The 112,623-nt window shown below is 48.6% G+C and carries 127 protein-coding genes, 1 riboswitch and 2 other annotated features (1 of these 130 only partly in view); of the genes, 29 read left to right on the top strand and 98 right to left on the bottom strand.

The genetic code is table 11. The features are described 5' to 3' along the window. On the bottom strand, positions 1–2 hold a 2-nt sliver of the coding sequence (locus EDD67_RS10145; protein WP_121439930.1) for a 3-ketoacyl-ACP reductase. The gene continues 709 nt to the left of window position 1, outside the view; a 2-nt sliver of its 711-nt coding sequence is all that appears in the window; its start codon straddles the left edge of the window (only 2 of its three bases are visible, at positions 1–2); the stop codon falls past the left edge of the window. 56 nt (positions 3–58) lie between these two features. Beyond that, complete coding sequence (locus EDD67_RS10140; protein WP_121439929.1) at positions 59–2,662, bottom strand: PEP/pyruvate-binding domain-containing protein; 2,604 nt, start codon at positions 2,660–2,662, stop codon at positions 59–61. A gap of 357 nt (positions 2,663–3,019) precedes the next feature. Here EDD67_RS10140 and EDD67_RS10135 point away from each other — a divergent pair, with 357 nt between their 5' ends. Both EDD67_RS10135 and EDD67_RS13965 read left to right on the top strand, forming a co-directional pair. Next, a complete protein-coding gene (locus tag EDD67_RS10135; protein WP_121439928.1) occupies positions 3,020–4,675 on the top strand; it encodes an SLC13 family permease in 1,656 nt (551 codons plus the stop codon). Between the two features lie 84 nt (positions 4,676–4,759). Continuing rightward, positions 4,760–4,930: a hypothetical protein gene (locus EDD67_RS13965; protein WP_154718758.1), complete on the top strand. Its 171-nt coding sequence runs from the start codon at positions 4,760–4,762 to the stop codon at positions 4,928–4,930. A gap of 140 nt (positions 4,931–5,070) precedes the next feature. Here EDD67_RS13965 and hpt read toward each other — a convergent pair whose 3' ends face one another. Next, complete coding sequence (gene hpt, locus EDD67_RS10130; RefSeq protein WP_121439927.1) at positions 5,071–5,607, bottom strand: hypoxanthine phosphoribosyltransferase; 537 nt, start codon at positions 5,605–5,607, stop codon at positions 5,071–5,073. Between the two features lie 173 nt (positions 5,608–5,780). On the opposite strand from hpt, the gene pepF reads away from it, so the two are divergent. Next, positions 5,781–7,577: an oligoendopeptidase F gene (pepF, locus tag EDD67_RS10125; protein WP_121439926.1), complete on the top strand. Its 1,797-nt coding sequence runs from the start codon at positions 5,781–5,783 to the stop codon at positions 7,575–7,577. 47 nt (positions 7,578–7,624) lie between these two features. Here the strand turns inward: pepF and mltG are convergent, their stop codons facing one another. After that, positions 7,625–8,467 carry an endolytic transglycosylase MltG gene (gene mltG, locus EDD67_RS10120; RefSeq protein ID WP_158638216.1) on the bottom strand — a complete coding sequence of 281 codons (843 nt, stop codon included), beginning with the start codon at positions 8,465–8,467 and terminating at the stop codon, positions 7,625–7,627. Between the two features lie 162 nt (positions 8,468–8,629). Between mltG and EDD67_RS10115 the strand changes: the two genes are divergently transcribed. Then, positions 8,630–9,142 carry a hypothetical protein gene (locus EDD67_RS10115; RefSeq protein WP_121439924.1) on the top strand — a complete coding sequence of 171 codons (513 nt, stop codon included), beginning with the start codon at positions 8,630–8,632 and terminating at the stop codon, positions 9,140–9,142. Between the two features lie 152 nt (positions 9,143–9,294). Beyond that, positions 9,295–11,085, top strand: a complete 1,791-nt coding sequence (locus tag EDD67_RS10110) for an SLC13 family permease (protein ID WP_121439923.1) — start codon at positions 9,295–9,297, stop codon at positions 11,083–11,085. 43 nt (positions 11,086–11,128) lie between these two features. Here the strand turns inward: EDD67_RS10110 and EDD67_RS10105 are convergent, their stop codons facing one another. Continuing rightward, positions 11,129–11,833 (bottom strand): hypothetical protein, encoded by a 705-nt coding sequence (locus EDD67_RS10105; RefSeq protein WP_121439922.1) that lies wholly within the window; start codon positions 11,831–11,833, stop codon positions 11,129–11,131. Between the two features lie 203 nt (positions 11,834–12,036). On the opposite strand from EDD67_RS10105, the gene EDD67_RS10100 reads away from it, so the two are divergent. Then, the gene (locus EDD67_RS10100; protein WP_121439921.1) at positions 12,037–12,726 is read left to right on the top strand and encodes a copper homeostasis protein CutC; all 690 of its coding nucleotides are present in this window, start codon (positions 12,037–12,039) and stop codon (positions 12,724–12,726) included. Here the strand turns inward: EDD67_RS10100 and EDD67_RS10095 are convergent. Next, positions 12,720–13,646 (bottom strand): Gfo/Idh/MocA family protein, encoded by a 927-nt coding sequence (locus EDD67_RS10095; protein ID WP_121439920.1) that lies wholly within the window; start codon positions 13,644–13,646, stop codon positions 12,720–12,722. The two genes, EDD67_RS10100 and EDD67_RS10095, sit on opposite strands and share 7 nt — an antisense overlap. A 141-nt stretch (positions 13,647–13,787) precedes the next feature. Between EDD67_RS10095 and EDD67_RS10090 the strand changes: the two genes are divergently transcribed. From EDD67_RS10090 to EDD67_RS10080, 3 genes are read left to right on the top strand one after another with little or no spacing between them, the layout of a single operon-like run. Further along, positions 13,788–14,300 carry a GNAT family N-acetyltransferase gene (locus EDD67_RS10090; protein WP_277872127.1) on the top strand — a complete coding sequence of 171 codons (513 nt, stop codon included), beginning with the start codon at positions 13,788–13,790 and terminating at the stop codon, positions 14,298–14,300. A 6-nt stretch (positions 14,301–14,306) separates the two neighbouring features. Then, complete coding sequence (locus tag EDD67_RS10085) at positions 14,307–14,954, top strand: hypothetical protein (RefSeq protein ID WP_121439919.1); 648 nt, start codon at positions 14,307–14,309, stop codon at positions 14,952–14,954. Then, on the top strand, positions 14,955–15,905 hold the full coding sequence (locus tag EDD67_RS10080; RefSeq protein WP_121439918.1) for an ABC transporter ATP-binding protein: 951 nt from the start codon (positions 14,955–14,957) through the stop codon (positions 15,903–15,905). A gap of 55 nt (positions 15,906–15,960) precedes the next feature. On the opposite strand, the gene EDD67_RS14195 is transcribed toward EDD67_RS10080, so the two are convergent. After that, positions 15,961–16,131 (bottom strand): pirin-like C-terminal cupin domain-containing protein, encoded by a 171-nt coding sequence (locus EDD67_RS14195; RefSeq protein ID WP_318272063.1) that lies wholly within the window; start codon positions 16,129–16,131, stop codon positions 15,961–15,963. 7 nt (positions 16,132–16,138) lie between these two features. After that, complete coding sequence (locus EDD67_RS10075; RefSeq protein ID WP_307723686.1) at positions 16,139–16,585, bottom strand: pirin family protein; 447 nt, start codon at positions 16,583–16,585, stop codon at positions 16,139–16,141. A gap of 160 nt (positions 16,586–16,745) precedes the next feature. On the opposite strand from EDD67_RS10075, the gene EDD67_RS10070 reads away from it, so the two are divergent. The 9 genes from EDD67_RS10070 (at position 16,746) to EDD67_RS10030 (ending at position 25,784) form a co-directional block, all read left to right on the top strand. Continuing rightward, positions 16,746–19,100 carry a glycoside hydrolase family 31 protein gene (locus EDD67_RS10070; protein WP_121439917.1) on the top strand — a complete coding sequence of 785 codons (2,355 nt, stop codon included), beginning with the start codon at positions 16,746–16,748 and terminating at the stop codon, positions 19,098–19,100. Positions 19,101–19,128: 28 nt separating this feature from the next. Continuing rightward, the gene (locus EDD67_RS10065) at positions 19,129–20,043 is read left to right on the top strand and encodes an ABC transporter ATP-binding protein (RefSeq protein ID WP_121439916.1); all 915 of its coding nucleotides are present in this window, start codon (positions 19,129–19,131) and stop codon (positions 20,041–20,043) included. Further along, the gene (locus EDD67_RS10060) at positions 20,036–21,634 is read left to right on the top strand and encodes an ABC transporter permease (protein WP_121439915.1); all 1,599 of its coding nucleotides are present in this window, start codon (positions 20,036–20,038) and stop codon (positions 21,632–21,634) included. The genes EDD67_RS10065 and EDD67_RS10060 overlap by 8 nt, the downstream gene beginning before the upstream one ends. A gap of 90 nt (positions 21,635–21,724) precedes the next feature. Continuing rightward, positions 21,725–22,720 carry an LLM class flavin-dependent oxidoreductase gene (locus EDD67_RS10055; protein WP_121439914.1) on the top strand — a complete coding sequence of 332 codons (996 nt, stop codon included), beginning with the start codon at positions 21,725–21,727 and terminating at the stop codon, positions 22,718–22,720. A gap of 49 nt (positions 22,721–22,769) precedes the next feature. After that, a complete protein-coding gene (locus EDD67_RS10050; RefSeq protein WP_123875835.1) occupies positions 22,770–23,042 on the top strand; it encodes a hypothetical protein in 273 nt (90 codons plus the stop codon). A 101-nt stretch (positions 23,043–23,143) separates the two neighbouring features. Beyond that, positions 23,144–23,467, top strand: coding sequence for an SHOCT domain-containing protein (locus EDD67_RS10045; RefSeq protein ID WP_199739599.1), 324 nt, complete (start codon positions 23,144–23,146; stop codon positions 23,465–23,467). Positions 23,468–23,514: 47 nt separating this feature from the next. After that, positions 23,515–23,754, top strand: a complete 240-nt coding sequence (locus EDD67_RS10040) for an SHOCT domain-containing protein (protein ID WP_121439913.1) — start codon at positions 23,515–23,517, stop codon at positions 23,752–23,754. Further along, entirely contained in the window at positions 23,744–25,141 is a 1,398-nt protein-coding gene (locus EDD67_RS10035) for a sensor histidine kinase (RefSeq protein ID WP_121439912.1), read from the top strand. The genes EDD67_RS10040 and EDD67_RS10035 overlap by 11 nt, the downstream gene beginning before the upstream one ends. Next, entirely contained in the window at positions 25,119–25,784 is a 666-nt protein-coding gene (locus tag EDD67_RS10030) for a response regulator transcription factor (RefSeq protein WP_121439911.1), read from the top strand. The genes EDD67_RS10035 and EDD67_RS10030 overlap by 23 nt, the downstream gene beginning before the upstream one ends. 45 nt (positions 25,785–25,829) lie before the next feature. On the opposite strand, the gene EDD67_RS10025 is transcribed toward EDD67_RS10030, so the two are convergent. Both EDD67_RS10025 and EDD67_RS10020 read right to left on the bottom strand, forming a co-directional pair. Continuing rightward, on the bottom strand, positions 25,830–26,657 hold the full coding sequence (locus EDD67_RS10025) for an ABC transporter permease (RefSeq protein WP_121439910.1): 828 nt from the start codon (positions 26,655–26,657) through the stop codon (positions 25,830–25,832). Positions 26,658–26,672: 15 nt separating this feature from the next. Continuing rightward, positions 26,673–27,599 carry an ATP-binding cassette domain-containing protein gene (locus EDD67_RS10020; protein ID WP_318272075.1) on the bottom strand — a complete coding sequence of 309 codons (927 nt, stop codon included), beginning with the start codon at positions 27,597–27,599 and terminating at the stop codon, positions 26,673–26,675. Between the two features lie 114 nt (positions 27,600–27,713). Between EDD67_RS10020 and EDD67_RS10015 the strand changes: the two genes are divergently transcribed. Continuing rightward, positions 27,714–28,166, top strand: coding sequence for a MarR family winged helix-turn-helix transcriptional regulator (locus tag EDD67_RS10015; protein ID WP_121439908.1), 453 nt, complete (start codon positions 27,714–27,716; stop codon positions 28,164–28,166). 6 nt (positions 28,167–28,172) lie between these two features. Here EDD67_RS10015 and EDD67_RS13960 read toward each other — a convergent pair whose 3' ends face one another. The 6 genes from EDD67_RS13960 to EDD67_RS09990 are packed head-to-tail and all read right to left on the bottom strand — an operon-like array spanning position 28,173 to position 31,534. Further along, on the bottom strand, positions 28,173–28,349 hold the full coding sequence (locus EDD67_RS13960; protein ID WP_154718757.1) for a hypothetical protein: 177 nt from the start codon (positions 28,347–28,349) through the stop codon (positions 28,173–28,175). A 14-nt stretch (positions 28,350–28,363) separates the two neighbouring features. Next, positions 28,364–28,831, bottom strand: coding sequence for a hypothetical protein (locus EDD67_RS10010; protein WP_121439907.1), 468 nt, complete (start codon positions 28,829–28,831; stop codon positions 28,364–28,366). Next, positions 28,818–29,558, bottom strand: coding sequence for a phosphonate ABC transporter ATP-binding protein (gene phnC, locus EDD67_RS10005; protein WP_121439906.1), 741 nt, complete (start codon positions 29,556–29,558; stop codon positions 28,818–28,820). The genes EDD67_RS10010 and phnC overlap by 14 nt, the downstream gene beginning before the upstream one ends. Next, positions 29,558–30,352: a PhnE/PtxC family ABC transporter permease gene (locus EDD67_RS10000; protein WP_242006016.1), complete on the bottom strand. Its 795-nt coding sequence runs from the start codon at positions 30,350–30,352 to the stop codon at positions 29,558–29,560. Before EDD67_RS10000 ends, phnC begins: the two co-directional genes overlap by 1 nt. Beyond that, positions 30,345–31,223 carry a phosphate/phosphite/phosphonate ABC transporter substrate-binding protein gene (gene phnD, locus EDD67_RS09995; RefSeq protein WP_121439905.1) on the bottom strand — a complete coding sequence of 293 codons (879 nt, stop codon included), beginning with the start codon at positions 31,221–31,223 and terminating at the stop codon, positions 30,345–30,347. The genes EDD67_RS10000 and phnD overlap by 8 nt, the downstream gene beginning before the upstream one ends. Next, a complete protein-coding gene (locus tag EDD67_RS09990) occupies positions 31,220–31,534 on the bottom strand; it encodes a hypothetical protein (RefSeq protein WP_121439904.1) in 315 nt (104 codons plus the stop codon). The genes phnD and EDD67_RS09990 overlap by 4 nt, the downstream gene beginning before the upstream one ends. Positions 31,535–31,686: 152 nt before the next feature. Here EDD67_RS09990 and EDD67_RS09985 point away from each other — a divergent pair, with 152 nt between their 5' ends. The 4 genes from EDD67_RS09985 to EDD67_RS13955 all read left to right on the top strand — a co-directional run bounded on the left by EDD67_RS09985 (position 31,687) and on the right by EDD67_RS13955 (position 35,449). Then, positions 31,687–33,438 (top strand): 2-oxoacid:acceptor oxidoreductase subunit alpha, encoded by a 1,752-nt coding sequence (locus EDD67_RS09985; protein ID WP_121439903.1) that lies wholly within the window; start codon positions 31,687–31,689, stop codon positions 33,436–33,438. Continuing rightward, positions 33,438–34,286, top strand: coding sequence for a thiamine pyrophosphate-dependent enzyme (locus EDD67_RS09980; RefSeq protein ID WP_121439902.1), 849 nt, complete (start codon positions 33,438–33,440; stop codon positions 34,284–34,286). Before EDD67_RS09985 ends, EDD67_RS09980 begins: the two co-directional genes overlap by 1 nt. 140 nt (positions 34,287–34,426) lie before the next feature. Continuing rightward, complete coding sequence (locus EDD67_RS09975; protein ID WP_093075387.1) at positions 34,427–35,194, top strand: SDR family NAD(P)-dependent oxidoreductase; 768 nt, start codon at positions 34,427–34,429, stop codon at positions 35,192–35,194. Between the two features lie 96 nt (positions 35,195–35,290). After that, positions 35,291–35,449, top strand: coding sequence for a hypothetical protein (locus EDD67_RS13955; RefSeq protein ID WP_154718756.1), 159 nt, complete (start codon positions 35,291–35,293; stop codon positions 35,447–35,449). 551 nt (positions 35,450–36,000) lie between these two features. Here the strand turns inward: EDD67_RS13955 and EDD67_RS13950 are convergent. Then, positions 36,001–36,165, bottom strand: a complete 165-nt coding sequence (locus EDD67_RS13950; protein ID WP_154718755.1) for a hypothetical protein — start codon at positions 36,163–36,165, stop codon at positions 36,001–36,003. A gap of 45 nt (positions 36,166–36,210) precedes the next feature. Beyond that, positions 36,211–37,590: an MATE family efflux transporter gene (locus EDD67_RS09970; protein WP_121439901.1), complete on the bottom strand. Its 1,380-nt coding sequence runs from the start codon at positions 37,588–37,590 to the stop codon at positions 36,211–36,213. 173 nt (positions 37,591–37,763) lie between these two features. Here EDD67_RS09970 and cypC point away from each other — a divergent pair, with 173 nt between their 5' ends. Together cypC and EDD67_RS09960 are read left to right on the top strand one after the other, a co-directional pair. Then, entirely contained in the window at positions 37,764–39,032 is a 1,269-nt protein-coding gene (gene cypC, locus EDD67_RS09965; protein ID WP_121439900.1) for a CYP152 family fatty-acid peroxygenase CypC, read from the top strand. 38 nt (positions 39,033–39,070) lie between these two features. Then, the gene (locus EDD67_RS09960; RefSeq protein WP_121439899.1) at positions 39,071–39,415 is read left to right on the top strand and encodes a YflT domain-containing protein; all 345 of its coding nucleotides are present in this window, start codon (positions 39,071–39,073) and stop codon (positions 39,413–39,415) included. A 64-nt stretch (positions 39,416–39,479) separates the two neighbouring features. On the opposite strand, the gene EDD67_RS09955 is transcribed toward EDD67_RS09960, so the two are convergent. Further along, entirely contained in the window at positions 39,480–39,938 is a 459-nt protein-coding gene (locus tag EDD67_RS09955) for a metal-dependent hydrolase (protein WP_121439898.1), read from the bottom strand. Positions 39,939–40,082: 144 nt separating this feature from the next. Here EDD67_RS09955 and EDD67_RS09950 point away from each other — a divergent pair, with 144 nt between their 5' ends. Beyond that, complete coding sequence (locus EDD67_RS09950; protein ID WP_121439897.1) at positions 40,083–40,640, top strand: YflT domain-containing protein; 558 nt, start codon at positions 40,083–40,085, stop codon at positions 40,638–40,640. 41 nt (positions 40,641–40,681) lie between these two features. On the opposite strand, the gene EDD67_RS09945 is transcribed toward EDD67_RS09950, so the two are convergent. The 5 genes from EDD67_RS09945 to EDD67_RS09925 all read right to left on the bottom strand — a co-directional run bounded on the left by EDD67_RS09945 (position 40,682) and on the right by EDD67_RS09925 (position 43,877). Beyond that, a complete protein-coding gene (locus tag EDD67_RS09945) occupies positions 40,682–40,864 on the bottom strand; it encodes a hypothetical protein (protein WP_121439896.1) in 183 nt (60 codons plus the stop codon). 127 nt (positions 40,865–40,991) lie between these two features. Continuing rightward, a complete protein-coding gene (locus EDD67_RS09940) occupies positions 40,992–42,110 on the bottom strand; it encodes a YeeE/YedE family protein (protein WP_158638215.1) in 1,119 nt (372 codons plus the stop codon). 72 nt (positions 42,111–42,182) lie between these two features. Beyond that, on the bottom strand, positions 42,183–42,443 hold the full coding sequence (locus tag EDD67_RS09935) for a sulfurtransferase TusA family protein (protein ID WP_121439894.1): 261 nt from the start codon (positions 42,441–42,443) through the stop codon (positions 42,183–42,185). 16 nt (positions 42,444–42,459) lie between these two features. Then, complete coding sequence (locus EDD67_RS09930; protein ID WP_121439893.1) at positions 42,460–42,825, bottom strand: rhodanese-like domain-containing protein; 366 nt, start codon at positions 42,823–42,825, stop codon at positions 42,460–42,462. A 17-nt stretch (positions 42,826–42,842) separates the two neighbouring features. Continuing rightward, positions 42,843–43,877, bottom strand: a complete 1,035-nt coding sequence (locus EDD67_RS09925) for a sulfurtransferase (protein ID WP_121439892.1) — start codon at positions 43,875–43,877, stop codon at positions 42,843–42,845. Positions 43,878–44,082: 205 nt separating this feature from the next. On the opposite strand from EDD67_RS09925, the gene EDD67_RS09920 reads away from it, so the two are divergent. Next, positions 44,083–45,126 (top strand): YVTN family beta-propeller repeat protein, encoded by a 1,044-nt coding sequence (locus EDD67_RS09920; RefSeq protein ID WP_121439891.1) that lies wholly within the window; start codon positions 44,083–44,085, stop codon positions 45,124–45,126. 53 nt (positions 45,127–45,179) lie between these two features. Here EDD67_RS09920 and EDD67_RS09915 read toward each other — a convergent pair whose 3' ends face one another. From EDD67_RS09915 to EDD67_RS09895, 5 genes are all read right to left on the bottom strand, one after another. Next, complete coding sequence (locus EDD67_RS09915) at positions 45,180–46,547, bottom strand: hypothetical protein (RefSeq protein WP_121439890.1); 1,368 nt, start codon at positions 46,545–46,547, stop codon at positions 45,180–45,182. Between the two features lie 136 nt (positions 46,548–46,683). Then, on the bottom strand, positions 46,684–48,162 hold the full coding sequence (locus EDD67_RS09910) for an adenosylcobinamide amidohydrolase (protein WP_121439889.1): 1,479 nt from the start codon (positions 48,160–48,162) through the stop codon (positions 46,684–46,686). Continuing rightward, positions 48,159–49,208 carry a FecCD family ABC transporter permease gene (locus EDD67_RS09905; protein ID WP_121439888.1) on the bottom strand — a complete coding sequence of 350 codons (1,050 nt, stop codon included), beginning with the start codon at positions 49,206–49,208 and terminating at the stop codon, positions 48,159–48,161. The genes EDD67_RS09910 and EDD67_RS09905 overlap by 4 nt, the downstream gene beginning before the upstream one ends. After that, on the bottom strand, positions 49,195–50,226 hold the full coding sequence (locus EDD67_RS09900) for an ABC transporter substrate-binding protein (protein ID WP_244922842.1): 1,032 nt from the start codon (positions 50,224–50,226) through the stop codon (positions 49,195–49,197). Before EDD67_RS09900 ends, EDD67_RS09905 begins: the two co-directional genes overlap by 14 nt. 171 nt (positions 50,227–50,397) lie before the next feature. Continuing rightward, a riboswitch (cobalamin riboswitch) is annotated at positions 50,398–50,591 on the bottom strand. A gap of 908 nt (positions 50,592–51,499) precedes the next feature. Continuing rightward, positions 51,500–52,621 carry a cysteine desulfurase family protein gene (locus EDD67_RS09895; protein WP_121439887.1) on the bottom strand — a complete coding sequence of 374 codons (1,122 nt, stop codon included), beginning with the start codon at positions 52,619–52,621 and terminating at the stop codon, positions 51,500–51,502. A 192-nt stretch (positions 52,622–52,813) separates the two neighbouring features. Between EDD67_RS09895 and EDD67_RS09890 the strand changes: the two genes are divergently transcribed. After that, the gene (locus EDD67_RS09890) at positions 52,814–54,325 is read left to right on the top strand and encodes a UDP-N-acetylmuramoyl-L-alanyl-D-glutamate--2,6-diaminopimelate ligase (protein WP_121439886.1); all 1,512 of its coding nucleotides are present in this window, start codon (positions 52,814–52,816) and stop codon (positions 54,323–54,325) included. Positions 54,326–54,341: 16 nt separating this feature from the next. After that, positions 54,342–55,151 carry a M15 family metallopeptidase gene (locus tag EDD67_RS09885; protein ID WP_242006014.1) on the top strand — a complete coding sequence of 270 codons (810 nt, stop codon included), beginning with the start codon at positions 54,342–54,344 and terminating at the stop codon, positions 55,149–55,151. 351 nt (positions 55,152–55,502) lie between these two features. Here the strand turns inward: EDD67_RS09885 and EDD67_RS09880 are convergent, their stop codons facing one another. The 69 genes from EDD67_RS09880 to EDD67_RS09540 form a co-directional block, all read right to left on the bottom strand. Next, entirely contained in the window at positions 55,503–56,681 is a 1,179-nt protein-coding gene (locus EDD67_RS09880) for a GTP-binding protein (protein WP_121439885.1), read from the bottom strand. A gap of 216 nt (positions 56,682–56,897) precedes the next feature. Beyond that, positions 56,898–57,290: a 30S ribosomal protein S9 gene (gene rpsI / locus EDD67_RS09875; protein WP_093073136.1), complete on the bottom strand. Its 393-nt coding sequence runs from the start codon at positions 57,288–57,290 to the stop codon at positions 56,898–56,900. 20 nt (positions 57,291–57,310) lie between these two features. Further along, complete coding sequence (gene rplM / locus EDD67_RS09870) at positions 57,311–57,748, bottom strand: 50S ribosomal protein L13 (RefSeq protein ID WP_093073137.1); 438 nt, start codon at positions 57,746–57,748, stop codon at positions 57,311–57,313. Between the two features lie 155 nt (positions 57,749–57,903). Continuing rightward, positions 57,904–58,686: a tRNA pseudouridine(38-40) synthase TruA gene (truA, locus tag EDD67_RS09865; RefSeq protein ID WP_121439884.1), complete on the bottom strand. Its 783-nt coding sequence runs from the start codon at positions 58,684–58,686 to the stop codon at positions 57,904–57,906. A 23-nt stretch (positions 58,687–58,709) separates the two neighbouring features. Next, the gene (locus tag EDD67_RS09860; RefSeq protein WP_121439883.1) at positions 58,710–59,513 is read right to left on the bottom strand and encodes an energy-coupling factor transporter transmembrane component T family protein; all 804 of its coding nucleotides are present in this window, start codon (positions 59,511–59,513) and stop codon (positions 58,710–58,712) included. Beyond that, positions 59,506–60,393, bottom strand: a complete 888-nt coding sequence (locus EDD67_RS09855; RefSeq protein WP_121439882.1) for an energy-coupling factor transporter ATPase — start codon at positions 60,391–60,393, stop codon at positions 59,506–59,508. The genes EDD67_RS09860 and EDD67_RS09855 overlap by 8 nt, the downstream gene beginning before the upstream one ends. After that, a complete protein-coding gene (locus EDD67_RS09850) occupies positions 60,369–61,208 on the bottom strand; it encodes an energy-coupling factor transporter ATPase (protein WP_121439881.1) in 840 nt (279 codons plus the stop codon). The genes EDD67_RS09855 and EDD67_RS09850 overlap by 25 nt, the downstream gene beginning before the upstream one ends. Before the next feature lie 96 nt (positions 61,209–61,304). Next, complete coding sequence (gene rplQ, locus EDD67_RS09845; protein ID WP_093073142.1) at positions 61,305–61,679, bottom strand: 50S ribosomal protein L17; 375 nt, start codon at positions 61,677–61,679, stop codon at positions 61,305–61,307. A 66-nt stretch (positions 61,680–61,745) separates the two neighbouring features. Beyond that, complete coding sequence (locus EDD67_RS09840; RefSeq protein ID WP_093073143.1) at positions 61,746–62,690, bottom strand: DNA-directed RNA polymerase subunit alpha; 945 nt, start codon at positions 62,688–62,690, stop codon at positions 61,746–61,748. Between the two features lie 174 nt (positions 62,691–62,864). Next, entirely contained in the window at positions 62,865–63,257 is a 393-nt protein-coding gene (rpsK, locus tag EDD67_RS09835; RefSeq protein ID WP_093073144.1) for a 30S ribosomal protein S11, read from the bottom strand. A gap of 18 nt (positions 63,258–63,275) precedes the next feature. Beyond that, positions 63,276–63,641 (bottom strand): 30S ribosomal protein S13, encoded by a 366-nt coding sequence (rpsM, locus tag EDD67_RS09830; protein WP_093073145.1) that lies wholly within the window; start codon positions 63,639–63,641, stop codon positions 63,276–63,278. Between the two features lie 21 nt (positions 63,642–63,662). After that, complete coding sequence (rpmJ, locus tag EDD67_RS09825) at positions 63,663–63,776, bottom strand: 50S ribosomal protein L36 (RefSeq protein ID WP_093073146.1); 114 nt, start codon at positions 63,774–63,776, stop codon at positions 63,663–63,665. A gap of 44 nt (positions 63,777–63,820) precedes the next feature. After that, on the bottom strand, positions 63,821–64,039 hold the full coding sequence (gene infA, locus EDD67_RS09820) for a translation initiation factor IF-1 (RefSeq protein ID WP_093073147.1): 219 nt from the start codon (positions 64,037–64,039) through the stop codon (positions 63,821–63,823). A gap of 4 nt (positions 64,040–64,043) precedes the next feature. After that, the gene (locus EDD67_RS09815; protein ID WP_093073148.1) at positions 64,044–64,346 is read right to left on the bottom strand and encodes a KOW domain-containing RNA-binding protein; all 303 of its coding nucleotides are present in this window, start codon (positions 64,344–64,346) and stop codon (positions 64,044–64,046) included. Positions 64,347–64,359: 13 nt separating this feature from the next. Then, positions 64,360–65,109 (bottom strand): type I methionyl aminopeptidase, encoded by a 750-nt coding sequence (map, locus tag EDD67_RS09810; RefSeq protein WP_093073149.1) that lies wholly within the window; start codon positions 65,107–65,109, stop codon positions 64,360–64,362. Further along, positions 65,106–65,759 (bottom strand): adenylate kinase, encoded by a 654-nt coding sequence (locus tag EDD67_RS09805; protein ID WP_121439880.1) that lies wholly within the window; start codon positions 65,757–65,759, stop codon positions 65,106–65,108. Before EDD67_RS09805 ends, map begins: the two co-directional genes overlap by 4 nt. A 154-nt stretch (positions 65,760–65,913) precedes the next feature. Continuing rightward, positions 65,914–66,354 carry a 50S ribosomal protein L15 gene (gene rplO, locus EDD67_RS09800; RefSeq protein WP_093073151.1) on the bottom strand — a complete coding sequence of 147 codons (441 nt, stop codon included), beginning with the start codon at positions 66,352–66,354 and terminating at the stop codon, positions 65,914–65,916. Between the two features lie 29 nt (positions 66,355–66,383). Beyond that, the gene (gene rpmD, locus EDD67_RS09795; protein WP_093073152.1) at positions 66,384–66,572 is read right to left on the bottom strand and encodes a 50S ribosomal protein L30; all 189 of its coding nucleotides are present in this window, start codon (positions 66,570–66,572) and stop codon (positions 66,384–66,386) included. A gap of 13 nt (positions 66,573–66,585) precedes the next feature. Then, positions 66,586–67,083, bottom strand: coding sequence for a 30S ribosomal protein S5 (gene rpsE, locus EDD67_RS09790; RefSeq protein ID WP_093073153.1), 498 nt, complete (start codon positions 67,081–67,083; stop codon positions 66,586–66,588). A 25-nt stretch (positions 67,084–67,108) separates the two neighbouring features. After that, on the bottom strand, positions 67,109–67,471 hold the full coding sequence (gene rplR, locus EDD67_RS09785; RefSeq protein ID WP_093073154.1) for a 50S ribosomal protein L18: 363 nt from the start codon (positions 67,469–67,471) through the stop codon (positions 67,109–67,111). Positions 67,472–67,504: 33 nt separating this feature from the next. Beyond that, a complete protein-coding gene (gene rplF, locus EDD67_RS09780; protein ID WP_121439879.1) occupies positions 67,505–68,041 on the bottom strand; it encodes a 50S ribosomal protein L6 in 537 nt (178 codons plus the stop codon). Between the two features lie 30 nt (positions 68,042–68,071). Continuing rightward, entirely contained in the window at positions 68,072–68,470 is a 399-nt protein-coding gene (gene rpsH, locus EDD67_RS09775) for a 30S ribosomal protein S8 (protein ID WP_093073156.1), read from the bottom strand. Between the two features lie 28 nt (positions 68,471–68,498). After that, a complete protein-coding gene (locus EDD67_RS09770; RefSeq protein WP_093073157.1) occupies positions 68,499–68,684 on the bottom strand; it encodes a type Z 30S ribosomal protein S14 in 186 nt (61 codons plus the stop codon). A 30-nt stretch (positions 68,685–68,714) separates the two neighbouring features. Next, positions 68,715–69,254 (bottom strand): 50S ribosomal protein L5, encoded by a 540-nt coding sequence (gene rplE, locus EDD67_RS09765; RefSeq protein WP_093073158.1) that lies wholly within the window; start codon positions 69,252–69,254, stop codon positions 68,715–68,717. A 29-nt stretch (positions 69,255–69,283) separates the two neighbouring features. Continuing rightward, positions 69,284–69,595 carry a 50S ribosomal protein L24 gene (rplX, locus tag EDD67_RS09760; RefSeq protein ID WP_093073205.1) on the bottom strand — a complete coding sequence of 104 codons (312 nt, stop codon included), beginning with the start codon at positions 69,593–69,595 and terminating at the stop codon, positions 69,284–69,286. Between the two features lie 58 nt (positions 69,596–69,653). Then, positions 69,654–70,022 carry a 50S ribosomal protein L14 gene (rplN, locus tag EDD67_RS09755; protein ID WP_093073159.1) on the bottom strand — a complete coding sequence of 123 codons (369 nt, stop codon included), beginning with the start codon at positions 70,020–70,022 and terminating at the stop codon, positions 69,654–69,656. 41 nt (positions 70,023–70,063) lie between these two features. Then, positions 70,064–70,327, bottom strand: coding sequence for a 30S ribosomal protein S17 (rpsQ, locus tag EDD67_RS09750; protein WP_093073160.1), 264 nt, complete (start codon positions 70,325–70,327; stop codon positions 70,064–70,066). 21 nt (positions 70,328–70,348) lie between these two features. Then, complete coding sequence (gene rpmC / locus EDD67_RS09745) at positions 70,349–70,552, bottom strand: 50S ribosomal protein L29 (protein ID WP_093073161.1); 204 nt, start codon at positions 70,550–70,552, stop codon at positions 70,349–70,351. Continuing rightward, entirely contained in the window at positions 70,542–70,976 is a 435-nt protein-coding gene (gene rplP, locus EDD67_RS09740) for a 50S ribosomal protein L16 (protein ID WP_093073162.1), read from the bottom strand. Before rplP ends, rpmC begins: the two co-directional genes overlap by 11 nt. Positions 70,977–70,978: 2 nt before the next feature. Continuing rightward, entirely contained in the window at positions 70,979–71,638 is a 660-nt protein-coding gene (rpsC, locus tag EDD67_RS09735) for a 30S ribosomal protein S3 (RefSeq protein ID WP_121439878.1), read from the bottom strand. 2 nt (positions 71,639–71,640) lie between these two features. Then, positions 71,641–71,982 carry a 50S ribosomal protein L22 gene (rplV, locus tag EDD67_RS09730; protein ID WP_093073164.1) on the bottom strand — a complete coding sequence of 114 codons (342 nt, stop codon included), beginning with the start codon at positions 71,980–71,982 and terminating at the stop codon, positions 71,641–71,643. Between the two features lie 22 nt (positions 71,983–72,004). Continuing rightward, positions 72,005–72,283 carry a 30S ribosomal protein S19 gene (gene rpsS, locus EDD67_RS09725; RefSeq protein WP_093073165.1) on the bottom strand — a complete coding sequence of 93 codons (279 nt, stop codon included), beginning with the start codon at positions 72,281–72,283 and terminating at the stop codon, positions 72,005–72,007. 60 nt (positions 72,284–72,343) lie between these two features. Further along, positions 72,344–73,186: a 50S ribosomal protein L2 gene (gene rplB, locus EDD67_RS09720; RefSeq protein WP_093073166.1), complete on the bottom strand. Its 843-nt coding sequence runs from the start codon at positions 73,184–73,186 to the stop codon at positions 72,344–72,346. A 31-nt stretch (positions 73,187–73,217) separates the two neighbouring features. Further along, positions 73,218–73,508, bottom strand: a complete 291-nt coding sequence (rplW, locus tag EDD67_RS09715; RefSeq protein WP_093073167.1) for a 50S ribosomal protein L23 — start codon at positions 73,506–73,508, stop codon at positions 73,218–73,220. Then, positions 73,508–74,131 carry a 50S ribosomal protein L4 gene (rplD, locus tag EDD67_RS09710; RefSeq protein ID WP_093073168.1) on the bottom strand — a complete coding sequence of 208 codons (624 nt, stop codon included), beginning with the start codon at positions 74,129–74,131 and terminating at the stop codon, positions 73,508–73,510. The genes rplW and rplD overlap by 1 nt, the downstream gene beginning before the upstream one ends. A 26-nt stretch (positions 74,132–74,157) precedes the next feature. Next, positions 74,158–74,787, bottom strand: a complete 630-nt coding sequence (gene rplC / locus EDD67_RS09705; protein WP_093073169.1) for a 50S ribosomal protein L3 — start codon at positions 74,785–74,787, stop codon at positions 74,158–74,160. A gap of 51 nt (positions 74,788–74,838) precedes the next feature. After that, the gene (rpsJ, locus tag EDD67_RS09700; RefSeq protein WP_093073170.1) at positions 74,839–75,147 is read right to left on the bottom strand and encodes a 30S ribosomal protein S10; all 309 of its coding nucleotides are present in this window, start codon (positions 75,145–75,147) and stop codon (positions 74,839–74,841) included. Between the two features lie 363 nt (positions 75,148–75,510). Beyond that, positions 75,511–76,701 (bottom strand): elongation factor Tu, encoded by a 1,191-nt coding sequence (gene tuf / locus EDD67_RS09695; protein ID WP_121439877.1) that lies wholly within the window; start codon positions 76,699–76,701, stop codon positions 75,511–75,513. A 117-nt stretch (positions 76,702–76,818) separates the two neighbouring features. Next, positions 76,819–78,906, bottom strand: a complete 2,088-nt coding sequence (gene fusA, locus EDD67_RS09690) for an elongation factor G (protein ID WP_121439876.1) — start codon at positions 78,904–78,906, stop codon at positions 76,819–76,821. Between the two features lie 102 nt (positions 78,907–79,008). After that, a complete protein-coding gene (rpsG, locus tag EDD67_RS09685; protein ID WP_093073173.1) occupies positions 79,009–79,479 on the bottom strand; it encodes a 30S ribosomal protein S7 in 471 nt (156 codons plus the stop codon). Between the two features lie 52 nt (positions 79,480–79,531). After that, positions 79,532–79,954 (bottom strand): 30S ribosomal protein S12, encoded by a 423-nt coding sequence (gene rpsL / locus EDD67_RS09680; protein ID WP_121439875.1) that lies wholly within the window; start codon positions 79,952–79,954, stop codon positions 79,532–79,534. A 108-nt stretch (positions 79,955–80,062) separates the two neighbouring features. Next, positions 80,063–80,311 (bottom strand): 50S ribosomal protein L7ae-like protein, encoded by a 249-nt coding sequence (locus EDD67_RS09675; RefSeq protein ID WP_121439874.1) that lies wholly within the window; start codon positions 80,309–80,311, stop codon positions 80,063–80,065. Positions 80,312–80,391: 80 nt separating this feature from the next. After that, on the bottom strand, positions 80,392–84,000 hold the full coding sequence (rpoC, locus tag EDD67_RS09670) for a DNA-directed RNA polymerase subunit beta' (RefSeq protein WP_121439873.1): 3,609 nt from the start codon (positions 83,998–84,000) through the stop codon (positions 80,392–80,394). A 36-nt stretch (positions 84,001–84,036) separates the two neighbouring features. Further along, entirely contained in the window at positions 84,037–87,582 is a 3,546-nt protein-coding gene (rpoB, locus tag EDD67_RS09665) for a DNA-directed RNA polymerase subunit beta (protein ID WP_121439872.1), read from the bottom strand. A gap of 382 nt (positions 87,583–87,964) precedes the next feature. Continuing rightward, on the bottom strand, positions 87,965–88,570 hold the full coding sequence (locus tag EDD67_RS09660) for a class I SAM-dependent methyltransferase (RefSeq protein WP_121439871.1): 606 nt from the start codon (positions 88,568–88,570) through the stop codon (positions 87,965–87,967). Between the two features lie 78 nt (positions 88,571–88,648). Next, positions 88,649–89,005, bottom strand: coding sequence for a 50S ribosomal protein L7/L12 (gene rplL, locus EDD67_RS09655; RefSeq protein WP_093073180.1), 357 nt, complete (start codon positions 89,003–89,005; stop codon positions 88,649–88,651). Positions 89,006–89,063: 58 nt separating this feature from the next. Further along, positions 89,064–89,561: a 50S ribosomal protein L10 gene (gene rplJ / locus EDD67_RS09650; protein WP_093073181.1), complete on the bottom strand. Its 498-nt coding sequence runs from the start codon at positions 89,559–89,561 to the stop codon at positions 89,064–89,066. Between the two features lie 50 nt (positions 89,562–89,611). Beyond that, positions 89,612–89,747, bottom strand: a sequence feature (ribosomal protein L10 leader region). Positions 89,748–89,785: 38 nt separating this feature from the next. Next, entirely contained in the window at positions 89,786–90,481 is a 696-nt protein-coding gene (gene rplA / locus EDD67_RS09645; protein ID WP_093073182.1) for a 50S ribosomal protein L1, read from the bottom strand. 122 nt (positions 90,482–90,603) lie between these two features. Then, entirely contained in the window at positions 90,604–91,029 is a 426-nt protein-coding gene (rplK, locus tag EDD67_RS09640) for a 50S ribosomal protein L11 (protein WP_143057145.1), read from the bottom strand. Positions 91,030–91,197: 168 nt separating this feature from the next. Beyond that, positions 91,198–91,734, bottom strand: a complete 537-nt coding sequence (nusG, locus tag EDD67_RS09635; protein WP_093073184.1) for a transcription termination/antitermination protein NusG — start codon at positions 91,732–91,734, stop codon at positions 91,198–91,200. A gap of 60 nt (positions 91,735–91,794) precedes the next feature. Continuing rightward, positions 91,795–91,995 carry a preprotein translocase subunit SecE gene (gene secE / locus EDD67_RS09630; RefSeq protein ID WP_093073185.1) on the bottom strand — a complete coding sequence of 67 codons (201 nt, stop codon included), beginning with the start codon at positions 91,993–91,995 and terminating at the stop codon, positions 91,795–91,797. A 16-nt stretch (positions 91,996–92,011) separates the two neighbouring features. Then, a complete protein-coding gene (gene rpmG / locus EDD67_RS09625) occupies positions 92,012–92,161 on the bottom strand; it encodes a 50S ribosomal protein L33 (RefSeq protein ID WP_093073186.1) in 150 nt (49 codons plus the stop codon). A gap of 411 nt (positions 92,162–92,572) precedes the next feature. Then, entirely contained in the window at positions 92,573–93,223 is a 651-nt protein-coding gene (sigH, locus tag EDD67_RS09620) for an RNA polymerase sporulation sigma factor SigH (protein ID WP_371859262.1), read from the bottom strand. A gap of 243 nt (positions 93,224–93,466) precedes the next feature. Beyond that, on the bottom strand, positions 93,467–93,976 hold the full coding sequence (locus tag EDD67_RS09615) for an NYN domain-containing protein (protein ID WP_121439868.1): 510 nt from the start codon (positions 93,974–93,976) through the stop codon (positions 93,467–93,469). Position 93,977: 1 nt separating this feature from the next. After that, on the bottom strand, positions 93,978–94,730 hold the full coding sequence (rlmB, locus tag EDD67_RS09610; RefSeq protein WP_121439867.1) for a 23S rRNA (guanosine(2251)-2'-O)-methyltransferase RlmB: 753 nt from the start codon (positions 94,728–94,730) through the stop codon (positions 93,978–93,980). Beyond that, positions 94,730–95,149 carry a Mini-ribonuclease 3 gene (locus EDD67_RS09605; protein WP_121439866.1) on the bottom strand — a complete coding sequence of 140 codons (420 nt, stop codon included), beginning with the start codon at positions 95,147–95,149 and terminating at the stop codon, positions 94,730–94,732. The genes rlmB and EDD67_RS09605 overlap by 1 nt, the downstream gene beginning before the upstream one ends. Beyond that, complete coding sequence (cysS, locus tag EDD67_RS09600) at positions 95,146–96,552, bottom strand: cysteine--tRNA ligase (protein WP_121439865.1); 1,407 nt, start codon at positions 96,550–96,552, stop codon at positions 95,146–95,148. The genes EDD67_RS09605 and cysS overlap by 4 nt, the downstream gene beginning before the upstream one ends. After that, positions 96,533–97,237 carry a serine O-acetyltransferase gene (gene cysE, locus EDD67_RS09595; protein WP_147123478.1) on the bottom strand — a complete coding sequence of 235 codons (705 nt, stop codon included), beginning with the start codon at positions 97,235–97,237 and terminating at the stop codon, positions 96,533–96,535. Before cysE ends, cysS begins: the two co-directional genes overlap by 20 nt. Positions 97,238–97,315: 78 nt before the next feature. Next, positions 97,316–97,554, bottom strand: a binding site (T-box leader). A 2-nt stretch (positions 97,555–97,556) separates the two neighbouring features. After that, complete coding sequence (gltX, locus tag EDD67_RS09590; protein ID WP_121439863.1) at positions 97,557–99,026, bottom strand: glutamate--tRNA ligase; 1,470 nt, start codon at positions 99,024–99,026, stop codon at positions 97,557–97,559. A 30-nt stretch (positions 99,027–99,056) separates the two neighbouring features. After that, positions 99,057–99,536, bottom strand: coding sequence for a 2-C-methyl-D-erythritol 2,4-cyclodiphosphate synthase (gene ispF / locus EDD67_RS09585; RefSeq protein WP_121439862.1), 480 nt, complete (start codon positions 99,534–99,536; stop codon positions 99,057–99,059). 2 nt (positions 99,537–99,538) lie between these two features. Then, on the bottom strand, positions 99,539–100,231 hold the full coding sequence (gene ispD / locus EDD67_RS09580) for a 2-C-methyl-D-erythritol 4-phosphate cytidylyltransferase (protein ID WP_121439861.1): 693 nt from the start codon (positions 100,229–100,231) through the stop codon (positions 99,539–99,541). 40 nt (positions 100,232–100,271) lie between these two features. Further along, positions 100,272–101,378 carry a PIN/TRAM domain-containing protein gene (locus EDD67_RS09575; protein ID WP_121439860.1) on the bottom strand — a complete coding sequence of 369 codons (1,107 nt, stop codon included), beginning with the start codon at positions 101,376–101,378 and terminating at the stop codon, positions 100,272–100,274. 185 nt (positions 101,379–101,563) lie between these two features. Next, positions 101,564–102,646, bottom strand: a complete 1,083-nt coding sequence (disA, locus tag EDD67_RS09570) for a DNA integrity scanning diadenylate cyclase DisA (RefSeq protein ID WP_093073197.1) — start codon at positions 102,644–102,646, stop codon at positions 101,564–101,566. Beyond that, complete coding sequence (gene radA, locus EDD67_RS09565) at positions 102,621–104,033, bottom strand: DNA repair protein RadA (protein WP_121439859.1); 1,413 nt, start codon at positions 104,031–104,033, stop codon at positions 102,621–102,623. Before radA ends, disA begins: the two co-directional genes overlap by 26 nt. A gap of 68 nt (positions 104,034–104,101) precedes the next feature. Beyond that, a complete protein-coding gene (locus EDD67_RS09560) occupies positions 104,102–107,278 on the bottom strand; it encodes an MMPL family transporter (protein ID WP_121439858.1) in 3,177 nt (1,058 codons plus the stop codon). Positions 107,279–107,379: 101 nt separating this feature from the next. After that, positions 107,380–109,848 (bottom strand): ATP-dependent protease ATP-binding subunit ClpC, encoded by a 2,469-nt coding sequence (clpC, locus tag EDD67_RS09555; RefSeq protein WP_093073200.1) that lies wholly within the window; start codon positions 109,846–109,848, stop codon positions 107,380–107,382. 20 nt (positions 109,849–109,868) lie between these two features. Then, positions 109,869–110,948 (bottom strand): protein-arginine kinase McsB, encoded by a 1,080-nt coding sequence (gene mcsB, locus EDD67_RS09550; protein ID WP_121439857.1) that lies wholly within the window; start codon positions 110,946–110,948, stop codon positions 109,869–109,871. A 2-nt stretch (positions 110,949–110,950) separates the two neighbouring features. Continuing rightward, on the bottom strand, positions 110,951–111,499 hold the full coding sequence (gene mcsA, locus EDD67_RS09545) for a protein-arginine kinase activator protein McsA (RefSeq protein WP_121439856.1): 549 nt from the start codon (positions 111,497–111,499) through the stop codon (positions 110,951–110,953). 20 nt (positions 111,500–111,519) lie between these two features. Then, the gene (locus EDD67_RS09540) at positions 111,520–111,993 is read right to left on the bottom strand and encodes a CtsR family transcriptional regulator (protein WP_121439855.1); all 474 of its coding nucleotides are present in this window, start codon (positions 111,991–111,993) and stop codon (positions 111,520–111,522) included. Between the last annotated feature and the right edge of the window lie 630 nt (positions 111,994–112,623).

Here is a 112,623-nt window from a genome sequence, read left to right as displayed (position 1 = left end):
ATCGTAACACACCTTTCCAGTAGTTATTCTTTCGTACTATTCACGCAGATCGCAATCGTTAAACTTCCGGAGCGGGTGTATCAATTTTTTCAACCAGACCCGAATAACCGTTCACCCGCACCCGGTCGCCTGTTTGAAAAACGCTGCTGACATTTTCAATCCCGGAAACAGCAGGCAGGCCGTATTCACGAGCTACGATCCCGCCGTGAGAGCCGGTTCCGCCCGTTTCCATAATCAAAGCCCCGGCGGTTAAAAACAGCGGCGTCCAGCTTGGATCGGTTTGGTGCGTGACAAGAATTTCTCCCGGGTTCAGACGTTCCTTACCCGGATAGTCAATCACTCTGACCGTGCCTTCGTACTCGCCGCCGGAGACCGGGTTTCCCGCGAGAGCATTGTGTGAACTGCTCGTTTCAGGTTCGAAAAAACATTCGCCGACATCATTGATAAAACGGGGGATTGTTTTCCATGTTTGCTGCTTTTCCAGTTCACCTCGGCGCTCTTTCACCAGCATATCCATATTCCCTTCGCCGTTAAGCAGGTCCTCTTTTGTTAAATAAAAGACGTCCCCAGCCGAGCTCAATTTCCCTGCCTGCTCAAAAGCCTCCCCAATCGCCTGCAGCTCATGACGGATTTTCTCCAGTGACCGGACAAAATCAAACTTCGGCCGTTCCCGTAAGCCGAGCAGCAGGCGGATTTTTTCTGCATCCTTTTTCGTCTGTACGGCTGCTTTCGCGCCGATTTCATTACGGACATGAATCACCAGCCGCTGTACGGCCTTGTCCGAAGCCTCGGCTTCAGTGATTTTTTTATTTACTTCTTCAGCGCCCATACTCATATAGGCTGACACCATGTCCAACAGATACTCCGGCTGTTCCCGCCAATTCGGCCGGCCGATATCCAGCTCCATATTTGAGCGGTGACCGTGCATTTCAAGCAGATGTTTTATCCGCGGATCCGTTATTTCCGGCTGTTTACCTTCAGCCAATAGCAATTGAGCAATTTTCAAAAGCTGATAACCGAGTTGTGATGTGACACTGTTCGGGAGATGGCGAATCAACGGATTAATCCCTTCATCGGTGCCGAACCAGCGCAGCAGCCGTTTACGCAGACGCTCTTCGGCTTGGAAGCCGGGCAGAAAAATCATCGACTGATTAATAATCACATGCATCGCTGCAGCCATCATCTCTTCAATCCAGCGCCATTTTTCAGCAACGGTCGATGCTTGCCGGCGTTTAGCTTCCATCAACTGCAAATGCTCTTCTGCCAATGCGCGCGACCTTGCCTCTGCTTTTTCCGGATGCCGCAACGATTGGCGAAAATAACCGGCAAGCTCTTTGGATTTCCGGGCCATTTGCCGGTTAAGGGTCAGACTGCCGGCGCTTTTTTTCCATTCTCTCCCGTCGCGTTGATAAATTTCCCGCAGCAAATCTTCTGCTTTCGGATCTTTTTGACTGATCGCTGCAGCCATACGCTCAGCTCTTATTTTGGATTTTAAAACGGGGGTTATGTCCCAATAAATCCGTCCGGCCGCTGTTTTATAATACGGTAAATCAGCCGGCATACCGGCGCCGAAAACGTTAAGCGCCCCTTGCATTTCCAGCCTTTGAACATCGAGTCCTAACGGTGTGAACGGCTCTGCGATCCCTTGGGAGATACGGTGAAACGAAAGGTACAAGCGAGCGCCCTTTTCCTCTCGGCTGTCTTGCGGTTGGACCGCAGGGAACAAGGTCGTCACCGGGCGCGCCTGAACTAAAGACAGGCCTTCTTCACCGATCACCCATTCAATATCCATCGGTTCGCTATATTCATCTTCAATTTTCCAGGCTAACTCGTATAATTCATTTAAATCAGAACGCGTCAAGCTCGATTCTTTGCGGCGATGATCCTCAACATCTTCAACGTTTTTTCTGCCTCCGCGCCAGACAACGGCCTTTTTCTTTTCAGTAATGTTTTTATCAACAATCGCACCGCTCGCTGCGTCCATAATATATTCATCCGGGTTAACGGTGCCTGATACAACAGCTTCACCCGCCCCCCAAGAAGCGTTCACGAGCCACTGATCACGGCGGTGATTGCGAATGTTCGCTGTAAACAGGACACCGGACTTTTCGCTATCTGCCATTTTTTGGACAACTACCGCAAGCGCCGGATCATTAGCCGTATGCCTCATTCCCCTGTCCAGCCGGTATTTGACTGCATGCGGATTCCACAGCGATGCCCAACACTGTTTAATCGAGTTAAGCACTTCTTCTCCGGTCTGCAAATGCAAAAAACTGTCGTGCTGACCGGCAAACGACATGTCCGGCAAATCTTCAGACGTCGCTGACGATCTCGCCGTGACAAATTCCGCACCGAGCTCTTCATGCGCCGTTAACACCCGTTCCCGCATCTTTTCAGCAAACTCGCCTTGAAGAATCTTCGTGCGAATTTCAGCTGCAACCCGTTCGACCTCTGCCGTGTCAGCTTCATGCAAGTCGCGGCATTTTTCCTCCAGCCAATGCGACAGGCCGTTGGAGTCAAGAAATTGCTTATACTCTGATGTTGTTAAGACAAAGCCCGGCGGCACAGGCAAATCCGCTCCTGTCATCCGGATAAGCTGTTTCGCTTTCCCGCCGACTTCTTCGATTGCCGTTTCTGCGCGATCGGAAAAGTTTTTAATCACCGCAATTCACCCCATGTATGTGTCATCTCCGTACTTTTCCCTCTTTTTCCTGCCGCTATTCATAAAACGGCAGTAAATTTTTATAGCGACAGTTTGGGATTGTTTTTCAAGGATGGAGGAGGACAATCATCTCAATTAGCGAAAACAATCGGACATATTCGAACCTGTGACTCTAATCTTATTTTTCAAAATTCTTATTATTCAGCATACAAGCGAAAACAAGAGCATGTGCTTGAAAGCGCTTACTAAAATGGTTATTCAGCTTCTCAGCTTATTTTATCCGTGTTGACGATCTATGCGAAAATTTCTATATAAACTTTTTAACTTTAAAGGGGCAATTTGAAAGGAGCGAAACGTATGGCAACTATTCGGCAATGGTGGGACAAAGCATGGGCGAGTCATAACCGGATAAAAGATTTGCTTTCGATCGTCTCGGGAAAACCCGGTAATGATCCGCCCAAAGATAGCGGACGGATGGCGAAAGCTTCCGGAAAAATGACCGGAACGTATCGGCAGCCGTCACCTGACGGAAAAGATTTCACCCGCAAACAAAAGATCGGACTTGTCTTGGGCCCGCTATTATTTTTGCTCATTCTTTTCTTTTTTGATGCTGAAGGGCTCCCGCTCGAAGCACGCGGAGTGTTAGCTGCTACCGCTTGGATTGCAACATGGTGGATAACTGAGGCGATTCCGATCCCGGTCACGTCGCTCTTGCCGATTATTTTGATGCCGCTTGTCACAACGATTGAAGTCGGCGAAGTGACGCCGAATTACGGCGACAATATCGTATTTTTGTTTCTCGGCGGTTTTATCATTGCTTTAGCATTGGAGCGCTGGAACTTACATAAACGTATTGCCCTCGCGATTATTAACGCGGTCGGCACCAGCACGAAGCGCCTAATGCTTGGATTTATGCTCGCAACCGCTTTTTTATCGATGTGGATTTCCAACACCGCTACTGCGATGATGATGGTCCCGATCGGCACGGCGATTATTTATCAGCTTGGATCATTGATCGATGAAACGAGTGTCAACAATGCCAAACAAGAGGAAGAACGTTTCTCGAAAGGGCTGATGATCGCGATTGCGTTTGCTGCTTCGATCGGCGGGCTCGGCACCATTATCGGCACGCCGCCGAACACGATTCTTGCCGGTCAGCTCGATGAGATTTTCGGCATCGACTTGGCTTTTGCCGATTGGATGTTGTTTGGTGTACCTCTGTCGGTAACGTTATTGTTGGTTGCTTGGTTCTACCTCGTCACGTTTGCCTTTCCGATGAAGATGAAAGAAATTCCCGGCGGCAAAAAAGTCGTCCAGGAAGAACGTTCAGCTCTCGGAGCGATGACTGCGGACGAAAAAGCCGTTATGACGGTATTTACCCTTACTGCTCTCGCATGGATATCCAGAACGTATGTGTTACAAGAATACGTCCACGAAGGAATCGATGACACGATGATCGCGATTACCGGCGCGTTTGTTCTCTTTCTGATCCCGTCTTTTCAATACCAGGGAGTTAAACTGATGAACTGGCACACGGCGAAAGATGTTCCGTGGGGCATTTTGATTTTATTCGGCGGCGGACTCGCGATTGCCAGCGCGTTCGGTGATACCGGACTCGACGTCTGGATCGGCGAACAGCTCGGTGTTCTTGTCGGAGTCGAACTGATCTTGATCGTTCTTGCCGTTGCCGTACTTGTCTTGTTCTTAACAGAAATTACATCGAATACGGCATCGGCAACGATGCTGATGCCGATTATGGCGTCGCTTGCCTACGCGATTGATGTGCATCCGTTCGCAATGATGGTTCCGGCTGCTGTCGCCGCCTCCTGTGCGTTCATGCTCCCGGTGGCAACACCGCCAAACGCCGTCGTTTTCGGGTCGGGCTATTTGAAGATGATGGATATGGTTAAAGCCGGATTTTGGATGAATCTGATCGCGATCGTTGCGCTAACTGTTTTTGTCATGCTGCTTTTACCGCTCGTATTCGGGATCGACATCTCAACCTTTCCGTAATTGAAAACAACCAACTGCCGTAATCGGCGGTTGGTTGTATATGGTACACTTTTGGCATATCGTACTGCAAAAGGAGGAACCCTTATGAGCATGACCCGCTGGATCGGCGTCGCGATTGTAATCACCTTGATGCTCCTGCACTACACGGAAACGCTCGTGATACCGGGATGGCTCCTGCTTGGCGGCGCCACGGCCGCTGTTGCTATTATAATCAGCATTCAGCTTTATAACGAGAAAAAAGGCGGGCACTCTTGACGAATGCCCTCTTTTTAATCGTTTTTACTGTCACTCTTTTGTTCACCGAAAGACTTTCCCCAAAAGTAAGCAACACCTCCGCCGACAATCATACAGCTGATGACTAACAACAGGTTAAACATCCCGTTTATCCCCCTTTTTTAAGAAGACGCTTGCTGTTCGACAGTTGCAATGTAGGGCAAGTTCCTGTACTGCTGTGCGTAATCAATTCCGTAACCGACAATAAACTTATCGGGAATTCGAAAACCGACGTAATCAATTTCCATCTCGACTTGCCGCCTTTCCGGTTTATCGAGCAGTGAACAGATTTTCAATGCTTTCGGTTTGTGCATGTTCAAATGATCGATTAAAAAATGCAGCGTCAAGCCGCTGTCGACGATGTCTTCAACAACGACGACATTTTCATCGGTAATGTTTGTATCCAGATCTTTTAACAAGCGGACTTTCCCTGTCGTCTCTGTTTGATTGCCGTAACTTGAAACGGAAATAAAATCAACTTGCACATTTCCGCTTACGCTGCGCATCAAATCCGCCGCAAACACGAATGAACCCTTCAGCACGGCAATTAACACAATCGGTTCATTGTTAAAATCGCGTTCAATCTCTTCCGCCAGTTCTTTAACCCGTTTTTGAATCTGCTCTTCTGACAGCAGCGTTTCATCGATCACGTTCGTCATTGTCATACCCCTCCATGGCTAGCTTAACTTGTTCATCTTTATCATACCTTGCGTTAACGGTGATGAAAAGATGAAACAGCATGTATTTTTACTTTTCAAGCTGAGTCGCTTGATTTATAATGAAAATAGTTTCGCAAATCGAAATATTCAAACATAAGAAAGCGGGGATATCGATGCAAGAAACCGTTACGCGTTCAGAAATACCGACTGAACAAACTTGGGATTTACGCGACTTATTTGCCGATCAACAAGCGTGGGAAACAGAAGTTGAAGCAATTCCTGCTGTATTGGAACAAGTAAAAGCCTATAAAGGCAAAATTGCCGAAAGCGCTGAGATGCTTCTCGGTGTTTTAAAAGAATCGGATAAGCTTCAAGAACGCTTCACAAAAGTGCTAACTTATGCGCACCTGAGTGAATCGGCTGACGGCTCCGATCCGCTCAATCAGGCAAACGCCGCTCGGGCCGCTTCATTGCAGGCAAAAGTCAGCGCGGAAACGTCTTTTATAAAATCAGAAATTCTTCAATTGTCCGATCAGCATATTGCTGAGTGTATTGTCGTTGAACCGGAACTGGCCGAATTTCAAAAACAGCTTGATGACCTGTTAGAAACCCAGCCGTACCGTCTTTCTCCTGAAGCCGAAAATGTATTGGCTGCGTTCACCGAAGTTCATCAGGCGCCGTTTATGATTTACGAGCGCAGCAAATCTTCCGATCTTCATTTTCCGTCGTTCACGACATCTGCCGGCACCGAATATCCGTTAACGTTTAATACCTTCGCAAATTACGAAACGTCTGCGGACACCGAAGTGCGCCGTAAAGCATATAAAACCTTTTATGAAGCGCTCGCCAACTACCAAAACACATATGCGGCAGCCTTGGCTACAGAGATTAAGAAAGAAGTTGTCGAATCCCGGCTTCGCGGCTACGATTCGGTCACGGATATGCTTTTGCATAAACAAGACGTTACGCAAGATATGTATCACCGCCAGCTCGATACGATCCAAGAAGAACTTGCACCGCACATGCGCCGGTTTGCGAAATTAAAACAGCGCGTGCTCGGGCTGGAGGAAATGACCTATGCGGATTTAAAAGCGCCGATCGATCCGGATAATTCTCCGGCGATGACGTATGATGAAGCTGGGGAGCTTGTGTTAGAAGCGTTAAAGCCAATGGGCGACGAATACATGGACTTTATGAAACAGGGCGTACACAACCGCTGGGTCGATTACGCCAACAATCACGGCAAACGCTCCGGCGCATTCTGTTCGAGTCCGTACGGCGTTCATCCGTACATTCTCGTCACGTGGAACAATTCCATGCAAGACGCGTTTACACTTGCTCACGAGCTGGGGCACGCAGGCCACTTCAGCCTTGCCGGCCGTTATCAGCGGATATCAAATACGCGGCCGTCGATGTACTTTATCGAGGCCCCGTCGACAATGAATGAAATGCTGTTAAGCCAGCATATTTTAAGCAAATATGACGATCCCGCGATGCGGCGATGGGTGATTTTGCAATCGCTCGGCACGTATTACCATAACTTTGTCACGCACATTCTCGAAGGTGAGTTGCAGCGGCGCATTTATAAAAAAGCAGATGAAGATGTTCCGATTACGACAGATATTCTTAACGGCGAGAAAAAAGCGCTGCTGGAAGATTTCTGGGGCGACGCTGTCACCATCGACGACGATGCCGGGTTAACGTGGATGCGCCAGCCGCATTACTATATGGGGCTGTACCCGTATACCTACTCTGCCGGTCTGACCGCCTCGACTGCTGCCGCGCAAAAGTTTAAAACCGAAGGGCAGCCAGCGATCGACCGCTGGCTTGAAACACTGAAAGCCGGCGGAACGCTTAAGCCGCAGGAATTGATGCAAAAAGCCGGCGTTGATATGACAACGAAAGAACCGATTCAAGAAGCTGTTGCTTACGTCGGTTCCCTCGTCGACGAATTGGAGCGAAGTTTTTAAGCTTTAAATTACAAAACGAAGCCGCCCAAGTCACGGGCGGCTTCGCTTTATTCTTCAGCATTTTCTTCACTTCGCGCAATATTTTCTTCATGCTCTTCATACGTTTCGGCAAAATAATGTTCATGCGAACCGTCTTTTTTCGTCACATAAAACAAATAATCGTGATCTCCCGGATCAACCGCTGCATTTAACGACGCAGCACCGAATGACGAAATCGGTCCGGGCGGAAGTCCCTCTTCTTGATACGTATTATACGGCGACTCTATCTCTAAGTCTTCATACGTAACTCGCTCTTGCTGCTCATCAAATAAATATTGGACGGTCGCATCTGCCTGCAGTTTCATCTCTTCTTCGATCCGGTTGTGAAATACACCGGAAACTTTCGCCCGCTCTTCGTCTACTCTTGTTTCCCGTTCAATAATCGAAGCTAATATAAAGGCATCATAAATATCATTGAAAGCCTCCAGGTCTGTTGCTTGCTCTTTTGTTTCATCATTGACTTCTGTTTCCATTTGATCAAGCATCTTCACAGCAATGTCTGCCGGTTTATCTTCCGGGCTGATTGTATAAGTTGCCGGAAACAGAAGCCCTTCCAGGCGATGGTCGCGGCCTTGACCTTCAGCAGAAACCCACGATTTTACTTCATGACTTTTCACTTGGTCGGCTTCAAGCGCCTCAAACCATTCATCTTCTGTCATAATATTTTCGTCAGCGAAAACCGCGCCGATTTGTTCTAACGTTAAGCCTTCCGGCACGGTGACCTGAATCCGTTCATCGGCAGTTTCAACATTATCCTCATCTTCGTTTGATTGAATTAACAAGTAAACTCCGCTGAATACGGTCAAAAACACAACAATTAAAACCGCAGCTGCGGCAAGCGTTTGCTTCAATATGCATCCTCCTTCATTTTCCAGTCATCCTTTGTTACGATTACTGTTGAGTATAACATCGTATTTATCTTGCAAACGGCAGAAATTTTAAACTCACCCTTGAAACTTTTTTCCATCTCATTACGTCTTACTGGATAGAATTAATAAATAAGGACGGATTTTATGCTCAAATACATCAACTTTCTGCTTGCACTGTTCCTGCTTTGCGGCTGCACAAATTCATCTTACGAAGGAGAGAACCTGCATATCGGCGTGATCGGCAGCCTTCCGGATATTCACAACCCGAACGTTCAGTTCTCGATCACAGATGCTTCGGCGCTTGAAGACGAAAACGAAGACGACAGATATGATGCTTTTTTTATTACGTGCGAACACTTCCAGCACCTTTCTTCACCGAGCTGGGCAAACGTTTACGACGAGATTGAAACACCGGTTTTCTTTATTAATGCCAATCAGCCGTTGACGGTATTTCATGAGGAAGAATTTCTCTACAACAATGAAGATTTCCCCGTGAATGCTCATACAATAGGATTTGTCAATACAGACGGCGAACAGCAAATCACATGGGCATTCGGCGAACCTGTCTCTTCAGAAAATGTCGATGATACGCCTCCGGATATTTTTGACGATATCTTTGCCGCTATTTCAGAAGGTGATGATCATTCCTCCGGTTAGTTAGGCTGTCAGACTGATAAAAACCCGCCTTACATACCCCGCAAGGTTTAACTGGTCATACTCCCCGGTGTATGTTACATTGATAATTCAAGCACTATTCAAATGTTAAATAGTTGGCTGATTCATTTACTAAGCTGGCGGAGGGATTTTTTATGACCATCGATATTATGCTTACATACGGCGTGCTCTTGCTCGCTATCATTTTATTTGTCTCAGAAAAATTGCGGACCGACCTTGTTGCTGTTCTCATTATGGTCTTGTTGCCGTGGACAGGGGTCATTACTGTCGACGAAGCCTTTTCCGGTTTTGCATCGGACGCCGTCATTTCGATCATCGGCGTGATGCTGATCGGTTACGGCATTGAGAAATCAGGTGTGATGGGCGTGATCGCCAAATTGATCACAGACAACGTCGGAACGAAGGAAAAAAATATCATGGCGACAACATCAGCTACTGCCGGTGTCATTTCGTCGTTTATGCAAAACATCGGCGCCGCCGCGCTCTTTCTTCCTACACTTCGCCGTGTCGGAAAACGGGCCAAAATCGCCCCGTCAAAACTCATTATGCCGATGGGGTATGCCGCTATTCTCGGCGGAACCTTAACGATGGTCGCTTCCGGCCCGTTAATCATCCTCAATGATTTACTCGGCGATGCCGGGTATGATTCGTTTCACCTGTTTGCCGTCACTCCGATCGGGGTTGCCCTTCTTGCCGGCGGCATTCTTTATTTCTACCTGCTCGGCCATAAAGTGCTTCCGGGCAATAAAGAGGATGACAGCAGCAAGCACGATGCTTCGCTTCAACACGTGTACAACTTGCCGGAACACATTTATGAGTGCACGATTCCCGAAGAAAACGCCTTGATCGATCAGTCAATTGAATCGTTAAATATTTGGCAGCAATTCGGTATTCATATTATCGGCATTTATGAAAACGGAAGCTTTACGTACACACCTTGGCGTCAAACACGGATCAGAGCGAACCAAACGCTGGCCTTGCTGGGCGACGAAGAACAAATCCGCGCGTTTACAAAAGCGTATAACCTGTCCGGCACCGATGACCCGCAAATTTTCACCGACGTTCTGAACGATGAATTTGCCGGGTTTGCTGAACTGATTGTGCCGCCAAAATCAGCAGCCGCCGGAAGAACGCTCGCTGAACTCGGACTCCGAAAAAACTATCACGTCGAACCGGTTGCCTATATCGGCCCGGACGGGGAACAGTTTAACGTTCTTGAAGACGAGATGACGCCGGGCCTTGAAATTATCGTGTTCGGACGCTGGGAAGATATCGACAAGCTGAAACAATCCGAAACGTTCGTTGTCATGAGCAATGTGAAACAGCCTGATCCTTCTTCCGGACGCGACTTGAAAAAACCGGCCCTCATTTCGCTCGCTGTTTCGCTAACGCTCGTACTTTTCGGCTTTCCGCTCCCGATCAGCTTTTTTACCGGAGCTATGATGATGATTCTGTTTGGAGTCATCCCGAAAAACGAGATTTACTCAGCGATCGATTGGAAAACCGTCTTTCTTCTCGCCGGACTCATTCCGCTCGGTACAGCTTTTGATAACAGCGGAGCCGCCGAGTTAACAGCCAATGCTTTAGTCAGTGTGATTGAAACGTGGGGGATTTTGCCGATTCTGATCGTTATCGGCTTGCTTTCAATGTTCTTCTCGCTCTTTATGTCAAACGTTGCAGCGACAGTGCTGCTCGTGCCGCTCGTTATTTTAATGGGTGAAAGTTTCGGTGTCGACCCTGCTGCGCTGGCACTGCTTGTCGCTGTATCGGCGTCCAACTCCTTTGTCCTGCCTACCCATCAGGTCAATGCGTTTATTATGACTCCCGGCGGCTACCGAAATGCCGATTATTTGCGGGCCGGAAGTTTAATGAGCGTCATTTTCCTCGTCATTTCTGTAACGATGATCTGGCTTTTCTATATTTAAATCAATCAGAGCTCGGCCAGCTGCGGCCGAGCTCTTCTCGTCGTTATATTGTCCAGCGGTCAACAAGTACAGCAACGAGCTGATAATCTCCGTCGTCTTCTTCAAATCCGAGATGCAGGCTTGCCCAGTTTAATTGTTCAGGGTCTTCTTCAACATGAAAGGCAATATATTCCGCCTCTGGATAGATCTCATCACCGTTAAACGGCATATGACCTTGTCCTTCGTTCGCATTTTTTTCAATTTTATCCGCCTCGGTGAAATCGCGCACAAACAAATATTTGTCGTGATACTCAGAAGGAGTCAAAATAATATCTTCTCCTGAACCGTCTTGTACGCCCCAATCATAGGTTTCTTCTGTTTCGGGAAATTGTGATATTTCGTCCGGAGAAAACATTGGATCTTGTTTAGTATCAATGTTTATATAAGGTGAAAATAACACTCCCCGAGTATGCGTCATATCCGCTACTGTGTCATAATCTTTTTTTTTCAGCGCTTCCACTGCCGTTTCAGCCTTCTCTTTTATATCCGGATCTTCTTCTTCCGCCGGTTCATTCGATTCGTCATTTAGATCAGCATTATCCGCTTCTGCCGCTGTATCGTCTGCCGGAACGTTCATGTTATTACTGCCGTACTCCTCTTTGTTTACATGTTGATCTGCCGGTTCATTGCCGCCGCAAGCACTTAGAACAACTGCACTGCTAAACACAAAAGCATACCAAAACATCCGCCCCGCTATTTTTTCATGCATGTGAATCCCTCCTATTACTACGGTCGTTAGAGTGAAAAATCGCGTTACACCATCATTGCACCGTTTTTTACGATCCTGCTTGAAAGACGGATTGAACCGCTTCTTTTCAGGGTATGTTGGAGACAACAGCATGTTCTATCGAATGACTTCATTTTTGTATATGTAACGATCCGCGATGAAGAAATGGAAATGGAGGGAGCTGAATGAGCAAATTAGAAATCATTGTGGAAAATAAGCGGGATGCCGTTTTAGCCGAAAAGTACGGCGCAGACCGGCTCGAGCTTGTATCAGCGATCGCTTCAGGGGGACTGACGCCGAGCTTTGGAACAATCAAACAAGTGCTCTCTTCGGTAACGATTCCTGTGCGGGTGATGGTACGCCCGCAGAGCTATTCTTTTTTGCTGCGAAAAGATGAGCTTGAATCGGCCTTGGAAGACGTACGGATTATTCGCTCACTCGGCGCAGACGGGATTGTATTCGGAAGTATCACAGAAGACGGCGAAATTGATACATCCTCTTTGGAAGCCGTTCTTGATGAAGCCGGCGATATGGCGCTGACATTTCACCGCGCATTTGATCAGCTGACAGATCCGCTCAATGGATGGCGACAGCTGCGGCACTATCGGCAAGTGACCTCCGTATTAACGTCCGGCGGCAAGACTAAAGCGATTGAAGGCTTGCCGTTATTAAAAAAACTGAGCGATCTTCAGAAATACGAAACCGGACCGGCTGTTTTACCGGGGAGCGGGCTCAACCGCGACAATTTAGCTTCCGTGCATCAAACACTAAAAACCGGCTTTTATCACATCGGATCCGCAGCAAGGCGGCAAGGTTCTTTCGCCCTGCCGCCTGACAAAGAAGAAATCGCGTATTTACGTTCGCTTATTCAGTAAATCGATCCCCGGCTCTGCCGCTCCACTTCAGTAACGACGTATTCACAGATCCGGTGTGTTTCTAAAGCATCCGCATTCGTCACAGCCGGAGGTTTGCCGCTGTTCACCGCTTCGATGAAATCGTCGACCATGTCGGTAAATCCGCGCGTCTTTAGGGTTGGAACCCAATCAGCGATTTCGGGTTTAATTTCTTCGCGCTCTCTGCGAATCGTCAAATCTTTGACATGCTGCACGATCCCGGTTTCATGAGGTCCCATCACTTCCGCTTTTTCGACCGTTGTCCCGGCATTGCGGTTCATAATTCCGACAGCCGAACCTTGCGGGGACGAAAAACGGAGAATCACGTGATGCAATAAATCGTCTTTATAATGACTGTCGACGCTCATATTTGTTATCGGATAAGGGAACAAAAACCGCATCGAATCGACGACATGGATGAAATCTTCAACAACGAATGTTCGAATGTCCAGCGGCACGGAACTGCGGTTTTTTTGGACGATCACCATGTTCGGCTCTTGAATGTCTTTTAAGCGCTGATAACTCGGGGCAAAGCGGCGGTTAAAACCGGTTACTAGCAGCAAGTTTTGCCGATCAGCTAAATCGGTTAGCGATTCGGTTTGATCATAATACATCGTTACCGGTTTATCGACAAAGACATGAACTCCCGCTTCAAGCAGTCTGCGCACCGGTTCTTCATGAGCATGCGTTGTCGAATGGACAAAAGCCGCCTCGATCCCGCTGGCAATCAGCGAGGACAGACTTTCATGCAGATGAGTAAACCGGTATTGCCGGCCGATTTGTTTTAATTTCGCCTGATCGCGGGTATAAAGATGAACTTCTGTGTCCGAGCGTTCGCCTAATAGAGGCAAATACGCTTTTTTGGCAACATCGCCGATCCCGATCATTCCGACTTTAATCATGGACAGCACCTCCAATTTTTCTCAAGCTTCAGTTGTGGTTATTCCCTTCACTCTTAAAAAGAAAACTAGACTGGCGCTTGAAGTCAGACAGATGACCGTCCATACTGGAAAATATAATTTATGTAAAGCGAGGGAAACGGTTTGCGCGCAAATATTACCATTGCCCCGATGACGCCGGGCGACTGGCCGGCCGTTAAAACGATTTATCAACAAGGACTCGACAGCGGCATTGCCTCCTTTGAAAGCTCGGTTTCTGACTGGCCTGATTGGGACAGCGGCCATTTAGCCGAATGCCGTCTCGTCGCCCGCCGATCCGGGCGAGTCTGCGGTTGGGCCGCCCTCGCGCCGGTATCTTCCCGAACTGTCTATGCCGGGGTCGCTGAACTTAGCATTTATGTTCACCCGGATGAAAACGGGCAAGGAATTGGCGGTCTTCTGCTCTGGGAACTGATTAAAGCGAGCGAACAAGCGGGATACTGGACGCTTCAATCCGGTGTTTTCCCGCAAAATAATGCGAGCCGCCGCTTGCACGAAAAACACGGGTTCCGCGAAGTCGGACGACGGGAAAAAATTGCTCAACGAGACGGCCTATGGCACGACCTGATTTTAATGGAGCGGCGCAGCTCCGTAACAGGACATACTGATAAAGGGTGATCGTCAATGATTAACGTGTTTTTGCGAGAATTAAACGGACTGCTGTGGCAATTTCAATCGATTTTGATCATCGGGCTCGCCGCCGGATTAACTTATCTTTCGGAAACTTACAGCGATCTTTACCCGCAGCTCCCATTTAACGGCTTCGCGCTGATTATGAGCGTATTCGGATTTCTTGTCGTTTTAACGGTTTCGCATGACGCATTAAACAGCGAAGCAGCTGCGCGCACATTTCGTCTTGTTGTCATTCGCATTCCCCGTGCAGCAATTTTTGGCGGAAAGCTGCTCGCACATGCCGGGTATTGGCTCATCATGTTGATCGTAGCTGTCGGCGTTACCGGCTTTTTTACTGCCCCCGGGTTAACAGGCAGCACGACGATGCATGTCAGCTTGTTGTTTTTTTCAATCAGTACAGCATTTTTTCTTTCAGCTTTAATCAAGCGTCCGCTCACGTCAAAACGGGTCAGCGTCTTGGCCGGCATTCTGTTGCCGGCGGCTGTGATATGGTCATACGCTGCCGATAACTGGCTGCATGCGGTTTCTCCTTACCATATGTATATTTATGACTCGATCCTTGCCGTCATCATCCCGCTGTTTTATGGCGCTGTTTTATTGAGTGCCGCTTACGTGCTCTTCGAAAGGAGCGATCTGTAAATGGAAATGATCCGTACAGAGCAGCTGATGAAGAAATATCAGAAAAATAAACAAGTCGGTCCTGTATCCGTCACTGTCGAAGAAGGCGCACTTTATACGATTATCGGCGCCAAAAATTCCGGAAAATCAACCGTTTTAAATATGCTCGCTGATATCACAGTTCCGACCGGCGGCGATACATTTTTATTTGCGGAAAAAGGCGCATTTCAATCTGTGAAAAATTCTGTCGGCATGCTTCCGGCTGATCCGGGGTTTTATGAAGATTATACACCTGTCAAACAGCTGCAGTTTTTCAGCCGGATATCGGGTGTGAAAGCAGATAAAAACCGGATTCATAAAGTGCTTGATGCCGTCGGTTTGGGTGATGTCAAAAAAGTCCGCACCGGCCGGCTTCTCCCGGCACAAAAAAGACGCTTAGGTTTAGCACAAGCAATCATTCATGATCCTGTTCTTATTTTACTCGACGAACCGACAGCCGGTTTAAATGAACGCGACCGCACAGACGTGCGCAAAATGATCGAACAGTGGCACGAAGCCGGTAAAACGATTGTGATGACGACTGATGATTTGGAAGAAGCCGAAGCGCTCTCGACGCATCTCGCTGTTATGCACGAAGGAAGCGTCGCTGTTGAAGGGTCGCTTGCCGAATTAAAACAGCGCTTTGCCTCATCATTTTCTGTCAAAATGAAACTCTCGTCGGAAATGTCCCAATATGAACACCGGAAAATCGAAGAAGCGCTGACGCTCTTGAATAAATCAGAAGAGCGCGACGGCCGTTATCTGACGGTTCACGTCGCTTCCGAAGAAGAAATCCCGAAGGTGCTGATGGTCTTTTTGTCTAACAATGTCAAAATATACGAAGTGACTGTCCGGCAGGATTCGCTCTCCGATGTGTTCGAAGGCGGACTTCCTTATGAATCGACGGACGAAACACCGACGCGCGCGACCTAACCTAAAAAAAGCACCGGGGAGATTCCGGTGCTTTTTTGTTTCTCTGACGGACGGATTACGTGTTCACGCTTCCGCCGAATTTTCCTGAGCGGAAATCAGCAAAAGCCTCCTTAATCTCTGCGTCCGTATTCATCACAAACGGCCCGCCGGCCGCAATCGGTTCGCCGAGCGGTTTGCCGGCATACACCAGCACTTTCGTCCGGCGATGAAGAGCCTCCAAGCGCAAATGCGTCTTATCTCCCGGGTCCGCCGGGAAGCGACGTGACTTCAGCCTCTTCGCTGTACACATTTTGGTAAGACGTTTCTGACTTCTTTAAAGCAGCCGGAAGGTTGAGCCAAAGCTGCAGTGTATGCGCAATCCCCTCACCGACGGCTTCTTCAGCATGGCGCGCAGCCCACCCCGCATTCATATACTGCATGTCTCCCGGTTCCAAAATCGTATGACCGCCGCTGTTATCAACATGTTCTAACTGACCGTCTAGCAAATACGTCACTGTCTGAAACCCGCGGTGCGGATGATCGGCAAACGCGCCGCGTTTAAACCAATCCTCTGCCATTAAGATAAAAGGATCTGTCTCTATCATCCGTTCGGCCGGAATCACCCAGCCTTTTTGAATAAACGGTAAGCGGTCTTGCTGATACGCGACTTGCCATGATTCCTTGACTTCACGATCGCTCATTTTTACCCCTCCTGACGGATGAATGGCCTCCTATTCAGTAAACCACGCCCTGGAAGGATCTGCAAAGAACACGCTTGACCTGCCTTATTTTGCAGGATTTTACATCCTTTTGGCGAAATACTTACTGAGACTGACTTTTTTACTAAAAGGAGATGAATTCATGACAGGTCAGCAAGGAACGATTCAAGGCGAGCACTACCGCTTCACCGTATTAACCGAAAAAATGATCCGGATGGAATACAGTGAAGACGGCATATTTGAAGACCGTGCCACCCAAACCGTTGTGAACAGGGACTTTCCCGCACCCAATTACACCGTCTACGATAACGAAACATCTTTAGACATTATTACGGATACGCTGCATCTCACTTATGATAAACAGCCGTTTTCAAGACACGGTCTGCAAGTTCATATTAAGAGCCCGCACGTCGAACACTGGAAGAACACCTGGCGTTTCGGCGACAGCGGATGGAGTTTGCCCGGCACAGCCCGAACGCTCGACATGGTGGACGGAGAAACAGAGCTGGAACCGGGCGTGCTGACAAAAGACGGGTATGCGCTCATTGATGACAGCAACGCCGCTGTTTTGGACGGCGACTGGATCTCCCCTCGCAAAGACGGGATTGAAGACCTTTACTTACTCGCTTATCCGAAAGATTATAAAACAGCGCTCCGTGATTTTTTTCATCTTTGCGGAAAAACACCGATGCTTCCGCGGTATGCGCTCGGCAATTGGTGGAGCCGCTACTATGCCTATACCCAAGATGAATACCTCGCGCTGATGGATCGCTTTGAAGAGGAAGGCGTGCCGTTTTCCGTCGCCGTGATTGATATGGATTGGCACCTGACGGATATCGATTCGAAGTACGGACACGGATGGACCGGGTATACGTGGAACCGTGAGCTTTTTCCCGATCCGCTTACGTTTATGCGCACGCTCCATGACAAAGGCTTGCGCGTATCGCTGAACGTCCATCCGGCTGACGGCGTAAGGGCGTTTGAAGAGCCTTATGAACAGATGGCAAAAGATTTAGGCGTCGATCCTGCAACTGAGCAGCCACTCGCGTTTGATATTGCAAATAAACGATTCGCCGAAGCATATTTTAAACACTTGCATCATCCGCATGAACGTGACGGCGTTGATTTTTGGTGGATTGATTGGCAGCAAGGAACGGATACATCGGTTCCTGGACTGGATCCGCTCTGGATGCTCAACCATTTTCATTACCGCGATCATGCTAAACGCAACAGCCGCCCGCTCATCTTTTCACGTTATGCCGGCATCGGCAGCCACCGTTACCCGATCGGTTTCTCCGGAGATACCGTCATTACGTGGGAATCGCTTGATTTTCAGCCGTACTTCACGGCGATGGCCTCCAACGCCGGCTACGGCTGGTGGAGTCACGATATCGGCGGGCATATGTTCGGCTACAAAGATGCGGAACTGATGATCCGTTGGCTTCAATTCGGCGTTTTCGCACCGATCACCCGGCTGCACAGCACGAAAAATTTGTTCAGCGGCAAAGAACCGTGGCGTTTTGGTGTCCGCTCCCATCAAATCTTAAACCGTTATTTGCGCTTTCGTCATCAGCTTCTGCCGTATATGCACACGATGAATGCCCGGTTTCACTATGAGGACGAACCGGTCGTCCAGCCGATGTATTATGATTATCCGCATCATGAAGATGCTTATCATGTGCCAAACCAATACGCTTTCGGTTCCGAACTGATCGCCGCACCGATCACAACACCGATGAATCGTGCGTTTGACCGCGGCTCGGTAACTGTCTGGCTTCCGGAGGGCACGTACACAGATATTTTCACCGGTCTCATCTACGACGGCGGCCGGATGATCACCGTATACCGGCGCCTCGATGAAATTCCTGTATTTGCAAAAGCCGGAGCGATATTACCGCTCAGTCCCGCTTTAAAAAGCAGTCAGCACGGCGTGTCGCACCCGGAATCGCTCGATATTTCTATCTTCCCCGGCGCCGACGGATCATTTCGGCTTTACGAAGACAATGACAGCGAGAAATCGGCCGTCACGCCGATGGTGTTTCGTTGGAATGATAACGGTGTTTCCCGTTTTGAGCTCCGCCGAGCGGAAGGGAACCTTGACATTCTGCCGGAAAAACGGACATACACACTGCGGTTCAATGGGATGACTTCGTCAACGCTCATAAACGTTCTTGCTGACGACGGGGTTACCGCCTTGCCGTTTGAACGTGAAGACGATCGTGAAACAGACGCTGTTATGATCACGCTAGATAACCGTCCTGTTAACAACGGCTTTTTCGTTGAATTTCCCGACGGTCTCTCGATCGGCAAAAATAACTTATCCGAGCGCATTTTCAATTTGCTAAACGAAGCGGAAACCGATTTTGTCTTGAAAGAAACGATTTATGCGCGTGTGTGTTCCGATCTTAATGAGCCGCATAGACTGATCAGCAGCCTGCAGGCGATCGATTTGCCGGACGATCTTTACGGCGCTTTAGCTGAAATCATTCTTGCCTGACAACAACCGATAAAAGGAGCGCTTGGCGATGGAAATGATCCGTATTACAAACTTAACAAAAAAGTTTGGTTCATTTACGGCGTTAAACGGGGTTGATTTAACCGTTAACGGCGGGGAAGTTTTAGGCTTTATCGGCCCGAACGGCTCCGGAAAAACAACGACGATCCGCGTGTTGCTCGGGATCTTAAAGAAAACGGAAGGCGACGTTGCTGTGTTCGGAAAAGATGCCTGGGCTGATGCCGTTGAAATCCACAAGCGGATCGCCTATGTGCCCGGTGATGTCAACCTGTGGCCGAATTTAACCGGCGGCGAAGTCATCGATTTGTTTTTGTCGCTGCGCGGAACGATCGATACAGACAAACGGGATCAGCTGATTGAAAAATTTCACCTCGATCCGACGAAAAAGTGCCGGACATATTCCAAGGGCAACCGGCAAAAGGTCGGGCTCATTGCCGCGCTGGCCTCCGACGCAGATTTGTTTATTCTCGATGAACCGACGTCCGGACTTGACCCGCTGATGGAACGGCTCTTTCAAGAACACGTGAATGAATTAAGGGCGGAAGGCAAATGCATCTTTTTATCGAGCCATATTTTATCCGAAGTTGAAAAACTGTGCGACCGAGTTGCGATCATCCGTGAAGGGGAGATAATCGAAAGCGGTTCGCTTGCTGACCTCCGCCATTTGACCCGGACGCACTTGCTCGTTAAAACGAAAACACCGCTGACAGACCTAACCTTCTTTGACGGCGTGCATGAAGTGCACGAAAGCGAAAACGGTCTTTCTTTTCAAGTCGACAGTGAAAAAATTGATGAGATCATCCGCCATATCAGCCGTTTTGGCATTGAAAAAATCGAAAGCGCCCCGCCGAAACTGGAAGATTTATTTATGCGGCACTATGAAGGAAAAAAGGAGGTTCCGTCCGGAGGTGAAACGGATGACTAATCAATCCTTTTCCAATACCGGAGCGCTGGCAACATTTATTTTCCGGCTTGATCGTTTGCGGATGCTCTGGTGGCTTGTCGGGCTGACATTTTTTACACTGATTGTTCCGGCGGCTCTTGCAAATTTGTACAGCTCCGATCAAGAACGCCAGGCGGTGGCCGAAACGATGACGAATCCTGCGATGACAGCGATGGTCGGTCCCGGCGATTTAGACAATTATACGGTCGCCGCGATGACAGCCCATCAAATGCTCTTAATGACGGCGGTTATTGCCGGTTTAATGGGCATTCTTCTCATCATGCGTCATACGCGCGGTGATGAAGAGGACGGGAAACTGGAACTGATTCAAGCGCTTCCGACCGGGCGCATGGCTTACTTACATGCAGCGGTGCTTGTGCAGCTTTTGCTAGCCGTTGTGCTTGCTCTCGTCATCGGCTTCGGCCTCGCCGCTTTAAACATCGACAGTGTGACAGTAGCCGGCTCATTGCTCTACGGGGCGCTCCTCGGCGCATCCGCGTTTTTTTTCGCCGGTGTTGCTGCCGTATTCGCTCAACTGTCTGCCAACACCCGAAGCGCGACAGGGATGTCGATCGCTGTTTTACTGGGCGCCTATTTGTTCCGCGCAGTGACGGATGTCGTTAACGACGATTTGTCCTGGCTTTCGCCGTTTGGCTGGGTGACAAAAGCGGAAGTATATACGAGCAATCAATGGCATCTGCTGTTGATAATGATTGGCGCAGCTTTATTGCTTTTCGTGGCCGCCTATTATTTAAATGCCATCCGCGACTTACAGCGCGGGTTTTTACCGGAAAGAACAGGCAAACGAACCGCTTCCCGCCTTCTTTTGCATCCGCTCGGTTTAGCATTGCGCCTGCAGCGTACCGGGTTGATTGCGTGGGCGGCCGGGATGGCAGTTCTCGGAGTGTCTTACGGCTCCGTCCTCGAAGACATGGAAACCTTCTTTGCATCCAATGAAATGATTCAGCAAATGCTCGCTCCGGAAGAAGACTTGACACTAGCTGAGCAGTTTCTCCCGACACTTTTTGTAGTGATTGCCATTGTAGCTGTGATCCCGCCCGTTATGGCGATGAATAAACTGCGCAGCGAAGAACGCCATGAACGGCTTGAACATCTGCTCGGCCGGGCTGTATCGAGACATCAACTATTCGGAGCGTACTTAACGTTTGCCCTTTTTAACGGCGCACTGATGATGTTTCTCGCAACACTCGGCCTATGGGCTGCCGGCGATGCCTCGATGGACGAAGGTCTGTCGTTTACTACGATCATCAGCTCCGGGATGGTGTTTTTCCCGGCTGCATTTGTGATGATTGGTTTGGCGGCTTTTCTAATCGGGTTTGCGCCTAAGTTATTAACAGGCGTTTGGCTGTATATCCTTTACACGTTTTTTGTTCTTTACCTCGGCAATTTGCTTGATTTGCATGATTGGTACGGTTATATCACTCCGTTCGGGCATATCCCGGAAGCTCCGGCGGAAACGATTACCGCTCTTCCGCTTATTACGCTGAGTGTGATCGCTGCTGTATTATGCGCGCTCGGTTTCGCCGGATTTCGGCGGCGCGATATCGATTAATACTCCTTTCAGTTTAATCGTTTGCTTTTGTTCGAGCGATGCCGATAGGATGGGAACTGTCAGCCAGAAAAAAAGGAGTACGATGGATGTATGAAACTCAGTGTATTGGATCAAGCACCCGTTACGAAAGGAAATCATCCCCCTGATGCCGTCACAAAAGCCGAAGAACTCGCTCTGCTAACCGATCAGCTCGGCTATGACCGGATGTGGATGGCCGAACATCACGGCACGCATGCTTTTGCCAGTTCCGCTCCGGAAATCACCGCTGCACACTTAGCGGCCAAAACCGAGCAGATCCGGATCGGAACCGGCGGCGTGATGATGATGCATTATTCCCCTTTGAAACTCGCTGAAGTGTTTAAAACGCTCAGCGCCTTAGCGCCCGGAAGGATCGATTTCGGTGTCGGCCGCGCTCCCGGAGGCGACAATTTTTCAGTTTATGCCCTCTCAGAAGGGCGGCAGCCGATGGTTCATAATATGTACGAGAAATTTTCTCAGGCGCTGACGATGATCAATGACGAGAAACCGGCCGACGATTTGTACAGCAAAACTCCGGCCATGCCCGCAGCCGTCCAGCTGCCGCAAGCTTGGCTCCTCGGGTCAAGCGGCAACAGCGCGCAGCGCGCAGCGAGAATGGGTGTCGGTTACTCGTTTGCGCAGTTTTTTAACGGCGAAATGACACCGGACATTCTCGCTGCGTATCGAAACAATTTTGAACCTTCTGTATTTATGGAAAAACCGTATATCAATGTTTCGTATATGGTGACAACAGCAGAAACAGCCGACGAAGCAGAATTTGAATCCGGGCCGCAGGATATTGCCAGGTTGAAACTGATGCGCGGGGAAATCTCCCCGGTGATCACCCCGGAAGAAGCGGCTGAGTATCCGCTTACGGAGATGGACCGTATGCGGATTGAAGAAAACCGCAAGCTGCACTTGGTCGGATCCGCCAAGGATGTCGCCGAACAGCTCCGCTATGAACAGGACTATTACGGCTATGATGAAGCGATGATTTGCAGTATTCCGCATTCGCAGGAAAAACGGCTTAACGTTTACCGGCTTTTGGCGCGCGAGCTGCTCGATTGAATGAGAAAAACCTGCCATTTCCGTCAGGTTTCAGACTGTAGACAAAATCATGACATCGTTAGATGTCATGTTAAAAGGAACGGATTACTACGCATCGTCCGGCTTCTTTCCGCGGGCGAGCGCCGGGCCGCTTCGGGCTTGGCCCTGCAGGGTCTCGTCTGTCTCGCTATCCCGCAGGAGAAAGCCGGGATGCTGGGTCATCCTCCTTCTTCGAATCGAGTTTATTCATAGTAAAGGAAGCCATGCATCCACTCCTCCGACGCCTCCGGGAAAGCAAGAAACGAAGATCCGTATTCGGCGGCCTCAGGCCGCCGAATACTAGCTGAGTCCTTGCCCGGGGCAAGCGGAGGTTAGTGGCTGCGTGACACGTGAAAAGAATAATTTGTCTACAATCTAAAACCTGCCATTTCCAGCAGGTTTTTTATGCTGCTTGTGCATAAAATCTCGATATTTATCGCTTATACTGAAATCACCATTTACGAAAGGGTGATTACGATGATGATGAACAACAGCGATTGGGGATGGATGCATCTTGGCGGCGGGATCTTTGGCTTCCTGCTGATGCTCGGCTTGATACTTCTGATCGTTTATCTTGTTGTATGGATCGTCCGCAGCACAACAGACAAAACATCCGCCGAAAGAAAACAGAGCAATGCACTCGCGATCCTCGATGAACGCTATGCAAAAGGCGAAATCAGTGAAGAAGAATACGAACGAAAGAAAAAGACGCTAGAATCGCGTTCATGATAAAATGAGAATCAAGCACTAAGGCACAAGAAGGAGGAGAAGAGCGTATGCACGGATTCGGTCACGGTCCGCCGATTTGGATCTTATTTATCATGTTAGTCTACCTGCTTTTGTTAGCCGGCATCGGCATTTATTTAATCCGTTACTTCCTCAAGGGTTCCAAAAACCAAAAATCGGCGCTCGATATCCTTAATGAACAGCTCGCTAAAGGCGAAATCAGTGAAGAAGACTACGACCGGCTGAAAAGAAAAATCACCGATAAAGACGGCGAAAATCATGAAAAATAAACTGTCCTTAAAAATCGGCCTGCTGTTTTTTGTCTTTATTTTAATTATTGAATCCATTTTGTTTATCTTTTTATACTTCAACCTAGTGAACGACCGGGTCGATGAACTGCTCAACGGCATATTAATTCGCGGGGATAATCACCGGGATGTGCTCGAACAAAGTTTCAATGAAGACACGGTGCATCACGTCGCTGTTATGGAGACGAATGCGCCGAATACCGTTGCGATCACTGATGAACATAACCGTGTCATCGAGTCTTCCGAACCGGTCACCTCAGAAATGGCGTCGTTAATGGCTCATACAGACACCGGTCCGCATGAAGGCCGGATCCTTTCAGATGATTGGCGCAACGACCCTTACGTCGTTTCCGAAAGCCCGATTGTCATCAATGATGAAATTGAAGGTTACGTTTACATGCTTTCGGATGCAGGCAATATCCGGACGATTATCAATCAATTGACGAACCAATTTATTTTGGCCGGTATCCTGACGCTTGCGTTGACAGCGGGTACGATCTTCTTACTGACAAGGTTCATTACTGCCCCGATCGTACGGATGCGCGAAGCAACTGAACGGATGTCGAAAGGAGAACTCGATATTACCCTCGGCTATGTGCGCAACGACGAACTCGGTGAACTCGAATTCTCCATTCGCAAACTCGCGCAAGATCTTGAAAAAGTCAAACAAGAGCGCAACGACTTTTTAGCGAGTATCGCTCACGAACTGAGAACACCGCTGACGTATTTAAAGGGCTATGCCGACATGGCCGGGCGTGAAGCTACCGAAGAAAAAGACCGGGCTAAATATTTAGCGATTTTAAAAGAAGAAGCGGAGCAAATGAACAAACTCGTCAACAATTTGTTTGAACTCGCGAAACTCGATCAAAACACGTTTTCGATTGAGAAACAGCGATTGCCGATCCGTCAGCCGATCGACGCCGTTGCCAAGATGATGGAGCCGCTCTTGAAAGAAAAGGGCATGACGTTAAACATCCGCTGCCCTGAAAACCTTTATGCCGATATCGATCCAGAACGTTTTCAACAAGTGATTTTGAATCTCGTCGATAATGCCGTCAAGTACTCCCGTCAGTCGAGCGACATTCACATTATTGTCGCAGAAGGCGAAAACGAGATTACGATCAACCTGTCTGATCAAGGGGAAGGGATTGCGAAACATCATTTGCCTTATTTATTCGACCGGCTTTACCGCGTCGATAAATCGCGATCGCGTGAGTTCGGCGGATCAGGGATCGGCCTTGCGATCGTCAAAAAAATCATTGAAGCACACGGCGGTTCAATTGAAGCTAAGAGCACGGTCGGCAAAGGAACAGAAATGATTATTTCCCTTAAAAAGGAGGATCACGATGGCGCATATTCTGATCGTTGACGACGAGCAGCGAATGATTGATTTACTGACACTTTATTTGACCCCTTATCAGCATAAGATCACATCGACGACATCCGGAGAAGACGCTGTCGATAAAATCGCCGAACACGATTTTGACCTCGTCCTCCTGGACATTATGATGCCGGACTGTGATGGTTGGGAAACGTGTACCGATATCCGCAGCATCAGCGACGTGCCGATCATTATGGTTTCAGCTCGTGATCAAAAGCCTGACATTGTCAAAGGTCTCAAACTCGGCGCCGATGATTACGTTACAAAGCCGTTTGATGAAAACGAACTGACCGCGCGTATCGGCGCACTGCTGCGCCGTTTTTCGCAAGGGGATGTTGTCGAGATTGACGGGTTGACATGGAACGGGATCACACATGAACTGCGCTATCAAAACACCCCGGTCGCTCTGACACCGAAAGAATTTGCTATGCTCGGCTATTTGATGAAACATCCGAATAAAGTTTTCAGCCGTGAACAGCTGATAGAATTAATTTGGGGATTTGATTCGGATACCGAAGGGCGAACGGTCGATTCGCACGTTCGCAATCTCCGTGAAAAAATCCGCAAAGCCGGTTTTCCGATTGACGATTACCTTCACACTGTGTGGGGTGTCGGATATAAATGGATATAAAAAGCGGACCTGCGGCAGGTTTAACTGCGCAGGTCCGCTTAATGATTATGCATTTGCGCGGCTGAAACTTTTCGTCGCCAATAAAGCGAGCAGCACGGCGAATATCAAGATAAACACGACAGCCCCAAAAACCGTCACTTCCTGCCCGAAGACGGATAAATTCAGCCCCATCGCTTCCGCCACTTCTGCAGGGGTATTTTCAACATCGACCATGACATTTTTCATCACATGCACGCCGTACGTCACCGGATTGACAGTCACTACCGCTTCCATCCAGCCAGGCAGGTTATTGACCGGGAAAAGCGCGCCGGACAAAAAGATCATCGGCATCACGAGGATATTCACAGTCATCTGAAACCCTTGCGTTGAACGGATCAAACTGGCAAACAGCAAGCCGAGGCCCGACAAAGCGCATGCGAGCAAAAACATAAACGGAATCACTTGCAACACAGATAACGGGTCGTAAGACAGCCCGAGAAACGGAATAAGCGCAAACAATATCACACCTTGAATCGTCGCGACACTGGCTGCGCCGAACATTTTCCCGACAGCAATACTGATGCGCGAAACCGGCGATACAAGAATTTCTTTCATATAACCGAAATCTTTATCTTCAATAATCGACAAAGCGGAAAATACCGATGTCATGAGCAAAGTCATCGATACGATGCCCGGAAAAACAAACTCGATATAATTGAAATCCGCTGCTGTTTCACCCATATTGCCCGCCATCATCGTTTCCATCGTTCCGCTCATACCGCCGCCGAAAATGAGCAAAAACAAAACCGGCATCGTAAAGGATCCAAACAGCCGGGCCTTATCACGAAAAAACTTCGTAATATCGCGCTGCCAAATCGCTAATACACCTTCCATAAACCGTCGGCCTCCTTATATGTCGCCTGCTTCGCCGATGTTGCGGCCGGTAAAAGCCATGAATACGTCATTTAACGTCGGCTTGCGGATATTTAACTTCGTAACCGGAATCGACAATGACTTCAAAAATGACGAGATAAACGCGTCGCTGCTCGCCACTTTTATATGAATCGTGCCTTCATGAACCGTAACCTCGGCATCTTGAACGTTTTCATGAATTTCCTTTAACGCCTGATCATTATCATTTGTCGAAAGTTCAATAATATCGCCGCCTAATTGATCTTTCAGCTTTGACGGCCGATCAACCGCTATGATTTGACCTTTGTCCATAATCGCCACCCGGTCGCTGATTTCAGCTTCATCCAAATAATGCGTGGTCAAAAACATCGTGATCCCTTGTTCTTTTTTCAGCTTTAATATATACTCCCATAAATGCGCGCGTGTTTGCGGATCGAGTCCGACAGTCGGCTCATCCAAAAACAGCACACGCGGGTAATGAAGGAGCCCGCGGGCAATTTCGAGACGCCGCTGCATCCCGCCGGAAAAGGTCTCGACTTTGCTGTAACGCGATTCGGTCAGGTCAACAATTGCGAGCACTTCTTGAATCCGTTCTTCCCGGACGTTTTTCGGAACGTTATAAAACCGGCAATGAAACTTCAAGTTTTCATTCGCGGTTAATTTTGTATCCAGGGTGTTTTGCTGAAAAATCAGGCCGATGCTCTCGCGCACACGATTTTTTTCTTTGCTGACGTCATACCCGTTAATCAATATATCGCCGGACGTCGGTTTCAGCATCGTGCAAATCATGTTAATCGTCGTGCTTTTCCCCGCGCCGTTCGGGCCGAGAAAACCAAAGATCTCGCCTTCTTCAACATCAAAGCTGATTCCTTTCACAGCATCCGTTTCTTTATATGTTTTTGTGAGCCCGCGAACTTCAATCATCGCTTGCACGCCAACTCCTCCTCCACTGATAGTTATGATATAATAACTAATGATCATTATTGACTTTGAACGTGCAAAAGTCAACTTAAACACTCTTTTAAAGGAGAATGATTGATGCCTGACTCAGCGACGAACACAAGAGAGCTTGTTGAACAAACCTTATCGATCTTTCCGCATATGTCGAAAAAACTCTTCGGTCCGGTGCATATTTTGCATGATTCACCGCTTCATCATACTCATTTTCATATTTTGCATATCGTCGAAGACGCCGGGAGCATCCGCACCACAGATATCGCAAAAAAAATCGCCGTCAAAAAATCGAACCTGACACCGCTCTTAAACAAACTGTTTGACTACAACTATATCACCCGGTCCCAAGATCCGGATGATAAACGCGCGATCCTCATCGAATTAACCGCGGACGGACAAAGTTTTCTCGCGGAAAAAAAAGAAATCATCGAAACGGACGTCGAATACAAACTCGCTGCGCTCACCGAGGAAGATCGGGAGAAGTTGTCCCGGGCAGTGGCCGATTTACACGATGTGATCGGGAAATTAAACGAATAACCGGCCTTACTCAGGCCGGTCATTTTTTAACAGCTTTATAATTTCATTGTTTTGCTTCACTTGTTCCACGGAATTTTGCCGAATTTGGTATACCCAAACTACGAGCAAAATCGCAATCACAAGCGGGATTAAAGATAAGAATAGCCCGAACAGGGCAAACAAGCCGCCGACCATTTCCATCACCGAACACCTCCCCGTTAGTTTTCTTCAAGCATATCCAAATAATAACTGATTTGCGCATTCATATCCATATGCGTTGTTATACTCCAGAGCAGGACAAAAATAAACAATAAGACGTAAAGCCAAATATACTTTTTCATTTTTCCTGATGCAAAAGAAGGCACATACCTGAACAACGCGAATACAGCGGTAAATAAAATCAGCAAGATGACATTGACATACATGAACGTGTCGGCCTGATCGACGGCGTGCATGAGTTCAATTGCCGCCGCGATATTATTCTCCGTCAACGTAAATGTGCCGATGTCCGGGTTGCTCCATCCGTCTTTCACGGTCAGTTCCTGTGTTTGTTGCGTGTAGCTGTATTGATAGCCTGTCAAATTGATCTCTGCAGAAACCGTAACAATCAAGATCAACACGAGCACCGCCGAAGCTGACAAAAGAGGCGCATATTTACTTAATCCTGGCTTGTCATTTTGATGCATAAATTGCCTCCAACTCTGCTTCTGTCATTTCAGCCGGCGAACCGTCAAAGACGATTTTTCCGTCCTTCATTCCGATTATGCGCGAGGCGAACTTTTTCGCAAGCTCAATGTTGTGCACATTTGCAATCGTCAGCCAGTCTTGTTGTTCGTGTAAATCGGCCAGCAATTGAAAAATTTCATTGGATGTCGTCGGATCAAGGCTTGCGAACGGTTCATCGCCCAATAGCATCAATGGGTTTTGCACGAGCGCCCGTGCAATCCCGACGCGCTGCTTTTGTCCGCCGCTTAAATTTTCTGCCCGGCGCTGTTCGAAACCTGTCAGACCGACGCTTTCAATCGCCTCGGATGCTCGGCGGTGATCCGCGGTTGCAAAAATACCGGTGAGATTTTTCCATGACGGACGGCGCCCGAACATGCCGGTATAAATATTTTGCCTTGCTGTCAATCGGGGAATCAGCTGAAAATGCTGAAAGATCATGCCGATATCCGCACGCAACAGACGCTGCTCTTTCGATGAGAGCGCAGCAACCTTTTTTCCTAAAACCGTAACGGTTCCGGATGAAGGCTGTTGGAGTCCGTTGATCGTGCGGACAAGCGTTGATTTGCCGGCACCGCTGCGTCCGAGTACGCAGATGAATTCGCCCCGCTCAGCTTGAAACGTCACATCGTTTAACGCCGGTAAATCCCCCGGCTGATATTTTACAAAAACGTTTTGTAAATCGAGCATTATATCACCCGCTTTCGGACATACCCGCCGAAAAGATCGACAGCAATCACTAAGACCATAATGAGCACGATCGCCGTCGCCATCGCATCGTAGGCGAGACTGTTGTAATAATTCATCAGGCTCTGGCCGAGTCCTCCGCCGCCGATCATCCCGAGCACGAGCGATGTACGGATAGCCACTTCAAAGCGGTAAAAATACTGCGACAAAACATCAGGCCAGATTTGCGGAATAATCGCAAATAACTGACCGATCCGCCTGCCTGCCCCGACCGACAGCATCGCTTCTTGCGGTCCTTTATCCGCTGATTCAATCAGTTCGGCGACGAGCTTTCCTAAAACCGCGACATTATGCAGGAATATGGCCAAAAGAGCAGCAAACGGGCCCAAGCCAAGCGAAACAACAAACACCAGCCCGAAAACGATTTCCGGGACCGACCGCGTGACACTGAGTGCAGAACGGACGCCGTAAAACCCGCCCGCTGTATGGGACGTGTTCTCTGCTGCCGCAAAACTGAGCGGCAAAGCAACAAGCAGAGCTCCTGCCGTGCCTAAAAAAGCGACGGATAATGTCACGAGCGACTGTTCCAATAAATAAGGCGTCAATTCAATGCGAAGCGGCCAAAAGTTCGCCGTGATAAAATACCACGTATTGCCGAGCTGAAACAGCGATGCCAATGAAACATCCGCGCCGATCGCACTGATTATCATTAATGCGAGAATAACGGCGGCATAAACAAACATACGCCGGGGAAACCAGAGGAAAAAGGCAGACGGCTTTGACCTTTCATCAGTCATCGATTTCCTCCGGATCGAGTAAATCAAATGCCCGCGCCGCTTCGAGCACGCTCTCATACTCATCATGTGACGCTTCGGTAAAAGCCTCCGCTCCGCCGAAAATTTGTAAAATCTCCTCGTTGTCGATCGCTAAAAAAGCTTCTTGAATCTCCTCAACCGCTGTTTCATCAGTTCCGCCGGGAACGGCCCACGGATATTGATAAAGCGGTTCCGACTCCCAAAGGATTTTAAAATCGTTCTCATCAATCAGCTCATCGTCTAAAAGAGCATTGTAAATCGCACTGTCAATCGCCCCCGCATCCACATCCGCTTCAGCGACCGCATTGGCTGTAATGTCATGTGATCCGGTAAAGCGCACCTCGGCAAACGCGTACGTGCTTTCGCTTTCATACACACCGCGCTCAAGCAGTTCGAACCCGGGAACAGCAAACCCTGATGTTGATGATTGACTCCCAAAGGCGAATGAAATCTCCTCTGGATTCTCCAGTAAGTCGTCGAGGGAATCCCACGGTGCATCCGGCTGCGTTAAAATATAAGAGTGATAATACGGATCGCCGTCGATTTCTTGAGTAATCACCGCCTCTGCTCCGCTTTCTTCATACGCCGCTAAATAGGTCACCGGACCGAAATAAGCAAGATCGACGTGAGCATAATTGACGGCTTCAACGACGGCGTTATAACTCGGGTAGTGTTCGACATCGACGTCTTTTGCCAAGGCTTCTGATAATTCTTCCTCCAGCAAGTTCAATCCTGTTTCCATTTCGCCGATCGACTGGGACGGAATCACCGCCACCTCAAACTCATCTTCTTCCCCGCAACCTGCGAGGACCGCGCTTATCGGCAGCGCGGCAGCTGCTAACCATCTTTTCATCTCTCCTTCAGCCCCTTCTCTTCGGCTTTTTTCGTCACTTGTTCAGCAAGGTCGTCGTTGCCGTAAAGCGAGAGAACGCCGAGCAACGTCTCTGTCGCAATATCGCCCGCTTCTTCCTTCGGCACTGTCAATGCCATCGCTTCGTGCAGCACTTGCGAATCCGCTGTTCCGTAAGCCTCACGGTATAACTCTGCCGGGTCGATCCCGTGATTGACGCACCACTGGGCATAAACGTGCGCCATCATTTTTTCATCTTGCTTAAAACTGTTTATGATCTGTTCTTCGCGCGATTGTTCGTGATTATCATCCATTGCGGAATCGCTCCTTCCTTAAACGTTACCGTTTATTCTACCATGATGTTGCTATTTTGACGAAAGCAGCCGGAAAATGTAAGCGCTTTTACCGTATATGTGGTAAACTGAAAATAGCGAATTTTCTGAAGATAAATGAAGGAGGGAACTTTATGAGAGAGGCTGTTGAATGGATGGTCGGCGGGCAGCAGGGCGAAGGCGTCGATTCGACCGGTGAACTCTTTGCTAAAGCGTTAGTCAAACACGGCTACTCGGTGTCGACGTATAAGCAGTTTATGTCACGGATTAAAGGCGGGCATTCGAACTTTAAGTTAAACGCCACGAAAGAGCGCAACTATTACCCCGGTGATCAAGTCGATATTCTTCTTTGTCTCGATAATGAATCTTTGCTAAAAAACGAACCGTTTTTAGCTGAGCGGGCGGTTGTGATTCAAGAAGGAACAGAGACGTCCGTGTTGCTTCACCAAGGGGAGTCCGATTACGACCTCTTGACCGTGCCAATGAAGTCACTCGCAAAAGAGCTCGGCAATGCGATGGTGCAAAACATGATTGCGATCGGCATCAGCTCTGCCCTTCTCGACCTGCCAAAAGAGCTGTTGCATTCCTTTATCCGAAATGTGTACGGAAAAAAAGGCGACGACATCGTCCGGCTTAATATCGATGCCTTGCAAAAGGGGTATGAACTGACAGACGAATACCTTCCGCACCGAATATCTCCGCTCGGGGCGGCTGAGCTGACGGATCAGCTGTTCATTTCCGGCAACGAAGCGACAGGCTACGGCAGTTTAATGGCCGGGTGCCGGTTTTTAAGCGCGTATCCGATTACACCGGCGAGCGAAATTATGGAGTGGCTCGCCAAGGAACTTCCCGCTGTCGGCGGCACCGTGATGCAAGTGGAAGATGAAATTGCCGGCATCTGCTTTGCCATCGGAGCGAATTACAGCGGCGTCCGGGCCATGACGAGCACCTCCGGCCCCGGTTTAAGCCTGAAAACAGAAGCGCTTGGGATGGCCGGCATGAGCGAAGTTCCGATTGTGATCGTTAATTCTCAGCGCGGCGGTCCGTCGACCGGGCTTCCGACCAAACACGAACAAAGCGATCTGCAGCAGATGATCTACGGCACACACGGGGAAATTCCGCGAATGGTTTTGTATCCGGCCACGATTGAAGACGCCTTCTACCTCGCAGCCGAAAGTTTTAACCTTGCGGAAAAGTACCAGTGCCCGGTGATTGTCGCACTTGATCTCGGACTTTCGATGAACAAAATGACCGTGCCGTCGTTCGACGCGAAAAGAGTGGCGATTGACCGCGGCAAACTTTTAAGCGACAAAGAAGCCGCCGCATTCGGCGAAGAATTTTTCAGCCGTTACCGCTTGACAGAAGACGGGATTTCGCCCCGGCCGAAACCGGGCATGGAAAAAGCGATCCACTTAACGAGTTCGAATGAACACAGTGAAGACGGATATATTACAGAAGATCCGGAAATACGCACCAAAATGATGACAAAGCGATTAGAAAAAGTCCGGCACGCGCTGATTGATGAACCTTTTAAACTGCAATCAAGCGACGGGATTGAACCGGAATATGCCGATGTTCTCTTAGTCGGAACCGGCTCAACGTACGGGGCGATCGCAGAAGCGATGAAGCGTCTCAACAGTGAAAACGGCGAAACCCACGCTCACCTGCATTTGCAGCAGCTTTATCCGCTCCCGCAAGATCAGCTTCAGCCGCTGTTTGAAAATAAGCGGATTATTACGATTGAAAACAATTACACCGGCCAGCTGCTGAATTTGTTAAAACAGCACTTTCCCATTCATGACCGATCTGACGCGATCCTCCAATTTGACGGCAACCCGTTCTTCGTCGAAACATTGATCACGAAAATGAGAAAGGCGGTGTCATAATGGCGACGATGAAAGACTTGCGCGGAGACGTCTCAACCTGGTGCCCGGGTTGCGGTCATTTCAGCATTATGGCCGGAATTCAAAAAGCGATCATTGAACTTGGCTACGAGCCGCATGAGTTTGCGATTATTTCCGGAATCGGCTGTTCCGGGAAAGTGTCGGAATATATTCGCAGCAACGGCTTTCACACGATTCACGGCCGCTCTTTGCCGGTCGCGCAAGGAGTGAAGATCGGCAATCCGGAACTGAAAGTGATTGCCTCCGGAGGCGACGGCGACGGTTACGGCATCGGACTCGGCCATTTTGTTCATGCCTCGCGGCGAAACATTGACATGTCCTATTTCGTGATGGATAACAGCATATACGGTTTAACGAAAGGTCAAACCTCACCGCGAAGCGAACACGGCTTTACGACGAAAGCCGGTACGTCAAGCAATAAAGAATATCCCGTCGACCCGGTCGCCACCTCGATTGTTAACGGCGCTACTTTTGTGGCACAGGCCTACTCCGGCAACATTAAAGAACTGAGCACGATTTTAAAGCGGGCGATTGAACACCGCGGGTTTTCCCACGTGAATATTTTCAGTCCTTGCGTCACATTTAATAAAGTGAACACGTACGATTTTTATAAAGAACATCTCACGATCGCGGAAAAGCCGTTTGCAACAAGAGACGAGGCTGTCGCTGCAATTCGCGAAAACAACGGTCTCATCACCGGCATTTTGTTCGAAGAACTGCGTGATGATTTTCAAGCAAAACTCGGGATTGACTTTGACATGCAGTCACTTGAATCCGGAGAAATGGACGAGCAGCTGCTCAGCTCGATTCAAGCGAAGTTTCAAGTGTAAACACTAAGACGGTGCACATTATTTTTCGGCCGACGGTTCAAACCTTTAAAACAAATATCTGCCGATGATTCAAGCAAAACCCTTAATTAATCTGAATATTCAGATTATAATTAAGGTATAATAAAAAAGGGGTGGTAAGCATGGACCTTAAAGGAAAAAGTGCGGTTATCACAGGGGCTGGCGGCGGGATTGGGTTAGCGGTTGCTCGAGCTTTTCTGGCAGAAGGAGCAGACGTCGTGATTGTCGATTTAAATGAAGAAGCTGTTAAAAAAGGCGCTGAAAAGTTAAGTGAGCACGGCACATGTTTTGGAATTGCTGCTGACGTCGCGAATGAAGCTGATGTTAAAAACTATGTAACTTTTGCCGAAGAAAAACTCGGGAAAATCGATATTTTTGTAAATAACGCCGGTATTGAAGGCAAATACCAACTGATTACCGAAACAGATACAGCCAATTTTGATGCAGTCATTAACGTCAATGTTAAGGGCGTTTTATTAGGGCTGAAGCATGTCATTCCGGCAATGGCAAAGCACAAAAGCGGATCAATCATTAATACCGCTTCCGTCGGAGGAATGATCGGCTCGCCTGGCATGGCCTCGTATATTGCATCTAAACACGCGGTGATCGGTCTGACACGGACAGCGGCACTCGAAGCTGTTGATCACGGCATCCGCGTGAACGCTGTTTGTCCTGCACCGGTGAACACCCGGATGATGCGTTCGATTGAATCCGGTATCAACCCTGAAAACCCTGAAGGTGTTAAAGACGGCTTTGCTGCCGCTATTCCGATGAAAAGATACGCTGAAGCCGATGAAATTGCCCAGCTCATGTTATTTTTAGCATCCGATAAAGCTTCTTATATTACGGGCAGTCAATACACCGTCGACGGGGGAATGAATCCGAATTAAACGAGACGCAGCGGACACAATGATGTTTCCCTTTCTCATAACGACGTTCATCAGCCCGGATCCGTGCTCGGATCCGGGCTGAGTGTTGATAAAGTCATGACATCGATAGATGTCATATTAAAAGAAACGGATGACTGCGCATCGTCCGGCTTCTTTCACCTGAAGGTATCACTGCGACATCGGCTCAAAAAGACTTCGCCGTGTCTTACTAGTCCGCGGGCGAACGCCGGGATGCTGGGTCATCCTCTTTTTTAAAACGAGTTTATTGATAAAAAGAAAGCTACGCATCCACTCCTCCGACGCCTCCGGGAAAGCAAGGAGGCTGCTGAAAAAGTAAATGATCAATTGGCTGTCTGCATAATTATTCTTTTTTATAGATTGGGATGTATTATGAGACCGGAGCAAACTCGACGCCTGCGGGAAAAGCAACTGCCAATGTATTTGCGACGAGTAACCGCAGGAGCAGAAGACCCCACAAGAAGCGGTTTCGCTTCTGAGGAGGCTGAGGCGTTGCCCGCGGCAAGCGAGTTTGCGGAGGGCTCATAATATTCTGTATTCTATGCGACTCATAAATAAACACCAACTTCGATTATCCAGAACTTTTTCAGCGGCCTCGAAAGCAAGAGACGAAGATCCGGATTCGGCGGTCCGAGGCCGCCGAATACTAGCTGAGTCCTTGCCCGGGGCAAGCGGAGGTTAGTGGCTGCGTGGCTTACGTCAAAATAATAATTTGTCTACAATCTGCCCGGATCCGGGTTAAATGATTGAGCAATGTTCATAGTCACGTCCGTCCCGCATCCGCCGGCTTACGAACGTTTATGAATCGCTACCAATCCGTTCATTCGCGTACCGACGCGGTAGACGCCGTTATAATTCGCCAATTCTTCCATCACAGCTTCGAATTCTTCTTCTTTGACAATCCCTTCTCCCATAGAAAAAATCGATAAAGCTTTGCTTTTAATTGTGTCCACGTTTCTCACCGTCCTTTTTACACGTGCTGATCAATGTATGCTGTTTCAGTTATTACTTCTTCGCTCTTCGTTGTCAATTTCATCAGCTCTGCGCTGAACTGTTTTTAAACGGAGTGCAAAACCGGCCGCCGCACTTGTCAGCCCTATAGTGATCCCGATCCAGAACCCGATCGGACCGAGGGTTGTAAAGGAAGCGAGACTGTAGCCGACCGGCAGTCCTAAGAGCCAATACGACACAAACGCAATGTAAAACGGCAGCGTAACATCTTTGTATCCGCGCAGAACACCTTGCAATCCGGACTGGAGGGCATCGGAGAGCTGGTAAACAATCGCGACTAAAAACAACGTCATCGCAATCGCCACGACATCAGGATCATCTGTATACCAATAAGCGATCGTTTCGCGGAAAAAATAAAGGAACACCGCTCCGACCGCTAACACCCCGACGCCGCCGCTGATGCCGATGACACTGTAGCGCCGGGCATTATCGAAGCGTTTGCCGCCGACAGAAAAGCCGACAACGATCGTAATCGCCATCGAGATGCTCAACGGAATCATAAAGATTAACGACGTGAAATTGAGAACAATTTGATTCGCTGCAATCGTTTCGGTCGCAAACATCACGCCGATCAGCAAGGTTACGACCGAGAATATGCTCGCTTCAAAAAAGAGCGATAACCCCATCGGAATTCCCAACGCCAATTGTTCTTTCCAAGCTGTCAGCGACGGCTTCACCCAATTGCTAAACAGCTTGTAATGGCGGACGACTTGAAGCCGAAACGTCATCAGCGCCCCGAGCAAAAACATCGTCCAATACGTGATCGCGGTTGCATACCCCGCGCCGACTCCGCCCAATTCCGGCAGCCCGAAATTTCCGAAAATCAAACCGTAGTTCGCAGTAATATTAACGGGCAGCGCGAGTAACAAAATATACATTGTAATCCTCGTTAAACCTTGCCCGTCAAAAAAATTGCGCAAAACAAAAAACAAAAACAGCGGCAAAATTCCAAACGACAATCCGATTAAATATCGAAAGGCAATATCATATACAGCAGGAGCAAGCGACATCGATTGCAAAACGGTATTTAAACCCGCTGTACCGGTTAATAAAACCGCCGCTGTCAGCGCCGCGCCTAAGTATAAAGCTTGGGTAACAGACGCATGAACGTGATCGCTGCGCCCGCGGCCCATCAGCTGCGCGATAATCGTCGTCATCGCCAGTAAAATCCCATTGACGGCGGTAAATACCGGCATCCATAAACTCGAACCAATCGCAACACCGGCTAAATCGTCCGTTCCCGCCCGGCCGGACATCATCGTATCAACGAGATTCATTGCAAACAGACTTAGCTGTGTTGTCATAATCGGCCAGAGAATCGTTAAAAACAATTTCATTTTTTCTTTTGTCGTCTCAGCGTGGTACATAGCAAGCCGTCCTTCTTTATCAATTCATCCCTGCCTTATTGTACAGAAGATCTCCTCGTTTACAAAGCGAATCAGCCCGTGTCCAACCATCAGACCAATTTTTAGTAAAAACGTTTTAACGTTCGCTCATCAGGTAAATACAGGAAATAACCAGTTTTACAAGGAGGACAACGATGGAAAAACAACAACAAATGCCTTATGAAAAAGGGCTCGATCACAGCCTGAAACTGCTGCGCGAAGGATACAGTTTTATTATCAACCGTAAACAGGCGTTTGATTCAAATGTATTCGAAACGAAGCTTTTAGGAGAAAAAGTGATCTGTTTAACCGGAAGCGAGGCTGCCGAACTGTTTTACGATACAGAAAAATTTAAGCGCGAAGGAGCTGCGCCCGAACCGGTTAAAAAAGTCCTTTTTGGCGACGGCGGGGTGCAAGCGCTTGACGGTGAAGCTCACCGCCATCGTAAAGCGATGTTTATGGATGTTATGTCGCAAGAGCAATTAGCACGCGTAAGGGACTTAACAGAAAAGTATTGGGATGCTGCAGCCGCTGCTTGGGAAAACCGCGATGAAATCGTCCTATATGATGAGATCAACCGGATCTTTACGCAAACAGCTTGTGAGTGGACGGGCATTCCGCTCGGCGATGACGAAGTCGACACCCGCGCCGGCCAGCTGCAAGAACTGTTTGAATCTTCGGCAGAAGTGAGCATGAGCCATTTGAAAGCGCGCCGCGATCGATCCGAGCTGGAAGATTGGGTGAAACAATACATTCGTGACGTCCGCAACGAAACCCGTGATGTTCCGGAACACACGCCGCTTTACAAGTTTTCACATCATCTTGATCATAACAACGAAAAGCTTGATGAACAAACGGTCGCTGTAGAGTTATTAAACTTGATACGGCCGCTCGTGGCGATTTCTGTCTATGTTGTCTTTACAGCACTCGCACTTCACGAGTACCCGAACGAAAAGGAGAAGCTTCACACACGCGAAGAGAAACGGCTTGAATGGTTTATTCAAGAAGTAAGACGCTTTTATCCATTCTTCCCGTTCACGGCTGCGAGGGTGAATAAAAACTTTAGCTGGAACGGCTATGAATTTGAAGAAGAAACTTTAACCCTGCTTGATTTGTACGGAACGAATCACCACCCCGGAGATTGGAAGAACCCGGAAACGTTTGCGCCGGATCGCTTTGCCGACTGGGATGAAAGTCCGTTTAATTTCATTCCGCAAGGCGGCGGGGAATTCGACCTCGGACACCGCTGTGCCGGCGAATGGGTGACAATCGATTTAATGAAAGTCAGTCTTGATTACATCGCCCATAAGCTCAACTATACGCTTCCCGAACAAGATTTATCTTACAGTTTGGCTGAAATTCCCGCCCTCCCCGCGAGCGGCATACGCATGAAGAATGTTAAACGTAAAGACACCGTTCATTAATCGCGGCTCAAACTGTTTAAAAAAAGGAGTGTGCTGATATGCAGCCGAATTACCGCGAATTTTATGATGACTTGGAAGTCGTTGATGCTGTAACGAACCTTAAAGAAAAAGGCGTTTCGCCGAACAACATTTACATTTTAACCCATGATGAAGAACGGACAAAACGCGTGGCTGATAACGCAGACGCAAATGTGATCGGTTTAGATGAAGAAAACATCGGCACGGTTGCGAAAAATCTCGTGCGCAAAAAAGGCGATGAACTCCGTGCGAGGCTGATGGAAATCGGGTTTGAAGATCACACTGCCGATGAATTAGAAGACAAACTGGATCAAGGCAAAGTGCTCGTTATTTTAAAAGATGTGCCGGACGGAACCGGCATTTAGCCGCGCAAACAAAAGCCCCTTGCATCTGCAAGCGGGCTTTTGTTCTCTGATATCCGCCGTTTTCTCACGGCCAATAAACATACAGGCCGTAAAGCGAGGCCATTACAATGACATACTCGCTCATTCCGCCGGTGCGATAAAGCGGAATCGCAAATCGTTTCGTAATAAAGGGAGCAAACAAAGGCACTCCTGCTTTGGAAAACATGTCGCAAGCGACATGCATCGCATAACCGAACGTCAGGCCGATTAAAAAGCCGGACGAATAGACGGACGCGGCGGCAATAAGCGCAGCGACAGGCAATATGCTGTGGGTGACGCCCCGGTGGCCGAACAAAAACGAAACCGTGTGTGAGAGTACGGGAATCCGCCGGCCGATCCACGAGCGGGCGGCATCGATATCCGGCAGCAAAGCGCCGGCGGCCGTGCCCGTGATGATCCAAACGGACAAATCAGGCATCCAACCGTACGAAGCAGTCGCTGTTAACCCGGCTGCGGCTGTGACGACATGTGCTGTATAATTCATGATTTTCTCCTTTAGCGTCTGGCTGGTTACGATCGTATCTTACAAGATGACACCCCGGTATTCAAGCTGGATTTTTTGTTTCACAACCTGTTTATAAAGGGAATCGGAAGGTAAGACAGTATACAGAAAAGGAGCGGATCGCTTATGAACAAACAAGTTGTCGGGGTATATGATTCGGAGGAAAAAGTTATCGAAGCCGTGGAAGAACTGCAGTTAAAGGGGCATCGGCCGGAAGAAATCATTTTGGTCTCCGGCGACAGTGAAACCACCTCTTGGCTCCGTGACCATACGCTTGTTAAAACTGAGAAACTAGCTGATGAAGACGAAAAATCCGTACCGGACGAAGAGCCAGAAGAAGAACTTTCCTTTATCGAAAAAGTGAAAACCGCCTTTAAAGGGAAAACCGAGTTCAAAGGGGATACAACCGCCAACAGTATTAAAGATCCCTTTCAGTTTACCGATTACGGCATTCCGGAAAACCACGCCGAACAGTATCAAAAAGATGTTGCCGACGGAAAAATCGTCGTTCTCTCGCCCGTTGTAGCCAGTACTGCCGTTCCGGCCGATGCCGGTGAGATTGACCCGGACCGGCCGAGCCAAACAGGCGATCCGATGAGTGCGGAAGATCCGGTCGAATACAAAGAAGAAGCGCCGCAGTATTCGCAAGACACCGACGTCAAACCGGAAAACCGCGACCGTTAACCTGAAAAAGCCGCAGCTATTAGCGCGGCTTTTTTTGCATATCAGTCTATTAGCTGACGGCGATATTCCGGCTCGGTGAGACGTCCGCGCATAAACTTTTCAAATAAAATCTCATACTCAGCTTCTGCACGGACATCATCGCCTTCGTCTTCCCGGTCGGACATCCAAAACAAGTAACCGAGCCCGCCTAAAACAGCGACGGTGATAAAAATGGCATATATCATTGAACTCTCATCCTTTCAGTTTCTTAATCTTCTATATTCACAGTGTAAAGCGGACCTGTGCAGAAAATATCAAGAGACAATCGAAAAGATCCCCCTCGCTTATGCGAGAGGGATTCAGTGTCGTTTATCAGACCGTTTCTTCATCATCAAAATTATGAAATAATAACAGCGGCATCTTGAAAATGTAAGCCGTCGCAATAAAGACGCCTAAAGCCATGCCGATAATTGCGATAAAGCTGGCGATCGACATTCCGCCGACGCCGGCGATAACATTGGCAATATTACACCCCGGAGCCATCCGCGAGGCAACGCCCATTAACAAACCGCCGCCGATCGCATAAGGTAAACGCTTCGCCTTTGGAAAACGGATTTTGAAACTGCCGCTTAATAACGCGGAGATCATCGCTCCAACCAAAATAAAAATCACGAGCGCCTCTTCTGGACCAAGACCGACAGACGGATAACCGGCGAACATTTCGTTTAAATACATATTGTTGTATACCGCGTCCTCGCCGAAAATCGAGCCGAGAATCACACCGCCCATTCGAGTCTCCGGACCGGTTACGCTGATATTTGAAAACACGGCAAATTGAATCGTCGCTGTAATTCCCATTAAAAATGCACAAAACCGGACGTCCCAGTGCTGCTGTTTAAACGGATTGCCTTGCCAATCCGTCAGAGAATCCTTGACTCCTTGGAGGAATCCGCCGACACCAAAGCGCTTGATTGTAAGCAAAAGCATGATGGCGACGATAACGAGCGGCAAAATTAAAAACGGCGTATTCATCTCATACAGACTATATCCTCCGTCTGTCGCGAGCGGTTCAAAGAAATAGTCAATCGCCCATGGATCATAAATAAACGAAAATAATAGATTCCCTGCAATCATACACGCGAGGACAATCCAAAAGTGAACATAGCCCATCCCCGAGCGGTAAAGCGTACCGGACGCGCAGCTTCCGGCAATCGTCATGCCGATACCGAACAGCAGTCCGCCGATCAAGTTCGACAAACCAAACGGCACTGTCCAAAGCTCATCCAGCGATGCAAATCCGAACGTTAAGACAACCCCCCAGCCGATTAAGGCCGTTGCCATCAAAACGAGGACCCCTTTGCCGGTGCGGCTATCGCCGACACTGATAAAATCTCGCACGGATGCGACGAAACAAAAATCCGCTTTTTGCAGTAAAAATCCGTATGTTAAACCAAAAGCAGCTGCTAATATAAACATTTCAATCGTAAACATCGTCAACATCCCTCCTATGTAAAGAAAAAACCGCCGGCATCCGCTCGGCGGTCTCCCTTCATTCTCATCTGTCTACAGTTTTTTTAAATAAATTTTATATTCACTGCCGGAATTGACCGTCCCGAGATGTTCGGCATTTTTTCGCATTTTAACAGCGGCAGGAATCGTCTTCGTCGCGATCGAATGATCGGTCACTTCCATCACCGTTTCACCCGGTTTCGCTTTTTTTAAACCGTCTAAAGCCAAGTTCAGTGTATGCGGGCACACTTCGCCGATCCCGTCGACTATATGATCCGGTTCCAAAGCTTCCAATTCTTTTTCGCCTAAAGCCATGAGCCGCTCTCCTCCTTTAATATAACTCGCTGATTTTTTTCACAACGTGCTCTTCGCCGGTTTCAACCGGTCCGTCCCATTCAAGCATACCGCCTTCATAATTCGCGACTTTATCAACTCCGTTTTCCTGAAAAAACTTCGCGACCTCGTGGCTGCGGCGCCCGCTGCGGCAGACAAATACGTATTCTTCATCTTTGGCAAAGTCCCCCGCACGGTTGGCGATCTCGCTCATCGGAATGAGCGGAATCCCCGGGATATGCGCTTCCGTATATTCTTCCAATTCACGGACATCGATCAAAATCGGCGTTTTAACCGACTGATCAAAAAGTTCCTTCACCTCGCTGAAACTGAGCTGCTTAATACCTTCTACATAATGCGCCATGATTATTTGCCCCTTTCTTACTCGTTATCTTCCGATGGATTGTCGATCGGTACATCCGGGTCATTGCCCCATTCCGACCAAGATCCTTCATAAGCAACGATATTATCAAATCCAAGCAGACGCAAGGTAAAGTACGTATGGACGGCGCGCACGTTCGTCTGGCAATACACGATGATTTCTTCTTCATCGGCTGTAATACCTTCAGCAGCATAGAGCTCTTCCAGTTCATCCGGCGCTTTTAAATATTCAATCTCGCCGTCGTGCAAAGCTTCTGTCCAAGGAAGATTCACAGCAGTCGGAATGTGGCCGCCGCGATCGGTCCGAACATCCTCGCCGCTGAATTCTTTGTCTGAACGGACATCAAGCAAGACTGAGTTTTCATCGTCAATCGATTCTTCGGTATAGTCGAGGTCGACTGTCGTTTCTTCTCTCGCTTCCGCTTCGAATTCACCGGTCTCGACGTCCGCTTCGCCGGAATCAATGTCGCGCCCTTCGGCGTTCCATGCCTGGAAACCGCCGTTTAAAATTCGCACATCATCGTGGCCGTAGTATTCCAATCCATAAAACAGGCGTGCGGGACCGGTTCCGGTTCCGTCATCATAGGCGACAACCGTCGTATCATCGCTGATCCCGAGCTCCTCAATTTTTTCCGCATATTCATCCGCGTCGAGAATCATCCCGTCAACTCCGTGGTCCATATCGTTTAAATCTTGCCACGTTGTGTTAACTGCGCCGGGAATGTGACCGCCTTCGAAGCCTTCATCGCGCATATCAACAAATTGAACGTCGTCGTCATCGATATGTTCTTCTACCCAATCGGTATCGACAAGCAAATCCTCATTTGGATAATCTGACGGCTGTGCGGGGGCGGCGCTCTCATTGCTGTCGTCTTCTGTATCAGTATCCGCTTCATTTTCTTCGTTATTGCTAAGATTAACGTCCGCATTGCCGTTTTCGTCTGCGCCGGCTTCTGTGTCATCATCGTTGCCGCACGCGGTGAGAACCATCGCTCCGGCTATCAAGGTTAATGCGGTTCGGTTCATTCGTTTCATCGTGTGTGCCTCCTTCGTTGTTGGTATCCTCACAATACAATAATCCCGATAAGATTAAAAGGGTTTATTTTAAAATCATTTTATTGTATGCTGTAAATATCGATCGATCGCTGATATATCAGGTCATAAAGCACCTTCTTCCAGCGGTTTAATCCCGATTTAAAAAGTAGGAATTGAACGCTCAAATAGAAAGGTTTGATTATTGATGAAGAAAATCGTTTTCAGCACAGCGATAAGCGCTTTATTTTTCACCGCCGGCTGTGCAATGGAAGAAAGCAGCGGAGATGAAGACGGCAACAACCAAAACGAAAACGGTCAAACGGATGATAACGCTGCCGGCGACTTATCGTCCGTGCAATTTTACGTTCCGAGTGAAGATCATGATGAAATTTCGATCATTGATATTCCGAACAGTGACGTCGCGGGCACAATTGAGACAGGGGCCCGCCCGACAACCGTCACCTTTGCCAGCACGATGCGCGAAGCGTTTGTCGCAAACCAAGATGACAGCACCGTTGAAATCATCGATACGCAGGAGCTGGAAGCAACCGATGAAATCGAAGTCGGCCCGACTCCGCACGGCATGGCATTAGCCGCTGATAATAACACGCTTTTCGTCGCTACCGTCAATGATCAGTACGTCGATGTCGTTCATCTTGAAAACGGAGAAGTCGATGAACAAATCGATCTGGGGGCCGATGCATCCGCCAATTATCCGATCTTGGAAAACGGCGAACTTTACGTGACCGATCATGAAAACGACCAACTTCATATCGTTGATACCGAAACATTAGAAGTGACAGAAACTATCGAAACGGCTGAGGTTCCCCGTGTTGTCGCTGCGGCAAATGATTCCTTGTACGTCGCCGCAAGTGACGCCGGTCTGCTGCAGGAATTTGATCCCGACGACGGCGAACACGTGCGTGATATCGAGGTGACAGACGGAGCGACAGATATTGCCATTACTGAGGACGGGGAGCAAGCGGTCGTTTCCGGGATGGAAAGCGACACCCTCACTCTTGTCGATCTCGAATCAGGGGAGGTAACGGAGACGATTGAGGACTTGCCGGGCGCGAGGCATCTGTCCTTTAACCGTGAAGAATCTAGAGTTTATGTGACACTTGCAGACAGCGACGAAGTTGCCGTTATTGCGATGGACGGATTCACTGACGAAGAGCGGATCACCGTCGGCGACAACCCGCACGGTATTGAGATCAAAGCGTTGCCGGGAGCGGGAGGAAGCTGCTGATCGCTGCCAATAAACAAAACGCCTGCATCAAAAAACGATGCAGGCGTTTATTTTTACAGCAACAGCCAGCCGATCAGCGTACCGACACTGCCGCACAACAATGCAAACGGCATATTTCGCAGCGTAATCCGGTATGGATTTTGCTCTGTATTCATCGCAGTCATCGTCACGGTAACCCCGTAGGTGCCAACCGTTGCCGTCGCCAAGGCGCCCATAATCATAATTATTCCGATACTGACCGGATTGACGAGGTCATAAAGCGGACTCAGCACTTCGGCAAGAACCGCGATCGTTGCCACCGGGTGCACACCGATCATGCTCATCGCTAAATAAGTGAATTGAATGAGCAGCAATATGAGAATCGGTGTGTCCGCTGCCGCTAAAAACGGCCCCTGGATCATTTCCATAAACGGCGTCGCATTTAAACTCTCGGAAAACAGCGACAAGGAAATAAACAAGACGACAAAATTTTGCATTCCGTTCGTCCGCACTTTCCACGTATTCCAACCGAGAACACGAAACGAACGAAAGCGTCCCATCAAAAATGCCCAGGTGAAAGCAAACGGTAAGATCACGAGCGTGACTGATAAAATGAAATCAAGTCCAAACCCGTTTCCAAGTGTCACAACGCTGCCGAGAAAAACGGTCAGTGCTAAGAGCAGCTGTGCGATTTGCCAGACCATTTTCCCGGGTTGGATATTAGGAATGCGCCGGTTTTCATCCGGCACGTTCTCGAGCTGGCCGAATGTTTTTTTGTTCCAAAGCCAGTCGATCATTAAAAGGGTCACAGAAGCTAAAAACAGCCAAGGCAAAAATGTCAGATAGCTGACTCCTGTCGCATCAACCGTCATCGCGACCATCACTTCCATCGGACTCCATAAAAGCGCGAGCGTAAACGCGCGCAGCGTCACACGGCTGATAAATGAATCGCTCACCCGTTTTTTGACATTTTTCATGTTGCCTTTCAATACTTCTTGCGTGAGCGGAAGCGCAGACAAATTCATAAACATCACGAGCAGATAAGTCGTAAATGAACTGCGTACATAAAGTTTGCCGAAATCGGCGACGTTCACTTTCATTAAATCGTTGATCCGCCGGTCAAACCTGCCGGCGCGGACGACACTGTTCATCCAAGGTAAAACGGTTAAAAAAGCCAATAACGGCATCGTTGCCGTCATCTGCATCGGCAGCTGAACGGCCGGCAGCCCCGCATACAAAAATAACCCCGCCCCCGCAACAATGAATACGCCGCCCAAAATCCGAAACAACCGGCTCGCGCCTGCATAAGAAAAGATTAATACCGGAATCGCCGCTAAGCCGATCAACCACTCCAACCGTGTGCTCCCTAAAAACATATTCAAGACGTACAGGCCAAAAACCGACGGGTAAATTATATAAAAATATCGTTGCACAAAACGCATGATTAAGACTCCTTACTTACTTTATCAACACAAACACGATGCTTATTCTATCATGTTTTACGCAATTCCGTCGGCAACAGGCTTAAAAAAAACAGCTGCCGGTGGCTAAGCACCGCAGCTGTTTCGTACGTTTTCTTTATTTTTGTTCAGCGTCTTCGCGCTTATAAGAGCGATGAACCGCCTCACATACAGCTTCGTAAACGGCCCGGCCGATCGCATGGCCGGCAGCTGTTCCGGAACCGGCGTCTGTCATTTTTTCACCGGTTTGCGATGCACCGATCACAACGCTGTCCGTCGATGTTCCGGTTGCAGACGTTCCGGAAAAGCGGTCGGTGACCGCGCAATCGATCACCGCTTTTGTTTTTCCTTCGGCCGCCGACATCGCCGCACTTACAAGCGCACCGTCCGACAGCGAACGATTCAAAAACACCATCAAATTAATCGTTCCCGTCTGTCTGACCGGGCGGTCACGGCCTTCATACGTGATATCCACGGCATTTTCTGTTCCGGCTGTGACCATGACCATCACCTCTACGCCGCTGATTGTTTTCGTCTGAAAGACAGCGTCGGCGAGATCGACAGCTGTCACCATCCCCAGCGCGTTCTCTTGCGGTATCCCGCGATGAGCCAGCCATGTTTTCATATCTTCCGCCGGGTCGGCGGGATCGTAATGTTTCGGCACATGAAAATTGCAAAAATGCTCGAGCCATTGAATGCCTGCTCCGATCACACCGTCGGCAATCGTCCGAAGCGGCTTGTCAAACGTAATGTGAATCAACCCTTTTTCCGTATGCACCGCCGCACCGGCATGAAAATCGTCGGAACGGTTCGTTTTTTCTTCGCGGGGAGCCATTAACAGCTGCGGTTTTGCCACATCCGGATGGGCTTGAGCCTTCACTTTGACATCGTAGACGTCTTGAAGAAGAGGTTCTTTTTTCAGCATGGAAACATCGCCGACTTCAGCAATCCGGCCATCTTTCATTAATGCCGCACGGTCTGCATAAAGCGAAGCGACATTCAAATCATGCAAAATCGCGAAAACGGTTGTCCCTTGCTGTCTTTGCCATTTCTTCAGCAAATCAAGAATATGAAAGGCATGCTTAATATCAAGATGATTGGTCGGTTCATCGAGCAGAAAAATGCTCGGCTGTTGAGCGAGAGCTTTCGCCAACAAGACCCGCTGCTTTTCTCCGCCGCTGATCGTCTGAAACGGTTTATCACGGTATTGGGCTACCTCGGTCAACGCCATCACTTCTTCAATCACCCGTCGGTCTTCTTGCGATAAAGATTTCATGATTCCGGTTTGAAAGGCATACCGCCCGAGCGCGACGATTTCTTCGACCGTAAAATCAAATGATACGTGCGTCTCTTGGCTCAGCACAGCCACCTTGCGCGCTTTTTCCAGCTTTGATAACGAACTGAGCGCCTGCCCGTCGAGGAATATCTCCCCTTCGTCCGCTGACAGCGTACCGGTAATCAACTTAAACAAAGTGGTTTTGCCGCTCCCGTTCGGACCGAGAAGCGCAAAAAATTCGCCTTGGCGAATGGTTAAATTGACGGCGTCAATCACTGGGACACCGGGATAACCGCCGGTTACATTTTTCAACTCAATCAAAACGCTCTCCCCTTTCCGAACCGTTTACGGATTAACAGCAAAGCAAAGACCGGTGCGCCGATCAGCGCTGTTAAGACGCCGATCGGCAGCTCTTCCGGAGCAATAATCGTTCTTGCCGCCAAGTCTGCTAAGACGAGAAACCCCCCGCCGACAATAAAAGACAGCGGCAGCACGTGACGATGGTTCGGGCCGGTTAAAATCCTGACTAAATGCGGGATGACGAGCCCGACAAATCCGATCGTTCCGGATACCGCAACCGCCGCTCCGGTAAGCAGGGAAGCGCCGATTAAGATGAACACCTTCCCGCGTTTCACATTGACACCGATGTGTTCGGCTGCTTCTTCGCCAAGCGCCATCGCGTTCAACTCGCGGTAATGAACGAAAAGAATAACTGCCCCGACGACCATAAACGGTGCAAGCAGCTGCACATATCCCCATCCCCGCATGCCGACACTGCCGTACAGCCAATAAATAATTTGCGTCATCGCATCTTGATCGCCGAGCGAGATAATCAGAGAAATGATTGCACCGATAAATGAACTGATAATGATTCCGGCTAAAATCACTGTTTCAATCGCTAAACTGCGGCTCGTTAATTGAACAAGTCCAAAGACGATCAATAGCGTCGCGAACCCGGATGCAATCGCTGCCAACGGCAAGGTAAAAGCGCCGAGACCGGCAAGCGAAAGTTGAAAAAATATTACAATCACCGCGCCGAGCGAGGCGCCTGAGGATACTCCGATCGTATACGGATCGGCGAGCGGATTGCGCAAAAGCCCCTGAAATGCAGCTCCGGCAAGCGCAAGCGAAGCGCCGACACACATTGCAAGCATGACGCGCGGCAAGCGAATGTCCCAAATGATCCGCCCCTCGCTCTCCGATGCTGTTAAACCAAGGTCAAGACCGATCCCCCGCTCAAAGATGATTTGCACAATACTTGCAACCGGAACCGTTACCGAGCTGTAAAAAAGCGACAGCATAGAAGCCCCAGAAAGGAAAACAGCCGCTGCCGCATACATAAATACGAATCGTTTACTCAAAGACATCCGGATAAATCTTTTCGGCGAGTGCTTCCGCACCTTCAACTAAGCGCGGCCCCGGCCGGGAAACGACATCTTCGTCTACGCTGTAAATCCGTTCATTTTCAACAGCAGGAATGCTCTCCCACCCGTCGCGCGAGGTGACTTCTTCGACAGGATCTTCGACATAACTGCCGTACGTGGTGATGATGACATCCGGATCGAGCGAGACCATTTCTTCTTCAGTCAGATCAACCCAACCTTCATGCTCCTCGGCAGCATTTTGCGCATTAATCGTTTCGAGCATTTCATGCATAAACGTATGCTGTCCGACGGTAAAAATATCCGGCGACGGGGCGACTTCAACCCAAACCTTTACCATGTCTTCGTCACCGATTTCGTCATCCGCCTTTTCCGCCAGCTCATTCATACGCACTTGCATATCTTCAACGGTCTCAGCGGCTTCATCTTCCGCCCCTGTTGTTTCACCGATCGTTTCGATCGCGTCATAAGCTTCGTCAAATGACCCTGCTCCTTCAACGACAAGCGTTTCAATCCCTGCATCGTTAAACTCGTCGATCATATCGCCGTAGTTATCTTGATGATAGTTTTGAATAAACAGCACATCCGGCTCGAGCGAAAGGATCCGTTCCGCGTCGATTTCCTGCGCTCCGATCGTTTCAATTTCAGCTGCTTCTTGCGGATAATTACAAAACTCTGAAACGCCGACGAGTTTATCACCAACGCCCAGATCATAAAGAATCTCCGTGCTGCTCGGCAACAATGAGGCAATCGCTTCCGGATCTTCGTCGATTGTCACCTCTTCACCGGCTGAGTCCGTAACCGTTACCGGGAAACCCTCTGACTCGGCGTCAGCATTATCAGCGCTGCCGTTGCCTTCTGCCTCTTCTGCGTTGTTTGCCTCATCATTCGTTCCCGCTGCTTCATTTTCCTCATCGAGCTCATTCCCGCACGCTGACACTAACAGCAACGCGGAAACCGACAGTGCTGTCATTGTACAAGCTTTTCTGTTTCGTTTCTTCATCGGCTTATCCCCCCAAAAAGTCATCATTATTTCAACAAAAAAACGCTGTTCCAGAAAGGAAAAGCGTTGTATGCTGATGATCGGTCCCGCTTACGGAAACTTAAATACTGCCTGCTAAGCTTCCTTGCATAAGCGGTCCTGCGACCATTAAACATCCCTTTCCTCGAAGGTGTTTAAACGAGCTTACAGGCAGGTCTCCTGACTCGCGCCTTCGCAGCTGTTTTTATCCTTCCCGGGAAGAACCGCCCAGTGGATTGCAAAAAAAAGCCTCAGCGCTTACAGTGGCGGGACCGTGCCGGATTTCCACCGGCTTCCCTTTTCACCTCAAACCGATCGTTTGAGGAACCTGTTCGCATGTGTATGAAACGAAACATCGTTTTTTTGTTAATAGGTTCAGTATATCGGGGTTTCATGTGATTGTAAAATCTATTTTTCATTAACTCAAAAAAGACCCTGCGCTGAGCAGGGTCTCGTCTGTCTCGCTATCCCGCAGGAAAAAGCCGAGATGCTGGCTATCCTCTTTTTTGAAGCGCGCGTATTGATAAAAAGAATTCATGCATCCACTCCTCCGACGCCTCCGGGAAAGCAAGGAGGCTGCTGAAAAAGTAGAAGATCAATTGGATGGCTGCATATTTACTCTTCCTTATAAAGCGAGAAGTTTTATGAGACCGGAGCAAACTCGACGCCTGCGGGAAAAGCAACTGCCGAAGACCCCGCAAGAAGCGGGATCGCTTCTGAGGAGGCTGAGGCGTTGCCCGCGGCAAGCGAGTTTGCGGAGGGCTCATAATATTCTGTATTCTATGCGGCTCATGAATAAACACCGACTTCGATTATCCAGCACTTTTTCAGCAGCCTCGAAAGCAAGAGACGAAGATCCGGGTTCGGCGGACTCAGGCCGCCGAATACTAGCTGAGTCCTTGCCCGGGGCAAGCGGAGGGTAGTGGATTCATGGCTGACATAAAAATATAGTTTGTCTACAATCTAAGACCCTGCTCAGCGCAGAGTCTTTCAAAACTCATAAAACCGGAAGACATCTCTGTTCATATCCGCTTTGAAAAACCGGATGTTTGCACAGGCCCAGCCAGGTCGTTATCGGCTTGTTTTCTGACAGTTTAGATCATCGATAAAATCCAGCTGATCACTACGATCGCACCGATGACCATAAGAATGGTCCGTAACATGAAACGTCCTCTCCTTTATTTGAGCGTTAATTGCCCGTTCCCTTCTTAGATCGATGATAAACAAGGTTTTCAGTGCTGATCGCAGTACGTTGTTAGCGGTTAAACTGTTCGGAGAGTTTCGCCAGAAGACGGTTAATCTCGTTTTCCGTCGTATAACGCCCGAGGCTGAAGCGGATTGCTCCCATGCCGGCAAACGCCGAAACATTCATCGCTTCTAAAACGGGCGAAAGTTCAACGCTGCCGGTATGACAAGCTGACCCTGTAGAAGCTGCAACGCCGTGAAGTTTACGAAGCAAGTCAGCGCCTTGAACCCCTTCGAAATTAATATTCAGCGTATTCGGAAGCCGTTTTTCAACGTGACCGTTCAAGGACACAGGATGGTTAACGGTTTGAATGCCGTCCCAGAGCCGGTCACGCAGCGCTTTTATCCGCTCTTGATCGGGAAGATTTTTCTTCGCCGCATCACACGCTGCGCCAAACCCGGCAGCAAGCGGTGCACTTTCGGTTCCTGCCCGACGGCCCCGCTCATGACCGGCACCGTGAATAAGCGGTTCAATCTGCACGCCCTCGCGAATAATCAGTGCTCCGACACCTTTCGGGGCATAGAGCTTATGACCGGCAGCGGACAAAAAATCAACATTCAACTCATTCATGTTTACAGGAACCTTGCCGGCCGACTGCGCGGCATCAGAGTGAAACAACGCTCCGTGTCTCTTGGCAATTGCACCGATATCTTCAACCGGCTGGAGCGTTCCCGTTTCATTATTGGCATGCATGATCGTAATCAATATCGTATTTTCCTCTATCGCCGCTGCGACATCTTCAGGAGCAACCATGCCGAATTGATCAACCGGCAGATAGGTAACCTTGGCGCCGCGCGATTGCAAATAACGGCACGACTCAATCACAGCCGGATGTTCGACCGAGGAGGTGATAATGTGACAACCTTGGTAACCGTAAGTTTCAAAGACGCCTTTAATTACGTGGTTATTCGCCTCGCTGCCGCCGCTTGTAAAGACAACTTCATCGGCTTTACAGGCAAACAGACCGGCTGCTTGCGCTCTGGCTTTTTCGACGGCTGCTTTTGCACCGCTGCCTGTCTCGTGTGCTGCTGATGGATTGCCGAAATAATGTTCAAACAATGGAAGCATCGCTTGTTTCACTTCCGGCGCCACCGGCGTGCTAGCATTGTAGTCAAGATAGATTTCCGTCATTTTCAACCTCCTGAAAAGATAAACTAGCCCATTCGTTTCTTCTCGAAAACTCATCGTAACACAAAAAATCAGCAAATAACGAAATCGCTCGAAATGTGTTTGAAATGAGAAAAAATGTGGAATCAAGGCGGTAAAGATTAGCGTGTATTACCTTTGTAAAATATATGGATAGACAAGAAAGGATGACCATTGATGAAGTTTCGGTTTACAGAGCAAGCCGATTTTACTATTTTAGCGCTTTACGGCCCCGAAACAGCCGAAGTCGGCAAATCCGTCTATGATTCGCGAGCCGCTGAAAAAAAAGCGGTATTTTTTTGCTTAAAAGGGGTAAACAGCGACGGCCACAAGTTTATCGGCCAAGCGATTGCAAACGGGGCAAAGGTGATTATCGGCACCGACGAATCGCTTCTGCTCGATTGGTACCGTCACTCTCCAAGCTGTACATTCATCGTAACTGACGATGCCCGAAAAGCGATGTCACACTTTTCCGCCCAGCTTTACGGCCACTGCTACCGCAGTATGAAAACGGCCGCGATTACTGGAACGAACGGGAAAACAACCGTGACAGCCTTTATGCACTATTTATTAAACCGCTCCGGGATCAAAACAGGCGCGGTCGGAACAGAAAAAGTCTGGGATGATCAAGATACACGCTCGTTTCCGCACACGACACATACGACGCCAGAAGCGCCGGATCTTCATCACATTTTTCATACGTTTGCCGACGAAGACATCGATGCGGTTGCGCTTGAGGTCACGTCCATTGCCATTGATCAAAAGCGCGTCGACGGACTGCTTTTTAATGTCGGCGTGCACACTAATTTAACACCTGAACACTTGGATTTTCACGCTACGTTTGAGCAATACAAACAATCGAAGATGCAGCTGTTTCAGCAAGTCGAAAAAGCTGTCGTCAACCTTGATGATGACGGCATGGGCAAAGACCTTGCGCTCGAATTTACCGGAGAAATGTTAACGTACAGCTTAAAAGAGGATGCCGATGTGACCGCGCGAATCGTTAGCGTCAGCGAAAACGGGACAGAAGTCGATATTAAAGCCTGTAACGAACACAGCCGGATTTGTCTGCCGATCTATGGCGCACACAACCTGGAAAACTTTTTGGCAGCTTTTTCAGCCTGCCTGCTGCTCGGTGTTCCTTACGAACAGTTAACCCAGCATGCGCCGGGAATCAACATGCCGAACGGCCGGCTGAATGTCATCGAAACCGGAACGGATTTTAAGGTCATTTCTGATTTTGCCCATACTCCGGATGCGCTTGTAAGCGCCATTGAAGCTGCCAAAAGTATGCAACCGCGCCGGTTAATAATGTTAATCGCCGGCAACGGAACGAGAGACCCTGTACAGCTTCCGCTCCTGGCAACATACAGTGAAGGTAAAGCCGATCACATTGTCGCTACGGCGGAGCATCCGGATAAAAAAGACCGGCAAGCGATCTTAACTGATGTGCTCGCCGGCTTCACCGCCCCCGAACAAGATAATATCAGCACCGCGCTGCATCGCGACGAAGCGATCAAGCAAGCACTGGCGCTGGCAGAAGCAGGGGATATTGTTTTATTAACAGGACTCGGTCCGCTTGATCATCAAATTATTCACGGTCAAGAAGTCCCTTACTCAGAGCTCGATGTGATCCATCACTGTTTGACTGAGCTGCAAACATCAGATCAAAAAGCATCGCACAAATGAAGCGGAGGATACCGTCTTGAACCATTCATGCGTAAGTTTACTGTCTGTTGCCGTCTTCCTGACACTGCTTATGGCTGTAAACGGCTGCCAACAAACAGAAGAGCAAAAATCAGGCGGATATGCGCCTGAACGAAATAATGCGGAACTGTCTGCAACCGACTTGCACTTTTCCAACGATCTTCTTGACAGCATTGAGTTAACCGAAATCGAAGCGGAGAGCGCCGAGATTCAAAATCCCGATCACATTCACGTACTCGTAAACGATGATCACGTCTTGCCCGACTCGTATACACCGAACGATCTCACTGTACCGGACGTCCGCTTCAGTTTTGATGAAGAACTTGACCGCCGCTTAATGCGGGAAGAAGCGGCCGAAGCGCTTGAACAACTATTCCGTGCTGCCGACGCAGCGGAGCAAGAATTGTTTGCCGTGTCCGGCTACCGCTCCTATGAGCGTCAAGAACAGCTTTTCACAGCCGCTGTGAATGAACACGGCGAGGAAACCGCCCGAGAAACATCTGCGGCCCCCGGAAGCAGCGAGCATCAAACGGGGCTGGCGATGGACGTTTCGAGCAGGAGCAACAATTTGTTGCTGAACACGGATTTCGCTGATACAGACGAAGGGCAATGGGTCGAAGAGCACGCGCATGAACACGGCTTTGTCATCCGTTATCCCGAAGGTGAAGAAGACATCACCGGAATCACGTTTGAACCGTGGCACCTTCGTTACGTCGGCGAGGACGCTGCAGAAGAACTTGATAACAGCGGCCTGACGCTTGAAGAGCTGATCGAGAAGGCGCGCGAATATCAAGACGGGCCGGCCTGACCGTCGCGTCAGATTGTTGACAAAGTCATGATATCGTCAGATGTCAGCTTGTATAAAGGCCTGAGGACGAGGCATCGTCCGCCTTATGTCCTGCGGGCGAGCGCCGAGATGCTGGGTCATCCTCTTCGTTTCAAACGGCGCAATTTCCATATTGTTCTGCAAAGTAAGAAAGCCGAGCAGCCACTCCTCCGACGCCTCCGGGAAAGCAAGCGACGAAGATCCGGATTCGGCGGTCTGAGACCGCCGAATGCTAGCTGAGTCCTTGCCTGGGGCAAGCGGAGGTAGAGGCTGCTCGGCTTACGTCAAAGTAATCATTCGTCTACAGTCTAACGGGCCGGCCTGACCGCCCGTTTACGTGTACGCCGGCAAGGGATCTGCAAACGCCGTCCAATCCGTCTCCATTTCTGCGTCGCTTAACAGGCACTGATCAAGCGAATGCTCTACGGCGTGTCGGTCGAATTTGATTCCGATAAAGACGATCTCAGTCATCCGGTCGCCGTACGTATCGTCCCAGCGGTTTATAAGCTCCGGATCTTCAGCAACCAGCTCGCGTTGTTCGTCTTCCGGTGAACAGGCAATCCATTCTCCCGCGCCTTCAATCATCAGCGACGAACCGGCTTGGGATAAGAGGCCGGCTGTATCGTGTCGCGATGCGAGCCAAAAAAAACCTTTCGCTCTGACGATTTCGGCCGGCCAGTTTTCCAGCCATTCGGTGAGACGCTGCGGATGAAACGGACGTTTGCGCCGATAAACAAACGAACTGATCCCGTACTCTTCGGTTTCCGGTACGTGCTCTTCATTTAATTCCTTTATCCATCCGGCGCCTTGACTCACTTTTTCAAACTGGAACGCATTGGTATGGAGAATCTTCGCCAACGGCACCTCTGCGTTCACCGTTTCAATGATTTCCGCATCGCCGTTTAATTTACGAATCATCCCTTTAAGCTTCTCGGTATTTTCTTCATCTAATAAGTCTGTTTTATTTAATAAAATCACATTGGCAAATTCGACTTGATCAATTAACAGATCGACAACCTCGCGTGCGTCTTCTTCATCGTCGGTTTGCTTACGGTCCAGAAGACTCTCCCCGGATTGATAATCGTCCCAAAACCGGTTCGCGTCGACGACAGTCACCATCGTATCGAGCTGACACAATTCAGGCAAATTGATCCCCAGCTCTTCATCCATATACGTAAATGACTGAGCGACGGGAATCGGTTCGGAAATTCCTGTCGATTCAATCACGATGTAATCAATGTCCCCTGCGTTCACAAGCTTTTCAACTTCAATAATTAAATCCTCGCGCAACGTGCAGCATATACAGCCGTTCTGCATTTGCACGAGCTTTTCGTCGGTCCGCGATACGCCTCCTTGTTGAACGAGCGACGCATCAATATTCACTTCACTCATATCATTGACAATTACGGCAGCTTTCAAGTCCTCGCTGTTGTGCAAAATATGATTAAGGAGCGTGGTCTTTCCTGCCCCTAAGTACCCGCTTAATACCGTCACCGGAATTTTTTCAGCCAATCTTGACACTCCTTAATAAGATCTTTTACGCAAGGTTAAATCGTAACAATTACGTTTTAATCATAAAGGATTTGCTTAACTTCTGCAACCGAAAATCTGTCGTCTCGGGGCGGATCGTCATAACCAACACAAAAAACCCCTCTGCCAGGGTTGGATGGCAGAGGGGTTGAACGCGGGGTCCTGTCCACAAGGTCCCCGTTTTTTTGCTGTTGAAAATTAACGCTTCGAGAATTGCGGAGAACGGCGTGCGGACTTGAGTCCGTACTTTTTACGCTCTTTCATGCGAGCGTCACGCGTCAAGTAACCGGCTGCTTTAAGCACCGGACGGTATTCCGGATCTGCTTCTAAAAGCGCACGGGCAACACCGTGACGGATCGCACCGGCTTGACCGGTGTAACCGCCGCCGTCAGCGTTGACGAAAATGTCGTACGTTCCTTCTGTTTCCGTCTCAACGAGCGGCTGTCGGCAGACAACGCGCAATGTTTCGAGATCGAAGTATTCGTTAATGTCACGATTGTTAATGATGATTTTGCCGTCGCCAGGGACGAGGCGTACACGTGCAACAGAGTTTTTGCGGCGCCCTGTTCCGTAATATTGAACTTGTGCCAAGTGAATTCCCTCCTTCTGTATTAACCGCGGATTTCGAGTGTTTCTGGTTTTTGTGCAGCGTGAGGGTGCTCACTGCCTGCATAGACGTTCAGCTTTTTGTACATTTGACGGCCGAGACGTCCTTTCGGGAGCATTCCCCAGATCGCCAGCTCAAGCATTTTTTCCGGCTTGCGGCTGTTCATTTCTTCAGCTGTTGCCGTCTTCAGGTTACCCGGTGTGCGGCTGTGACGGTAGTACTTTTTGTCTTCCCATTTGTTTCCTGTCAAGTGAATCTTGTCTGCGTTGATAATGACAACGTGGTCGCCTGTATCGACATGCGGCGTGTACGTAGGTTTGTGCTTTCCGCGAATCACGCTCGCTACTTCAGATGATAGACGGCCCAATGTTTGGCCTTCCGCGTCGACAACATACCATTTACGCTCTACCTCATGGGCTTTTGCCATATATGTGCTGCGCATTTAATTTCCCTCCTAAATCTAACTTACCAATGACTAACTGACTTGTTTACGATCAGATTCCGTACCCGGGGCTAGTGGGCATAAGAATACCATAGACCATCATATAACATCGGTATCCCGGTGTCAATAACAGCATCGGTTTTTTTCGTGCCGATTTACGTGTTTTTTAACCCGCGTAAACAGCGGTTCAAATCGTCCTCATGGTAAAACACGTTCATCAAATACAGTCCGTTTCCCGGCACCGTTATGCCCGCCTCTGTACGGTCCTTTTTAGCGAGAAGTTCCGGTATATACTCCGCCCGCCATTCGCCGCGGCCGACTTTAAGAAGGGTGCCGACAAGCACGCGCACCATTTGGTATAAAAAACCGCTCCCGACAAAGCGAAACTCCCAGTCGCAGCCATCTGTCGTGATCTCAATCCGGTAAATCGTGCGGACTTTATTTTCAACGTACGTTTTCGGGGAGCTGACACTGGAAAAATCGTGCGTTCCTTCAAAATAACGGGCTGCCGTTTGCATCGCTTGCCAATCGAGCTGATCGCGCAAATGCATCGCGTAATTGCGCCGGAAAACATCCCGGGAGGCCGACGTGTACAGCCGGTAACAATACTCTTTGCCGATTGCATCATGGCGCGCGTGAAAATCGCTGTCGACAAACGAAACATCCAAAACATGCATATCTCGCGGGATGCACGTACTTAGCGCCATCGGCCAGCGCTCTTTCGGAATCGACAGTGGCGTATCAAACTGCACCGGATGACGGACACCGTGGACCCCTGTATCCGTCCGGCCTGAGGACAATGACGGCCAATGTTCGGCTTTATGCAGCTTGGCCAATCCTTTTTCAAATTCTTCTTGAACGGTCCGGCTCGTCACTTGACGCTGATAGCCGTGAAAACCGGCGCCGTCATAAGACAGCTGTGCGAGGATCCGTTGCATCCGTCTTCTCTCCTTCACATCCTTTATATAAACCAGCGGCTAAGCACCGACCAAACGGCAAACAATACGAATAGCAGCATGACCGCTGTATCACTGTTCTTCCATCGCAGCTGGCGAAACTTCGTCCGCCCTTCGCCGCCGGCATACCCGCGCGCTTCCATCGCTGTTGCCAAATCTTCCGCCCGTTTAAATGACTGAATAAACAGCGGCACTAAAATCGGAATGACCGCTTTAAGCCGTTTCCAAAGCGAACCTTCGCTGAAATTTGCGCCCCGGGTCATTTGCGCCTTCACAATTTTTGATGTTTCGCCGAGGAGCGTCGGAATAAACCGCAAGGCAATCGACATCATCAGCGCCAATTCATGTGTCGGCACGTTGATTTTCGCCATCGGCTTCATCAGCCTCTCCATCCCGTCGGTTAAATCTACCGGCGTCGTCGTCAGCGTGAGCATCGATGCCATCGTAATCAACAAAAATAAGCGGTACCCGATCAAACCGCCCTCGATTAAGCCTCCGGAATAGACGCGCAAAAAGCCGAAGTCAAACACGAGCGCGCCTTCTTGGGTCATAAAAAGATGCAATAAAAACGTAAATAAAATAATCAGTGCAATAAAGCGCATCCCTTTGAGATAAAAACGAAACGGAATACCGGCCAATAAAAAAGCTGTGACGGCGAGCAACAATGCCAACGTCAGCGCAAACGGATCGCGGGTTAAAAATAAAAAGATCAAAAATACAAATACCGCACCCAGCTTGGCCCGCGGGTCCAGCGCGTGTACAAAAGATTTACCGGGGATGTATTGGCCGATAATGACGTGATCAAACATCTTCTTGCCCCCTGCCGTTTGTCTCAAGCCACCGGCTGATCCTATCCGCGGCAGCATCAAGCGTCAGCGGCCGGTTGTCACCGGCAGGAAAAGGACCGCAATCAGCTAATGCCTCGATAATTGAGACCGTCCGAGGCTGTCCGAGCTCTCTGGCAGCCAATTCCCCGCTGCGTTCGAACAAATCCTCCGGCGTTTCGTGCATGACAGCATCGCCGCCTGACATAACGATAATGTCATCCGCAAACGCCGCAGCATCATCGATGTTATGCGTGACGAGGACGACGGAGCGCTCAGGTTCTGCTTTGTACCAATCGTGAAAAAATTGCATCATCGTCGCCTGTCCTTCCGGGTCGAGACCGGCTGTCGGTTCATCAAGCACGAGCATTTCGGGTTCAAGCGCCAGTACACCGGCTATCGCGACACGGCGCATCTGACCGCCGCTTAAATCAAACGGCGAACGGTCAAACAGCGCCTCGCTGATCCCCGTCTCCGCGAGCCATTTTCGGGCCCTTTGTTCGGCTTCCTCGCGATCGAAGCCGAAGTTTAACGGGCCGTACATCACATCATCGAGCACGGTTTCATCGAACAGCTGATGCTCGGGAAATTGGAAAACCATCCCGACCCGGCGCCGCAAAGCCTGCAAATTCCGCTGCTTTGTATTCGGGGAAATCGGCGTGTCTCCAACCGTCAACGAACCCGCCGTCGGCTTTAAAAGCCCGTTAAAGTGCTGCACTAATGTTGATTTACCGGACCCCGTCTGTCCCAAAACAGCGGTGAACTGTCCAGAGGGAATCTCCAGAGTGACCTGCTCCAGCGCCGTCCGCTCAAACGGTGTTCGCGGCATGTAGATGTAGCTCAAGTTGTTTGTTTTAATCTGCATAATTGTTGAACCAGCTCCTCATCACGCAATACCGCAGCCGGAAGAAAGATACCGCGGCCGGCTAATTTTTGCTGCAGGCGGCGGGCGAACGGCGGCATAAGTTTCGCTTCTTCTAACAGAGCCGAATCCTCCAGCACTGCCGACGGGGACCCGGACGCTAACACTTTCCCTTCATACAAAACCAACAGCCGATCAGCGCTTAAGGCCTCTTCAACGTCATGCGTGATCGAGATGATTGTCATATCATGTTCGCGGCGCAGCGTATGCATCATCTGCAGCACTTCTTGTTTGCCGTTTGGATCCAACATCGACATCGCCTCATCAAACACAAGCACACGCGGATGCAGCGCCATCGCTCCGGCAATTGCCACCCGCTGTTTTTGTCCGCCTGAAAGCCGGTGCGGTTCTTCATTTTCTAAGCCGTTGAGGCCGAGCTGATCAATATTTTCCGCGACGCGCTTTTCCATTTCTTTAAAGGGGATCCCTGCGTTCTCGAGACCGAAAGCAACATCATCCTGCACGGTCGGAGCAACAATTTGATTGTCCGGATTTTGAAAGACCATGCCGACTTGTCGGCGCACAGCAGTCCAGTTTCTTTCACGGCCGGTCGACAGACCGCACGAAACAACCTCGCCTTTTCCGGGAACAAGCAGTGCATTAAAAAACTTCGCCAGTGTTGACTTGCCGGAGCCGTTCGGGCCTAAAATGCTGACCCATTCGCCTTGTTCAATCGTGACGTTTACGTTTTTCAAGACGTCTGCATCGTTCTCGCCGTAACGGAATGAAACTTCTTTCACTTCGATCACTGCTGCCATTCAGACCGACTCCTCCGCAAAGAAAACTGATGATACAAAAAAAGGGCAGAACCACCGTCTGAATCAGACTTGGTGTCTTACCCTTAAAAACGTGCTTTACTCGTCAGCTTCAACGAGTTCGATAATTGCCATTGGCGCACCGTCGCCTTTTCGGGGTCCAAGCTTCATGATGCGCGTGTAGCCGCCTTGACGGTTCTCAAAACGTCCGGCAATATCGTCGAACAATTTTTGTACAGCGTCTTGACCTGTCTCTTCGTCAGCTGTTTCTTTACGTACATAAGAAGCTGCTTGACGGCGAGCATGCAAGTCACCGCGTTTACCAAGTGTGATCAGTTTTTCGACGATTGAACGAAGGTCTTTCGCTTTCGCTTCTGTCGTCTCAATCCGCTCACTGATAATAAGATCCGTAGAAAGATCGCGGAACAATGCCTTGCGGGCAGAAGTATCGCGTCCTAATTTTCTGTATGACATGTCAGTCCCTCCTTCTTAACTGTTTCTTCCCGCCGGGCAGGTTGACACCTCCCGACAGAAGGTGAACTACTCTTCTTTGCGAAGACCGAGATTCAGTTCGTGCAGTTTTTCCTGCACTTCCTCTAATGACTTGCGTCCAAGGTTTCGAACTTTCATCATGTCGTCTTCTGATTTCTGTGTCAGTTCCTGCACCGTATTGATGCCTGCGCGCTTAAGGCAGTTGTAGGAACGAACAGACAGATCCAGTTCTTCAATTGTCATTTCAAGAACTTTCTCTTTTTGATCTTCTTCTTTTTCGACCATGATCTCCGCTTGTTGCGCTTGATCTGTCAGGCCGACAAATATATTTAAGTGCTCGTTCATGATTTTTGCACCGAGTGAAACGGCTTCTTCAGGACGAATGCTTCCATCAGTCCAGACATCAAGTGTCAGTTTATCAAAGTTGGTCACTTGACCGACCCGAGTATTTTCCACTTGATAATTCACACGCGAAACCGGTGTGAAAATTGAGTCTGTCGGAATAACGCCGATTGGAAGGTCATCTGTATTATTCACTTCTGCCGGCACATACCCGCGTCCGCGCTTAGCTGTAATCTTCGCTTGGAATTGGGCCCCTTTGGAAAGGGTGGCAATATGAAGATCAGGGTTTAAAACCTCCACATCACTGTCGTGCATAATGTCGGCAGCCGTTACAACTCCCTCACCTTGCGTATCGATTTCCAATGTTTTATCGTCATCAGAAAAAATCTTCAGCGCGAGCTGTTTCAAATTGAGAATAACGGTCGTCACATCTTCAACGACGCCCTCAATTGTTGAAAATTCGTGCAGCACTGAATTGAACTGCGCGCTCGTAACAGCCGATCCGGGCAAAGAATTTAAAAGAATGCGGCGCAAGGCGTTGCCCAACGTGGTTCCGTATCCTCTTTCCAATGGTTCAACGACGAATTTTCCGTACGTTGCATCTTCGCTCAGTTCGACCGTTTGAATTTTTGGCTTTTCTATTTCAATCATTCAACAAACCCTCCTTCAAAACGTCGAAACCCCGGCTGTGAATTCGGCACAACCGGAATCCCTCTTGGGCACACCTCGACCTTGATCACGAAACTGACTATCGTTTCTACATCCGTTCTTGGCTGTTGCACCATGACAAAGCGGGTACGGCAAACCGCACCAACGCAATCATCATTATACCCGACGACGTTTTGGCGGACGGCAGCCGTTGTGCGGTACCGGGGTCACATCACGGATCATATTCACCTCAAGGCCAGCTGCCTGAAGGGAACGAATTGCCGCTTCACGACCGGAACCAGGGCCTTTTACAGATACACCTACAGATTTCATACCGTGTTCCATCGCAGATTTTGCAGCTGTGTCGGCTGCAGTCTGAGCGGCAAACGGTGTCGATTTACGGGAACCTTTGAATCCGAGTGCGCCGGCGCTTGCCCAGGAAATTGCATTTCCTTGCGTGTCCGTAATCGTAACAATTGTATTGTTAAACGTGGAACGAATATGCGCAACACCGGACTCTACATTTTTACGTTGACGACGTTTTGCACGAGTCGTTTTTGGTTTAGCCATAACTGAACATGACCTCCTTTACTTTTTCTTGTTCGCCACTGTGCGGCGTGGACCTTTTCGTGTTCTTGAGTTATTTTTCGTCTTTTGTCCGCGTGTCGGCAACCCGCGACGATGACGAATACCACGGTACGATCCGATTTCAATGAGACGCTTTACGTTTAGAGATTCTTCACGGCGAAGATCTCCTTCAACCATAACACCGTCGACAACTTCGCGGACTTTTGCGAGTTCGTCTTCTGTCAGGTCGCGTACGCGTGTCGTTTCGGATACACCTGCTTCTTGAAGGATTTGACCCGCTCTTGAGTGGCCAATTCCGTATACGTAAGTGAGAGAGACGCCCACTCGCTTATCGCGAGGGATGTCAACACCAGCAACACGTGCCATGCGCTTACACCTCCTGTGTGATTAACCTTGCTTTTGTTTGTGTTTCGGATTGTTGCAAATGACCATGACGGTACCTTTTCGGCGAATAACTTTACATTTTTCACAAATGGGTTTCACTGATGGTCTGACCTTCATGTTAATTACCTCCTTATATTGCGGAGTGACTGAACCTCATTGATCTATTTATAACGATACGTGATCCGGCCGCGTGATAAGTCATACGGAGACAACTCAACAGTTACTTTATCCCCTGGTAAAATACGAATGTAGTGCATACGGATTTTACCGGAGACGTGCGCGAGGATCTTGTGCCCGTTTTCCAGTTCTACTCGGAACATCGCATTCGGAAGCGGTTCGATGACCGTTCCTTCAACTTCGATTACATCTTCTTTGGCCATGAATTTACTCTCCTTCCTTCAGTAAACTGTTCTCAAGATAACTTGAGATGGCAAATCGCAACTTGGCATTAGTGACACGGCCCGTTTCATCAATGCTATTCTTTACTTCAGGAGCAATAATCTTTAAGCCTTGAATGTGTGAAATGTTCTTCTTTTTCGCGCGGTCGACTTTGCGTTTGTCGCCGTCAGCAATCCGCACGAAACGGTCATCAAGCACTTCGATCACACAGGCGTACTGATTTTGGTCCCTTCCATTCAGAATCCGCACAAGTTCACCGACTTGCGGAATCGATTCAGGATCCTTCATATTGTAACCACCTTCATTCGGCAATTGTCAAAATTTCATATCCTGTATCCGTAATCGCAATCGTGTGTTCAAAGTGCGCACACATTTCCCCGTCGGCCGTGACGACAGTCCAGTTATCCTCAAGTGTGCGGACGTGTCTGGAACCGGCGTTCACCATTGGTTCAATCGCCAATACCATACCTTTTTTCAGGCGCGGACCTTTTCCTGGCGGTCCGAAATGCGGAATTTGCGGATCTTCATGAAGGTCTTGACCGACCCCGTGGCCGACATATTCACGCACGATTGAGAACCCCCGCTCTTCAACGCAGGTTTGAATCGCATGCGAAATATTCGAAAGCCTCTCGCCCGGACGGGCTTCTTCCAGTCCGCGGAAGAGCGACTCTTTCGTTACTTCCAGCAGTTCAGCTGTTTTGTCATCGATTGTTCCAACGGGATACGTCCAAGCGGAGTCACCATGATAACCTTGATAATCGGCGCCGACATCGATACTGATAATATCGCCGTCTTTTAAGGCCCGATCACTCGGGATACCATGAACCAACTGCTCATTTACTGAAACGCAAATGCTGCCGGTAAATCCACTGTAGCCTTTAAAAGATGGAATCGCATCATACGAACGAATAAATTGATCGGCAATATCGTTTAATTCGTTTGTCGTCACACCGGGACGAATGTGCTTTTGCAGCTCGCGATGCGTCAAAGCGACAATCTTCCCTGCATGACGCATGATGTCAAGTTCACGGGAGGTTTTGCATATGATCATTGACGGCTTCCTTTCAAAAGGGCGTCAACGTCTGCAAAGACATCGTCGATATCTTGTTTTCCATCGATGTTACGAAGGTAGCCTTTTTCACTATAAAAGTCAACCAGCGGCTGTGTCTGCTCCATGTTTACTTCCAAGCGCTTATCTACGGTTTCAGGCTTGTCATCATCGCGCTGCATCAATTCGCTGCCGTCTTTGTCGCACTTGCCGGCTTCCTGCGGAGGATTGAAAACTTCGTGATACGCTGTTCCGCACGTCGGACAAATCCAACGGCCGGTCAGGCGTTTAAACAGATCCTCTTTTGGAACTTCAACATAGATGACATGATCCAACTGACGATCAAGACTGCTGAGCATGTCTTCAAGGGCAGTAGCTTGTGCGACGGTACGCGGAAAGCCGTCGAGCAGAAAACCGTTTTTACAGTCATCTTGGCTCAAACGTTCTTTAACAATACCGACCGTCACTTCATCCGGTACAAGGGCGCCTTCATCCATGTAGGATTTTGCCTCTTTGCCGAGTTCAGTGCCGTTTTTAATCGCTGCTCGGAACATATCTCCAGTAGAGATGTGCGGAATACCGTATTTATCCACGATTTTATCCGCCTGTGTTCCTTTCCCTGCACCGGGAAGACCCATTAAGATTAAGTTCATGTCTATCCACTCCATCGTTCTGATCTTAACGATCGATGGCGAAGGGAGACAAAAGCTCCCGTTCGTTTATCTGATCGCTCTATGAGTCAACCTTAAAGTTGGGGTCAACTCGACAGTTCTTCAGCCGAATCAATGTCGGCCGCTGACTGTACGATTAAACCTCTTCGGCTGTTCCGCCTGCTGCTTCGATCGCTTCTTTCGCTGAACCGGAGAATTTGTTGGCTTTGACAGTCAATTTGCGTTCAATACTGCCGTTACCGAGAATCTTGATGCCGTTTTGCGCGTTTTTGACGGTTCCTGTCTCGACGAGAAGCTCAGGTGTTACTTCTGTTCCGTCTTCAAAACGGTTCAACGTTTCAAGATTAACAACTGCGAATTCTGCACGGTTCGGGTTTTTAAACCCGCGTTTTGGCAAGCGGCGGATAATCGGCATTTGACCGCCTTCAAATCCTGGACGGACACCGCCGCCCGAACGGGCATTTTGACCTTTTGTTCCGCGGCCGGCCGTTTTGCCGTTGCCTGTTCCGATTCCGCGTCCGACACGGTTGCGTTTTTTACGCGAACCTTTTGCTGGCTGCAATTCGTGAAGTTGCATGTTGACACCTCCTTAGCTTTTCATCGTGTTTATGCGTTTGTTTCTTTCACGTCGACGAGGTGTGAAACTTTGTTCACCATACCCCGCATCGCGTCATTATCTTCTTTCACCACGGTCTGGTGCATTTTGCGAAGCCCGAGGGTCTTCACTGTCACCCGCTGATCCTTCGGTCGTCCGATCAGGCTGCGTGTGAGGGTGATTTCTAATTTATTAGCCATGCCAAATCCCTCCTTAACCCTGCAACTCTTCGATAGATTTGCCTCGTAGTTTTGCAACTTGCTCAGGGCTCTTCAAGCTGTCGAGTCCTTGAATGGTTGCGCGAACCATATTAATTGGATTGTTGGATCCTAAAGATTTGGAAAGAATGTCACCGATCCCGGCTAATTCGAGGACAGCGCGGACCGGTCCGCCCGCAATAACACCTGTACCTTCAATAGCAGGTTTTAAGAGCACATTACCTGCGCCGAATTCTCCAGTGATTTGGTGAGGGATGGTTGTACCTTGGATAGGTACTTGAACCAAGTTTTTCTTTCCGTCTTCGATCGCTTTACGGATTGCTTCCGGTACTTCGACTGCTTTACCCATACCGAAACCGACGTGTCCGTTTTTATCTCCAACGACAACGAGTGCGGCAAAACGGAAGCGGCGTCCGCCCTTCACGACTTTCGCTACACGGTTGACTGTTACAACTCTTTCTTCGATTTCCAGTTTGCTTGCATCGATACGCAAATTGTTTCCCTCCTTTTAACGTATATTAAAACTTGAGGCCTGCCTCGCGAGCAGCATCAGCAAGTTCTTTGACGCGTCCGTGATAAAGGTAGCCGCCGCGGTCGAACACGACTGTTTCATACCCATTATCGATCGCACGTTTACCAACGAGTTCGCCAACTTGACGAGCTGCTTCCTTGTTCCCGCCATTTTCCAATTTCAGTTCTTTATCTAAGCTCGATGCGCTTGCAACTGTGACGCCAGCGACGTCATCAATCAGCTGCGCATTAATATGCTTGTTGGAACGGAAAACATTTAAACGGGGACGTTCAGCAGTGCCGGTGATCGATTGACGGATGTGCGTGTGCCGCTTTTGGCGCGCTGCGTTCTTATCAGTCTTTGTGATCATTGAACGTCATTCCTTTCTTTCCGTGATTAGGGGTTATTTCCCTGTCTTACCTTCTTTTTGCTGTACATATTCACCGCTGTAACGGATACCTTTTCCTTTATAAGGTTCAGGCGTTCGCTGTGAACGGATGTTTGAAGCGAGTGCTCCAACTTTTTCTTTGTCGATTCCTTTAACAATCAGCTCAGTGTTTGACGGAACATCAATTTCAAGACCGTCGCCTTCAACAAATTCAACCGGGTGAGATAGACCCACGTTTAAGATGATTTTGTTTCCGGATTTCTGTGCACGGTAACCGACTCCGACAAGCTCCAATTTCTTTTCGAAACCTTTGCTCACACCGTCAACCATGTTTTGGATCATGCTGCGAGTCGTTCCGTGAAGAGCTTTATGATCTTTATGATCAGACGGGCGTTCAACAGTGATCACATTCTCTTCCTGCTTGAGAATCATATCGCCGTGAAGTTCACGCGAAAGTTCACCTTTCGGCCCTTTAACACTGACAGCGTTGTTGTCGATTTTCACTTCCACATCAGAAGGAACCTCAACTGGTTTCACACCAATTCGTGACATGCCTTACACCTCCATTCCTTACCTTTTTAATTACCAAACGTAGGCGAGTACTTCTCCGCCGACTTTTTGTTGACGAGCTTCTTTATCTGTGATGACACCAGTAGATGTTGATACAACTGCAATGCCGAGTCCGCCTAAGACACGCGGAATTTCATCAGATTTTGCGTAAACGCGCAAGCCCGGTTTACTGATTTTCTTCAGTCCGGTGATAACTTTTTCGTTGTCTGCACCGTACTTCAGGAAGATACGAAGGATACCTTGCTTGCTATCCTCAATAAATTCGTAATCACGGATGAAACCTTCACGCTTCAAAATGTCCGCGATTTCGCGCTTAATCTTGGAAGCTGGGAGCTCCAAGCTTGTGTGACGTACTGTATTCGCATTTCGAATGCGAGTTAACATATCAGCAATAGGATCTGTCATGACCATCGTATTTACCTCCTTCCTATAAACGGGTTTACCAGCTGGCTTTTTTGACGCCCGGAAGTTGACCTTTGTGTGCAAGCTCCCGGAAGCAGATACGGCACAGCTTGAACTTACGGATAACACTGTGCGGACGCCCGCAGCGTTCACAGCGAGTATAATTCTGAACCTGGAACTTTTTCGGTTTTTGCTGCTTAGCAACCATTGATTTTTTCGCCAAGATCTTCACTCCTCTCTTTTGGCAAACGTATTATTTTTGAAATGGCATGCCCATATGAGTGAGTAGTTCACGCGCTTCTTCATCTGTGTTAGCAGAAGTCACGATGACGATGTCCATTCCGCGTACTTTATCGACATTATCGTAATTGATTTCCGGAAAAATCAGTTGCTCTTTAACACCGAGAGTGTAGTTTCCGCGGCCGTCAAATGCCTTCTTGGAAACACCGCGAAAGTCGCGGACACGCGGCAGTGATACAGCAATCAGTTTGTCAAGGAAGTCATACATGCGTTGGCCGCGCAATGTTACTTTGGCGCCGATCGGCATGCCTTCACGGACTTTAAACCCTGCGATCGATTTCTTCGCTTTCGTTACGAGCGGCTTTTGACCGGTGATTTGTGTCAATTCCTCAACCGCTTTGTCGAGCACTTTTGAGTTTTGCACGGCTTCACCGACACCCATGTTAATAACGACCTTCTCTATTTCCGGCACTTCCATGACAGAAGAATAATTAAATTTTTCTTTCATAGCCGGTGTTATTTCTTGTTTATACTGTTCTTTTAAACGGTTCATCGAGTTAACCTCCCTTCAGCCGACGGCGATTACTGATCAAGTGATTCGCCGGATTTTTTCGCGATACGCACTTTCTTTCCGTTTTCCACTTTGCTGCCTACCCGTGTTGGTTCGCCGGTTTTTGGATCAATCGGCATAACGTTGGATACGTGGATCGGAGCTTCCTGATTAAGAATTCCGCCTTGCGGATTCGATTGTGACGGTTTTGCATGTTTTTTAATCATGTTGACACCTTCAACAAGCACTCGTGATTGAGACGGGTATGCTTGAAGAATTGTACCTTCTTTGCCTTTGTCTTTGCCGGAGATGACTTTGACGTTATCTCCTTGCTTGACATGCAAGTTTGGTTGAGACATGAGGGCACCTCCTCTTAACTCTTAATTTCCATACATTGATTTATTACAGTACCTCTGGAGCGAGGGAAACGATCTTCATAAAACGGTTTTCGCGCAGTTCGCGGGCAACCGGTCCAAAAATACGTGTTCCGCGCGGGCTCTTGTCATCGCGGACAATAACAGCCGCATTTTCATCAAAACGGATGTAAGAACCGTCAGCACGGCCGGCACCGCTTTTCGAGCGTACGATTACTGCGCGGACGATTTCGCCTTTCTTGACAACGCCGCCCGGTGTTGCATTTTTCACTGCGCAGACAATTACATCACCGATGTTTGCTGTCTTGCGGCCAGTTCCGCCCAACACCTTAATACACTGCAGTTCACGAGCACCTGAATTATCTGATACTTTTAATCGGCTTTCTTGTTGAATCATAAACTTTTACCTCCCTTCAGGTCAGCAAACAAAAACAATCGTTAGACGACGACAGCTTCTTCAACAATTTCAACGAGGCGGAAACGCTTGTCTTTAGACAACGGCTTTGTTTCCATGATTCGTACGACATCATTGATTTTTGCTTGATTGTTTTCGTCATGGACCTTGAACTTTTTGGAATATTTTACGCGCTTTCCATAAAGCTTGTGCATTTTATACGTCTCGACCACAACAGTGATCGTTTTGTCCATCTTATCGGATGTAACACGACCGACATAACTTTTGCGGTTATTTCGTTCTTCCACGGTGAGACCTCCTCTCAAGGACTATTCGTTCGTGATCCCTAGCTCACGTTCGCGCAAAACTGTTTTTGCACGGGCAATCGATTTTTTCACTTCTTTAATGCTGGCCGGATTATCGAGCTGTCCGGTTGCAAGTTGAAAGCGAAGGTTGAAAAGCTCTTCTTTAAGAGACGTTGTTTTCTGTTCGATTTCAGCAGTGGTCAGGTTGCGGATATCATTAGCTTTCATTTGCGTCACCACCCACTTCATCTCGTTTTACAAATTTCGTTTGAATTGGCAGTTTGTGCGATGCAAGGCGCAGCGCTTCGCGAGCGACTTCTTCGGAAACTCCGGCAATTTCAAACATGATTCTCCCTGGTTTTACGACAGCGACCCAGCCTTCTGGCGCTCCTTTACCGGAACCCATGCGAACTTCCAATGGCTTGGATGTGTAAGGCTTGTCCGGGAAAATCTTAATCCATACTTTACCGCCACGTTTCATATAACGTGTCATAGCAATACGTGCTGCTTCAATCTGTCGGTTTGTGATCCAAGACGCTTCCGTTGCTTGCAAACCGTATTCACCAAAAGTAACTTCCGTCCCGCCTTTTGCGCGGCCGCGCATTTTTCCGCGGTGTTCGCGACGGTATTTTACACGTTTAGGCATTAGCATGATTAGTTTCCTCCTTCCTCTTCATTCGTTCCTTTTGTTGGAAGGACTTCGCCTTTATAAATCCACACTTTAACACCGAGTTTACCATACGTCGTGTCAGCTTCTGCATGACCGAATTGAATGTCTGCTCGCAATGTGTGAAGCGGTACAGTTCCTTCACTGTACGATTCGTTTCGGGCGATGTCTGCTCCGCCAAGTCGTCCGGAGACTTCTATACGGATACCTTCCGCACCGGAACGCATTGTACGCTGAATTGATTGTTTCATTGCACGGCGGAAAGAAATTCGCGCCTCTAATTGACGGGCAATGTTTTCTGCAACCAATTTCGAATCAAGGTCCGGCTGTTTAATTTCGTTAATGTTAATATGAACTCGCTTGCCTGTAAGCTGGTTAAGAGCTTTTCGCAGAGCTTCTACTTCCGCGCCGCCTTTACCGATCACCATTCCTGGCTTCGCAGTGTAAATGGTAACATTTACACGGTTAGCAGCACGCTCAATTTCAATCGTAGAAACGGAAGCTTCTGTGAGCCGCTTTTCCAAATATTCACGAATTTGAATGTCTTCGTGAAGCAGGTCAGCATAATCATTGTCTGCGTACCATTTAGATTCCCAGTCGCGAATGACGCCGACACGGAATCCGTTCGGATTTATTTTTTGACCCACGCTTATCCCTCCTCTTTTTCTTTGAGTACGACTGTGATGTGGCTCGTACGTTTGTTAATACGGCTTGCGCGTCCCATCGCACGTGGACGGAATCGCTTCAGCGTTACACCTTCATCTACATATGCTTGGCTGACAACCAAGTTATCAGGTTCCATTTCATAGTTGTGCTCGGCGTTCGCAATGGCGGAGTTTAAAACCTTCTCGACTACCGGAGACGATTTTTTCGTTGTGTGTTTCAAAATTGAAACGGCTTCGCCAACCTCTTTGCCGCGAATCAAGTCTACGACAAGGCGAACTTTACGAGGAGCAATACGCACTTGTTTTGCAACTGCTTTTGCTTCCATGAATAGTACCTCCCCTCTTTAATTAGCGTCGTGTTTTTCTGTCGTCTGCGGCATGGCCTTTAAATGTACGTGTCGGTGCAAATTCACCGAGTTTGTGCCCGACCATGTCTTCAGATACGTATACCGGAACGTGCTTACGGCCGTCATAAACAGCGATTGTAGCACCGATAAATTGCGGGAAAATTGTTGAACGGCGTGACCATGTTTTAATGACACGCTTGTCATTTGATTCTTTTTGCGCTTCGACTTTCTTCATCAAATGCTGATCGACAAAAGGTCCTTTTTTCAAACTGCGACCCATGTTTGTACCTCCCTTCGCGACTGCGCTACGGCTCTCAGCGAGAACCGTAGATCAATCCCGTTATTTTTTCTTCTTCTTCTTACGGCGACGAACAATGTACTTATCCGACGGCTTGTTTTTCTTCCGTGTTTTGTAACCGAGTGTCGGCTGTCCCCATGGTGTAACCGGAGAAGGCATACCGATTGGTGCGCGTCCTTCACCGCCGCCGTGAGGGTGATCACTAGGGTTCATAACAGAACCGCGAACAGTAGGGCGCTTGCCTAACCAGCGTGAACGGCCTGCTTTACCGATGTTAACAAGCTCGTGTTCAATGTTGCCGACTTGGCCGACTGTCGCACGGCAAGTTGACAAAATCAAACGTGTTTCGCCGGAACGAAGACGTACGAGTACGTAGTCCTCTTCTTTACCGAGCACTTGTGCTTCAGCTCCTGCAGAGCGAACGAGCTGGCCGCCTTTTCCTGGTCGCATTTCGATGTTGTGAATGACCGTTCCGACCGGAATATCTTTCAGTTGCAATGCGTTGCCGACTTTAATGTCAGCTTCTTTGCCGGAAAGAATTTCTTGGCCTACTTTTAAGTTCTTCGGTGCAAGAATGTAACGTTTTTCTCCGTCTACATAATTGATTAACGCGATGTTTGCAGAACGGTTTGGATCGTATTCGATTGTGGCAACGCGGCCCGGAATACCATCTTTGTCGCGCTTGAAGTCAATAACACGGTATTTCCGCTTATGACCGCCGCCTTGATGACGTGTTGTAATACGGCCGTAATTGTTTCGGCCCGCCGATTTATTTAACGGCTGCAGCAACGATTTTTCCGGCTGATCTGTCGTGATCTCGGCAAAATCGAGTGTAGACATAAACCGTCGACCGTTTGTGGTCGGTCTGTACTTTTTAATAGCCATCTTGGTTTCCCTCCTTCACTGTGTGGTTGTATTAAGCTCCTTCAAAAAACTCAAGCTCTTGGCTGTCTTCTGTGAGCTCAACAATGGCTTTTTTGCGCTTGCGTGTATAGCCGGTATAGCGGCCAAAACGCTTGAATTTGCCTTTATAATTCATTGTGTTCACGTTTTTGACTTCGACATCAAAAATTTCTTCGATCGCATTTTTGATTTCGATTTTGTTGGCTTTAGGCTCAACTTCAAACGTGTATTTCTTGTCGACCATCAGGTCCGCAGAACGTTCTGTGATGACCGGGCGCTTAATAATATCTCTTGCGTTTGCCATTATGCAAGCACCTCCTCTACTTGTTTCACAGCATCTTGAGTAATGAGGACCTTATCGTTGTGCAGAAGATCCAAAACATTTACTCCGTCAGCCGTCAAATATTTCACGTTCGGAAGGTTTTGCGCAGAAAGCGCCACATTGCTGTTGAATGAATCCGTAACAATAAGGGTTTTTTCTTCTGCAGACAAACCTTTTAAAATTTCTTTCATTGCTTTTGTCTTCGGAGCTTCCAGGCTCAATTCGTCGAGTACACAAACCGCATCATCATTGACTTTCGTCGAAAATGCTGATTTCAATGCTAAACGACGCTGTTTTTTCGGCATTTTAAAGCCGTACTTACGCGGTGTCGGGCCAAAGGCGACGCCTCCGCCGACCCAAATTGGTGAACGGATTGATCCGTGACGGGCACGGCCAGTTCCTTTTTGACGCCACGGCTTTGCGCCGCCGCCGGAAACATCCGAACGTCCTTTAACAGAATGCGTTCCTTGTCGTTTTGACGCTTGCTGCATAATGACAGCTTCATATAAAACACTCTCATTTGGTTCAACGCCAAAGACGTTGTCTGAAAGTTCAATTTCGCCTACTTGCGAGCCAGCTTGGTTATACATTGTTACTTTAGGCATCTGGGCTCCTCCTTTCTTTCAAAAAGTTATACTGATTTGATCGCTTCTTGTACAGTGACAAAGCTTTTCTTCGGACCAGGGACATTCCCTTTAACAAGCAGCAGGTTTCGTTCCGCGTCAACCTTTACAATTTCAAGGTTTTGGATCGTAACTTGCTCGCTTCCCATTTGTCCCGGAAGAAGTTTACCTGGGCGCACGTGGTTCGGATCGATCGGCCCCATCGCACCTGGGCGACGGTGGTAGCGAGAACCGTGTGTCATCGGCCCGCGGGATTGGTTATGGCGTTTGATCGCACCGGAGAACCCCTTACCTTTCGATTTTCCGGTTACGTCAATGACGTCACCTTCCGCAAAAATATCAACTTTGACTTCTTGACCAATCTCATAGTCCGCTGTGTCTACGCCGCGGAATTCCTTAACGAAGCGCTTAGGGTTTGCGTTTGCTTTTTCTGCATGACCTTTTTCAGGCTTTGTTTGACGGCTCGGTTTCACATCAGCGATGCCGATTTGAACGGATTCATACCCGTCGCTCTCTTCTGTTTTCTTTTGCAAAACCACGTTTGGTTCTGCTTGAATCACAGTTACCGGAACAACTTCGCCGTTGCTGCTGAAAATTTGGGTCATACCCAGTTTCTTTCCTAAGATTCCTTTGGTCATGAGTCACACCTCCTGTTATCTTTTTTGTTTATTTAACTTGACGACTGTTATTTATAACTTGATTTCAATATCTACGCCGGATGGCAGATCCAATCGCATCAGTGCATCGACTGTTTGCGGTGTCGGCTCTAAGATATCGATTAAACGTTTGTGTGTGCGCATTTCGAATTGCTCACGCGCATCTTTGTGCTTGTGCACTGAACGCAAAATTGTGTAGATCGACTTTTCTGTCGGAAGCGGGATCGGACCGGAAACGCCGGCACCTGATCGCTTTGCGGTGTCTACAATTTTTTCTGCAGATTGATCGAGTACACGATGATCATACGCTTTTAATCGAATACGAATCTTTTCTTTTGCCATTTGATGACCTCCTTTTTCGCCCATTTTTATGGAAATAGACTTGCTCCCTGAAAATTTCCCCACACCTTCCCATGGCAAAGGGGCCGGGTGTGTCAGCAACCTTTCAGATCATTGCCTGTCAAGTGACCAACATGAAATAGTATACAAGAATCGCGCCTGCGATGCAATACTTTTCATTGCATTTCCTCGGGTCACACTTGATTTATTATACAGACCTGCCCTATGAATTTCAACATCTTTCGAAAATTTTTCTCGAGTCCGGTGTATAAAATTCGAATTCTTTCATTAATTAGATAAAAAACCGGTTAGGCAGCAAAGGCCTAACCGGTTTACACAGTATTATTGAAGATTCAATAACAAATATTACTCAGTGATTGACGCAACAACGCCGGCACCGACAGTACGTCCGCCTTCGCGGATAGAGAACTTCGTACCTTCTTCGATCGCGATCGGCGCGATCAATTCAACTGTCATTTCTACGTTGTCGCCAGGCATAACCATTTCAACGCCTTCCGGCAGATCGATGATTCCTGTTACGTCCGTTGTACGGAAGTAGAATTGCGGGCGGTAGTTGTTAAAGAACGGTGTATGACGGCCGCCTTCGTCTTTAGACAGAACATAAACTTCCGCTTGGAATTTCGTGTGCGGTGTGATGGTCTTCGGCTTCGCGAGAACCTGTCCGCGCTTAATGTCGTCACGGCTTACACCGCGCAGAAGTGCACCGATGTTGTCGCCTGCTTCTGCATAGTCAAGAAGCTTACGGAACATTTCAACACCAGTAACAGTTGTTTTACGGGAATCTTCGTCGAAACCGATGATTTCAACTTCGTCACCGACGTTTAACTGTCCGCGCTCAACACGGCCTGTTGCAACTGTTCCGCGGCCAGTGATGGAGAAGACGTCCTCAACCGGCATCATGAACGGCTTGTCTTTGTCACGGTCCGGTGTCGGGATGAAGTCGTCAACGGATTGCATCAAGTCAACGATCGCTTGCTCGTGCTCTTCGTTGCCTTCAAGCGCGAGAAGAGCAGAACCTTTTGTTACCGGGATGTCGTCGCCAGGGAAGTCGTACTCAGAAAGCAGGTCGCGAACTTCCATTTCAACGAGCTCAAGCAGTTCCTCGTCGTCTACTTGGTCTGTTTTGTTCAAGAAGACAACAATCGCAGGAACACCTACTTGACGGGAAAGCAAGATGTGCTCACGCGTTTGCGGCATTGGGCCGTCAGCAGCGGATACAACGAGAATCGCTCCGTCCATTTGCGCCGCGCCAGTGATCATGTTTTTAACATAGTCAGCGTGTCCCGGGCAGTCAACGTGTGCATAGTGACGAGTATCTGTTTCATACTCAACGTGTGCAGTTGAAATTGTGATTCCGCGCTCGCGCTCTTCCGGTGCGCCGTCGATTTGGTCATAAGCCATTGCAGTACCTTTACCGGAATTTTTGTGCAGCACGTAAGTGATAGCTGCTGTCAGCGTTGTTTTACCGTGGTCAACGTGACCAATTGTGCCAATGTTGGCATGCGTTTTGGAACGATCAAATTTTTCTTTTGCCATGATCGGAATCCTCCTTATTATCTTCATAATTATTTTTTTAAGAAAGGCATATGAGGTGAATCATTATGCCTTTCTCAGCTTACAACAAAACTTTTGTTCTGACAATAAACGGACGAATTATTCGCTTGCTCCGCCGCCTTGTTTTTTGACGATGTCTTCAGAAATGCTCTTAGGCACTTCTGCATAATGGTCGAAATGCATCGTGTACTGCCCGCGGCCTTGTGTGTTCGAACGGAGCGCTGTCGCGTAACCGAACATTTCAGAAAGCGGGACGAATGCACGGACAATTTGCGCATTCCCGCGTGCGTCCATACCTTCTACACGTCCGCGGCGGGAAGTGATGTCGCCCATAATGTCGCCCATGTATTCTTCAGGCATGACAACTTCAACCTTCATGAGCGGTTCGAGCAGAACCGGTTTACATTTGTTCTTTGCTTCTTTAAACGCCATCGAAGCAGCCACTTTAAATGCCATTTCGTTGGAGTCAACGTCGTGATAAGAACCGTCGAAAAGACGCGCTTTCATATCAACAACCGGATAGCCGGCAAGAAGACCGTTATCCATTGACTCTTTAACGCCTTCTTGAACTGAATTGATATATTCGCGCGGAACAACACCGCCGACGATATTATCAATAAATTCGAAGCCTGCACCTTCGTCGTTCGGCGTAAACTCGATCCAAACGTGTCCGTATTGGCCGCGACCGCCGGACTGACGGACAAATTTACCTTCACATTCCGCTGATTCGCGGATTGTTTCACGGTAGGATACTTGCGGCGCGCCGACATTTGCTTCCACTTTGAATTCGCGCTTCAAACGGTCAACAATAATATCAAGGTGAAGTTCACCCATACCGGCGATGATCGTTTGTCCTGTTTCTTCATCCGTGTGCGTTTTAAATGTCGGGTCTTCTTCGGCAAGTTTTTGCAGCGCGATACCCATTTTGTCTTGGTCTGCTTTTGATTTAGGTTCAACAGAAAGCGAGATAACCGGATCCGGGAAGTCCATCGTTTCAAGAATGACATGCTCTTTTTCTGCACAGAGCGTATCGCCCGTTGAGGTGTCTTTTAAACCGACACCAGCAGCGATATCACCGGAATAGCAAGTTGAAATCTCTTCACGGTGGTTCGCGTGCATTTGCAGAATCCGTCCCATACGCTCACGCTTATTCTTCGTCGAGTTGTTTACATAGGAGCCGGCGTTAATCATGCCGGAGTAAACGCGGAAGAATGTAAGCTTACCGACGTAAGGGTCGGTAGCAACCTTAAACGCCAGTGCTGAGAACGGTTCTTCATCACCCGGTTTACGAAGTACTTTTTCACCTGTTTCAGAATCTTCACCTTCGATCGCAGCAACGTCTTTTGGAGACGGCAGATAAGCGATAACGGCATCAAGCAGAAGCTGAACACCTTTGTTTTTGAAGGCTGAACCGCAAAGAACCGGGTAAAAATCAACGCTTAACGTTCCTTTACGAATCGCGCGCTGAAGTTCCTCTTCTGTTACGTCTTCGCCTTCTAAGTACTTCATCATCATATCTTCATCGAATTCGGATACGGCTTCAAGCAGTTTGTCACGGTATTCTTCCGCCTGATCTTTGTACTCATCCGGAATTTCACGCTCTTCACTTCTTGTTCCGAGATCGTCTAAATAAAAGTAAGCTTTCATTTGTACAAGGTCAATAATACCTTCGAACTCGTCTTCAGCGCCGATCGGCAGCTGAATTGCCGCAGCGTTTGCTCCGAGACGATTACTGAGTGTGCCTAACGAATAAATGAAGTCCGCACCGACTTTGTCCATCTTGTTAACAAAGACAACTCGCGGTACACCGTAGGTCGTCGCTTGGCGCCACACCGTTTCGGTTTGCGGTTCAACACCGGATTGTGCGTCTAAAACAGCTACTGCGCCGTCCAACACGCGCAAAGAACGTTCTACTTCAACTGTGAAGTCTACGTGCCCCGGTGTATCAATGATATTAATGCGGTGATCGTCCCAGCGGGCTGTTGTCGCTGCTGACGTAATCGTAATTCCGCGCTCTTGTTCTTGTGACATCCAGTCCATTTGTGAACCGCCGTCATGTGTTTCTCCAATTTTATGAATACGGCCTGTATAGAAAAGAATACGCTCTGTTGCAGTCGTTTTCCCTGCATCAATGTGCGCCATGATCCCGATATTACGAGTCTTTTCTAAGGAGAATTCTCGTGCCATTCGTCAACTTCTCCTTCCTTTTCTCTTGTTTAGTGATGGAGCGCCGGGAGAAAAGGTCTGGCTTTTCTCCCTGTTGCATACTCCTCTGCGGTTTTTCGCAGATTACCAACGATAGTGAGCGAATGCTTTGTTCGCTTCAGCCATTTTGTGAGTATCTTCACGCTTTTTCACTGCAGCTCCTGTGTTGTTTGCTGCGTCAAGAATTTCGTTTGCAAGACGTTCTTCCATTGTCTTTTCACCGCGAAGGCGTGCATAATGCACGAGCCAACGAAGTCCGAGTGTCGTGCGGCGATCCGGCTTCACTTCAATCGGTACTTGGTAGTTCGCACCGCCGACACGGCGTGCTTTTACCTCAAGTACTGGCATGATATTTTTCAGTGCTTGTTCAAACACCTCTTGCGGATCGTTGCCTCCGCGTTCACGGACGATATCAAATGAACGATAAAGAATCGTTTGAGCTTTTCCTCGTTTTCCATCAATCATAATACGGTTAATAAGACGAGTGACCAATTTAGAATCATAAATCGGGTCAGCCAACACATCTCTGCGTGGTACTGGTCCTTTACGTGGCATCAAAGTCCCTCCTTTCGGGATTTTCAAATTTTATTAAACTGATTGCGATTAATTAGCGCTTTTTCTTTTTCCCGAGCTTCGTTCCGTACTTGGAACGGCTTTGCTTACGGCCTTCAACTCCGGCTGTGTCCAGTGCGCCGCGCACGATATGATAACGTACACCAGGCAAGTCTTTTACTCGCCCGCCGCGAATAAGGACAACACTGTGCTCTTGCAGGTTGTGACCGACGCCCGGGATATAAGCAGTAACTTCAATCTGGTTTGTCAGACGTACACGCGCATACTTACGCAGTGCCGAGTTCGGCTTCTTCGGTGTCATTGTGCCGACTCTTGTGCATACACCTCGTTTTTGCGGTGAATCTTCGTCTGTCATCTTTTTCTTGTAGCTGTTATACCCTTTGTTCAAAGCCGGTGAATGCGCCTTTTTCGGCTTATCTTGCCGGCCTTTGCGTACAAGTTGATTGATTGTTGGCATCGTTGTTTCCTCCCTTCTTTTCAAAGTATTCAAGCCCACTGGTCCAGGTGGTTCATAAATGGGTAAAAGGAAAGTTTTTACCGGCCGCTTAAGCCGGCAAAAACTTTTTTACTTTTTAATTGCTACGATCGCTGCGTTAACATCAATCCCGCATGCTTTCCCGAGTTTCTTCATAGAATCAACGCGTTCAATCAGCAGTTCTTGACTGTCAGCTGCATCCAACACTTTCCGAAGAACGTCTGGATCGGCATCTTCAGCAACGATGAGCTCTTTGACCTGTTGATGTTCCAGTGCTTTTAATGTCTGCTTCGTGCCCACAACTTTATTCGTTGCCTGCGCTACTTTTTCATAAGACATCACTTTGTATCCTCCAAAGCATCAGGTATTTGGCACACTATGATATAGTACCACCGTGTTTTTGGACTGTCAATAACAATTTAATCTTGCAGTGTCATTTCTTCGGATAATTCAGCCTCTGTTTCATCTTTTTGCGACGATTCCAGCTGACGGTAGCGTTGCATGCCTGTACCGGCTGGGACAAGTTTTCCGATAATGACGTTTTCTTTTAAGCCGACCAATTCGTCACGCTTGCCTTTAATGGCCGCATCGGTCAAGACGCGAGTTGTTTCTTGGAAAGATGCCGCTGACAGGAACGAGTCCGTTTCCAGCGATGCTTTCGTAATACCGAGCAAGACCGGCCGTCCGGTTGAAGGCCGTCCGTTTCGCAGGAGGATCTCCCGGTTGGCTTCATTAAATTGATGAATTTCCACCAGCGATCCCGGAAGAATATCTGTATCGCCGGAATCAATGACACGTACTTTCCGCATCATTTGACGAACCATCACTTCAACGTGTTTGTCGCCGATTTCAACACCTTGCATACGGTATACTTTTTGAACTTCTCTGAGAAGGTATTCCTGTACACCCATCACACCGGAAACTGCAAGCAGTTCTTTCGGATCGATTGACCCTTCTGTCAAGCTTTGTCCCGGAATGACGTCATCGCCTTCCGCTACTTTCAGGCGCGCTCCTTGAAGAGTCGTATACGTTCGGGTTTCAACCATTCCCTGAACAACGATCTCTTTTTTATCCGAAGCTTCTTTAATCTCAGAAACAGTGCCTTCAATTTCTGAAATAACCGCTTGACCTTTCGGGTTACGCGCTTCCACTACTTCTTGAATACGAGGGAGACCTTGTGTGATGTCATCCCCGGCAACTCCGCCGGTGTGGAACGTACGCATCGTCAGCTGCGTACCCGGTTCGCCGATCGATTGCGCGGCAATGATGCCGACAGCTTCGCCGACTTCAACTTCTTGCCCGGTTGCCAAGTTTCGGCCGTAACATTTTTTACAAGCGCCGTGTTCGGTATCACATGTAAAGACAGAACGGATCCGCACTTCTTCGATCCCGGCGTCTTCGATTGTCTTCGCCATTTCATCACCGATTTGCTCATTACGGTCAACGAGCAATTCGCCGGTTTCAGGATGGTAGATTTTTTGGAATGCCGTGCGTCCGACAAGACGGTCAAACAAGCTTTCAATGACTTCGTTGCCTTCTTTAATCGCTTGGACATCGAGGCCGCGGTCGGTTCCGCAATCATCTTCACGGACAATAACATCTTGCGCAACATCGACAAGACGGCGGGTTAAGTAACCCGAGTCCGCTGTTTTAAGCGCTGTGTCGGCGAGGCCTTTACGCGCCCCGTGTGTCGAAATAAAGTACTCGAGAACTGTCAATCCTTCACGGAAACTTGATTTGATCGGCAATTCGATGATGCGTCCGGACGGATTCGCCATCAGTCCGCGCATGCCGGCAAGCTGTGTGAAGTTTGATGCGTTACCCCGGGCACCGGAGTCGCTCATCATAAAGATCGGGTTGGTAATGTCCAACGTGCCGAGAAGCTTATCTTGAATGATATCTTTCGCTTCGCTCCACACTTCAATGACTTTATCATAGCGCTCTTCTTCCGTGATCAGACCGCGCTTAAACTGCTTCATGATCCGGTCGACTTTCGCCTCGGCATCGTCAAGAATGTCCTGCTTGTCGCTTAGAACAACAATGTCTGAAACACCGATTGTAATGCCGGCTTTTGTTGAATAATAGAAACCGAGATCTTTCATACGGTCGAGCATAACGGATGTTTCTGAAATCTTAAACTTCTTAAAGACTTCGGCAATGATATCGCCGAGGAAGCCTTTTTTAAACGGCGGAACAACTTCACGTTCAGCGAACAGGGCTTTGATATCCTCTGTCGGTTGAGCGAAGTATTTTTCCGGCGTTACTTCTTCAAGGTTTTCTCTCGTCGGTTCGTTAATATACGGGAACGAGTCCGGCAAAATTTCATTAAAAATGATTTTTCCGACAGAAGTCAGCAGTAAATGCCCGCTGTATTTTTTATCAAAATTCATCTTTCCGACAGAGTTTACCGGGACCGCGATTCGGCTGTGCAAGTGGGCGTACCCGTTTTGATAGGCAGTGAGCACTTCATTCGGGCCGTTGTAAACATTCCCTTCGCCGAGTGCGCCTTTTCGTTCGAGCGTCAAGTAATAGTTACCTAAAACCATATCTTGTGACGGTGTAACAACCGGTTTGCCGTCTTTCGGGTTCAAGATGTTTTGCGCAGCAAGCATCAGAATCCGCGACTCGGCTTGTGCTTCGGCAGAAAGCGGAACGTGAACCGCCATTTGGTCCCCGTCAAAGTCTGCGTTGTAAGCCGTACATACGAGCGGGTGAAGCTTAATCGCGCGGCCTTCAACCAACACGGGTTCAAATGCTTGAATACCGAGACGGTGAAGTGTCGGTGCACGGTTTAACAGCACCGGATGCTCGCGGATCACTTCTTCGAGCACATCCCATACTTCCGGCTGCACACGTTCGACTTTGCGCTTAGCGCTTTTTATATTGTGCGAGATTCCTCGGCTGACAAGTTCTTTCATCACAAACGGCTTGAACAGTTCGAGCGCCATCTCTTTCGGCAGACCGCACTGATACATTTTCAAGCTCGGGCCGACGACGATAACCGAACGCCCGGAATAGTCCACACGCTTACCGAGCAGGTTCTGACGGAAGCGGCCCTGCTTTCCTTTCAGCATGTGCGAAAGTGATTTCAGCGGCCGGTTCCCCGGTCCGGTGACCGGACGGCCCCGACGGCCGTTGTCGATCAGCGCATCGACAGCTTCTTGGAGCATACGCTTTTCATTTTGCACAATAATGTTCGGCGCGCCGAGATCCAAAAGCCGTTTTAGACGGTTGTTTCGGTTAATCACTCGGCGGTACAGGTCGTTCAAATCCGACGTTGCAAACCGCCCGCCGTCAAGCTGGACCATTGGGCGCAATTCCGGCGGAATAATCGGCAGTACATCCAAAACCATCCATGACGGATTGTTATCGGAATTACGGAATGCTTCCAACACTTCAAGGCGCTTAATCGCCCGCGTACGCCGCTGGCCTTGAGCCGTTTCCAACTCTTCTTTTAAATGGTTTGCTTCTTTATCTAAATCGATATTTTCGAGCAGTTTGCGGATACCTTCCGCACCCATTTCAGCAGAAAATGAACGGCCGTATTTATCGCGGTAATTACGGTATTCTTTTTCTGAGAGGAGCTGCTTTAATTCTAGCGGCGTGTCGCCCGGGTCGGTGACAATATAAGACGCGAAATAAATGACCTCTTCCAGCGACCGCGGGGACATGTCTAAAACAAGTCCCATGCGGCTCGGAATTCCTTTGAAATACCAGATGTGCGATACCGGTGCAGCAAGTTCGATGTGCCCCATCCGCTCGCGGCGAACTTTTGCACGTGTTACTTCTACACCGCAACGGTCACAGACAACGCCTTTGTAGCGAACGCGTTTGTATTTTCCGCAGTGGCATTCCCAATCTTTTGTCGGTCCGAAAATCCGTTCGCAAAACAGCCCGTCTTTTTCCGGTTTTAACGTCCGGTAATTGATCGTCTCCGGCTTCTTAACTTCCCCTCTTGACCAAGAGCGGATTTTATCCGACGAAGCGAGGCCGATTTTCATATACTCAAAATTATTTACATCTATCAAGGGGCCAACCTCCCTTTCAACATTCAAGTTCTCCCGTTACGCGTTCGTTCCTTCTTCCGGCTCCAAGTTTAACTGAAGCTTTTCGTTCGGCTGCTCTTCTTCTTCATCAATCTCGAGCATTTCAATTTCTTCATCGTTGCTCGAAAGCATCTTCACATCCATCCCTAAGCTTTGAAGCTCTTTAATCAGAACTTTAAATGATTCAGGGACGCCCGGCTCCGGCACATTCTCGCCTTTAACGATCGCCTCGTACGTTTTTACACGGCCGATCGTGTCATCCGATTTCACTGTAAGAATCTCTTGAAGTGTATACGCAGCGCCGTAAGCTTCCAAGGCCCAAACTTCCATCTCGCCAAAACGCTGTCCGCCGAATTGCGCTTTTCCGCCGAGCGGCTGTTGCGTGACAAGTGAGTAAGGCCCGGTCGAACGAGCATGCAGTTTATCGTCAACCATGTGTGCCAGCTTGATCATATAGCTGACTCCAACAGAGACACGGTTGTCAAATGCTTCGCCGGTTCGGCCGTCATACAGGACTGTCTTTCCATCTCGTGCCATTCCGGCTTCTTCAATCGTTTCCCATACGTCCTCTTCACGGGCGCCGTCAAATACCGGTGTTGAAATATGCATGCCGAGCTGCCGTGCAGCCATGCCCATATGAAGCTCAAGTACTTGGCCGATGTTCATTCGTGAAGGAACACCGAGCGGGTTCAACATAATATCGATCGGTGTGCCGTCCGGCATGAACGGCATATCTTCTTCAGGAAGAATTTTTGAAATAACACCCTTGTTTCCGTGGCGTCCGGCCATTTTATCGCCTTCGTTGATTTTTCGTTTCTGCACGATATAAACACGGACGAGCTGATTCACGCCCGGCGGCAATTCATCGCCGTCTTCACGGTTAAAGACTTTAACGTCTAATACGATGCCGTCTCCGCCGTGCGGTGCGCGCAACGATGTATCCCGGACTTCACGGGCTTTTTCGCCAAAGATAGCATGAAGCAAACGCTCTTCCGCTGTCTGCTCTGTCACACCTTTAGGCGTCACTTTGCCGACGAGAATGTCGCTGTCTTTCACCTCGGCGCCGACGCGGATAATTCCGCGCTCATCAAGGTTGCTGAGGGCATCTTCGCCGACATTTGGAATGTCGCGGGTGATCTCTTCGGGACCGAGTTTCGTATCTCGGGACTCTGATTCATACTCTTCGATGTGAATCGACGTATAAACATCGTCTTTAACGAGACGTTCACTGAGAATGATCGCATCCTCATAATTGTAGCCGTCCCACGTCATAAATCCGACAAGCACGTTCTGACCGAGCGCCATCTCGCCTTTTTCCATTGAGGAGCCGTCAGCAAGAATCTCGCCTTTTTCAACGACAATGCCTTCGCTGACAATTGGACGCTGATTATAGCAAGAACCTTGGTTGGAGCGCTCAAACTTCATAAAGTTGTAACGGCTGACATTGCCTTCAACTTCTTTACCGTCTACTTCTTCAAATTCACGCACATCTACAAATTTCGCGGTGACTTTTTCAACGCGTCCTTTGCGTTTGGCAACAACAGCTGCGCCCGAATCTTTAGCAGAAACGTATTCCATGCCTGTTCCGACTAGCGGGGAACGCGGTTCAATAAGCGGTACGGCCTGACGCTGCATGTTTGCACCCATAAGAGCGCGGTTGGAGTCGTCATTTTCTAAAAACGGAATACATGCCGTCGCAGCTGATACCACTTGCTTAGGAGAAACGTCCATGTAGTCAATCTGCTCGCGCGGAACGATGATGTTCTCGCCGCGGAACCGGGCGATAATATTCTCGTCCGTGAAGCTGCCGTCCTCATTAAGCTTGGCGTTTGCTTGCGCGACAATGTAATTGTCTTCTTCATCAGCGGTTAAATAATCAACTTGCTCCGACACGCAGCCCGTTTCGTGATCGACTTTCCGGTACGGTGTTTCGATGAAACCGAACGGATTCACTTTAGCGTAAGAGGAAAGCGAGTTAATCAGACCGATGTTCGGACCTTCCGGTGTTTCGATCGGACACATTCTTCCATAGTGAGAATAATGCACGTCGCGAACTTCAAAACCGGCGCGTTCGCGGGTTAATCCGCCGGGGCCGAGTGCAGACAGACGGCGTTTATGCGTCAGCTCAGCCAATGGGTTCGTTTGGTCCATAAACTGAGACAGCTGTGAACTGCCGAAAAACTCTTTGATCGATGCAATCACCGGGCGAATATTAATCAGCGCCTGCGGCGTGATCGTATTGGCATCTTGAATCGACATGCGTTCACGGACAACACGTTCCATTCTCGAAAGGCCGATGCGGAATTGGTTTTGCAGCAATTCCCCTACAGAGCGCAGACGGCGATTGCCTAAATGGTCAATGTCATCGGTATTGCCGACACCGTGAAGCAGATTAAAGAAATAGCTGATTGAAGAAATGATGTCTTGCGGCGTGATATTTTTCGTTTTCTCATCAATTTGGCCGTTAGAAATAACTTTGATGACGGTATCTTGTTCATTTTGATCCTGTGAATAAATTCGCACAGCCTGAAGATCGACATCTTCGTCATCAATGACTCCGCCGTGCAGGTTTACACGTTCAAAGCCGACATTATTCTCTAAATACGGGATGAGTTTATCTAACAGACGCCGGTCGATGACCGCACCGTCCTCGGCGATAATTTCCCCTGTTTCCGGGTCAACGAGCGTTTCAGCCAGAGTCTGATTGAACAGCCGGTTTTTAATATGAAGTTTTTTGTTCATTTTATAGCGTCCGACATTTGCCAGATCATAGCGTTTCGGATCAAAAAAACGTGATTCAAGCAGGCTTTTTGCGCTGTCAACCGTCGGCGGCTCCCCTGGACGGAGGCGCTCATAGATTTCCAGAAGCGCTTTTTCTGCCGAGTCGGTGTTATCTTTTTCCAACGTATTGCGCAAATATTCATCTTCTCCGAGCAGATCGATGATTTCCTGATCTGAACCGAAGCCAAGTGCGCGAAGAAGCACAGTCGCCGGGATTTTTCGTGTACGGTCAATCCGCACATAAACGACGTCCTTCGCGTCCGTTTCCAACTCTAGCCAAGCACCGCGATTTGGAATAACCGTTGCGGTATGACCTTTCTTGCCGTTTTTGTCTACTTTGTCATTAAAATAGACACTCGGTGAACGGACGAGCTGGGAAACAATAACACGCTCAGCTCCGTTAATAATAAACGTCCCTGTGTCGCTCATCAGCGGGAAGTCACCCATAAAGACTTCCTGCTCTTTCACTTCGCCGGTCTCCTTATTAATGAGACGGACTTTCACGCGAAGCGGAGCGGAATACGTCACGTCGCGTTCTTTTGATTCATCTACAGGGTATTTCGGCTCTCCTAATGAGTAATCAATAAACTCGAGAACGAGATTACCCGTAAAATCCTCAATCGGCGAAATATCTTGAAACATTTCGCGAATCCCCTCATCTAAAAACCATTGGTAGGAAGCTGTTTGAATCTCAATTAAATAAGGGAGTTCCATAGCTTCACTGATTCGGGCATAACTTCTTCTCTGGCGGTGGCGTCCATACTGAACTAGTTGACCTGTCAACTCATTCACCCCTCAAACCTATCGTATTTATCATCAAAAGACCGGGTTTTTTCACACCCGCTGCCTTTGACCGATCTTGATTTCCTTCTTTGCGAAAGCAAAGAAGATGAAGCAATTAATTCGTGGAAAATGAAAAGAAACAGAGGAATTTTGCTTTCGTTTAGAGAATAAAGAAAAAAGGGTTCATCGAGGAAAAGCGCCAAAGGTTGTTTCCTACAACTAAATGACGTTCTCGTTTATGCAAATCACCCTTTTTATATTTCTCTTCCATATTCTTCTTGTTTTTGAACTGTAAGATTCGCTGAGCGATTTTAGAGCATAATCGCCCTATTATCTTTTTTACAGTCATACGCATTAAATAACATTAACACAACCGACTCCCTCAGTCAATACGTGTCGCCCGGAATATTTGATAGCCTTTTTTCTTTGCCGCGAGCGTCACGGAAAAACCGAGTTCTTTCAGTTTATTTTCAGTAGATGGCGCGCCTTGCTTTTTCTGAATAACAACCCACAATTCTCCGCCGCGCCCGAGCAGTTCATAAGCTTTTTCATAAATCGCAAATACAGTATCTTTGCCGGCGCGAACAGGCGGATTCGTCACCACGGCTGCAAACGTCCTGTTTGCCGGAAAATCACGGATATCTTGACAGAGTATTTCACAATTATCGGCGCGGTTTTTGACGGCGTTTTCTCGCGCTAAGTCTGCAGACCGCTGATTGACATCGAGCATGACCCAGTCTCTTTCAGGGTAGAAAACAGCTAGCGAAATACCGATCGCCCCCCAGCCGCAGCCGATATCAAGTATCGGTCCGTCAACGGCCGGTTCTGCAAACGATTCAATTAAAACTTGTGTTCCAAAATCCAGACCTGCAGAAGCAAACACACCGCGATCAAGCATGAACGAAAACGGCTTCCCTCGAAGAGATATACGAATCTCGCGCCGCTTGCTGTCAATATTCGGATTATGGCTGTAATAATGATCACTCATAACGCACCCTCCTAAAACTTCGACAGATAGAAAGGACCCGCTTTGCTAAACAAAGCGGGTCCTTTTTGTATCACGTTATTATTTCAATTCTACTTTCGCACCTGCTTCTTCAAGCTGGCTCTTCATTGCTTCAGCATCTTCTTTTTCTACGCCTTCTTTAAGCGGCGCCGGAAGTGCATCGACAAGACCTTTTGCGTCTTTAAGACCGAGGCCGGTGATTTCGCGAACAACTTTGATTACGTTGATTTTAGAAGCGCCTGCGTCTTCAAGAACAACGTCGAATTCTGTTTGCTCTTCTTCAACTTCAGCCGGGCCGGCTGCTGCAACCGGTGCAGCGGCTGTAACGCCAAATTCTTCTTCAATTGCTTTTACAAGGTCGTTCAATTCCAAAACGGACATCTCTTTGATCGCATCAATAATTTCTTGTTGAGACATGATGATATTCCTCCTAATAATAATTTAAGCCGTCAGGCTGTTTGGTCGTATTTCAGTATTACGCGCTTTCTTCTTTCTGATCCGCAACGGCTTTTGTTGCGAGCGCCATGTTTCGGATCGGCGCTTGCAAGACGTTGAGGAACATCGACAAGAGGCCTTCTTGTGAAGGAATCTCTGCCAATTCTTTGATTTTTGCGAGGGATGTAACCTCTCCTTGAACAACGCCGCCTTTCAGCTCCAATGCGCTGTGCTCTTTTGCGAAATTATTCAATACTTTCGCCGGAGCCACAACATCGTCGTTGCTGAATGCAATTGCTGTCGGTCCAACAAGCAGTTCATCCAGTTCAGTCAAACCGGTTTTTTCTGTTGCACGGCGAACCATCGTGTTTTTGTAGACTTTGTAATCTACACCTGCTTCGCGCAATTGACGGCGAAGCTCGGAAACTTCCGCAACATCTAAGCCGCGGTAATCCACGATAATCGTCGATTGACTGTTTTGCAGTTTTGTTGTGATTTCGTCAACAACTTGCTGCTTTTGCTCAATCACTGCACTCATTCTGACACCTCCAATAAAATAAACTCGTACCTGCCGTATCAACTTACATCATAGACAAAATAATTGCCCCCATGCATATAGACATGGAGGCAGAATCGGCCGAAATAACTTCGGGGCGATAAACTACCTCGGCAGGACATTAAGCCATGCGGCACCTGCTGTCTACGGTACGGCGTATTTGATTCACGGATACGAGTATAACCCGTCCCGCAAGAGAAGTCAACTTACAGTTTAAATCCTGATACGTCTACTTTGATTCCTGGTCCCATCGTGGACGTAACGGAAACATTCTTCAAGTAAGTTCCTTTCGCTGCAGCCGGCTTTGCTTTCACGAGCGTATCAACAAGCGCGTTGAAGTTTTCAACGAGTTTCTCATCCTCAAATGAGAGCTTGCCGATCGGCGCGTGTACGTTACCGGACTTGTCAACGCGGTACTCTACTTTACCTGCTTTAATATCTTGAACAGCTTTTTCTACTTCAAATGTTACTGTGCCGGTTTTCGGGTTCGGCATCAGACCTTTTGGTCCAAGCACGCGTCCGAGCTTACCGACTTGCGCCATCATGTCCGGCGTTGCAACAACAACATCAAAGTCGAGCCATCCTTGCGTCACTTTATTGATCAGATCTTCTTCTCCGACAAAGTCAGCGCCGGCGTTTTCAGCTTCTGTCGCTTTCTCGCCTTTTGCAAACACAAGAACGCGCTGGGTTTTACCGGTTCCGTGCGGCAGAACCATCGCTCCGCGCAGCTGCTGATCTGCTTTCTTCGGGTCAATGCCGAGGCGCAATGCTACTTCCACTGTCTCATCGAAGTTTGCGATTGACGCGTCGCGCACGGTTTGAATTGCATCTTTTGCTGCATATACTTTATCACGGTCAATTTGCTTGACCGTATCTTCGTACTTTTTACCTCTTTTTGCCAATGTTGGTTCCTCCTTATTGTGGTTTTAGCGGTTAGACCTCCCACTAATAAAGGTTGCGACCCTGATTTCAACAGGCAAGGAGACCGTCCTTGTTCGCAACCTTCATTACATACACATGCAAATTAGTCTTCGATCGTGATACCCATGCTTCGGGCTGTACCCTCTACCATGCGCATCGCTGCTTCAACGTTCGCTGCGTTTAGGTCTGGCATTTTTGTTTCCGCGATTTCTTTTACTTGATCACGCTTCACCGTCGCAACTTTGTTGCGGTTCGGCTCACCCGATCCACCTTCGATTCCAGCAGCTTTCATCAGCAATACCGGAGCCGGCGGAGTTTTCGTGATAAATGTAAAAGAACGGTCTTCATAAACAGTGATTTCAACCGGAATGATCAGACCTGTCTGCTCCTGCGTTTGAGCGTTAAATTCTTTACAAAATCCCATGATATTAATACCAGCTTGACCGAGCGCCGGTCCGACCGGCGGTGCCGGATTCGCTTTACCAGCAGGGATTTGAAGTTTAACTACTTTAATGACCTTTTTAGCCACGCGACACACCTCCTTAAGTCCGTGATGTGGTACATCGAGCATACACATGCTCTCCCACTCATAAAACCTGCTTTGTGCAGGAAAAAACGTGAACATTTCGCTCACGTCCATTAACAACATTCAAATTTTATCACTTAGTCAAGTCATTGACAAGCGGTTTTTTTACGATTATTGAATTTTTTCTACTTGATGAAATTCGAGTTCTACCGGCGTTTCCCGGCCGAACATATTCACGTGTACTTTCAGCTTGCGTTTTTCCGCAAAAATATCCTCGACCGAACCGATGAAATCAGCGAACGGCCCTTCTTTCACTTTCACCGATTCTTTCAATTCGAATTCAACTTCGTGTTTCGGTTCTTTGACACCCATTTGCCTGAGCAGCGCATCAACTTCATCAGGAAGAAGGGGCGTCGGCTTCGAACCCGCGCCTGTAGAGCCGACAAAGCCGGTCACGCCAGGAGTATTGCGAACAACATACCAAGAATCATCGGTCATGACCATTTCGACAATTACGTAGCCCGGGAAGGTTTTTTTCGTAACTTGTTTCAATTTTCCGTTTTTCATTTCTGTTTCTTCTTCTACCGGCACAAAAACACGGAAAATTTTATCGGTCATTCCCATCGATTCCACGCGCTTTTCCAAGTTTACTTTTACTTTGTTTTCATATCCGGAGTATGTGTGTACTACATAAAAATTTTTATCCATGTTGATCAGGACGCTTCCGTCCTTCCCTCCTCTAAATCGAGCAATTTTTTCCGGTTCTTCTTAATTTGTGATCAAGTCGATGACTGTTGAAATGCCCAGATCACTGATGGCGAAGAAAACTGCTATAAACGCCACTGTCAATACAACAACGACGGTATAACGGCTTAATTCACGGCGTGTCGGCCATGTGACCCGTTTCATCTCGGCCGCTACGTCTTTTAAAAACTGTATCGGCTTTTTTTTCGATGATTCTTCTGCCATTCGTTCCACCTCCGGCTTACTTTGTTTCCCGATGCACGCTATGCTGCCCGCAAGTTTTGCAGTACTTTTTTATTGCTAACCGTTCAGCGTTCGCTGCAGCGGTTTTAACCGTCGAATAATTTCTTGCATGACACCGTTCGCAGGCAAGGGCAATTTTTTGCGGCATGTCTATTCTCCTCTGCACCTTACGCTCTATACATACTAAATCAAAGTACCACAGTCGTGCGGCATGTGTCAATCAGATCTGATTGCCGGAAAATCCCTGTCACAAAAAGAAAAAAGCAGGCTGCGCCTGCTTTAGAGCGTTGACAAAGTCATGAATTCGATCGATGTCATATTAAAAGGAACGGATGACGACGCATCCTTCTTTGAATCGAGTGTATGCATAATAAAGGAAGCCGCGCATCCACTCCTCCGACGCCTCCGGGAAAGCAAGAGACGAAGATCCGGATTCGGCGGCCTCATGCCGGCGAATCCTAGCTGAGTCCTTGCCCGGGGCAAGCGGAGGGCAGTGGCTTCGTGGCTTACGTCAAAATAATAATTTGTTTACAATCTGAAAGCAGGCGCAGCCTGCTTTTCACGGAAGTTTCACCGACTTGATTTCTTCACGGTCCTCGAGTTTTCGCTTGACCCGCTGCAAGGCATTATCGATCGATTTCACATGCCGGTTCAGCTCATCGGACATTTCTTGATACGTGCGCCCTTCTAAGTAAAGCATCAACGCTTTTTGTTCTAAATCCGATAAAAGCTCTTCCATCGTTGTTTGCACATCGTTATATTCTTCTTGGTTAATGAGCAGATGCTCCGGTTCGAGTTCGCTGTTGCCAACAATCACATCCAGCAAGGTCCGCTCTGATTCTTCATCATAAATCGGTTTATCAAGCGATACGTAGGAGTTGAGGGGAATGTGCTTTTGCCGTGTCGCCGTCTTGATCGCCGTAATAATTTGCCGGGTAATACACAGCTCTGCAAATGCGCGGAAAGACGCTTTTTTGCCGCCTTGAAAATCACGGATTGCTTTGTAAAGACCGATCATCCCTTCTTGAACGATATCTTCATGGTCCGCTCCGATCAGAAAATACGAGCGTGCCTTTGCCCGTACAAAGTTTTTGTATTTCGTGATCAAAAATTCAAGAGCAGACGTATCACCGTTCCGCGCGTACTGAACCAACTCTTCATCCTCCGCGCCTTTAAACTGCGTTTGCCGTTGATGTTCGATGAGGTTCAAAGCCACAACCATCCCTCCGACCTGTCGTTTTCTCCATCTGGAAACAAGCGTGTATGTTTCAATTTCCGGACAGGTGAAAAACATAATTTATAGAAAAGGCCGGCTTCTCACCACGAAACAGCAGGTTTTGCTGCCCTTCTTTTAAAGCCGGCGTTTCATATTGCTTTTCGGTTGCTAAATTGAATTGTTAACGGTTTCTGTAACGCTATTATACCGAAACGAACAGCGGCACGTCAATATCTGTCATTTGCGGCGCCTCATCTGTTCAAGCCGTTCAGCTACTTCTTTCGCTATCGGCAGACGCGTCCGCGCCTTTTGTTTATTCGACTGCTCAACATCTTTGGAAATATGCTCTTCGATTTGTTCCATTTCCGTCCGCAGTTCGCGCGCTGATTTTCGATACGCACCGCTGGCAAAAATCACCCGCTGTTCAACAAAATCGGACGTGGCCACATAAATTTGTTTATCGACTCTTTTCAGATCGTTGACGAGCTTCTCAATTCGTTCATCCGCGGTTTCTTTTTCACGGGTATAGATGATTTCAATCGCAAAGTTGCGGTATTTTTTACCGAGGCCCGGCACCATATGCGCATCAAAAATGACCATCACTTCGGTTCCTGTATAAGCCTGGTACTCTGCCAGCCGCTCAATCAGCATGTCACGGGCGCCTTCAAGGTCAGCTTGCTGCAGTTCTTTTAATTCGGGCCAGTCACCGATGATATTATAACCATCTACAAGCAGTATACGGCGCATACTACTTCCGCTCCTGTTCCGGACGCTTGCGAAGCACCTCGTACATGAGCAGACTCGCTGCGACCGAGGCGTTCAGCGATGTTACATGCCCTTTAAGCGGCAGGCGGATAAGAAAATCACATTTTTCTTTTACTAAACGGCTTAATCCTTTGCCTTCACTCCCGATCACAAGGCATATCGGCATTGCTGCGTCGAGATCGCGGTAATCGGCCGGTGCGTCTGCATCTGTACCGGCAAACCAAAGTCCGCGATTTTTCAGTTCTTCCATCGTGCGGGCTAAATTCGTCACACGCGCGACCGGAACATGTGAAACGGCGCCTGCGGAGGCTTTTGCTACCGTGGACGTTAATCCGGCTGCTCGGCGCTTCGGAATGATCACCCCGTGCACACCGGCAGCATCAGCCGTTCGCAAGATTGCTCCGAGGTTATGCGGATCTTCAATTTCATCCAGCAGCAAAAAGAAAGGTTCTTCTCCGTGTTTGTCCGCTTCTAGAAACAATGCATCCAGATTGGCATATTTAAACGCGGCAACTTGGGCGACAACGCCTTGATGGTTCGTGCTGTCATAAAGCTGATCAAGCTTCTTTTTCGGCACAAACTGCAATTGAACGGAAGCACTTTTCGCCAGCTTGACAACCTCGTTCATTTGTCCGCGCTGCGATCCTTCGGCCACCCAAACTTTGTGCACGGTCTGCTCGCCTTTTAACGCCTCGATAACAGGGTTCTTTCCGGCAATATAATCTTCTGAAGCCATTACTTAACCTCCTTTCGCTCCTCAATCAGTTCAAAGCTGCGGGCAATCAGCTCTTCCATCCGCTCACGGCCTTCTGTCACGTATAAATACCCTATTAAAGCTTCATAAGCCGTGCTTAAATGATATGTTTGCTGATTTGTATTTTTCGGCACGGTTCCGGATTTGGCATTTCGCCCGCGCCTCGCGACAGCGGCTTCTTCTTCTGTCAGCTCAAGATTATCCACGAGCGTTTGCAGCACATATGCCTGCGCTTTAGCCGACACATAAGAGGTCGCCGCTTTATGCAGTTTATTCGGCCGAACATTTCCCCGCGCCAGCAGCCGGTAACGCACATACATATCTAATACAGCATCACCCATATATGCCAGCGCGAGCGGATTCAGCTGTTTCGGTTCCTCAATCGGTTCATTGAGTTTCATACGTCCCCTCTTTTCCAGCGCGTGCCTTGCGGTGTATCCTCTAAGACAATCCCTTTTTCTTTCAACAGATCACGAATTTCGTCCGCCCGTTGAAAATGACGGTTTTTTCGCGCTTCAACCCGTTCTTCGATCAGCTGTTCAATCTCTTCATCGAGCAGCTCTTCTTCCTCTTTCACTTTAATGCCGAGGACGAACGCCATATCGTCAAATTCGTCCAAAAATGATTGCAAAACGGACTTTGCGGTCTGTTTTTCTTCCAGATATAAATTCGCCGTTTTAACAAGATCAAACATTACAGCGACGGCATTCGCGCTGTTAAAGTCGTCGTCCATCGCTTCGATAAAGCGTTCGCGGTGGGATATGATTTTCTCTTTCCAGCTGTCTGCATCGCTGCCGAGGTCCGCCGATTCCGCGAGGCGGTGCGCCGTATTCTGATACGTCGTGCGGATCCGCTCAAGAGCTTTCCCGGCGGCATTCAGCTGCTCATCACTGAAGTTAATCGGACTGCGGTAATGAGCATTAACGATGAAAAAGCGGACAATTTCCGGGTCGTACTGTTTTATAATGTCATGGACAAGAATGAAGTTATCCAGCGATTTGGACATCTTCTCATTGTCGATATTGATATAGCCGTTGTGAATCCAGTAATTGGCCATCTTTTTTTCATTCAGAGCTTCCGATTGGGCTATTTCGTTTTCGTGATGCGGAAAAGAAAGGTCTTGCCCGCCGGCATGAATATCGATCGTTTCACCTAAGTGTTTTTTGACCATCGCCGAGCATTCGATATGCCAGCCGGGCCGACCGTTGCCCCACGGACTTTCCCACGCAATTTCATTGTCTTTTGCCTTTTTCCACAAGACAAAATCAAGCGGATCTTCTTTCTTTTCACCGACTTGAATGCGCGCTCCGGCCTGCAAATCATCGATCGACTGATGTGACAGCTGCCCGTAGTTTTCAAATTTACGCGTGCGAAAATAGACGTCGCCGTCGGATTCATAGGCGTACCCTTTGGCAACCAAGCGTTCAATAAAGGCGATGATCTCCGGCATCGTATCCGTTACACGCGGATGTTCATCCGCTTTTTTGACGCCGAGCGCTTCCGTATCTTCGTAATACGCATCGATAAACCTCTCTGCAACGGCCATCACATCTTGATCTAACTCTTCCGCTGATTTGATAATTTTGTCATCGACATCCGTGAAGTTTGATACATAATGAACGTCATAACCGCGGTATTCCAGATAGCGCCGGACCATATCAAAAACGACGGCCGGACGCGCGTTGCCGATGTGAATATAATTATACACCGTCGGTCCGCACACATACATTTTCACTTTACCTTCTTCAATCGGTTCAAACCGTTCTTTTTGCCGTGTCAGTGTATTATAAAGCTGAATCGTCACGAGATGACTCCTCCTTCTTGTCTTCCGTTTGCGTTGCCTCATTCGCAACACTGCCGCGCAGCTGCGATACTTCCGCTTTTAATGCCTCAATTTCAGCTTCCAGCTCTTTGAATTTATCTTGAATCGGATCGGGGAGCTTATGATGGTCAAGGCTTCCTTCAACTTTGACCCCGTCCTGAACGACGACTTTGCCGGGAATGCCGACAACCGTGGCATTCGGCGGAACTTCTTTTAACACGACTGAACCCGCTCCGATGCGGGATCCTTGCCCGATCGTCATCGATCCGAGAATTTTCGCTCCGGTCGCAATCAAAACATCGTCTTCAATCGTCGGATGGCGCTTCCCTTTTTCTTTGCCGGTACCGCCTAACGTGACACCTTGAAAGAGCGACACGTTATTGCCGATTTCGCACGTTTCCCCGATGACAATGCCCATGCCGTGATCAATAAACAGCCGCTGGCCGATTTTTGCCCCCGGATGGATTTCAATCCCGGTAAAAAAACGGCTGACTTGCGAAATATACCGGGCAATGAAATAAAACTTCTTATTCCATAGCCAATGAGCTAAACGGTGACTCCATATCGCATGGACACCTGCGTAATTGACCATCACTTCAAATCGGTTGCGTGCCGCCGGATCCTGATCTAAAACGACATCGACGTCGTTTTTTAATGTTTGTAACAACCGGGCACCCTCCTCTCTTTTCACAATTTTTTTCATCAACACCTGTATAAATAAAAAAACGCCCCTGTGCCGTGATGACACAGAGACGTTCATAAACGCGGTTCCACTCTGTTTAAACGCAGCCGTAATTTTGCTCTGCGTTTCGCTTTTGAAAGGATAACGGCCTTTATCCCGCTCTTCCTACTCTCCGGTCTGCGGATTTCAGTCGAGTGACTCCAAGGGGCATTTCAACAGCTGCTCAGTAGGTTCCTTTCAGCCGCGGGAGCCCTCTCTATAAAAAAGCCTCGCTGTTTACTTATCCTTATCTGCGTCTGGTTATTTAGCTGTCGTCATCCTTTAGAAGAGCCGTAATGCGGTCAGACACTGTCTCCCGGCCTAACAAAGAAATCATTTTCGGCAAATCCGGCCCGTGTTTTTGTCCGGACACCGCGACGCGGATCGGCATAAAGAGCTGTTTGCCTTTGTATCCAGTCTCTTTTTGAACGGCCTTCATCGCTTGTTTGACCGCGTCCGCTTCAAATGAATCGATCAGGCGGAGCTGCTCGGCAAAGCTCTGCAACACCTCGGGAACTTGCTCTTCAGCCAGAACTTCCTGCGCTTCACTGTTATATTGAATTTCATCATGAAAAAAGAGATCTGTCAACTCAACGATATCCGCTCCGCACGTCATCTTCTCTTTATGAAGCACGATCAGTTCGTATGCCCACTGTTTTTGCTGTTCGGACATAAACTCCGGCAAACGGTCGGCTTTTTTTAGATGAGGCAGCGCAAGCCAAACGACACGGTCATCGTCAGCTTCTTTCATATATTGGTTATTCATCCAAGCCATTTTTGCCGTATCGAACACAGCAGGAGCTTTAATGACCCGGCCGAGTTCAAATTGCTCAATCAATTCATCCATCGAGAGCAGTTCTTGTTCGCCGCCCGGCGACCAGCCAAGCAGCGCGATAAAGTTAACGACCGCTTCCGGCATATAGCCGAGTTCGCGGTACTGTTCGATAAATTGAATAATCGATTCTTCACGTTTGCTCATTTTTTGCCGTTCTTCGTTCAAAATCAGCGAAGCGTGCGCGAATTTCGGTGTTTTCCAGCCAAAAGCCTGATAAAGCAGCACTTGTCTCGGCGCATTCGAAAGGTGTTCTTCTCCGCGAATGACGTGCGAAATTTCCATCAAATAATCATCGATAACGACAGCGAAATTATACGTCGGAATCCCGTCTTGCCGAACGATAACAAAGTCGCCGATTCCGTCAGATTCAAACGATACTTGTCCGCGCACTTCGTCATCAACAATAATCTCTTCGCCGGCCGGGACAACAAACCTTACAACCGGCTTGCGTCCTTCCGCTTCGTATGCTTGCTTTTGTTCGTCAGTTAAATTCCGGTCGCGCCCGCTGTACATCGGTGTTTCTCCGCGTGCGCGCTGTTCTTCGCGCTCTTTTTCTAATTCTTCTTGTGTCATATAGCAGTGATAAGCTTTGCCTTCGGCTAAAAGCTGATCGACATATTTCCGGTAAATATCCAGCCGGTCCATGCTTTTGTACGGACCGTAATCCCCGCCGGTATCAACGCTCTCATCCCAGTCAATACCGAGCCATTTTAAGCTTTCCAGCAGCTTTTCCGTCGCGGTATCGACATTTCTCGCTGCATCTGTATCTTCAATCCGAACGATAAATGACCCGTTTTGATTTCGTGCAAATAAATAATTAAACAGAGCCGAACGGGCGCCGCCGATATGCAAATGTCCGGTCGGACTCGGCGCAAAGCGCACTCGTACTTGATCACTCACAGTAAAACACCTGCCATTTCGATAATATTTTCAGTCTGAATTCTCCGTTAATAATACCACAGCTTGCGCTGCTATGCCTTCCTCCCGGCCGGCAAATCCTAATTTCTCCGTCGTTGTCGCTTTCACATTGACGTTTATGATATCCGTTTGCAAAAGCTCCGCAATCCGTTCGCGCATCGCACTGATAAACGGAGCCATCTTCGGTTTTTCCGCCATGATTGTACAATCCGCATTGCCTAATTTATAGCCGCGCTCGCGGGCTAAAGACCAAACGTGTGTTAACAGTTCGGCTGAATCGGCGTTTTGATAGGCAGGATCTGTATCGGGAAAATGCTTGCCGATGTCGCCTTCTGCCAAAGCTCCGAGCACCGCATCCGCGATCGTATGCAAAAGTACATCAGCATCCGAGTGGCCCGTTAATCCTTTGCTGTGCGGAATCGTAATCCCGCCAAGAATGAGCGGACGGCCTTCTTGCAGTTGGTGAACGTCAAACCCTTGTCCGACACGCATCGTCATCTCTCCTCTTCCCGTTTGCGGATAATTGCTTCCGCAAACATCAAATCTTCCGGTGTTGTCACTTTAATGTTTTCGTATGTACCTTCAACCACTTTCACCGTTTTTCCCGCATATTCAAACAGGCTGGCATCGTCTGTCGCGGGATGATTGTCATCTTCAGCCAATTTGTGCGCGCTTCGGATGTCTTCCAAGTAAAACGCCTGGGGGGTTTGAATCAGCCAAAGTAATGATCGGTCCAGTGTCTTCTTTACGCTGCCCATAATGGCTTCCTTTACTGTATCTTTTACCGGTACACCCGCAACTGCGCCGACATCTTTATCGACCGCTTCAATCAGACGGCGGAGCGTTTCGGTGCGGATGAACGGACGGGCTCCGTCATGAATAAGCACGACCGGATTGCCTGAAAGTGCTTTAAGACCTTCGAACACACTCTGCTGCCGTTCGCGGCCGCCGGGCACAATACCGATCACTTTTGTGATGCCGGCATCAGCTGTCATTTTACGCATTTCGTCTCGTTCCGCTTCATTCACAGCAAGAACGATACCTTCACATAGAGAATCCTCCTGAAACACACGGAGTGTGTGAATCAGGAGGGGAACCCCTTCAATCGTAATAAATTGTTTATTTTTTCCCGCTTTCATTCGTGAGCCGTAACCGGCAGCAGGAATAACGACATAATAAGGTTTCATTGCAACCGTTCCTTTTCAAATTGGTTAACTTAAAGCCATTTTATTGCGCTTTTTCCATCGGTTTCGGTTTGGCAAAAATCATTCGTCCGGCAGATGTTTGCAGCACACTCGTCACGACGACTTCGACTGTGTCGCCGATATATCCGCGGCCGTCTTCAACAACGATCATCGTGCCGTCATCCAAATAGGCGACACCCTGATTTTGTTCCTTGCCGTCCTTGATAACTTGCACAGGCATTTCCTCGCCGGGAAGAACAACCGGTTTGACTGCATTGGCAAGATCGTTAATATTGAGCACATCAACGCCTTGCAAATCACAGACTTTGTTTAAATTAAAATCGTTCGTTACAACATACCCGTCGAGCAGCTTCGCCAGCTTAACGAGTTTGGAGTCCACTTCGTGAATATCTTCAAAATCTCCGTCATAAATCTCGACATTAATCGGCAGTTCTTTTTGAATTCGGTTTAGAATGTCCAAGCCGCGGCGGCCGCGATTCCGCTTTAAAACGTCCGAAGAATCGGCAATATGCTGAAGCTCTTCCAAAACAAATTCAGGAATTAAAAGCGTCCCTTCCATAAATCCCGATTGACAAATATCAGCAATACGGCCGTCAATAATAACGCTCGTATCAAGGATTTTTAATGATCCTTTTGTGCCTTTATTTACAGGATCTTCGTCCTCTGTACCGCCGGTTTTACGCCCGGCCTGTTTGGACGATGGGATTAACGCCATTATTTCGTCGCGTTTCTTAAATCCGACTTGAAAACCGAGATAACCGAGCAGCATCGTTAAAACGAGCGGTAAAATCCCGCTTAATACCGGAATTTCAACACTGCTTATGCCCATGCTGATCAAAAACGCGAGCAGCAAACCGACACCGAGCCCTAATGTGCCGAAAATCAAATCGGTCACCGGAAATTTAATCAGCCGGTCCTCAACATTGTTAACTAAACGTACGAGCGGATCGACAGTAAAATGAAGAGATAAATAAAATATAAGTGCACCTAAGATAGCTCCTGTATAGCTGTTGACAAGAATGTGCGGCAAATTTCCGCCGCTGAGATACACGACGAGGTCAGGAATAAAAAGATACCCTAACGTTCCGCCGGTAAACAAAATCACTAATTGAACGATACGTCGCAGCATCGTGTCACCTCCTTTCACCATTGTACGAAAGACTGGACCGTTTTGATTCATCTCTAGGCAAATTCACAAATTATTACATGTTTGATAGTCAAACTTTACCATCGCATTGTATGTGTGTCAATTCTATAAACGTGCCATTATATCTTTATTCACATTCTCCGTCAAGGTCTTTCGCCGGTATCCTTTTAAATATGTCGGTCAATGAATAACTGTTCTTGAATTCGGCTTAAGCCCTCTTTAATTTTACGCGCTCTGACTTCACCGATCCCGTCAACTTCATCCAGCTCAGCGATTTCTGCACGCATAATCTGCTGGAGGGAATGATAGGAACCGACGAGATTCTCGACAACGCGCGGAGGAATGCGCGGGATCTTATTCAATATTCGGTACCCGCGCGGCTCAAGAGAGTACTCGTGCAAATTTGAAATGCGGGGATAACCGAGCAGCTTGACAACCACTTGATCATCGAGCAGGTCGTCACTTGATAACCGCTGAAGACGGCTGAGGACAACACGCGGATCTTCCATTTTTCCGTCCTGATAATCTTTAATTAAATCGAGCGCTTCTTTTTCAGTATTGGAAACGAGTTCTTCCAGCTGCATTGAAATGAGCCGGCCTTCATCGCCGAGTTCATTGACGTAATTTTTGATCTCGCTTTTGATTCGCAGAACCATCTCCACACGGTGCATGACTTGCGAGACATCCTGAAATGTTACGAGCTCCTCGAATTCGAGCGCGCCAAGGTTCGTAATGCTTTGATCAAGAACCGATTTATATTTTTCCAGCGTCTGAATCGCTTGGTTCGCCTTCGTTAAGATCACACCGATATCTTTTAACGCATAGCGGTAGTCGCCTTGATAGAGGGTGATGACATTGCGCCGCTGCGAAATCGAAATCACTAAATTTCCCGTCTGCCTCGCCACGCGCTGAGCAGTCCGGTGACGAATCCCTGTTTCCGTTGATTCGATGTCATTGTCCGGCACAAGCTGCGTGTTCGCATACAAAATCCGGCTTGCATCTTCGCTTAAGATGATCGCCCCGTCCATTTTCGCAAGCTCATATAAATACGCCGGTGAAAAATTGCAATTGATGAAAAACCCGCCGTTAACAATGTTCATCATCTCCGCATTGTAACCGAGAACGATCAAACCGCCGGTGTTGGCGCGCAAGACGTTATCGATCCCTTCTCTAAGCGGGGTTCCAGGCGAGACAAACCGCAGCACCCGGCTGACAAACTGCTGATCATAGTTCGAATTTTGGTGATCCACTTGTCATTCCTCCTAACGTTGCGTCCAGTGCTTCGTTGACATTATTGACACCGATCATCTCAATCCCGTCGGGCACGTTCCAGCCGCCGATATTTTTCGCCGGCAAAATAACACGCTGAAATCCGAGTTTAGCAGCTTCGTTGACACGCTGGTCAATTCGCGTCACCCGGCGCACTTCGCCGGTCAGTCCCACCTCGCCGATAATGACATCCCGCGGATCGGACGGAGAATCGCGAAAACTGGAAGCGATCGCTACGGCAATTGACAAGTCGACGGACGGCTCATCCAAGCGGACACCGCCGGATACTTTCACATAAGCATCATGGTTTTGCATTAACATGCCGATGCGTTTTTCCAACACCGCGATAACTAGCGATATCCTGTTATGATCGATCCCGGTGGCCATCCGGCGCGGATTACCGAAACTTGTCGGCGAGACGAGCGACTGAATTTCCACCAGCACCGGGCGCGTGCCTTCCATCGAAGCGACGACCGCTGAGCCTGATGCTCCTTGTGCGCGCTCTTCTAAAAATATTTCCGAAGGGTTCAGCACTTCTTCGAGACCGGACTCTGCCATTTCAAATATGCCGATCTCATTCGTTGAGCCGAAACGGTTTTTCACGGCGCGCAAAATCCGGTACGTATGGTGCCGCTCCCCTTCGAAGTAAAGCACGCAATCAACCATGTGCTCTAAAATCCGAGGCCCGGCGATCGCTCCTTGTTTCGTGACGTGGCCGACGATAAATACCGCAATCCCTTTCGCTTTGGCTATACGCATAAAGCTCGATGTCGATTCACGCACTTGCGATACACTGCCCGGCGCACTCGTTACGTGTTCCAGGTGCACCGTTTGAATCGAATCAATCACGACGAGCGACGGGGCCAAATGATCGATCGCCTGTTCGATTTGTTCGACATCCGTTTCCGCTAAAACATACAGTTCGTTATTGCCTAAACCGAGGCGGTCTGCCCGCAGTTTCGTTTGCTTCATCGATTCTTCGCCGGAAATGTACAGCACGCGCTGATGATGTTCCGATAATGTCGCTGACAGCTGCAGCAATAGCGTTGACTTCCCAATACCCGGATCGCCGCCGACCAAAACGAGCGAGCCGGGCACAATCCCGCCGCCTAACACCCGGTTCAGTTCGCCGATGTAGGTCGACATGCGGGGGTCTTCTTTTCGTTCTATCTCTGTAATCGCCTGCGGTTTCGTTTTCGCGGCTTCCGCTCCTGATTGAAACGTCCGGTGTTTTGCGCTGCCGGGCGCAGGCGCTTCCAATTCTTCAACCAAGCTGTTCCACGACTGACAGCCGGGACATTTCCCGAGCCACTTTGTCGTTTCATAGCCGCATTCCTGACAAACAAATTTCGTTTTTCGCTTCGCCATCGGTTCTGTCCTCCATTGTCGCAGTTCATTTCTTTTATTTTAACACGGTCGAGGCCCGCTATGGACATTCAGCGGGAATTGCGCTGATGAAATGGCCACCAATTGTAACGCCCGAACATTTTCATGCACGCCGGGACAAAGAGCGGAAGCAGCACGACGGTGTAAAAAAACAGTCCGGTGATCGTTAAGGTGCTGATCTGCATCAAGCTCAAAACGCCGGAAGGGAGCATCGAGGCGAATGTCCCGCCGAGAATAAGCGCTGCCGAGAGCACCGTGCCGCCGATGCGTTTCATCGCTAAATGAATCGTTGCCCGGGCCGAGTCCGGATCTTTCGGATCATAAAGTTCGCTGAATCTGCCTAAAAGAAAAATCGAGTAGTCAACACCGAGCGCCATCAATAAGACAAAGCCAAAGAACGGCACCGGCCACATGATGCCGGGATAGCCCATGATATCGGTGAAAATGATTTCGGTCACGGCTGCCGCGCCAAAGTACGTCGCCACCAGCGAGATCAGCACATAAACCGGCATAACCAATGAGCGAAGCAATACCATCAGTGCGAGAAAAATCCCCGTCAGCATGACAGCCGCAGTCGTCATAAAGTCCTGGTTGGAAACATCGCGCAAGTCGCGGTTCACACTCGTCACACCGTCAATCGCCATTGCCGAATCTTCCATCGGCGTCTCGCGGAAAGAAAAGTGTGTCACTTCTTCCACTTCATCAAGGATGCCCATCGCCTCCCGGCTGTAAGGGTCGGCATCAAGCAAAACGTCAATAAACGTGAACTGTTTTGATTCCGGTGTCGCATACGTGTTAAACGCTTCGGCAAAACCTTCTTCTTCAAGAGCCTGCTCAGGAATAAAAAATCCTTCGAGCGGATGCTCTTGCTGCGAGGCGATTTCTGTTAAAACGTCTTCGATATCGGTCAACCCTTCAGCAGTCTCCTCGACGCCTTCTTTTGCTTCGGTCAGCCCGTCGGTCAGCTCGGCTGCGGCTGAACGGACCTCTTCAAGACCGGCTTCAAACTCAACAAGACCGCTGCGGATTTCACTCAAACCGGTCTGCAGTTCAGCTGCTCCGGCTTCGATCTCGCCCAAGGCATCCGCCGCTTCACCAATCCCTGTTTCGAGCGCTCCGGCTTGTGCTGCAGCTTGATCTAATTCGGCATAAACTGTATTGAAATAAGGCGACGGGTCGGGAAGCGCGACATCCGGCAGCGGATCTTCCGGCAAAGCCTCCGCAGCTGCCGCTTCTACTTCCGCTGCCGGGTCAATATCCAGCTCCGGAATATCAGGCAATTCGTCTTTAACCGCTATTCCTGTCGCCTCTTCAATCTCCGCCGCAGAAACCGGAAGCTCCTCGATTTGACGCTCAAGATCTTCCGTCCGCTCGCTGAGATCCGCGAATGCTTCGTCTATTTCGGCAAGGAACGAGTCAATTTGCTCTTCGATTTCAGTAACGGCAGCTTCCGCTTCCCGCTGCGCTTGACGGGCATTTTCGAGCTCTTCATTCACTTCGTTTTCAGCCGCCCGGACGTCTTCTTCATAATTCGAAATTTCCTCCGACGCGGCGCCGACCTCGGTTTGTATCTCGCGAAGACCCGCTTCGGTTTCACTGATCCCTTCTTCGATATCAGAAGCGCCTGCAATCGCTTCGTCTGTTCCTTGAATCAGTTCGGTCAAGCCTTGCTCCGCCTCATCAATTTCCTCTTCGCTTGCTTCAATTTCTGTCACAGCTTCGTCTAAACCGTCGGCAATCTCGAGTAATCCTTCCTCTGCCTCATCAAGACCGCCGGCTAAGCTGTCTGCCGTATACGGAACCGTAAATTCGTCTTCCAGTTCTCCCTGCGGGCGGTGCAGCCCCCGGACCGTATCGACGCCTTCAATTCTCTCGAGGTTTTTCGTTAAAAATTCCAGATGCGCAATACGCTCCGGCTCATCCCACGAAGGATTCGGCGCTTCGATAATCAAGGTCGAAGCAAAGATTTCTCCTTCGCCGAACACTTCATTTATCCGTTCATAGCCTGTGACCGAATCATAATCACCCTGAATTTCATCGACGGAATCAAACGAACGGTCATCATCATAAACTAGCAGCAGCGGGAGAAGAAGCACGATGATCACGAGGAGGGAAAAACCGGTTTTATTAAGGGCAAACGACCCGAGTTTTCCCCAAAACGCATTGTCTGTTTCTTGTTTCTCTACCTTTGACGGCCAGAAAAGGCGCTTGCCGGTTAAGGATAAAACAGCCGGCATCATCAGCCAAATTGCGCCCACCATGACTACAAGGCTGATCGCCACGGCAGAAGCGGATTGATACAAGTCAAATTCCGCCAGTCCGATCGCTGCAAACCCGATAAAACCGGTAAAGGCGCTGTAAAATACCGTCGCCCGCGATCCTTTCATCGTCCGCAGCATCGCGTCGTAGGACGAATCACCGCTTTTCAGCTCTTCTTGAAACCTTTTTAAAATCAATAAGCAGTAATCGGTGCCGACGCCGAAAACGACGGCTAACACAAAAATTTGCGTGAAATTGGAGACGGGAAAATTAAACGCGCCGATCAATGAAGACACGACGGCAATCGAAAATAAATAGACAGAAGCTAAAATGATCAGCGGGACAAACGGCGCAAGAAAGGAGCGAAATACGGTTAACAGCACGAGGAAAACGAGCGCAACGGTAATGTACGTCGATGTTTCCAGTCCTTCTTCGGTCGTCACGATGACATCTTCATTGATAACCGGTTCACCGGTTTCATAATGGTTGACTCCCGTGACACTGACTATTTCTTCAAGTTCGTCGCGGATCAGTTCATAGTCGCTCGCCGGCATATCCAGCTGCAAAACGGCCAAAAGCACACCTTCATCATCGGCGTAAAGACGGTCTTCTTCATCTTCGCCGTCAAACGGGGTCAGCGTATCGTGTAACGGCAAATTGCCGGGAGACGTTTCTAATTCCACCAGCCGATCCTCGATTTGCTCCAGTTGTTCCGCGGTAAAACCGCCAGGCTCGTCGTACACAACAATAACCTCTGAACCGGTAAATCCGCCGTCTTCGTCAATCAATGGATCAACCATCGAAGACGGATAATCATCCGGCGCTTCCTCTTGGCCCTCTTCGCGGACAAACCGGTCGATATCCGGCGCATAAATAAACGCGGACACCGCGGCTAAGAGCCATAGAAGCGGCAATATGTACAGCAGATGCTTTCTGTTCAATTTAAACAACCAGCGGCGCCGCCCCATGATCAAAATCCTTTCCGCACTTTGTTACAGTTGTTATTACATTATAACGCACTCACGCCAATAAATGAAAAAAGGACCGCCCGCGAGCGGTCCCATAAAAATCATTGTGTTTTTTCTTCTTCTGTTTCTTCCTGCTCGCCTTTTTTCGTAACGGTAAATTCTCCGTCGACAACATCAAGCAGAACGGTCTCGCCTTTTTGAATCGTCTCGCGCAATACCTCTTCCGACAGCCGGTCTTCCACTTCTTTTTGCAATGCGCGGCGCAGCGGGCGGGCACCGTATTCAGGGTCGAACCCTTCATCGGCAATTTTATTTTTCGCTTCTTCGGACAGTTCAAACGAAATCTCTTGCTCTTTGAGCCGGTTTTGTAGCTGCTGCGCCATCAAAGAAACAATTTGTTTGATATGATCTTTTTCTAAAGAGTGGAAAACAATGATTTCATCGATACGGTTAAGGAATTCTGGACGGAAGCTCTTCTTCAGTTCGCCCATGACTTTGCCTTTCATATCTTGATATTTTTCATCCGAGCGGTGTGCCGTAAAGCCGAGGTTTTTCTCCTGCTTCAGCGCTTGCGCTCCAACGTTTGAAGTCATGATGACAGCTGTGTTGCGGAAGTCAACGCGCCGTCCTTTCGAATCTGTCAAAAATCCGTCTTCCAAGACTTGCAGCAAGATATTGAACACTTCAGGGTGCGCCTTCTCGATTTCATCAAGCAAAATGACGGAGTAAGGCTTGCGCCGAACTTTTTCGGTCAGCTGGCCGCCTTCTTCATGTCCGACGTAACCAGGAGGCGAACCGACAAGACGGCTCGTTGTATGCTTTTCCATAAATTCAGACATGTCGATGCGAATAATCGATTCTTCATCACCGAAAAGCGATTCTGCTACGGCTCGGGCCAGTTCGGTTTTCCCGACGCCGGTCGGACCTAAGAAGATAAAGCTTCCGATCGGACGTTTAGGGTCTTTAAGTCCAGCACGCGCGCGGCGGATCGCTTTCGAAACAGCCGAGACAGCTTCGTCTTGTCCAATGACACGGTTGTGTAAAATCTCCTCCATTCGCAGAAGCCGATCGGTTTCTTCCTCGGCAATTTTGCTTACAGGCACGCCGGTCCAAGTTGCGACAACTTGAGCGATATCTTCTCTCGTTACTTCAGAGCTTTCTTGCCCTTGTTTTTCTTTCCACTCATTTTTCATCGTTTCCAGTTCGTCGCGAAGCTTTTGCTCTTTATCCCGGAGCGAAGCTGCTTTTTCGAACTCTTGACTTTGCACGGAGGCATCTTTTTCTTTGCGCAGTTCTTCTAGCTCCTGCTCTTTCTCCTTTAAATTCGGCGGGGCCGTATACGAGCTTAAACGCACTTTCGAGCCGGCTTCATCAATCAGGTCAATCGCTTTGTCCGGCAAAAAGCGGTCTGAAATGTAGCGGTCTGACAAACGAACGGCAGCATCAATTGCATCATCCGTAATCGTGACGCGGTGATGCGCCTCATAGCGGTCGCGCAAACCGCTGAGAATTTGTGTTGATTCTTCAATCGTCGGCTCCTCAACTTGGATCGGCTGAAAACGCCGTTCAAGTGCCGCGTCTTTTTCAATATATTTGCGGTATTCATCCATCGTCGTTGCTCCGATACACTGCAGTTCTCCGCGGGCGAGCGACGGCTTAAGGATATTCGACGCATCGATGGCACCCTCTGCTCCGCCGGCGCCGATCAAGGTGTGAAGCTCGTCGATAAAGAGAATAATATTGCCCGCCTGACGGATTTCTTCCATCACTTTTTTCAAGCGGTCTTCAAATTCGCCGCGGTATTTCGTGCCGGCGACAACCGTTCCCATATCCAGGGTCATCACGCGTTTGTTGCGGAGGATTTCCGGAACTTCGTTATCGATAATTTGCTGGGCGAGACCTTCAGAAATCGCCGTTTTACCGACACCCGGTTCACCGATTAAGACCGGATTATTTTTGGTTCTTCGGCTCAAAATTTGGATAACGCGTTCAATTTCTTCGGAACGCCCGATCACCGGATCAATTTGACCTTCTTTCGCAATCGCTGTCAAGTCACGGGCCAATCCGTCCAGTGTCGGTGTATTCGCTGGCGCCCCGCCCTGACCGGCAGCCTGTTGCTGACCGTTGCTGTTCTCACTGTTGCCGAGAAGTTGCAATACTTGCTGCCTCGCTTTGTTAAGGCTCACTCCCAGGTTGTTTAATACGCGGGCAGCGACGCCTTCTCCTTCACGGATAAGGCCGAGCAAAATATGTTCGGTGCCGACGTAGGAATGACCGAGTTTACGCGCCTCATCCATCGACAGTTCAATCACTTTTTTCGCCCGCGGAGTGTAATGAATTTGCTTCGCTTGATCTTCACCTTTGCCGATTAAGTTTTCCACCTCTTCGGTAATCTTTTCCGAACCAAGACCAAGCGCCGTCAATGCTTTCGCAGCAATCCCTTCACCTTCACTGACCAATCCTAGCAAAATGTGTTCTGTTCCGATATTGCTGTGGCCAAGCCGGCCAGCTTCTTCCTGTGCTAATGCGAGCACTTTTTGCGCCCGTTCAGTAAATCGACCAAACATCATGTTTTGCACCTCCAAAATTATTATCTGTCTAATTTATTTTCTTCTAATGCCAATCTTTCGCGAATAATTTTTGCCCGTCTTTCATTTCTTTCTTCCGCCTGCAGCTGTTTTCCTGCATACTGCTGCAAAAAACCGGGTTGAGTCAAGACCATTAATTCATTTAAAATTTTGCCGTCCAAGCCGGAAACCATCTCAAGATCAATACCGAGACGAACATCCGAGAGCCGCTGCATCGCTTCCTTTGACTCGATTCTGCGGCTGAAAGCCAAAATCCCGTAAGAACGGTACACCTTGTCTTCCAGATACATTTTTGATTGCTGCAGCAATGTCTCGCGAGCTTGACGTTCATGCTGAACGAGCTGTGTTACGACACTTTTCAAATCTGCAATAATATCTTCTTCCGATTTTCCAAGCGTAGTCTGGTTCGAGATTTGAAAAAGATTGCCGAGCGCTTCGCTGCCTTCGCCGTAGATCCCGCGAACGACGAGTCCCAGCTGATTAATCGCCGGTAAAATCTGGTTTAGCTTGTTGGTCATGACGAGAGCAGGCAAATGCATCATCACTGATGAACGCAATCCTGTGCCGACATTGGTTGGGCAGCTCGTCAAATAACCGCGCTTTTCATCAAAGGCAAAATCCAACTTCTCTTCCAGCCAGTCATCCATTCTGTTCGCATTGGCAAAGGTTTCATCCAGCTGAAAGCCTGAAAGCAAACACTGAATGCGAAAGTGATCTTCTTCATTGACCATAACGCTCAGTGATTCGTCCGGGTTGAGAAGAACCGCCCCTGCTTCAGATTCATTGGCTAAACTTGGACTGATTAAGTGTTTTTCAACCAGGACATGTTTTTCATTGCTTTGCATGTCAGCCATTCGAAACAATTCTAAATCAGGAAACGGACCAGCTTTTTTTCCGCTGTAGTTCGACTCCATGTTTGTGACAATATCATTTAAATGCTCATAATCATTCGCAATCGGAAAAGGGATATTCACCAGGTTCCTCGCAAGCCGAACACGGCTGCTGATCACGATGTCAGATTCCGGTCCCTCGTTTTTCATCCAGGGACTGACCGCTTCTGAAATAAATGCTTCAAGTGTCACCGCTATTCAGCCCCCTTTCGCTCAAGCTGTTCCTGCAGCGAACGGATTTTATCGCGCACTTCGGCTGCTTTTTCAAATTCTTCTTCTTCGATTTGCTTTTTCATCTGTTCACGAAGCTGCTCAATTTCCCGATATACGTGTAAATCTTGACCGCCCCGCTTGGGAATTTTGCCTAAATGCGTATCATTTCCGCCGTGAATTCGCCGAAAAATCGAGTCCAATTTACTGTCAAAAGCTTCGTAGCATCGCGCGCAGCCGAAGCGACCCATTTCGGCAAACTGTGCGTATGTCAATCCGCAATGCGGACAGCTTAACGGCTCTTCAGCTTTTTTGCCTGTTTCAGCTGAAGATTGTTTCACTCCTTTTAACGAAGGTTCCATATCTAACAGCCCTGACAGCAGTTGGTGTATCGAGAAGCTGTTCGATCCCGGGATATGTTCCCCTTTTTCTTTTGCGCACGTTTCGCAAATATGATATTCAATTTTTTCCCCGTTTACGATTTTTGTAAAATGAAGGGTGGCCGGATGCTCATTACATTCTTGACAAAGCATTATCACCGCCTCCTTTTAGCTCATTCATTCATCTCTTTATATTTAAGTGTTGTCAGCATCGCTTTCATGATCTCCGCACGCAAAACATCACGGTACGGAAGTTTAACATTCAAAACCTCCCGGTCAATCACACTTTGCATAAGATTCGCTTCCCTTTTTGTAAGAGCTTCTTCATTATACAAACGTTCGATAATATTGAGGGCCGCTGTTTGCGAAATTTGTCCCGAAGTCAATTCAATCAGCTGGTCATAAAGGTCAAGATAATTATCCGGCGTGACCTTAATAATTCGGATATAGCCTCCGCCTCCGCGTTTGCTTTCAACCATATAACCCTTTTCCACCGTGAACCGAGTTCTAATCACATAATTAATTTGTGACGGCACACAGTCGAATTGTTCAGCAAGCTCGCTTCTTTTCACTTCGATCAATTCCTCGTTGCTCGATTCAATGATATGTTTTAAGTAATGTTCAATCACATCCGAAATATTCCGCACTCCGACCCCCTCCTTTTTCACGTCTTTCATGTCTTTACGACTTGACTTTGACTATTTTTGACTATATGAACATAATATAACGAAAGACCGGATAAATGCAAAGATTTAATTTTAACGCTCGAACGGAAAATCTTCGTTTCCTTCTTTACCACGTTCATTTCATATTCAATCTTCATTTAACACTTAGGATGCTTATTTGCTTCAGTGAGATTATTTTCCTGCATATCAACCGTTTAGAACTTACCTGCCGGCCGTTTAACGGTTGTCGGTTTTCGCCATCAAAAAAAAGGCATCCTTATAAGAGAATACCTCAGATTGTAGACAAATTATTATTTTGACGTAAGCCGCGCAGCCGCTACCCTCCGCTTGCCCCGGGCAAGGACTCAGCTAGTATTCGGCGGTATCAGACCGCCGAATACGGATCTTCGTCGCCTGCTTTCCCGGAGGCGTCGGAGGAGTGGATGCGCGGCTTCCTTTATTATGAAAACACTCGATTCAAAGTAGGACATCGATCGATGTCATGACTTTATCATCAAAAAAAGGCATCCTCATTACGAGAATGCCTTCGTTGAAATGCCCAGCGACGTCCTACTTTCACAGGGGGAGAGCCCCCGACTATCATCGGCGCTG

This window comes from Salisediminibacterium halotolerans (assembly GCF_003814815.1).
GTDB lineage: Bacteria > Bacillota > Bacilli > Bacillales > Salisediminibacteriaceae > Salisediminibacterium > Salisediminibacterium halotolerans.
Note: the sequence above shows the minus strand (reverse complement) of the source record. Positions and strands in the feature narration are given on the sequence as shown.

Excerpts from the sequence above, each read along its gene's own strand:
- rplV (WP_093073164.1), bottom strand. The coding sequence starts at position 71,982 with ATGGAAGCAAAAGCAGTTGCAAAACAAGTGCGTATTGCTCCTCGTAAA.
- rpsH (WP_093073156.1), bottom strand. The coding sequence starts at position 68,470 with ATGGTCATGACAGATCCTATTGCTGATATGTTAACTCGCATTCGAAAT.
- EDD67_RS09575 (WP_121439860.1), bottom strand. The coding sequence starts at position 101,378 with ATGCTGCGACGTATCGTTCAATTAGTGATTTTGTTTACCGGCGGAACG.
- EDD67_RS10105 (WP_121439922.1), bottom strand. The coding sequence starts at position 11,833 with ATGCATGAAAAAATAGCGGGGCGGATGTTTTGGTATGCTTTTGTGTTT.
- rpmC (WP_093073161.1), bottom strand. The coding sequence starts at position 70,552 with ATGAAAGCTAATGATATCCGCAACCTGACCACTGCTGAAATCGAACAG.
- rplE (WP_093073158.1), bottom strand. The coding sequence starts at position 69,254 with ATGAACCGTTTAAAAGAACAGTATAAACAAGAAATAACACCGGCTATG.
- EDD67_RS09970 (WP_121439901.1), bottom strand. The coding sequence starts at position 37,590 with ATGTACCACGCTGAGACGACAAAAGAAAAAATGAAATTGTTTTTAACG.
- EDD67_RS10085 (WP_121439919.1), top strand. The coding sequence starts at position 14,307 with ATGATTAACGTGTTTTTGCGAGAATTAAACGGACTGCTGTGGCAATTT.
- EDD67_RS09960 (WP_121439899.1), top strand. The coding sequence starts at position 39,071 with ATGCAGCCGAATTACCGCGAATTTTATGATGACTTGGAAGTCGTTGAT.
- EDD67_RS09975 (WP_093075387.1), top strand. The coding sequence starts at position 34,427 with ATGGACCTTAAAGGAAAAAGTGCGGTTATCACAGGGGCTGGCGGCGGG.
- EDD67_RS10035 (WP_121439912.1), top strand. The coding sequence starts at position 23,744 with ATGAAAAATAAACTGTCCTTAAAAATCGGCCTGCTGTTTTTTGTCTTT.
- EDD67_RS10080 (WP_121439918.1), top strand. The coding sequence starts at position 14,955 with ATGGAAATGATCCGTACAGAGCAGCTGATGAAGAAATATCAGAAAAAT.
- rplO (WP_093073151.1), bottom strand. The coding sequence starts at position 66,354 with ATGCAACTTCACGAATTGCAGCCAGCAAAAGGTTCGCGTAAAAAACGC.
- rpsS (WP_093073165.1), bottom strand. The coding sequence starts at position 72,283 with ATGGGTCGCAGTTTGAAAAAAGGACCTTTTGTCGATCAGCATTTGATG.
- rplD (WP_093073168.1), bottom strand. The coding sequence starts at position 74,131 with ATGCCTAAAGTAACAATGTATAACCAAGCTGGCTCGCAAGTAGGCGAA.
- phnD (WP_121439905.1), bottom strand. The coding sequence starts at position 31,223 with ATGAAAAGATGGTTAGCAGCTGCCGCGCTGCCGATAAGCGCGGTCCTC.
- EDD67_RS10025 (WP_121439910.1), bottom strand. The coding sequence starts at position 26,657 with ATGGAAGGTGTATTAGCGATTTGGCAGCGCGATATTACGAAGTTTTTT.
- EDD67_RS09805 (WP_121439880.1), bottom strand. The coding sequence starts at position 65,759 with ATGAACTTAATCTTAATGGGTCTTCCCGGTGCAGGGAAAGGAACACAG.
- EDD67_RS09940 (WP_158638215.1), bottom strand. The coding sequence starts at position 42,110 with ATGTTTACGATTGAAATGTTTATATTAGCAGCTGCTTTTGGTTTAACA.
- EDD67_RS09905 (WP_121439888.1), bottom strand. The coding sequence starts at position 49,208 with ATGTCTTTGAGTAAACGATTCGTATTTATGTATGCGGCAGCGGCTGTT.
- EDD67_RS09840 (WP_093073143.1), bottom strand. The coding sequence starts at position 62,690 with ATGATTGAAATAGAAAAGCCAAAAATTCAAACGGTCGAACTGAGCGAA.
- EDD67_RS10070 (WP_121439917.1), top strand. The coding sequence starts at position 16,746 with ATGACAGGTCAGCAAGGAACGATTCAAGGCGAGCACTACCGCTTCACC.
- rpsJ (WP_093073170.1), bottom strand. The coding sequence starts at position 75,147 with ATGGCAAAAGAAAAGATTCGTATTCGATTAAAAGCGTATGATCATCGT.
- EDD67_RS09560 (WP_121439858.1), bottom strand. The coding sequence starts at position 107,278 with ATGGGGCGGCGCCGCTGGTTGTTTAAATTGAACAGAAAGCATCTGCTG.
- EDD67_RS09985 (WP_121439903.1), top strand. The coding sequence starts at position 31,687 with ATGAGAGAGGCTGTTGAATGGATGGTCGGCGGGCAGCAGGGCGAAGGC.
- rpsK (WP_093073144.1), bottom strand. The coding sequence starts at position 63,257 with ATGGCTAAACCAAAAACGACTCGTGCAAAACGTCGTCAACGTAAAAAT.
- cypC (WP_121439900.1), top strand. The coding sequence starts at position 37,764 with ATGGAAAAACAACAACAAATGCCTTATGAAAAAGGGCTCGATCACAGC.
- EDD67_RS09850 (WP_121439881.1), bottom strand. The coding sequence starts at position 61,208 with ATGGCAGCAGTGATCGAAGTGAAAGAAGTTTCATTCCGTTACGGCGAG.
- rpmD (WP_093073152.1), bottom strand. The coding sequence starts at position 66,572 with ATGGCTAATAAATTAGAAATCACCCTCACACGCAGCCTGATCGGACGA.
- EDD67_RS10050 (WP_123875835.1), top strand. The coding sequence starts at position 22,770 with ATGACATCGTTAGATGTCATGTTAAAAGGAACGGATTACTACGCATCG.
- EDD67_RS09675 (WP_121439874.1), bottom strand. The coding sequence starts at position 80,311 with ATGTCTTATGAAAAAGTAGCGCAGGCAACGAATAAAGTTGTGGGCACG.
- rpsG (WP_093073173.1), bottom strand. The coding sequence starts at position 79,479 with ATGCCACGTAAAGGACCAGTACCACGCAGAGATGTGTTGGCTGACCCG.
- rplR (WP_093073154.1), bottom strand. The coding sequence starts at position 67,471 with ATGATCACAAAGACTGATAAGAACGCAGCGCGCCAAAAGCGGCACACG.
- rlmB (WP_121439867.1), bottom strand. The coding sequence starts at position 94,730 with ATGGCTTCAGAAGATTATATTGCCGGAAAGAACCCTGTTATCGAGGCG.
- tuf (WP_121439877.1), bottom strand. The coding sequence starts at position 76,701 with ATGGCAAAAGAAAAATTTGATCGTTCCAAAACGCATGCCAACATTGGC.
- EDD67_RS09980 (WP_121439902.1), top strand. The coding sequence starts at position 33,438 with ATGGCGACGATGAAAGACTTGCGCGGAGACGTCTCAACCTGGTGCCCG.
- EDD67_RS10095 (WP_121439920.1), bottom strand. The coding sequence starts at position 13,646 with ATGATTAAAGTCGGAATGATCGGGATCGGCGATGTTGCCAAAAAAGCG.
- EDD67_RS09955 (WP_121439898.1), bottom strand. The coding sequence starts at position 39,938 with ATGAATTATACAGCACATGTCGTCACAGCCGCAGCCGGGTTAACAGCG.
- rplQ (WP_093073142.1), bottom strand. The coding sequence starts at position 61,679 with ATGTCATACAGAAAATTAGGACGCGATACTTCTGCCCGCAAGGCATTG.
- rplP (WP_093073162.1), bottom strand. The coding sequence starts at position 70,976 with ATGCTAATGCCTAAACGTGTAAAATACCGTCGCGAACACCGCGGAAAA.
- EDD67_RS09990 (WP_121439904.1), bottom strand. The coding sequence starts at position 31,534 with ATGGATGATAATCACGAACAATCGCGCGAAGAACAGATCATAAACAGT.
- EDD67_RS09915 (WP_121439890.1), bottom strand. The coding sequence starts at position 46,547 with ATGCGTTTTGTGCAACGATATTTTTATATAATTTACCCGTCGGTTTTT.
- secE (WP_093073185.1), bottom strand. The coding sequence starts at position 91,995 with ATGGCAGAAGAATCATCGAAAAAAAAGCCGATACAGTTTTTAAAAGAC.
- rpsM (WP_093073145.1), bottom strand. The coding sequence starts at position 63,641 with ATGGCACGTGTTGCTGGTGTTGACATCCCTCGCGATAAGCGAGTGGGC.
- EDD67_RS09900 (WP_244922842.1), bottom strand. The coding sequence starts at position 50,226 with ATGAAGAAACGAAACAGAAAAGCTTGTACAATGACAGCACTGTCGGTT.
- EDD67_RS09660 (WP_121439871.1), bottom strand. The coding sequence starts at position 88,570 with ATGAGTGATCATTATTACAGCCATAATCCGAATATTGACAGCAAGCGG.
- EDD67_RS09920 (WP_121439891.1), top strand. The coding sequence starts at position 44,083 with ATGAAGAAAATCGTTTTCAGCACAGCGATAAGCGCTTTATTTTTCACC.
- rpmG (WP_093073186.1), bottom strand. The coding sequence starts at position 92,161 with ATGCCGCAAAAAATTGCCCTTGCCTGCGAACGGTGTCATGCAAGAAAT.
- EDD67_RS09930 (WP_121439893.1), bottom strand. The coding sequence starts at position 42,825 with ATGGCGCATTATGTAGAAGGTATTAAGCAGCTCAGTTTCAGCGAGGTG.
- EDD67_RS09945 (WP_121439896.1), bottom strand. The coding sequence starts at position 40,864 with ATGATATATGCCATTTTTATCACCGTCGCTGTTTTAGGCGGGCTCGGT.
- rplF (WP_121439879.1), bottom strand. The coding sequence starts at position 68,041 with ATGTCACGAATTGGTGTGAAACCAGTTGAGGTTCCTTCTGATGTGGAA.
- radA (WP_121439859.1), bottom strand. The coding sequence starts at position 104,033 with ATGGCGAAGCGAAAAACGAAATTTGTTTGTCAGGAATGCGGCTATGAA.
- rplB (WP_093073166.1), bottom strand. The coding sequence starts at position 73,186 with ATGGCTATTAAAAAGTACAGACCGACCACAAACGGTCGACGGTTTATG.
- EDD67_RS10010 (WP_121439907.1), bottom strand. The coding sequence starts at position 28,831 with ATGCATCAAAATGACAAGCCAGGATTAAGTAAATATGCGCCTCTTTTG.
- EDD67_RS10045 (WP_199739599.1), top strand. The coding sequence starts at position 23,144 with ATGCTGCTTGTGCATAAAATCTCGATATTTATCGCTTATACTGAAATC.
- EDD67_RS10115 (WP_121439924.1), top strand. The coding sequence starts at position 8,630 with ATGCTCAAATACATCAACTTTCTGCTTGCACTGTTCCTGCTTTGCGGC.
- nusG (WP_093073184.1), bottom strand. The coding sequence starts at position 91,734 with ATGGATAAAAATTTTTATGTAGTACACACATACTCCGGATATGAAAAC.
- EDD67_RS13955 (WP_154718756.1), top strand. The coding sequence starts at position 35,291 with ATGACATCGATAGATGTCATATTAAAAGAAACGGATGACTGCGCATCG.
- EDD67_RS09860 (WP_121439883.1), bottom strand. The coding sequence starts at position 59,513 with ATGTTTGATCACGTCATTATCGGCCAATACATCCCCGGTAAATCTTTT.
- EDD67_RS09855 (WP_121439882.1), bottom strand. The coding sequence starts at position 60,393 with ATGCAGATTAAAACAAACAACTTGAGCTACATCTACATGCCGCGAACA.
- rplJ (WP_093073181.1), bottom strand. The coding sequence starts at position 89,561 with ATGAGTGCAGTGATTGAGCAAAAGCAGCAAGTTGTTGACGAAATCACA.
- clpC (WP_093073200.1), bottom strand. The coding sequence starts at position 109,848 with ATGATGTTTGGTCGATTTACTGAACGGGCGCAAAAAGTGCTCGCATTA.
- EDD67_RS09895 (WP_121439887.1), bottom strand. The coding sequence starts at position 52,621 with ATGACGGAAATCTATCTTGACTACAATGCTAGCACGCCGGTGGCGCCG.
- EDD67_RS09890 (WP_121439886.1), top strand. The coding sequence starts at position 52,814 with ATGAAGTTTCGGTTTACAGAGCAAGCCGATTTTACTATTTTAGCGCTT.
- EDD67_RS10015 (WP_121439908.1), top strand. The coding sequence starts at position 27,714 with ATGCCTGACTCAGCGACGAACACAAGAGAGCTTGTTGAACAAACCTTA.
- EDD67_RS09615 (WP_121439868.1), bottom strand. The coding sequence starts at position 93,976 with ATGCGCCGTATACTGCTTGTAGATGGTTATAATATCATCGGTGACTGG.
- rplM (WP_093073137.1), bottom strand. The coding sequence starts at position 57,748 with ATGCGCAGCACATATATGGCAAAAGCCCATGAGGTAGAGCGTAAATGG.
- EDD67_RS09935 (WP_121439894.1), bottom strand. The coding sequence starts at position 42,443 with ATGGCTTTAGGCGAAAAAGAATTGGAAGCTTTGGAACCGGATCATATA.
- fusA (WP_121439876.1), bottom strand. The coding sequence starts at position 78,906 with ATGGCACGAGAATTCTCCTTAGAAAAGACTCGTAATATCGGGATCATG.
- EDD67_RS10100 (WP_121439921.1), top strand. The coding sequence starts at position 12,037 with ATGAGCAAATTAGAAATCATTGTGGAAAATAAGCGGGATGCCGTTTTA.
- ispF (WP_121439862.1), bottom strand. The coding sequence starts at position 99,536 with ATGCGTGTCGGACAAGGGTTTGACGTTCACCAACTGCAAGAAGGCCGT.
- EDD67_RS09950 (WP_121439897.1), top strand. The coding sequence starts at position 40,083 with ATGAACAAACAAGTTGTCGGGGTATATGATTCGGAGGAAAAAGTTATC.
- EDD67_RS10060 (WP_121439915.1), top strand. The coding sequence starts at position 20,036 with ATGACTAATCAATCCTTTTCCAATACCGGAGCGCTGGCAACATTTATT.
- mcsA (WP_121439856.1), bottom strand. The coding sequence starts at position 111,499 with ATGCTTTGTCAAGAATGTAATGAGCATCCGGCCACCCTTCATTTTACA.
- truA (WP_121439884.1), bottom strand. The coding sequence starts at position 58,686 with ATGCAACGGATCCTCGCACAGCTGTCTTATGACGGCGCCGGTTTTCAC.
- infA (WP_093073147.1), bottom strand. The coding sequence starts at position 64,039 with ATGGCCAAAGAAGATGTAATCGAAGTTGAAGGAACGGTCATCGAACCG.
- EDD67_RS10065 (WP_121439916.1), top strand. The coding sequence starts at position 19,129 with ATGGAAATGATCCGTATTACAAACTTAACAAAAAAGTTTGGTTCATTT.
- map (WP_093073149.1), bottom strand. The coding sequence starts at position 65,109 with ATGATCATATGCAAAACCTCCCGTGAACTTGACATCATGCGTCATGCA.
- rplC (WP_093073169.1), bottom strand. The coding sequence starts at position 74,787 with ATGACCAAAGGAATCTTAGGAAAGAAACTGGGTATGACCCAAATTTTC.
- EDD67_RS09605 (WP_121439866.1), bottom strand. The coding sequence starts at position 95,149 with ATGAAACTCAATGAACCGATTGAGGAACCGAAACAGCTGAATCCGCTC.
- pepF (WP_121439926.1), top strand. The coding sequence starts at position 5,781 with ATGCAAGAAACCGTTACGCGTTCAGAAATACCGACTGAACAAACTTGG.
- rplN (WP_093073159.1), bottom strand. The coding sequence starts at position 70,022 with ATGATTCAACAAGAAAGCCGATTAAAAGTATCAGATAATTCAGGTGCT.
- EDD67_RS13965 (WP_154718758.1), top strand. The coding sequence starts at position 4,760 with ATGAGCATGACCCGCTGGATCGGCGTCGCGATTGTAATCACCTTGATG.
- rplL (WP_093073180.1), bottom strand. The coding sequence starts at position 89,005 with ATGTCTCAACAAGAAATTATTGATGCGATCAAAGAGATGTCCGTTTTG.
- rpmJ (WP_093073146.1), bottom strand. The coding sequence starts at position 63,776 with ATGAAGGTCAGACCATCAGTGAAACCCATTTGTGAAAAATGTAAAGTT.
- phnC (WP_121439906.1), bottom strand. The coding sequence starts at position 29,558 with ATGCTCGATTTACAAAACGTTTTTGTAAAATATCAGCCGGGGGATTTA.
- EDD67_RS10055 (WP_121439914.1), top strand. The coding sequence starts at position 21,725 with ATGAAACTCAGTGTATTGGATCAAGCACCCGTTACGAAAGGAAATCAT.
- EDD67_RS10020 (WP_318272075.1), bottom strand. The coding sequence starts at position 27,599 with ATGATTGAAGTTCGCGGGCTCACAAAAACATATAAAGAAACGGATGCT.
- EDD67_RS10030 (WP_121439911.1), top strand. The coding sequence starts at position 25,119 with ATGGCGCATATTCTGATCGTTGACGACGAGCAGCGAATGATTGATTTA.
- EDD67_RS10000 (WP_242006016.1), bottom strand. The coding sequence starts at position 30,352 with ATGACTGATGAAAGGTCAAAGCCGTCTGCCTTTTTCCTCTGGTTTCCC.
- EDD67_RS10110 (WP_121439923.1), top strand. The coding sequence starts at position 9,295 with ATGACCATCGATATTATGCTTACATACGGCGTGCTCTTGCTCGCTATC.
- EDD67_RS10075 (WP_307723686.1), bottom strand. The coding sequence starts at position 16,585 with ATGAGCGATCGTGAAGTCAAGGAATCATGGCAAGTCGCGTATCAGCAA.
- rplW (WP_093073167.1), bottom strand. The coding sequence starts at position 73,508 with ATGGCAAACGCAAGAGATATTATTAAGCGCCCGGTCATCACAGAACGT.
- hpt (WP_121439927.1), bottom strand. The coding sequence starts at position 5,607 with ATGACGAACGTGATCGATGAAACGCTGCTGTCAGAAGAGCAGATTCAA.
- EDD67_RS09815 (WP_093073148.1), bottom strand. The coding sequence starts at position 64,346 with ATGAAGGATCCTGAATCGATTCCGCAAGTCGGTGAACTTGTGCGGATT.
- EDD67_RS10040 (WP_121439913.1), top strand. The coding sequence starts at position 23,515 with ATGCACGGATTCGGTCACGGTCCGCCGATTTGGATCTTATTTATCATG.
- rpsL (WP_121439875.1), bottom strand. The coding sequence starts at position 79,954 with ATGCCAACAATCAATCAACTTGTACGCAAAGGCCGGCAAGATAAGCCG.
- ispD (WP_121439861.1), bottom strand. The coding sequence starts at position 100,231 with ATGAAACCTTATTATGTCGTTATTCCTGCTGCCGGTTACGGCTCACGA.
- EDD67_RS09925 (WP_121439892.1), bottom strand. The coding sequence starts at position 43,877 with ATGAAACGAATGAACCGAACCGCATTAACCTTGATAGCCGGAGCGATG.
- EDD67_RS10135 (WP_121439928.1), top strand. The coding sequence starts at position 3,020 with ATGGCAACTATTCGGCAATGGTGGGACAAAGCATGGGCGAGTCATAAC.